The following is a 115,343-nucleotide window of genomic DNA, read 5'->3' as shown; positions in this document are numbered from 1 at the left end:
GCATAAGGGTTATAACACGAGCCACAGCCGCCCTTAAACTGATATACCGTATTGCTCATCATTACCCCAAAGCCTAAAAAGCAAGCCAGTGCATCAGCAGCTTGCGCTAAGTAGTCTTTTCCGCCCGGTGGTAATACGCCCACATGATGAATTAAAATAGTCGCTAATGTTCCAGCAAAACTGGCAACTAAGTCTTGTGGCTGGTTTACTTGATTTGGATTAAACGAAATATTAATAGCCTGGCTAGGCGGTACAATTAATTTAGCGCCTTCGCCACGTAGTTGTTGGCTAAATTTAAACTGTGGAAAAATCTGTGGAGTGAGCTGCTGCGGTGCAACTAGTTGAATAGGCCACGCTGTCATACCCGCATAACTGCTTACGCGGTTAAATACCTTAGTGGCCATTTCTTCAATACTCGATACCGAGTCGGGAAAGAACTCAACCGTGGGCAAAGTGATTTGCGTATGCTGGGTAAAAAACTCAACATCAAAGTTTTCAACTGCCCATATAAAGGTATCAATTAACCATTGCTGCTCTTGCTCAGCCAGTAATGGTTTGGGCTTAAATAACGCTAACATAGCTTACTCTCGCTCTTGCCCAAGCGCCCATTGCCATGCTTGTGTATTGTATAATGGCACAGTAGATAACGCATGATGATGACTCCCCGTAGACTCTTTAGTCGAGTACGACAAATACAATAAGGTATGTGCTTTAGCATCGTAAATACGACGCACTTTTAATGATTTAAACAAAATACTTTTAGATGATTTAAATACCACTTCCCCAGATTTACTCCTATCAATCTGCTGCAATTGCTCTGCGGTAATAACCCCGGTTTGCCGACACGAAATTGACATATCAGAAGGGTCTGAAAAATCTAAATTAGCTTCTATATGGCTAATATGGCACGTTACCCCAGTGACTAAAGGGTCTTGTTGCGAGTTTACAATTACATCCTTGGTGGTAAATAACCCAAGGCTTACAGAGGCAACATCATCTGAGCACGCTGTTAAGGTAAGCATACCCGCGAATAAAAAGCTGACTTTTAAATACTTCATCGTGTTCTCCAACATACTTAAAGAGGGATACGGTTTGTTTTTCTATACTAAACGTATTTACAGCTACAAAACACATGCTATAAAAAATAAACATTACGCTATATACATTCACTTTGCCGCACCATACCACTTCTTAATGGCTTATTGTGCAAAACAAAAAGATGCTAATTCAGCATTGTAGGGGTTAGCGGGTAACCTGGTATTTGGTATAATAAGGTTCACACATGTAGTAACTCATAATAGGAACGCCTAAATGCCGCACATTATTATTGAACACTCAGAAGACCTCCCTGTATTACCACAAGTACTTGTAGAAAAAATTCACAACGCCGCTTTCCAAAGTAATTTATTTGATTTAGAAACCATAAAAACACGCGCTATTTCCTATCAGCAATATCTACTTGGCGCAGGCGGGTCGGGGTTTATACATATTGCGGTACACATTTTGGCGGGGCGTTCTATTGAGCAAAAGCAAATGTTAAGTGAGCAACTACTTGAGTGTTTAAAAACCTATTGCAGAGCATCAGACAGTTTAAGCGTTAATATTTACGATATTGAACATGAGATCTACCGTAAAAATTAATTTATCGAATACTGCCGAGAAAACCCAGTGTTCAGAACGAAGTAATGCCGCAGGGATGAATCATATGTCACTCCTGTTTTCTTAATGCTACTAAAATGACATAAATTTCTAAACAGTAAAAAGTCCCTTGTTGGGACTTTTTACTAATTATCTTTGGATAGCTGAAGCTTTATTTACGACTTGAACCTGGGAAGAAATAGCTCGCTCAATAACTTGGCTATAAACTCGCTTCTTCTCGCTTGAGCTAGAATCTAACACAAAGTCTGAAAGCTTAGAGTTTTGCGTTGGCTTTGGCTTAATTAAATTTGAAAACATAAACTCTCCTAAAGCTCGTTTTTTGAGCTGGATGGTGATTCTATCAGGCTCTCCAGATCTTCTCTAGTGAATTTTTCATCTAAATGATGCTCTATAGCCTGAACATTACCGTGATAAAAACGAGTTTTACCTTTGTTATTTTTAACTAATAAATCAACTTGTATTTGACTACCAAAATTTAACTTAAGCTCCCTTATAACCTCCTGAGAGGCAAAGAACTGATCAATGAAGATATTTGGTAGAATTCTACGCCCTTCTAGCTTTTCTCTTGCCTCAACGAACTCCCAAGCGAGTTCTGGCTTCTGATATACAAACAAAATAAGTACCTGCCTTCCCTTGCGAATAGAGCGTTCAATATTCTTTTTTGCAACATCATAGCTTGCCAAAGTTCCATCTAACAAAAAAGACTGCTTGTTTTTAAACGCATGGTCAAGTGTCCGCTCTACGATAAAAGAAACTGCGCGATGAAATAAATACGAGTTATCACCTGAATAACCAGGTATAAGCTCTCTTAGCTCATCAGGATCAAGCCTTAGTACATTATCAGCACCAATTTCTTCTAAAAAAGCTTTTGAAGCTTCAGTTTTACCTGCACCTGGTGAACCTGACATAAAAACAGAAACAGGCCTTATGTCTGAAGGGAACTCGTTTTTATCTGTTAGTTTGCGAGCTATACGTGTTCTATTGCTTTTTGCAAAAGTTATAGCCTGCTGCTCTAGTTCTTCTGGTGTCATATAAAGCCTTAATCATCTCTACCCAGTATGTCACTTAAGTAGTTATTCGCAAGTGATTCAAATTCAGAGTAAGCCTCATATTTAAAAGCAGTCTGTTCTCTTTTTCCCATTGGTAAATTATCTATTTTGTATTATTAATAAAGACCCCCCCCCTGTAAAACAGGGTAATACAAGCATCAAAGCTTTATAGAACGAAACATCTTTGATGTAAGGCTAATCTTTTAATACATACAATTTTTTATTCACAATTAGTTGCTCTAATAAGTTAAGTTTTTTGTTATTGTGAGAAGTATCAAAGGGTAATTTCGGTTAGTAGATATTTGTATTTACTTGGGAAGCTTGTAAAAGTGGTGGCCCCTCCCAGACTCGAACTGGGGACCTAACGATTATGAGTCGTGTGCTCTAACCAACTGAGCTAAGGGGCCAACTTTTTGTATAACTGTAAACAGTTAATTTTTTAAGAAGCGTTTAGTCACATAGCGACTAAAGCGGGGTGCAGTATAAAAAGTTTTTAGGGGCTTGTCACTAGCAAAAGTCTTTATTTTAACAATCAATGGTCTAACTGCTTAAATAGTAATCTTTTTATGGGTGTAATATTAAGATTTGCAGAATTTAGGGTAATACTGGCAGCTAAGTAAAAATGAAATGGAAGGCTGTATATCGCGTAATTTAAAAATTGGGCTTTAAATAAGCAACTTACAGCCTATATTACGCGACAAACAGAAATGAATTATTTTTTTGCGATAATGTATATTGCATGTATTACTCCAGGGAAGTAACCAAACAACGTAAGTAAAATATTTATCCAAAAATGTAAGCCTAAACCCACCTGTAAAAATACTCCCAGTGGTGGCAGTAAGATTGAAAAAATAATACGTATAATATCCATAAATATTCTCCTTATTTATAAATAAAAAATTTATAAGCAAAAACCCAGCAGAGCTGGGTTTTATAAATACTATATTACTTTGCAACTATCGTTAGTTTATCTACTACGTCGCGAACATCTTCAGCATTTTTAGCAATTTTTACTGCAAGCTGTTTTTCAGCATCTGAGTTCACTGTACCGGTAAGAGTAACTACACCGTTGTCAGTATCTACATCAATGTTTGTACCACCAACTTCTGAGTTAAATAAATAACGCGTTGTGATGACTGTGGTAATTTTAGCGTCGGTTAAGCCGCTACCATCATCATCTTTCATGTTGTCATGGCTTTTACTGTTCATGCTTTTCACAACAGTAAGCTGGTTATCAACATCGGTTACGCCATCTAAACTCAGTACAAGTTCTTCTGCTAGCTCTTTGTCGAGTTCGCTATTAACTTTACCTGTTAGTATAACTTTGCCATTTTTTACATCAGTGTTGATGTCAAAGTTATTGAGGTTAGTGTTCATAAGAAGCACTGTTTCAGCCTTACCATCAATCCAAGCATCTTTACTTTCATTTTCCCAGCTGCTCGCTTGAGCACCCATAGCCGTAGTACCTAAAACTAACGCCGCAATGATAGATTTGTTAAATGTTTTCATAATCTTTCTCCTTTTGATTAAAGACACTTTAACTAATGCCAGCTTTAGGCCAACTTTAATAAACAAGTAAAATCAGATAGTTAAGGCGGGATATAATATAACTTTACTTTGTATACACCACTTTTTTACCGACTTATCGGTAAAAAGTTCTCAGTAGTGAAAATAACTAGATAATTACCATTTTGGTTAATGGATCGTTAATATAACAAAGTCACAAATAGGCTAAAAACATAACAAGCTGATTAATAACAATAATATTTTTGGTATATGCTTTGCTTATATAGTGACAATAGTAAAATAAAAGGAATACCCTAATGAGCGTAAAAATAACAGACCGCCCGCAAGAGCAAGTGCGCGAAGAAGTGATTGATCAACTAATTTATAATTACAGCCACGGAGTTATTTCTGTAGAAGCATTTGAAAGGCGTTTAGATGAGGCAATGGCTACAAATAATAATGAAGTCCTTGTTAGCTTAGTTGAGGATTTAACCCTTAATACTGATCAGCAATATAATGCCCAAAAACATTCGCAATTTTCACCCAATTACAGCGCTCAGCAATTTAGCCAGAGTGACTTTACATTACGCAGTATTTTAGGCTCCAATGAAAGAAGTGGCCAGTGGATTGTGCCTAAAAATATTTACCTGGCTAACTTTATGGGCTCGGTAGTACTTGATTTTACCGATGCTATTTTTACCCACCAAGAGATAACGATTCATGTTAACTGTATTTTTGGCAGTGATGAAATATACGTACCAGAACACGTTAATGTAGTATCAAAAATGTTTAGCATTATTAGTAGTGTTGAAAATAAAACAGTGGCACTTAACAAGCATCAAGGCCCGACCATCCATATTGAGGGAAAGGCTATTATGGGCTCGGTAGAAATAAAGATTAAGCGCACCATTAAAGAAAAATTTATTAGCTTTGCTAACCAATTAAAAACCCAACTTGGTGGTAAAAGTGGTACTCCAATGTGATGAACTACCTGTGAACTACCCATCGACGCCACTCCGTGTCGTTCAATGGGCTTCTACAGCCTTGACTTAGAGACTAGGCTGCTTCTTTTTTCTCAGTTCCAACAGCAAACTTCGATAGCTCGAAGACTTTCGTTTTAATGGCTGATTTCTGCTGAGATGTGGGGGTAACCCTTGCGACGATCCCAGCCGCAATCAAATCTAATTCACCTGTTTTTGCTATGCTTTTAGCCGCTGACAAGTCTCGGTTTTGGTTAGTTTCACAAGCCGTACATGTGAAATATCTGTCGTTCAATGTTAAAACATGATGCTGGCCGCATTCAGAACAAACCCCAGTGGATTTTTCAAACCTGCCAATCTCGTGATATAGTTTACCTTCAAGCTCAGTTTTGTATTTTGAAAGCTGAGTAATTAAGCCCATCACATTGTCGGCAACCATGCTGCCATTGAACTTTTGCATCCCTTTTACGTTTAAATCTTCGAACACTAAAATGTCATTTTCATTGGTTATCTGGCGTGAAATTTTGTGTGCAAAGTCGAGCCTTTGCCGTGAGATTTTGCCGTGTAATTTGTTGATGCGTTGTTTGGTTTTTTGCCAGCGATTTGAACCTTTAGATCGGCGTGCAAGCTGGCGTTGCAATTGATTTAACTTTGTTTTTGACTGCTTTAAAAACTTGGGGTTATCGACCACAAAACCATCTGAGCCAACAACAGTTTGCTTTGAGTTAATGTCAAAACCTGTGATTTTTTTAAAACTTGTTTAGCTGTTTTGCACCCAACTTCCTGAGTGATGCTGCATCCCCATTTTCCGTGGTGATACTGGATAGTTACAGTCTTGATTTTACTTGCTAGTTTGCGATGCAAGATAATGGGTATCTTGCCTACCTTTGGGATACTGATAGCGCCATTTTCAATGCGGATACAGTTCGAGTTATTGACCGCTCGAAAACTATCGTTGTGAAGTTTTTTCTTTTTATATGAGATCTTGTGCTTTGGAAAGCGTTGCAAGCGACCTTTAGTAAAAACATTCTTGAGCGCTAATTCCAGGTCGCGGGCAACTTGTTGAGCTGCCGCAGAATCGAATGCTTTGATCCAGTTAAACTCTTCGAACGTCTTGATATCTTTAAGTAGTGAGGCCATGTCTTTGTAAAACAAAAACGTTTTATCGTGCTCGTATCGACGCATGTTCTCAGACAACAATAAGTTCCAAATGCCACGCGCTGTCGCGCCAAACTCAACGAGTTTAGCTTCTTGCTCTGGCGTAGGATTTAGCCTGTAGTTGTATCTAAGCGTCTTTTTCATACACTGTATAGACTACTGTATGAAAATGAGTTGTCAAGATGGAATATGACACTAAATCTCACTGTAAATATTTAATAGCACTACATTTAATACTTGTGGTTAAATATAGAAAACAATTGTTAAAAGGTGATGTAGGTGATTTTGTAAAACAAAAAATCACTAAAATTGCAGAGCGCTCAGAATTTAATATCGAAGAGATCGAGGTGGTCAAAGATCATATACACATATTGCTAACGATTTCTCCCAATATCAGCGTTGCGAGTTACGTTAGGAGAATTAAACAATCTACAACGCAAAGTCTATGGTCGAGATTTAAATGGTTTAAAAAGCAATTCTGGGTTAAAAAGACATTTTGGTCTGACGGATATTTTGTTTGCTCTGTTGGAAATGCGGCTGCTGATACAATTCGAAAATACATTCAAGAGCAGGGCTAACTATTCCGATTCATCCCATCGACGCCGCTTCGCGTCGATCAATGGGTTTTCTCGGAAAATTTCGATAAAAGCATGTTCATAGCTTTTAACTTGGGCCCAGGTTAAAGAGTAAAAAACATGCTAAATTTTTAAAGCACTAGAACACATTTAAAAAGTGCTTTGCAGATTCATCAATGCTGAATTTGTATAAAATGCCCTGCACATCAAGTGAGTACAAAAAACAAACAAAAGTATTTAGGCTTTGTTGTTTACTTTATGGCAAAAGTCGCTAAAATACGCCAGCTAAAATATATAAACGTTCTTTTACAACCCAAAGGTAATACCATGCATCCAATGTTAAACATTGCGGTTCGCGCTGCGCGTAACGCAGGCAAAATTATACTTCGTGCAAGTGAAGATTTATCAAAAGTTGAAGTTCAACAAAAAGGCACTAACGATTTAGTGACTAACATTGATAAAGAAGCTGAAGCTATAATTCGCGACACCATTTTACGCTCTTACCCTGATCACTGCATTGTTGGTGAAGAATTAGGCGAGCATAAAGGTAAGGATGCAGATTACCAATGGATTGTTGACCCGCTTGATGGCACAACTAACTTCATCAAGGGTATTCCTCATTTTGCGGTTTCTATCGCACTTAAAGTAAAAGGTCGTTTAGACCAAGCCGTTATTTATGATCCAATTCGTGGTGAGCTTTTCACTGCCTCTCGTGGTCAAGGCGCACAACTTAACAGCAAACGTTTACGCGTTTCTAAAACAGTTGATTTAGGCGGTTCAATCTTAGCTACAGGCTTCCCTTTCAAGCAAAAACAACACCTAGATGCATACACAGAAGCGTTTAAAGCTTTATTCATACATACTGCTGATATCCGTCGTGCGGGCTCTGCTGCGCTAGACATGGCTTATGTGGCTGCTGGACGCGTTGATGGCTTTTTCGAAATTGGTTTAAAACCTTGGGATACTGCTGCAGGCGAGCTATTAGTAAAAGAAGCAGGCGGCATGGTTGTAGATTTTGCTGGCGGCGTAAACTATAACAATAGTGGTAACATTATCTGTGGCGCACCTAAGCTAACTCAAGCAATAATTCGCGAAATTCGCCCTGTATTAACTGAGTCATTACTTCGTTAATAAAAACTGCATGGTTTAAAAAAGGAGCTTAGGCTCCTTTTTTGTTGTCTGCAAAAAATTATTTATGACGATTAAACTGCTTGTTTTTCTAACCTAGCAACCACACTACTTGGCTTACTACGCCGACATAAAAACAAATGGCTATGAGCAAAGCGCTTTGCTGATTTTTTAGCATTACTTGCCAATGCTGCAACCTGATGGCTATTCTTATAATGGTGTAAATCGGGAGTAACTAAGCCTATTGCCAGTGTTACTAATGGCACAAATTGTGGCTTCCCTTCTCTATTTGCACTCCAATATCCCTTATTTTTAATATGTTCGGAACTAAAAAACACCTGTGATTCTATTTCAAATTGGCGAATAATATGCTCGAACACTGCGACAGCATTATTATCATCAAATAGCACCATAAAGTCATCGCCGCCAATATGGCCAACAAAACTGTTTGTATTACTACACGCCTGCATCGTAATATTTGCTAATAGTTTAATTACACTATCGCCGCTAGCATAACCAAACAAATCATTAAACTGTTTAAAATGGTTCAAATCTAAATACGCCAATGAAAACGCCTTTTGTGTAGCTAAACGCCGCTCTATGGCATCGTTAAGAGCTAGATTACCGGGTAACATAGTTAATGGGTTAGCGTGCTGCGCATGACGAATTTTTTCATCTGTTATATGTTTTAATATGTCGCGTACTGGCACAATGCCTAAATACTGCTGCCCTCGGGTGATCACTATATGGCGGCGAATATCAAAGTCGCATTCGGTAATTTGCTGACTAACGTTATCTAGCAGCTGGTTTTCATCTACCACTAGCGGTTGCCTGTCCATTACTACAGTGGCCGCACGCTTGTCATACAAAGCATGGCCATAGGCCGCTGCAAACACTTCACTAAGTTGCTCTTTGTGGAGCAAGCCAATTGGCTGACACTGCGAATTAATTACCACTAGGCTGGCAATTGATTTATCTCGTTCAAATAGCGCATGGGCGTCTTTACAACTGGTTTCGCTATCAATAGTTTGCTGCGCTACTGCAAGCCAACCAATAGCCATAGAGTTATTTAACTGGTTTGTATTTGCGGCAAAGCTCAGTGCTTGAATTTGCCTTGCTGAAAGCACATAACTTGGTTTATTACTTGGTCGTTCAAGTAAAAACCCTTGCACATAGTTGATACCCATTCCTTCTAACACAGTTAGCTCTTCTGCTCGCTCAATTCCCTCTGCAATCACTGTCGTATTGGTTACTTTTGCCAGAGCTGTTATTAACTTTAAAAACTCTTTTTTAACCACACTTTTATCGCAATGATCGATAAAATAACGATCGATTTTGACAAAGTCTGGGCATAACTCCGACCATTGCTTTAACCCAGAATACCCCGTACCTAAGTCATCAATTGCAATAGTGAAGCCTAAAGAGCGGTAATGTGCCATGGTTTTTTGTAGTAAAAACTCATCCTCGACTCTTTCTTGCTCTGTTACCTCTATCACCACCCGATGAGCTGCTAAACCAAACTGCTTAATGAGATGCAGTGTTTCGCCTTTAGGATGACTTGGGTCGAGTAACGTTTTAGGACTAACATTTAAAAATAGTTTGCCCTGCAGCTTCAAATGCACAAAGTTCTCAATAGCTTTAGAGCGGCACAGTAGCTCAAGCTCTGAAATAAGACCATATTGATGAGCCACCTGAAACAGTGTATTAGGCATTTCTAAACAGCTATTTTTAGGCCCTCTGCTGAGTGCTTCATAACCGAGAATGGTCTGCCTGCTAATATCAAAAAGCGGCTGAAACAAGGTGGTAATTGTGCCATTTTCTAAAATTTCATTTAATAATTTACGCTGCTTCATTATTGCTAAGCTCTATTACGATTTACTCAAGGTAAAGTAGCAAGCGAATATGACATTTTTATGGCAATCTGCAGGCAATAAAAAACCGCCCAGATGGGCGGTTAATATCGGCTTACAAATCTATTACGGCATAGCGTCTAGATCAGCACCTTCTTTTTCAATCACTTCTGGTATTAAATCTTCTTTACTTACGCCAAGTGCAATAGCAACTGAGCTGGCAACGTAAATAGATGAATAAGTACCAATAAACACACCAAATAACAATGCTGTAGCAAAGCCATGAATGGTTTGACCGCCCCAAATAAACAAGGCAATTAATACTAAAATAGTGGTAATTGACGTTACTAAGGTACGATTAAGCGTTTGTGTTAAAGAAATATCGATAATTTCTATCGTGTCATCAATACGTACTTTGCGGAAGTTTTCACGAATACGGTCAGATACTACAATGGTATCGTTTAGCGAGTAACCTATTACCGCTAATATAGCCGCTAATATGGTTAAATCGAACTCTAAACCTAATACCGAAAATAAGCCAACGGTAATAATAACATCGTGAATTAAGCCGCTTACTGCGCCTACTGCAAAACGCCATTCAAAGCGAAACGCTACATAAATCAAGATACAAATAAGCGCAGTTAACATGGCCAGGCCACCCTGCTCTTTTAGGTCTTCACCTACGCTTGGGCCAACAAACTCAATACGGCGCATTACTACGCTTTCGTCTGCTAGCTTTAATGCAGCAATAACTTGGTTACCAATAACTTCAGCTTTTACGTCATCGCCGCGCGGCGCTAAACGAACTAAAATTTCTTGGCTTGAACCAAACAATTGTACCGATGCATCTGCAAAGCCATTTTCGGCAAGTACATTACGCACCTTTTTAAGATCTGCAGGTTGCGAAAAGCCAACTTCTACGGCAGTACCACCGGTAAAGTCTAAACCAAAGTTTAAGCCTTTAGTGAAAACCGATATAAATGCCGCTAAAATTAATAACGTTGAAAAACCCATTGCCACTTTACGAAGAGACATGAAACGTAGGGTTTTGCTACCCAATTTTAAAATTTGCATGGCTACTCCTTAAATTGAAAGTTTATCAACACGTTTACCGCCGATAAATAAGTTGATAATCGCACGTGTACCAACAATAGCTGTAAACATTGACGTTAAAATACCAATTGCTAACGTAACCGCAAAGCCTGCAATTGGGCCAGTGCCCACAGCAAACAAAATAACGGCAGCAATTAAGGTGGTAATATTGGCATCGAAAATAGTGCTAAATGCACTGTCATAACCAAAATGAACGGCTTGTTGAGGGCTACGGCCATCGGCCAGCTCTTCACGAATACGTTCAAAAATAAGTACGTTGGCATCAACCGCCATACCTACAGTTAGTACAATACCGGCAATACCAGGCAAAGTAAGCGTTGCGCCTGGAATTAACGACATAACACCAATAATAAGTACTAAGTTAGCAGCAAGCGCAAGGTTAGCAACCATGCCAAAGCCTTTGTAGTAAATAAGCATAAATGCAAGTACGAATGCAAAACCAAGTGCTACCGCGGTCATACCTGCTTCAATGTTTTCTTGCCCTAAGCTTGGCCCTACGGTGCGCTCTTCAACTATTTGAATTGGCGCTACAAGTGCACCAGCACGTAGTAATAAGCTTAAGTTATGTGCTTCTGCTGGGTTATCAATACCGGTAATACGGAACGAGCGATCAAGGCGTGCTTGAATAGTTGCTACGTTAATAACTTCTTCAACCTTAATAGGCGGAAGCGCTTTACCGTCGGCATCTTTTTTACCTGATGGTTTGTATTCAATAAATACCGTGGCCATGCGCTTACCAATAGCTCGCTTGGTAAAGGCATTCATTTTTGCCCCACCTTTGCTATCTAGCGTAATACTTACTTGCGGGCGTTGGTATTCATCGCTACCTGATTGCGCGCCAGTAATATGGCTACCTTCAAGAATAATACGTTTTTTAAGTACCACAGGGTAACCGTCACGGCTCATGATCATTTCAGTACCCGGTGGGATACGACCTTGAGCAGCAGCGCTAATATCGGCGTTTTCTTCTACTTCGCGAAACTCAAGTGTGGCCGTTGCGCCTAAAATCTCTTTAGCACGAGCAGTATCTTGAATGCCGGGTAGTTGCACAATAATTCGCTCAGCACCTTGGCGCTGTACGTTTGGCTCAGCAACACCAATTTGGTTAATACGGTTACGAATAATCGTTTCGTTTTGCTTGATAGCGTAATCACGAATTTCTTTGAGTTTTTGCTCACTCATAGTCGCATAAAATGCGTTATCGTTACTGCTATCATCTATGTATACATTTAATGGATACTGCGTTTTTAAGAAGCGCTCTGCAGCGTCTTTATCTTCTTCGCTGCGCATTTCTACACGCATACGATCAGAGCCCGCTACACGGCGAACACTGCGATAACGAAGTTTTTCTTCACGTAGGTCGCTACGAAAGTCTTCTTCCATTTGCTCAAGCTGGTTATCAACGGCTGTCGCCATGTCAATTTCCATGGTGAAATGCACACCACCACTTAAGTCTAGGCCTAGCTTCATTGGGTTGCCGCCAACCGCTTTTAACCAAGCTGGTTGCGCTGGAGCCATGTTTATAGCAGAAATGTAATCATCGCTAAGAGAGTTACGCAATAAATCTTGCGCTTTTAGCTGCTCTTCAACGTTTCTAAAGCGAACGAGTATTTGCCCATCTTCGAGTTTCGTTGATTTAACACTAACGTTATGTTTTTTGAGGGTTGCGTTTACTTTGTCTATTACACTGAGATCAACATCAGCACCTTTAGCGCCAGAAACTTGTATAGCCGGATCGCGACCATACAAGTTTGGAGAGGCGTATAAAAGGCCAACGGCTACCACAGCTAAAACAAGTAAATACTTCCAAAGTGGAAACTTGTTTAACACGGGGTCGTCCTTATTATTTTTATAGCGACTTCATTGTGCCTTTTGGCAATACCGCAGTTACGGCTGATTTTTGTACTGTTACTTCTGCTTGCTCGTTTAATGAGATAACAACAAAATCTTTATCATCTGCAATTTTTACTATTTTACCCACTAAACCGCCTTGGGTAAGTACTTCATCACCTTTAGCCATCGCGCTCATTAAGCTTTTATGCTCTTTAACACGCTTAGCTTGCGGGCGATAAATCAAAAAGTAAAAAACCAAACCGAAAATAGCTAACATTATTAGCATTTCCATTCCGCCACCGGCAGATGCAGAACCAGTACTTGCGTGGGCATTCGAAATAAATAAACTCATGATACTTCCTCTTTAATTTTTAAAATTTAATTTGTTATATCTGCAAGCTCTGGCACGTCTTGGCCACGGCGAGCATAAAAATCCTGAACGAACTCATCTAACTTACCTGCGCTAATTGCGTTACGTAAGCCTTCCATAACACGTTGATAATAACGTAAGTTATGAATAGTGTTTAATCGTGCGCCTAAAATTTCGTTACATTTATCAAGGTGATGTAAATAGGCACGTGAGTAGTTTCCACAGGTATGGCAATCACACTCAGGGTCAAGCGGGCCAGTATCTGTTTTATGTACTGCGTTACGTATTTTAACCACACCTGTGGTTATAAATAAATGACCATTACGAGCGTTACGGGTTGGCATAACACAGTCAAACATATCAATACCACGGCGTACCGACTCAACTAAGTCTTCTGGCTTACCTACACCCATTAAATAACGTGGTTTGTCTGCTGGCATTTTGTACGCGCAATGATCAAGAATATTGATCATTTCGTTTTTCGGCTCACCTACCGATAAACCACCTAATGCATAGCCATCAAAGCCTATTTCTTCAAGTCCGGCTTGCGATTGTGCACGTAACTCTGGGTACATACCACCTTGAATAATACCAAACAGTGCGGATGGGTTGTCGCCATGGCCTTCTTTTGAGCGTTTAGCCCAGCGAAGTGACAATTCCATTGAATCTTTAGCTTCTTTTTCGGTAGCAGGGTATGGTGTACATTCGTCAAAAATCATCACGATATCTGAACCCAAGTCGCGCTGTACTTGCATTGATGATTCTGGCGTCATCATAATTTTCTCGCCATTTACTGGGGAGCTAAATAATACGCCTTCTTCGGTAATTTTACGCATGGCACCTAGGCTGAACACCTGGAAGCCACCTGAGTCAGTTAGAATCGGGAAATCCCAATTCATAAACTTATGTAAACCACCATGTTGCTTAATGATTTCAGTGCCTGGGCGCAGCATTAGGTGAAACGTATTACCTAAACAAACTTGCGCGCCTGTTGCTTTTACTTCATCCGGTGTCATGCCTTTAACAGTACCGTAAGTACCTACAGGCATAAATGCTGGAGTTTCTATTACACCACGGTCAAAAATCAAGCGGCCGCGGCGTGCTTTACCGTCTGTAGTGTCTAATTCAAATTTCATATTGTCCTCAATGTCGGAAAAACAGTCCAACAAGCTATAATTTAACCGCTCGATTCTACCCTTTTTACTGCGTTAATACTATTAACTGCGGTAAATTCAATGCTGATTTAAAAGCAAATAGCCAGCTTAAACAAGTAAATTTTGTGGTGTTTATTTACGGGTTAAAAACATCGCATCGCCATAACTAAAAAAACGATACTGCTGCTCTATGGCGGTGTTATATGCGCCCATAATATTGTTTTGTCCGGCAAAGGCACTTACCAGCATAATAAGCGTTGACTCTGGTAAGTGAAAGTTCGTGATCATGGCATCAACCACATTAAATTGATAACCCGGATAAATAAATATATCGGTATCACCAAAGTAAGTATCTAACTTACCACCGTGTACTTTTGCTGCAGATTCTAGAGAGCGTACAGACGTTGTACCTATGGCAATAACACGCCCACCATTGGCTTTAGTGTTTGCTACAGCAGCAACCACATCATCTGGCACTTCTATGTATTCTGAGTGCATAATGTGCTCATCTACCGTGGCAACACGCACCGGTTGAAACGTCCCCGCTCCCACATGCAGTGTAACAAAAGCCATTTGTACGCCTTTATTTTTTAGTGCAGCCATTAACTTATCGTCAAAATGCAAACCGGCGGTAGGAGCCGCAACCGCTCCAGGCTTTTCGCCGTACACGGTTTGATAACGCTCACGATCAGCCTCGTTATCAGGGCGATCTATATACGGCGGTAATGGCATATGGCCAATATCATTTAATATATCGAGTACGTTTTGGCTATGCTCAAACTCCAGCTCAAATAAGGTATCGTGACGCGCAACCATGGTTGCTTTTGCCTTGCCTTCAAGAATTACTTCGTTGCCAGGCTTTAGCGATTTACTTGCGCGCACATGTGCCAGCACTCTATGCTCATCAAGCACACGCTCTACTAATACTTCAACTTTTCCGCCTGACGCTTTTTGACCAAACATACGGGCAGGTATTACTCGCGTGTTATTAAACACCAACAAGTCATTTTCGTTAACTAATTCAAGCAAATCACTAAATACTTTGTGCTCAACTACACCACTTGGGCCATCTAGGCTCAATAAGCGGCTACTTGTTCTGTCTTGCTTAGGAAAACGAGCAATTAATTCGTCGGGAAGGTCAAAGCTAAAATCAGCCACGCGCATAGTTGGTAATCCACATCATTTAAAGTCGCGCCAAGTGTATATCTATCGCTTATGAAGCTCAAGAAATCAGGTAAATTCTCATTAAATTACACTTGTTTTACTGCATTTATTATCATGCCGTAAATACGCTTGTCCTAAGCGGTAAATATCATTACTCTTACTCTTTTGAATAATCGTGATTTTTTAGGGGTACTCTAAACGTGGTAAATCAGCTTAAATTGCTAATATTAAACGCCAGCAGTGCTGAGCGTGGCACTATTCGAGCCACTTTAGAGAAATTAAATGTTTTTGAATTTATAGAAGTATCTGATAGCCAACAAGCTTTAAAAATATTAAAAAAACAAGCCGTTAATATAATTATTACTGGCCTTGATGTAGGTAAAATTGATGGCTGGCGCTTCTCAAGAATGATCCGCTCGGGCTTATTAAATACCCCTAAAAATACCCCAATCTTACTTATTCCCCCTATTTATTGTGAACGAATAGCTGAAACTACTGCCCGCAGCTACGGTATTGATGCAGTATTACCTTTTGAGCGCCAAGACATGCTGCCGCAAGTGCTGGCAAGTGTGCTCGCTAACCATTTAGAAAAAAGCAGCCGTTTAAACCTCTTACTGTTAGAGCCGACTAACACTAAAGCCAATGAAATCAGCAAGCCGTTACTGCTAAACTTTTCGATTACCCATGTCACCTCGAGCCAAGCCGCGCTTAATGCTTATAACCAGCAACAATTTGCAATTGTTTTACTTGATGCAACCGCTGCAAGAGCAGAAGAGTCGAGCGTGCTAGTATCTGAAATTTTACAACATAATCCTATGCAAGCAATTGTAACTATTATAGATAGTGATGATGCAGATTATGCGGAGCAGCTTTTACTTTCGGGTGTCACCGACTTTATACGTGCCCCATACGATCCGCCATTTTTAAATAAAGTATGCGACCATGCAGCGCGTCGCGAAGACTTTATGGTGAGCTACGCTGAATTTGCTAACAAAGTAGAGCAACTGAGCATAAGCGAAGTGCGATACCGAGATTTATTTTCTGCGCATCAACGTATTTTATTGCATTTAAATACTGTTGTTCTAGAACTTGATCAGCAAGGGCTTATTCGCTTTATCAACCCAGCGTGGGAAGCATTAAGTGGCTTTGGTGTTAAATCGACACTACAACAGCAATTAACTAATTTTTGTATTGCTGAATGCCAAGTAAAACTACAAGCAACAATAGACGACATTCTTTGTGGTGGTGAGTACAAACAACAAGTTGAAATAAGGCTACAACATAAAAATGGCAGCCAAATTTGGGTTGAATGTCGGCTGCAGCTCATACAAAACAGCCATAATAACGCCACTATTACCGCCACAATCGACAATATTCATGAACGTAAACAAGCGGAACTGCAGCTGCGCCATTTAGCACTTCACGATACGCTTACTGGCCTGCATAATCGCTATTACTTTGACCAACAGCTGAATCGTATTTGCCAACCTCAGCACACGCATTCTGATATTGAACACGCGCTTATTTATATCGATTTAGATCACTTTAAAATAATTAACGACAGTAAAGGCCATCAACAAGGCGATATTGTTTTAAAAGAAGTAGCGCAATTATTTATAACAAACATAAGTACCGAGCATTTAGTGTGTAGAGTTGGCGGCGACGAATTTGCTGTGATCCTCAAACATACCAACTTGCTTGACGCGCATTTAATTGCCGAAGGTATATGTAACGCAATTGAACAAAATCAATTTAAGTCTGAGGAGCAAATATACTCAATCAGTTGCTCAATTGGTTTAACTCAAATTACCGAAAAGAATTGCGACCCGAGCGAATGTTTAAAACAAGCTGATATTGCCCTGTATATCGCTAAAAATTTAGGTCGTAATTTAGTACATTGCTATGCAAAACAAGATGCCCATAACAATACGCTACAAACGGGTTTAGAGTGGGGTCATGGTATTCGCCAAGCGCTACAACAAGACAGCATTGAACTGCATTACCAACCAATTTGGGATTTTAGGCGCAATGAAGTTGCTTACTTTGAGGTGCTGCTGCGCTTAAAAATAAATGATGAACTAGTTTTTCCTAATCAATTTATTCCTTCATTAGAAATGCTAAACGATACTTTTTTAATGGATCAATGCGTTATTCGTAACACAATTGCTAATGTTGCCCTCTACCCAGAACTTAACCAAGTAGCTATAAATCTCTCTGCGCAGTCATTTTTAGATGAGCGTTTAGTGCCATTAATAGAGTCAAATTTAGCAAAGTATCAGGTTTTACCAACACAAATAATTTTTGAAATTACCGAATCTGCCAGCATTAACAACTTAGCAGCTACGCGTAAAATGATTGAAAAACTCAATATTTTAGGCTGTCACTTTTCGATTGACGATTTTGGCACCGGCTTCAGTACTTTTAACTACTTGAAACAACTGCCAGCACAGCATGTAAAAATTGATGGCTCGTTTGTTTGCGATATGCTCAACGACCCTATTGATTTAGCACTAGTAAAGGCCATTAACGACATTAGTCATTCACTCGATAAGCGCTCTGTGGCTGAATATGTAGAAACCGAAGAAGTATTTTTTGCATTAAAAGAAATTGGCGTTGACTACGGCCAAGGCTATTTTATAGCTCGCCCTATGCCTATTAAAGGTGTTAAAAGTGAACTTGAAAAGATTTTAAAAAATAAAACGTTTTACCAACAACTACCTAGCAAAAAATAAACAGCTGTAAACAAAATTAAGCTCTTTACTACTATCATAATTATCTTTCTCGGCTATACTTTACTTACAAATCAGCAAATGTCGCGCAATTAATACGATAAGCGCAAAAAAACATGACATTATAAATCAGCTCAAATAAGACGACAATTTGTTGGATGTTGGATGTTATTAGAGTTTAAGGAGGTAAATATGACACAGCTAGTTGTTTTATTACTACTTATGCATTTTGCAATTGCGTTTCAGTGTTACCGATATGCACACATTAAAGGTTATCCGGTTCGGGTATTTACTGTATTAGGGCTAGTGCCTTACTTTAATCTGGTTGTTTGGGTTTATTTACTTTTTTTACCTAAACTAGAACCATATGAAAGCCATAACCATGAAAACAAGCAGCTATCTTAGCTGCTTGTTGCTGTCTCTTTAGCAAAGTCTAAACTACATTGGTGTTTTAAAAACACCTCTAATTGCTGGCTGAACAATTTAAAGTCGCGAATTCGTCCGGTTGTTTTACGCCACAAAATACCAATTTCACGGTATGCCTCATTCGCCGATGGGGTTGCTAGCATATTTTTATTATCTAAAATGCCGGCATTAATCGCCATTTGCGGTAAAAAGGTCACCCCCAACTGATACTCCACCATGCTCAATAAAGTATGCAAGCTGGCTGCTTCAAACGGGTTTATGCAGCTGACACGGTTTAAATGACATGCACTAAGCGCGTGCCCGGTCATACAGTGCTCACGTTCTAGTAAGAACACGCTGGCGTCGGGTAATAAGTTAAAGTCTTGCACGTTCTTTGCTGGCGTGTAGTCTTTGTGATGTACCAAACTAAAATGATCTCTAGCTAACACCTGAGTATGAAACTTATCGGTTTGATACGGCAGTGCTAATAAGGCTAAATCTATCTGACCATGCTCTAATTTATCGAGTAACTTATCGCTAGTATCTTCTACTAATACCAGTTCTAAATCGCAAAATTCTTGCTTACAAAAGTGATACAAAGGCGCGGCAATAAAGCTCGCAATAGTAGGAATAACCCCTACGGTTAACTTACCACTCAGCGGCGTTAAAAAGCTTTTAGTGAGCTCTTTTAAACTGATTGTGTCGTGAATAATTTTGCGCGAACGTTCAACTACTTCCTCACCAATGGTGGTAAACATTAAACTGCGGTTTTCACGTTCAATAAGTTGGCAGCCTAGTGTTTCTTCTAAGTTTTGAATGGCTGTACTTAATGTTGATTGACCAATAAAGCACGCACTAGCAGCGCGGCCAAAATGTTGATATTGATGTACTGCAAGTAAATACTGCAGCTGTTTTATACTCGGAAGATTAGTCATTTTTTCTTTCCACAAATAAAAAGACCCCAACACCTAGGGCATTGAGATCTTTTCAAGCTAAAAGTCTTTAAGTACTTTTTTATTAAACCCCAAATGCGGTTCTTAGTACGTAGAAAATAACAATAGCAAGGCCTGCGCCCACTGGCAATGTAATTACCCAAGAAACTACAATGTTTCTAATAACACCCATGTTCAGTGCGGCAATACCGCGTGCCATACCTACACCCAACACCGCACCCACTAAGGTTTGCGTAGTTGAAATTGGTAAGCCTGTACCAGATGCAATTACAACAGTTGAAGCAGCAGCTAATTCAGCAGCAAAACCACGGCTAGGGGTTAAATGTGTGATCCCTTCGCCAATCGTTTTAATTACTTTTTTACCTAAAATAGCTAAACCGGCCACAATACCAAAACCACCTAGTGGTAATATCCACCAAGCAATAGCCGCTTGTTTTGCAATTTCACCGTTGTTTTCAACAATACTTACCACAGCCGCAAGAGGACCAATAGCATTAGCAACGTCGTTAGAACCATGAGCAAATGCCATACAACAAGCCGTTAAGACCATAAGTACTGCAAAAACTTTTTCAACGTTATTAAATTGCATTTTTTTATCGGCCTGAGGGTCGATTTTTAAACGTGAAATTGCAATTTTACCAATAAAGCCTACTACTACTGCAATCGCAATAGATAGACTAATACCTTCCACTGTGCCTAAGTTAATACCAATATGTTTTAAGCCTTTTTTAATTGTCACAAGTGACATAATAAAGCCAGCTAAGCCCATATAAATTGGCACGAAACGTTTAGCATTTTTAAGCGGAGTAGCCGTATCAAAAATAAGCTTTTGTGCGCTCATAAATATTAAGTAGGCAATAAAACCCGATATAGCAGGCGTTACTATCCAACTACCAACAATTCCTGCAACCTTGTTCCAATGAATCGCTTCACTGCCTACTGCAACTAAAGCAAAACCTATAATAGCGCCAATAATAGAGTGAGTAGTTGATACTGGCCATCCTAAGAATGATGCCATTAATAGCCAGGCGCCTGCTGCAAAAAGCGCAGAAATCATACCTAATATCATTAATTCAGGAATATCCATAAATGGCGTTGAATCAATAATGCCATTACGAATTGTCGATGTAACTTCGCCGCCGGCCAAGTAAGCACCTGCAAACTCAAAGATCATCGCGATAAAAATCGCTTGTTTAATCGTTAGCGCTTTAGAGCCTACTGATGTGCCCATTGCATTGGCAACATCATTTGCGCCAATACCATAAGCCATAAAAAAGCCAACTGCTGCGGCAATTAAAATTAATACCGTGCCGTAAGATGCAATGATATCCATTGTGTAACCTTAATCTATCGTTTTTGAACTGATTTTAAATTAACGAGCTAACATCAGCTCAAGACGTGATCCTACGCGCTCTGCAATATCTGCAAGCTCGCCAACCCATTCAATGATCTTATATAAAAACATCACATCAACCGGGTTTAACTCACCTTCTACTGCGCGTAGTTGGCGGCGTATTTTAATTTGCATTTCATCCGTGTCTTGTTCTATGGCATCCAATTCAACGAGCATTTTTTCAACCAAGGCCACTTCGCGACCTTTAAAACCTGTTTCTAATAACTCTTCTAACTCATTTATCGCATTAGATGCTTGTTTAGTAGCATCAACACAACGTGTTAAATAAGCTAAAAAGTCGATTTGAATTACTTTTGGTATGATCATCTCACGACCAATTACACGCCCTGCAATGTCTTTTGCTTTATTGGCAATTTTATCTTGCTGGGTTACTAATTCGAGCAGATCTGTACGCTCTACCGGCATAAATAATCCACGCGGTAGTTGTAAACGTATATTTCTTTTCATTTCATCGGCTTCACGTTCTAAATTACGAATGGTTAAACGTAGCTCTTCAGCTTGTTGCCATTCTTCTTTAAATACGTGATTAAAAAAAGGAATCAAAGCTTTACTAGCTTGATGAACCTTTCGAATATGTTCTTCCATTGGTTTGATAGGAGATTTTGCAAATACTCCTAGAAACGCGTTAGTTTGCATAACTGACCCTTAAATCAATTTAGTATGCTGTGCGGCATGAATTTTACAGTATTAAGCTCGATTGTGAACGCTTTTTATTGCTCAACCGCCAGCAAACTAAAAAAAAATTATAATTCGTCGTTGTAATAAAAAGGACTAATTAAAAAAATTATAAAGACTTTTCTATATCTTCTTGAGATGTATGACGAATATCTTTTCCATTAACAAAATAAATAATATATTCAGCAATATTTTGACACCGATCACCAATGCGTTCTAATGAACGAACTGACCACACTAAATCCATAATTTTTGGGATTGAGCGCGGGTCTTCCATCATATAGGTCATAATTTGACGAATAATGGCTTCGTACTCTCTATCAACTTTAGCATCCTCTTTGTGTACTTCAAATGCACGTTGTACGTCCATACGTGCAAATGCATCAAGTACATCGTGCAACATTTTTGATACTTGGCGTCCCATATTTTCAATATTTACTAATAAAGCCTGTTGGTCTTTAGTAAATGAATCTAATGCAACTTTAGCAATTCGCTTTGCTTCATCGCCTATACGCTCTAAATCAGCAATGGTTTTTGCAATAGCCACCACTAAACGCAAATCGCTTGCAGCAGGCTGACGCCTGGCAATAATTCGCGTACATTCTTCGTCAATACTTACTTCCATTGCATTAACTTTATAATCATTCTCTCGCACTTTTTGCGCAAGCATAGCATCATTTTGGCTCACTGCATCTAACGCACTGTTAAGCTGTTGCTCAACCAGCCCGCCCATACTAAGCACAAGGTTGCGTACGTTTTCTAATTCTTGATTAAAACGGCCAGAAATATGCTTATTAATGTTATGTTCCATCGTTATTATCCTATCAATATTGTACACATAATATCGGCTGAATTAGCCGTAACGACCGGTTATATAGTCTTCTGTTTTTTTCTTATTAGGCGTTGTAAATAAAGTATTGGTGTCTGAGTATTCAATTAGCTCCCCCATATACATAAACGCCGTTTGGTCAGAAACCCGGGCGGCCTGTTGCATATTATGGGTAACAATTACCACTGTAAACTTGCTCTTTAAATCGTTAATTAGCTCCTCTATTACTAAAGTAGAAATAGGGTCTAGTGCCGAGGTAGGTTCATCAAGCAGTAATACTTCTGGCGAAATAGCAATTGAGCGCGCAATAACTAAACGTTGCTGCTGTCCACCCGACAACCCAAAAGCGCTGTCGTGTAGCCTGTCTTTTACTTCATCCCACAGCGCTGCACCACGCAATGATTGCTCAACTACTTCATCTAATTTACGTTTGTCTTTAATACCTTGTAAGCGCAAACCATAAACCACATTTTCATAAATTGATTTAGGAAAAGGGTTAGGTCGCTGAAATACCATGCCTACGTTACGACGCAGCGCCGCTACATCAACGCTTTTATCGTAAATGTTTTGTCCATGTAGCAGTATTTCACCTTCTATGCGGCAAATATCAACTAAGTCGTTCATGCGGTTAATACACCGTAATAAGGTTGATTTACCACACCCCGACGGGCCAATAAAGGCTGTTACCTGGCCCTTTGGAATATTCATATTTACTTTACTCAGCGCTTGTTTATCGCCGTAGTAAAGATCGAGATCTTTAATCTCTAACGCTGTTTGCTCTGTGGTTAAATTGTCTAAGTCTAACTTCAAGCTGGTATTGGCTTGATTTACTTTTGGAGCGACTGAAATCATGTTTGTTACCTATTAAATCTTATTAAAGCTCAAGCGATCTGAATTTTTCACGTAAATGATTACGTATACCAATAGCGGTTATGTTGAGGGTAATAATTACCGACACTAATAAAAATGCCGTTGCATATACCAGCGGTCGCGCCGCTTCAACATTCGGGCTTTGAAAGCCAACATCGTAAATATGAAAACCTAAGTGCATAAACTTTCTGTCTAAGTGAAAGTATGGAAAGTTACCATCAAGCGGTAACGTAGGTGCCATTTTTACTACACCCACCAGCATTAATGGCGCTACTTCACCTGCTGCACGCGCAACAGCCAGTATTAAACCTGTCATAATTGCTGGGCTTGCCATAGGTATAACAATACGCCATAAGGTTTCTGCTTGTGTGGCACCAAGCGCTAATGATCCGTGGCGTACCGTACTTGGAATACGCGATAGTCCCTCTTCAGTGGAAACAATAACCACAGGCAAGGTAAGTATTGCCAGTGTTAAAGCCGACCACATAACACCTGGTGTACCAAATACCGGAGTAGGTGATGACTCAGGATAAAATAATTGGTCAAGGCTGCCACCTAGCATATAAACAAAAAAGCCTAAGCCAAATACACCATATACAATAGAAGGTACACCGGCTAGGTTAATTACCGCAATACGGATCATTTTAGTTACCGCATTTTTAGCCGCGTATTCATGCAAGTAAATTGCAGCAACCACCCCAAATGGCGTCACAATAACAGCCATTAGCATAACCATAAACACGGTACCAAATATGGCCGGAAATACGCCACCTTCGGTATTTGCTTCGCGAGGGTCATCTGATACAAACTTACCTAATTGGATAAAGTAATGGCCCAGTTTGGTTAAAAAGCTCATGTCGTTTGGAAACCACACATCTAATACTTGATACAATGGAATGGTGACTATTTCGCCGCGCATATCTTTAACCATAACTTGGTCGCGCTGTGCTTGTTTACGCAGTGCAAACAGTTGCTTTTCGAGCACCGCATACTCGGCACGTAGTTCTGCACGCGCCTCTGCAAGCTCTGCAACACGTTCGTCTGTAAGTTCATTATCAAGTAAGTAGGATTTTTCTTTTAGCCTTAGACGTTCCAGTTCATAGTTAATATGACCAATATCACCGTTTTGTAAATCAAGTGCTTCGTCGTTTAAATCAACTGCCCGTTCAACCAGCTTATGTAAATAGGCTACCTTATCGCCGGTAACAGGTTGTCCGTCTTCAATTACGCCTTCTACGTAGCCATAAAAATTACCATTTTTGCTACGCTCAAACACGGCAAGAGTGGTAGGCGTTGATTGGTTTTTTATGTCGGTGTTTAATATCCAACGAAAATCTAAATCTACATATTCACGGTTACCGGTTTTAATTAATAACCGCTCAAATTCTTCCCTATCATATGCCGAAACATCAACACCGGTTGCCGCTAAACGCGCTTTGGGTACTAATTCTCGATCGTAAATTTCACCAATAATAGTTTGTTTTGCAATTGAGCCTTCCAGCTCAAATTGCACTACTTCAGAAGGCCAGAAAAAGCTTAACCCTTTCCACGCTATCATAGCTAATAAACCAATTACTGAAATTAAGCTGATGCTCACCGCACCACCGGTCATCCAAATCCAAGGAGAACCAGACCTAAACCACTGCTTTACCATGTCGTGTTCTCCACTTACATTGAGCTGTATTTTTCACGCAGTTGCTGACGAACAAACTCAGCAATGGTGTTAAAAACAAAGGTAAATATAAATAATACAAATGCTGCTAAAAACAATATTCTGTAATGCGAACTACCCACTTCCGACTCTGGCATTTCAACCGCAATATTTGCCGCAAGCGTACGCATTCCCTGAAACACACTCCAATCCATAATCGGGGTATTACCGGTTGCCATAAGCACTATCATGGTTTCGCCTACTGCGCGGCCAAGGCCCATCATTACCGCAGAAAATATTCCAGGGCTGGCGGTAAGTAATACCACGCGTATCAGTGTTTGCCACTGTGTTGCACCCAGTGCCAGTGAGCCATTAGACAAATGCTTAGGCACGCTAAATACCGCGTCTTCCGCAATCGAAAATATAGTAGGAATTACAGCAAAGCCCATCGCAATACCCACTACCAAGGCATTACGCTGATCGAAGGTCATGCCAAGCTCGTTAGTTAAATATTGGCGCACGTTACCATCAAACATCCACAGCTCAACAGTTTCGCTCATCGCAAACGAAAACCAACCAATAAATAACACTACCGGTATAAGTATAATGGCATGCGATCCTTCAGGAATTTTATGGCGAATACTGGCTGGTAATTTAGTCCAACCAAGCGCAGTGGCCAAAATACCTAAAGGTAATAACACCAGTAAGCCGACTATGGCTGGTAAGTGCTGCTCTATTAAAGGCGCTAACCATAGGCCCGCTAAAAAGCCCAAAATAACGGTAGGAAGTGCTTCCATTATTTCTACCGTTGGCTTAACCACTTTACGCAGTTCACTCGACATAAAGTAAGCGGTATAAATAGCAGCAGAAATCGCGATAGGTACGGCAAATAGCATGGCGTAAAATGCCGCCTTTAAGGTACCAAACGAAATAGGCACTAACGAAAACTTAGACTCAAAGTCGTCACTGGCTGAGGTTGATTGCCAAATATAACCAGGCTCTGGGTAACCTTCGTACCACACTTCTTGCCAAAGTGCAGACCAAGTAACTTCTGGGTGTTCGTTATGAATTTCTAATACGATTAGTTTGTTGTCGGCAACAATTAGCGCTGCATTTGCACGCGGTGCTATAGCAAAGTTTTTAATTGCTCCTTCGCTTACTTTGCCTTGCCACAATTTTGCTTGGCTTGTGGTGTAATAAACACCTAACTCACCATTACTACTGGTAGTAAAAAAGGTACGGCGATAAAACTCAGTAAATACGTTTAATTTACTTTGCTTTGTTGTTTCAAATGAACGAATTTTTTGATATTCACGGCCACTGTCGGTATTTATTTCAAACCACTGCGATACCTTTCCATTATCGTTTGCCAACATAAGAGAGTTAGCGCCCGCAAGTAATTGCGCCGAAACAATATTAGCGTTTTCTTCATTGGCAGACAGTAATTGAATTTGCTCTACTTCGCTTGGGTCGCGCGTATCGTAAACATAAATTTGATTAGCTGAGCGCACAAATACTCGGGTAGTATCTGGCGACATAAGTAACTCATCTACTCGCCCAGCAACATCTAGCTCGGTGCGTTCCACAAGCCATTCTACTTCGCCGCTAAACATGTTTTCTTCAGCAACAAAGCTACTAAATAAAACGCGCTTGTCGGCTGTTAGCGCAACAACGGCTGTTTTGTCTTCAAAGTGGCTAAATGCAAAACGCTTTATAGCAGCACCTTGCTCGTCTACCTCTAAAGCAAGTTCGCCTAGCGGATAATCTAAACGCGGAGTTAATTTACGTTCGTTATTTGGAAACGTCACCATAAATTTAGGAATAACAATTTTTACACTGCCATTTTCTAAACCATATGCATATTGCCCCTGAAACGGTGCACTGGTAGCAAAGCTACTCACATCGCTAGGCAGGGTTACCTCTAGCGTTTTTAGCTTTTTACCAAAGTTAGCTTTTTCAACACTATAAAAGTCAACACTCCCTTGCTGGCTTAATAAATAAGCAACTTCAGTTTGTTCCTCAACGCCTACTCCCACTATTTGCTCTGCGTTTGTAAGATTAAAACTGTCGCGCTTTTCAACTTTAGCTGATTCAAAAATTGGCTGTACTATATAAAGAAGGTAGAAAAAAATTAATAGCAGCGCTATTAATACCATTACTCCACCTACGGTTATGCCAAACTGGGCAAGTCGGTCTTTAAATAGACGGCTTCGATCCGTATTAAAAGTCGGCTTATTCGGATTGGAAGTCATCAAAACATCCTTTAATCTTAACGTTGCAGTGATTATATTTCATCAAAGTGACAGTAATGTTACAGCGGTAATAATTATTTACCGTGTAATTTAAATATCTTTAAGATCAAATAGCAGCCGTGTTTATGCAGTATTGATGAACTAAATATTATATTTATTGGACAAAGTATTTATCGAGGTCAATACTCAGGAAGCATTTAGTTAATAATTATGGTTTGTTGCAAGGGCTGCACTGTAGGATTAAAGGTCTAACTTTAGCAACTAAATCATAATATTTAACCTGAACTCTGAATAGAGTTAAACAACACTTAATGCCTATGCATTACCTTATTTGGGCTTTAAAGAAGAGAACTATTTATGAAGCAGTTGGTTATAACCATTTTAGGACAAGATCGTCCTGGTTTAGTAGAGAGCATTTCATCCGTTATTTTAGAAAATCATGGCAACTGGCTAAGCAGCAACTTGAGCCATTTGCTCGGTCACTTTGCAGGAATTATTCAGATTGAAGTTAGCGAAGAGCATTTTCAGGCACTGCAAAATGCGCTCAATGCTCTGCCTAAACTTGATGTACGTATTGAAACAGGCAATACAGAAATAGAACCCGCCACACGTGAGCAACTTAACTTTGTTATTACCGGTAACGATCGCCCGGGTATTGTGCAAGAGCTTGCAAGTGTAATTCGTCATAAAGGAGCCAATATTACTCACTTAAACTCAAGGCAACAAAGCGCACCTAATTGGGGCGTGCCTATTTTTAGTGCTGTTGCTACAGTAACACTACCTAATGGGTTGAATAAAGAAGAAGTAATTAATGCATTAGAGTCGATAACAAGCGACTTAATTGTTGATGTAGAAAAGGTTTAACAAAATAACGGCGCTACACACCATAGTGTAGCGCCGTTATTTTTATTAGTTTTAACTGTATATAAATTTACATAACCTGAACTCTGGTTAAGAGATTTACTAACGTATTGAATCATAGTTATATTTAACTGTATTTTCTCTAGCTAGAGATTTTCAGTGAAAATAAGGCGAATTTACGCGTCAATAGCTGGCCTATTGCAAGAAAATTCAACACAGTTAGCGCTGAAAATAGCTGCTTAAGATAAGTTTATTATCCGGAGATCAGGTTACATATCTATATGTCGGTTTATGCTTTGTACCATTTGTTTTAATCCTTGGTACTCAAGCTGCAGTATTTGTCCGAGTTTTTCTTTACCGTCTGCAGTTTGTGTTTTTCCCTCTAAGTACTCATAAGCATTTATTACTTTTTGATGCTGATCAGACAAATAGCCCTGAATAGCTTGCTCATCTAATTGGGTACTTCGATCTAAATCAGTAAAATTCAGTAGCTCTGGATTTTCTGCAAAATACTCATAGCAGTAGGTATCTAACGTATTTATGGTGGTGATTGCTTTAAAGCCAATTAAATCTTCAGCGAGTTTTTTTTCGTATTTAGTACAGTAATCAACTAATTGAGTATTATGCTCACCTAATAGTTCCCGCACACTAAAAAAGTTGGCCGCCATTTGTGTATGAAACAAAATAGTCCAGTCATACATTTGTTGAATTGTTTTAACTTGCATCTGCATTCCTTACTTAAGCTGAGTAAACATAGTAATGCGTAAATCGTGCCATATAAAAAAGTGAGCAATATCAATAGCAAATTTGCAGGCTATGTAACTTAATACTGTTTTTCAGTATAAGTTACATAACCAATGTAAATATTATAGGTCGCGTTTGCGCCACAATAAATACGTTGCCGGTATAACTAATAAGGTTAAAACAACCGCACTAAACATACCCCCTACCATAGGCGCTGCTATGCGGCTCATTATTTCACTGCCCGTGCCAGTGCCATAAAGTACCGGTAATAAACCTATCACTATAGTAGCTACTGTCATCATTACGGGGCGTACTCTTAGCCCTGCGCCCTCTGTTATTGCTTGCTTAAGCTGCTCATAATTAAGCGGCACACCAGTTTGTTGTGCTTGGGTAATTTTTTCTTGGTAGGCCTGATTTAAATACACCAGCATGATCACCCCAATTTCTACGGCCACCCCTGCAAGTGCAATAAAGCCCACCCCAACAGCCACCGAAAAGTTAAAGCCTTCTAGGTACATTAGCCATATTCCGCCAATCATCGCCAACGGTAAAGTAACGATAATAATCAATACCTCCGCAAAGCTTCTAAAGTTCAGATACAGCAGCACTACAATAATGGCTAACGTTAGTGGTAATACGTAAGCAAGCTTATCTTTAGCACGCTGCATATATTCATATTGCCCAGCCCAGGTAATTGAATATCCTGCTGGTAGTATCAATTGCTCATGCAAAATTTGCTGGGCGTTTTCTACATATGTACCAATATCAATATTTTCTATATCAATAAAGCTCCAACCATTTAAGCGGGCATTTTCACTTTTTATTCCGGCTGGGCCATCTTCAATAAATACCTTAGCAACATCGGCTAAAGCTATACGCTGCCCGGCTGGAGTTACAATAGGAAGTAACATTAGCTCCTCAGGTGAATCGCGGTAACCTTGCGGGTATCGTAAATTTACCGGATAGCGCTCTTGCCCTTCTACGGTTTGGGTGACATTTGTGCCGCCAATAGCAGTAGCTACAACTTGCTGTATATCGGCAATATTTAAACTATAGCGCGCCGCTTTTTCACGGTTTATATCTACCTTAATATAACGCCCACCAGCAACTCGCTCAGAATAAACGGATGCCGTACCCGGTACATCTTTTAAAATGCTTTCAATTTGTTGACCTATTTTTTGAATTTCACTCAATTTAGGGCCAGCAACTTTAATCCCCACCGGGGTTTTAATGCCGGTTGCTAACATATCAATACGGGTTTTTATTGGCATAACCCATGCGTTAGTTACCCCAGGAAACTTCACTAAACTATCTAGCTCTTTTTTGAGTTTATCTAGGGTCATACCTTCGCGCCATTGATCTTTAGGCTTGAGCTGAATAAAGGTTTCTATCATGGTAAGCGGCGCTGGATCTGTGGCGGTTTCTGCTCGCCCTACTTTACCAAATACAGTTAGTACCTCTGGCACAGTGGCAATTAATTTATCGGTTTGCTGTAACAACTCCCGCGCTTTACCAATCGAAATACCTGGATAAGTAGTTGGCATATACATTAAATCGCCCTCATCAAGGGGGGGAATAAACTCACTCCCCATTTTATTTACAGGATAAAAGCCAATCACTGCAATCAACGTAGCTAAGGCCAAAGTTGCTTTAGGAAACTTAAGTACTGCGTTAAGTAATGGTTTATAAGCATTTACCAGCATGCGGTTAACCGGATTTTTTTGCTCTGAAATTACTTTGCCGCGAATAAAGTAACCCATAAGCACCGGTACTAAAGTAATTGCAAGCCCAGCAGAGGCAGCCATAGCATAGGTTTTAGTGTACGCCAGCGGGGCAAACATACGCCCTTCTTGCGCCTCTAAAATAAATACCGGCATAAAACTTACCGTAATTATCATTAAGCTAAAAAATAATGCGGGGCCGACTTCACTGGCCGAATCGATCACCACTTGCCAGCGGTTCTCATCGGTTAGTGGGGTTTTTTCCATATGTTTGTGCATATTTTCAATCATCACTATAGCGCCATCGGTCATAGCGCCAATTGCAATGGCAATACCGCCAAGCGACATAATATTGGCATTAATACCTTGCCAATACATAATTAAAAATGCTGTTAAAATACCCAGCGGTAGAGTAATAATCGCTACTAAAGATGAGCGCACATGAAACAAAAATACAATGCAAACCAAAGCAACCACAACCAACTCTTCGAGTAATTTACTGCTTAAGTTATCAACTGCATCTTTAATCAAGTTGGAGCGGTCGTACACGGGTACAATTTCAACTCCCGCTGGTAACCCTTTTTTTAATGACTCGAGCTTTGCTTTTACCAGCTCAATGGTTTTTTGCGCGTTTTCACCGTATCGCATTACCACTACGCCACCAGCCACTTCGCCTTCGCCATTAAGTTCGGCAATACCACGGCGCATTTGCGGCCCTAGACGAATATCGGCCACATCACGCAATTGCAGTGGTGTGGCATTAGTATTTACACCTAAAGGAATCGCTTCTAAATCGGCGACACTTTTAATATAGCCGGTGCTAGTAACCATGTATTCAGCCTCGGCCATTTCGACTACCGATGCGCCCATTTCTTGATTGCCTTGGGCAATGGCAGTTTGAATTAAGCTCAGTGGAATGCCATAAGCTCGTAACTTATCGGGGTCAACCGTAACTTGGTACTGTTTTACCATGCCCCCTACTGAGGCAACCTCAGATACGCCAGGTACGGTTTGTAATTCAAATTTTAAAAACCAATCTTGTAAGCTGCGTAATTGGCTAATATCGTGTTGATTAGTTTTATCTACCAGTGCATATAAGTAAATCCAACCAACACCGGTGGCATCGGAGCCAAGCTCTGCGCTGGCTGTAGCTGGCAAGCGGCTCGCTACTTGGCTTAAATATTCTTGTACTCGGCTACGTGCCCAGTACAAATCGGTTTTTTCATCAAATATTACATATACGTAAGAGTCTCCAAAAAATGAAAAGCCCCTTACTGTTTGCGCTCCTGGCACCGATAACATTGCGGTGGTAAGTGGAAAAGTAACCTGATCTTGCACTACTTGCGGTGCTTGCCCCGGATACGAGGTTTTAATAATTACTTGCACATCTGATAAGTCGGGCAAGGCATCAACTGGGGTATTTTTAACAGCAAATAAGCCCCCGCCAATTAAAATAACGGTCAGTAACAACACAAAAAAGCGATTAAGAACGGACCAACGTATAATTGCAGCTATCATATTGCCTCCTAATGCGCGTTATGCAATTGCATAGTGTGATTACCTGATGCACTTGTAGAGTGCTCACCATTTATGTGGCTAATCACAAACTCCCCTTGCTGCAAACTAAAGGTAAAGTTTATTTGTTGCTGCGCTGCAAGTGCGGTTAAATCTATATCATCTGCAAAGGTAAAATCGAGCCTTGCAGGTTCGCGTCCCCATTTTTCTATTGCACCACGGCTAATATTTGCTATGCGCTGTGCTTTATCAATACTGTTAATTGTGCCCAAAACAGTTGCTGTATTTTTTTCGCTATTTGTTACTGTGCTTTTCATTATATGAATAGCCGTTAATACATAACTGCCATCAGCTTGCTTAGTCAGCTCAAAATGTAATGTTTGGCCATTTTCAAAAGCAGTAAAGTCAACATCATCAGCAACCGTAAAGTCCATTGTCATACTAGGCCAATCAAGTTCAGCTATCGGCTCATGGCTAATATTAACCATACGATGTTCCGCCATAATGCTATTAACAATGCCCTCGCTCCATACAGAGCTAACAGCTTGAGGGGCTTGCATACGTTTAAAGTCTGAGCTTTTACTTGATTCTGAATCTAATAAAAATTGCGCCGAAACCACCACGTCATCATCTGCCATTATTCCTGATAATATTGCGGTGTTTTTACTGTCACTTCTGCCCATTTCTACAGCCACAGATTTAAAACGCCCCTCGCCCAAGGCAACCACTACACGGTTTTGGTTACCGGTGCGGATCACCGCTTCTTTAGGGACTACTAATTGCGCTTTATTGGCTTGAGTATGAATATTTACTTGGGCAAACATATTAGGCTTAAGTTTATGGCCTTCGTTATTAAAGCGCAGGCGCACTCGCAAGGTCCGGTTTTTAGCATCGAGTGTTGGGTAAATATAATCCACTTTACCCTGCCAGCTTTGGCCACTTAAATAATCAAGCGTCATGCTTACTGGCTGGCCAATCTTAATTAGCTCAGCTTGGCGCTCAAACACTTGCGCTTCAACCCATACCTCATCAAGCTTACCAATACTCATCATAGTGGTGCCGGGTTTCACATAAAAACCTTCGCGCACATTTAGCTCCTCAACTACGCCACTTTGAATGGCGTAAAAGGTAATGTTTTGCATTACTTGTTTACTTTTTTGCAGCCGCTCTACAAAATCATCCGATATATTAAGTGACTTTAAGCGTGCTTTAGCTGCGCGAATTAGCACCTGGTTGTTACGATTGAGCGCTAATAGAAACTCTTCTTGGGCATTCACTAATTGCGGTGAGTACAAGGTATAAAGTGGCTCACCGTGCTCAACACTGTCGCCTGCTGCTTTGATATAAAGCGTTTCTAACCAGCCCTCTACACGGGGGTGAATATGAATAAGTTGATCTTGATTATATTGCACATAGCCAACCGTTTTAACTTCATTTTGTAACGCTTTGTACTGTACTTTGGCGATTCTTACCCCGAGATTATTAACCACCGCTGGCGAAATAGTCACAGCACCTGGGCCATCTAAATTGCTACTACTGCCTGGTGCTTCATCGTAAACAGGCACTAAATCCATGCCCATTGGCGAAAGCCCGGGTTCATCACGTCGATAATTACTATCCATGGGTGCTACCCAGTACAGTGGTTGTTTTTCTGTGCTTGCTTTAATATCAGTATTGCTCGCGGGCATAAGCGATAATACTAATGCCGTTACTCCACCACCCACTACAGCTGCTATTAATAGTTTTAAATTAGTATTCACGATTTTGCTCTCCTAATTGCTCAAGCATCACAGCAGCGTCTTGGCTACTGGCATAATAATTTAGACGAGCAATAATAATTTGTTGGTCTATTTGAATATTTAAGCCGTCAATTTTGGCATTAAGCTCACTAATACGAGCACGCATAACTTCTGAAAAATCACCGTCGTCCCGCGTGTATGCATTGAGTGTGGCTTGGGCTTGCTCTGCCATTTGCGGTAATAACTTAGTTTGATAAAGCGTATCGCGTTTTTGTAGCTGCATTAATTGGCTAAACTCTTTGAAATACATCCCTTTTAACTTTTGTAGCGCTATTAACTTTTGAGTTTTAACTGCTTCAGCTGTCGCTATTGCAGCGTTAACTTGCTGATCTTGGCGGTTACTAGTAAATAACGGCAAATCAATACTTACCCCAACAGAGAGTAAATCGGCTCGTGAGTCTCCCATAGGCGTATCACCTCGATGGCTATAGCCCATATTTACTCCAAACTGCGGCTTATAACTTTGCTTTGCGAGCGCTATTTCTGTTTGCTTAGCTGTTACTGTTTGATCAATAGCAACAATCGCGGGATGCGCCATAAGTAACGACATTAGCGCCTCAAATTCCAGCGTGGTAAAACTAATTAACGGCTCAATAGCTGTGTTTTTAGTACTTACTGGTTGAGTTAGCATGCTCATTGGCAACCATTGCGACAGCCGTTTTTTAGCACTTTCAAGTTGCTGCGCTAGCATTACTAATTTATCTTCTAGGCGAGTGAGCTCTAACTGAGCGCGAATAATATCTTGCTGACGAGTTTTGCCTAGCGAGCTGGCATAACTTGATTCGGTTATATCAATCAGTTGCGAAAATAAGGCTTTATCTTGTTCGATAAGCGCAATGCTGCGCTGAGCTCTGTACGCATTAAGCCATGATTCAATAACAATTGTTTTTACTTGTGCAAGGCGATCGGCTCGCAACCAAGGATGTTGCTGCGCAGATTGTGCTAAGGCTTGCTGTTTTAATGCTAGGCTGTCGCCACGACTAAACATTTGGCTTACACCAATACTTAGCTGCGTCATACCTTCTTGATCTAAAGCAAAACCATCGGTTGGCACGCCCATTAAACCCAAAGTTAATACCGGATCAGGCAAACTACCTGCGGCTATACTTTGTGCTTGCTCTGAGGCTTGTTGGTACTGGCTTGCCTTTAGCCAAGGCTCATGGTTTAGCGCATACGAAAGCGCCTCATCTAGGCTAAGTTCATTGCTGTGTGCTGAGATTGCAGTTCCTAGCATTAGCGCTAAAAAACTGACTTTAAATACTGCAAAGTGATTCATCACTTACTCCACTAAAATTAAAAGATTAATTTAGAGGCAGAAAAGGTGAATTAAACGACTTGACCTAATTTTAGGTACACCTATCCTGCAATTAAGCAGACATAGGGGGGCGGTATAGCGAGCTGACTAAATGGTGTTGGTTTTGTGAGGGATAGAGCTGTATTTTTTCAGAAATAATCAGTGGGGTGCTAAATAAACCATCAACACTCAACATTGAGTACGCTGAACAAGCATTAATTGGGCAATTACATTCTTGCTCGGTTGCTGCATCATCGCAACAGTCCATATTCATCATACTGACTGACATTTGCTGATGTACTTTTTCAGTTGCAACATTAGTTGCAGCATGCTGTGTTTGGCTCATGTGCGGCATTTCACATAGCATAGCAACAGACGCAACAGCCTGACCCACAAGCGTGAGTAACATAGCGATGATCAGTAAACTAGAGTAAATGCGTTGCAAAAAGTTGCCTTATTGAGGTTCTAGGTTCTAGGTTCTAGGTTCTAGGTTCTAGGTTCTAGGTTCTAGGTTCTAGGTTCTAGGTTCTAGGTTCTAGGTTCTAGGTTCTAGCGAAGTTTATGATAACTGAATAGTTAATACAAACCTTTATATATTTTTTGCATCGGTTTTAATAAAACTACTCGCGGCAATGGCAAATAAGCAATAACCGGTAAAATACCAAAAGCCATTCCCCAGTTCGGCGTGCATTTTAATTAGCCCACCGGTTTCACCCTCGGCATTGCCTGCAAGGTAAGTAACAATAAGTGCAATAACAAACACATCTACCATACTCCATTTACTCAAAACGCAAATAGTTACTCCCAGATTTTGCTTAAACTTACTCGCTGGCAATAAGCAAAAGACTAATTGCATTAGTAACTTAATAGTCGGTATTACAATTGAGAAAAAAGCCACCAACACCGCCACTAAATAATTTTTATTATGAGCCAGTTCGTTAACCGTTCCCCAAATGCTGCGTGTTTTTTGATAAGCACTTATCTCACCTTCAAGCTTATCTAACCCAAACATGCTTGATGCCATCATCAGCATGTTTCGAGTGTTGCGGTCGCCTTCATCGGCAATCATCTCAATGCCTGTTTGCGCTAATTTAGACTTATCTATTTTCCCCTCTAGGGATAATACAGGCTGGGTAACACCGGGAACCAATAAAGCTAAAGCAATTAAAATACTAACTATAGGGAGAAGTAAGCGCATAACATATCAAAAAAATAAACCATCATGCGCTTATCATACGCAAACTTAAACGCTGCGTCTTGCTCAATGCTAAACCGAGTTTGCTGTATTTAATTATTGTAATTTGCAGTTACAAACAAGATATAACCATACTTTTTATATGGATATGCGCTAATCCTTAGTGCAAATGTACACAAAGAGCCCAGATGGAGGTATAATAACCACATAATATTTTTGTAAAAACAGCATAAGAGCCTCCTATATGAGCATTGAACAAGCCTTAGTAGAACGTAGTAATAACCAATGTGAATTATGTGCAGCAACAGATACTTTATCTGTGTACGAAGTTCCGCCAGTTAAAGAAGCCCACTCAGATAAATGCATTTACACTTGCCAAGTATGTAAAGATCAAATTGAAGACACCGCTGAGCTAACCCCTACCCATTGGCATTGTTTAAACGACAGCATGTGGAGCCAAACTCCTGCAGTTCAGGTAGTGGCTTATCGTATGTTGAGCCGCTTAGCTGCCGACAATGGCTGGGCACAAGACGCCCTAGATATGATTTATCTAGAAGAAGATGCCCTAACATGGGCTCAACAAGTACTTGCTGAAGATGACGACTTAAAACATCTTGATAGCAATGGCGTAGTACTTAAAGCCGGTGATACCGTAACGCTAATTAAAGATTTAGATGTAAAAGGCAGCAGCCTAACCGCTAAGCGCGGTACTGCGGTACGTAATATTGGCTTAACCAGCAATCCTGAACATATAGAAGGGCGTGTTGATGGTCAACGTATTGTAATTCTGACCAAGTTTGTTAAAAAGTAAAAATATTTATTTAGGGCGCATAAGCGCCCTTTTTTACGCGTTGTAACAATCACTAAGCCAAACTTTTACTCCTCAATTAAGCCTTGATTAAGTAACTAAGCACTATCATCATTTAAAATCATCTAATTTAGTATTAAAGGAACAACGATGTTTAAACGTAAGCCAAGTTCAATTTTAAAATCGGTAGCAGGGATCAGCTTCTTAGCCAGTGGCGCATTGGTATTATCTGGATGTGATGATGCTAAGAACACTGCACAGGCAACACAGGCAGAGTCAACAGCAACGCTAACAACTGAAGTTAGTTACCTTGATCGCAGCATGTTGGCGCCTAATTCACAGCTAACAGTAACACTTGCCGATGTATCTAAAATGGATATTAAAGCAACCGTTATTAGCCAGCAGGTTATTGATTTAAATGGTGGTCCTCCTTATACAGTAGAGCTTGCCTACGACACTAACAAAATTAATAAAGCACTTAGCTACAGCGTTAGTGCACGTATTGAAAATAATGGTGAGCTACTCTACACCAGCACAAGCAATAACAACCCATTCGCAGCAGATGCACAAACCAGCCCGTACAAAATTGTGGTTACAAAAGTAGATCAAAAACCAGATGTTGATTTAGCAAATACATATTGGAAAGCAATCACTTTAGCTGGCGATAATGTTACGGTTACAACAAAAGAACCTTTCATTCAATTTAGTAATGATGGCAAAGTGCATGGATTTTTAGGCTGCAATAACTTTAACGGTGGTTATGAAGTTAATGAGCAAACGGTGACTTTTGATCACATAGCGGCAACGCAAAAAATGTGTCATGAAAACATGGATCAAGAAGCTGCAATGTCTAGCATGCTAAGTAAAGCTGCGCAGTGGCAAGTTAATGGCGAATCCTTGAGCTTAAAAGATGAAAAAGGTGAGCAACTAGCTACCTTTAAAGCCGTTTACTTTAACTAAAATAACTGCAGTAATAATTAAAATGCCCAGTTTAACTGGGCATTTTGCTATGTGGGTTACTCTGCGACTAACTGCTCGCTGCGATAAAAACCACTTGATTCACTCAATATACTCACCAGCTCTGGCAACACCTCATCCATAACCTGTTTTGATTTCCACGGTGGATTAATTACTATCATCCCCGAGGCAGTCATGCCATGCACGTCGGTATCGGCTTTGGTAGCTAGCTCAAATAATTGAATATTACGCATGCCAGAGTCAATTAGGTCTTGCTCCATGTTGTCAATGCGGCTACGGTCAACAACAGGATACCAAATCATGTATGTGCCTGTAGCAAAGCGCTGATACGCTTGCATCAACGTAGTAATAACAGTGTCGTAATCGTCTTTGACTTCATAAGGTGGGTCTATTAACACGCAGGCTCTACGCGATGCAGGGGGTAATAAGCCAACCAAACCAGCAAAACCATTTTCGCCACGTACTCGAATCGAACGCTTCCCTTGCATGTTCTCCTCTAGTAATAACAAATCACGTGGGTGCAGCTCAAAAAACCAGCCTTTATCTTGGCGGCGTAAAAAGTGTTCCGCAATTTTTGGCGAACCCGGATAAAACTCTAAATTGGCTGTTTGGTTAAACGATTTGATCAGTGCAATGTAGTCGTTTAAAGCTGAGTGCTTACTAGTGTGTTGCCACAGTTTTTCAATGCCGTCTTGATACTCTTGTGTTTTTTGTGCATCGGCCGCTGCTAATTCGAAAAAGCCCGCACCCGAATGAGTGTCTATATAATCCAGTGGCTTATCTTTTAAAGTTTGGTAACCTAACACTTGTGCTAACACTAAATGTTTAAGTACATCGGCAGGGTTTCCGGCATGAAATGAGTGTCTGTAACTAAGCATTATTTATTTTCGCCATACGCTATTTAATAAAAACAGTGAACCATAAGCACTGTACTTTGACAACCTATCCCCTGATAAGCGGCCATTAAAATGAACCATTTCTGAATGAAAAAGCCAATACACTGAATTATCCCTTAACAGAGAATAAAAATCAGCTAAAACCAGCGTAAATGCTGGTAAATAAACAAACTTTGCTTTACATTTGCATTACCTTAATTACAGTTATATGAGCGCCTTTATGAATAACAACACTCTTCAACAACTCGAACAACTGATCGACCAATTAATTCAGCGTAATAATCAATTACAAGCTGATGTTTCTAATTTAAAAGAACAAAATAGTAAACTCGCTGACGACAACGAGCTTTTGCAATTAGAAGCCCTTGAAAACGAAGAAAAGCAAAAAGATGCCAGCACTACTTTATCTGGCCTGCTTGATAAGTTACAAAGCGCACAACAGGCTAGCTAATGTCTGAGCTGCAAAACCAGCGAGTCACTGTTGAATTGCTTGGTAAAGAGCAGCAATTTGCTTGCCCACCTGGGCAAGAAGAGGCACTTAAAGCGGCAGCTAAAAATCTCAATGATTTGGTTGAGCAAATGAAACAACGCTCTACTGTTAAAAATGAGCAAAATGCCCTACTTATGGCAGCCTTAAATTTAAGCCACGAATTGCTAGAAGCAAAGACTATAAAAGCCGTTGATCTGCAACACCAAGATCAACTCATTGATAAGTTGAGTCAGCACTTATCAAATGACTCTAAACATAATAAATAAAAGCGCCTAGAGCGCTTTTATTTATTACGCAGCTTTTAAACCATAATAGAGAGCGTTATATGAAGTCAGCCCTGCGTTTATTTAAATTAAGTAAGTACCTACTACTGCTTAACTCTTTTTATTTTGCAGCCAATGCTAACGCCGATGTTACGTGGGAGAAAATAAGTCCCAATATTCAATTTTTAAAACAACAGCATAAACTACGTTTTTACGACTCAAACCAAGTATTAATTGAAGGTAGTAAATGCGCACTGTTAGTAGATACCAGCGGCAACTTTGCTGCAGTAGAACAACTTGCTAGCGATTTAAAAAAGCACTTAACAACACCTTTGTGTTACTTAGTGGCCACTCATTTTCATGACGATCATTTGCTGGGGATGGCTGTAATGCAGCACTTTTACCCCGATGCGCAATTAATTACCCATCAGCAAGTAAAAACTGACTTTGCCCTTTATCAGCAAGCATTTAACGATAAGCTAGAAGGATTCGAAAAAAGCATTGAGCTTAGCTACCAACGCTTAGCAACACTCCCCGAAAATGAGCAAGCGCAGTGGCGTACAAAGTTAGAACGCGCTAAACAGCGCCTATTCCGCTGGCAAAAATATCAACTCAATGCACCTGAAATAAGCATAAACACCAATAAAACATTAGACTTAGGCAATTTTGAAATTACTTTAAACGCCCACCAAGCACATACCAATGGCGATTTAACCATTACAACTAACAGTGGCAGCACTTTGATTGGTGGAGATATTGTTGACTGGCTTCCCTACCCTGGCCACGGCGAGCTAAGCAGCTGGCGCGCACTGCTACAACAATATATTAATGACTCAGTGCTAAAAACTATAATTCCTGGTCATGGTGAACTAACTAATAAGTCGCAACTGCAGCAGTCGCACGCATTTTTAACCGCCATTACAGAGCATGTAGCTAATAATAGTGGGCAAACAATAGAGCAATTAATGCTGTCATTTCCTGATGTCGCGATTAAACCCTACATGCAAGAGTCGCTTAATGCCAAGTCGAGTAATTTATTTTTACAAGCAGGATTAATTCGCGCGATAAACGCAAAATAACTCAACACAACGGACTGTGTTAAAATAGTAAAAGGACTTTAATAGAAGTGAATGTTATGCGCAGTTTGGTTTTAGCTTGTTTAGGTGTTTTTTTATTTGGCTGTGAAACCACCAAGCCAGAGCCTATAGAAGCACCGCAAATATTTACTCACTTTAAGCCAAGTTACAGCGCCCCTAGTGAATTAAAAACACCGCAAAGCACAAAAACTAACTTACGCATAACGCCGCCTAAAAATACAAAAAATAAGATAATAACGCCACCGGCCAAAACAACTGACTTATGGCAGCATATCGCTAATAATCTGCATTTTCCTATTGAACAAAATAAAGCGCTGAAAAAGCGTATTAATTGGTATTTGCAGCAACCCGATTACCTGCAAGTTATGAGCAAACGAGCCGCTCCGTATTTATACCATATTGTAAAAAAGGTAGAACAACAGCAACTACCAATAGAGTTAGCACTGCTGCCTTTTGTAGAGAGCGGATTTAGACCCACTGCACACTCATCGCAGCAAGCTGTTGGCGTATGGCAACTGGTAGGAGCAACTGCACATCATTTTGGGGTTAAGTCAGATCAATGGTATGACGGCCGCCAAGATGTACTTGCCGCCACCGACGCAGCACTGGCGTATTTAAGTTACTTATATAAACGCTTTGATGGCAATTGGCTGCACGCTCTCGCCGCTTATAATAGCGGTGAAGGGCGAGTTAAACGCGCGATTAAACAAAATAAAAAGCACGGTAAAAGCACTGATTACTGGTCGCTAAAATTACCTCAAGAAACCGCCGATTATGTACCCAAGTTACTGGCACTAAGCTACTTAGTTAAACACCCGCAACAAGGTTTTAAACGCCCAAAGCTCGCTTACAAAGCATTGACCACCCATATGAATGTAGGCCAACAATTTGATTTTTCAATCATTGCCAAGCTCTCTGGAGTAGGCTCTAAGCAGCTACATGCACTTAATCAAGGGTATTTAAAAAATCAAAGTTCACCCAATGGTCCGCATACGTTATTACTGCCAATTGAGCAACAGGCACTATTAAACAGCTCGTTTTTTAAAACTAACTTTGCTGGAGAGTACATAGTTAAACAAAACGATACGCTTTACAGTATTGCTAGGCGCTTTGGCATGCCTTTAAGTGCCTTAAAGCAACTTAATAATAAACAAAACAACTTAATTGGCATTGGTGAAAAATTACTTGTTGGCCAGCCCAAAACACTTCCGGAATCATTGACTATTGATTATAAAATTAGCCCCTACCTTGAGCATCAAGAAGTGGTAATTGCAACACTCGAAATAGACTATGAAGTGCAACCAGGCGATACCTTGTGGAGCATTAGTCAGCTTTACAATGTGCCGCACAGTGACCTAGCTAAATGGAATAAACTGTCGGCGTCGAGTATGCTCAAACCAGGTATTCAATTAGTGTTATTTATTCCTCAGGCCGAAAAGCCTCAAGTAACAACAATTAAAAAAGATTTATTGTTAGATCTACAAAAAACATTAAATCAGCCACGTTAAGTTTCTAAAAAAACATATTTCGCGTAAAATTACGCTCTAACTAATACAGTCAAAATTTAAAGAGATAAGCATGCAAATTAGTAAAAATTCAGCCGTTGAATTTCATTACACCCTTAGCGAAGCCGGTGAGCAAATAGAAACCAGCACTAACGAAGCGCCTCTTACTTATATTCATGGCAGCGAAGGCATGCTTCCTGGTTTAGAAAATGCGCTGGAAGGCAAAGCCGCTGGCGAAAAGTTTAGCGTTACATTAGCGCCAAGCGAGTCATACGGCGAACGTGTTGATAACTTAGTACAACGCATTCCGTTAAAGCATTTACAAACACAAAGCAAAGTTAAAGTATGGAAACCAGGCATGACCGCAATGGTAAGCTCGGATCAAGGTCGTCATCAGGTAACTATTATTAAAGTAGGCCGCTTTAATGCCGATTGTGATTTAAATCATCCATTTGCAGGTAAAACACTGACTTTTGATGTTGAAGTAGTGTCGGTACGTGAAGCCACCAGCGAAGAAGTATCGCACGGCCATGTGCATGCAGCAGGCGGATGTGGTCACTCTCACTAATTAAAAAGTAATAACAAATAAAGGAGCAAGTATGTCAAAAGTGGCTATTGTTACCGGCGGCACCAAAGGTATTGGTTTAGCGGTAGTACAACGCTTACTAGCAAGCGGCTATGAAGTACATAACCTTGATATAACACCAAGTAACTTTGGTGAGTTTCATCATTGTGATGTAAGCGATGTCACTGTTGTACGTCGTTGTATTAATGCCATAGTTGGGCAAACGCAGCGCATTGATGTACTTGTTTCTAATGCAGGAAAACATTTAAGCGCCAACATAGAAAGTACCGATGAGCAAACTCTCGATGCACTATTTGCGCTTAATGTAAAAGGCGCGTATGCGGCAGTGCAAAGTGTATTACCAATAATGAAAACCCAAAACAACGGCGCTATTGTGCTTATAGCCTCAGATCAGGCAATTATAGGTAAACAAAATTCATTTGCTTATAACCTGACTAAACACGCCCTTGCTTCTATGGCAAAAACCACCGCGCTTGATTACGCGAGTTTTAATATTAGGGCTAATGCCGTGTGCCCTGGCACTATAGAAACACCGTTATTTCATAACGCCATAGACGCTTACTGTAAAAACAGTGGTGCCAATAAAGCACAAACAGTAGCCGAAGAGGCGGCATTGCAGCCACTTAACCGTTTAGGCCAAGCTGATGAAGTAGCCGCTTTAGTGAATTTTTTAGTCAGCGATGATGCAAGCTTTATCACCGGTAGCTTGCAAAGTATTGACGGTGGTTATACAGCGCAATGAGTAGTGCTATTATTGACCCCCATGTGCATTTTTTTAATCTACTTGAGGGGCAATATACTTGGTTACAAGGCGCTAACCCGCCGCCATGGCCTAACTTAGACAAAATAAAGCAGCCGATCAGTGCTGCGCAATTAATGCAAGATTGCGACTTTAAACTTGCAGGCTTAGTGCATATTGAAGCGGGGTTTGATAACAGCGCACCTATAAACGAGCTTAACTGGCTCACCAAGCACTTGGCTGGCATTACTTACAAAGCCGTTAGTTTTGCCCAGATTGATCAAAGCAATCAGCTATTTAGCCATGCGCTCAGTAACCTTTCCCATCCAAGCTTAGCGGGCATTAGAGATATTACCCAAGGTGATGACGCCAAACGTTTGCTCAGCAGTAATTGCTACAATAACTTTGAAACGTTACAGCAGTTAAAATTACATTTTGAAGCCCAGTTTGAGCTTGAAAACCATATTATAGTTAAGCAAATTGCTCAATACGCCAAACAGTTTCCACAGTTACAAATTATACTTAATCACGCAGGTTTACCCCACAATATGCCAGCGTGGCAGCAAGGCATTAAATTACTCGCCAAGTACCATAACATTGCAATTAAGTTTTCGGGATTTGAGTTACTTAAGCTCAATAGCGGGCAGCAAGCACAGTGCTTTAATATTATTTTGCAACACTTTGGCGAGCAAAGAATAATGTTTGCGAGTAACTTCCCCGTTTGCCAAATCAATACCCAATATAACGACTTATGGCAGGCACACTTTAACTTATGTAGTAACCAAGCGCTTTGGCAGCAATTAAGCTATAAAAACGCTAAACACTGCTATCAACTCTAAATAAAAGCCGCTATATTTAAATTAATCGTTTAAAAATAGAGCTTCTTATATGCACTCTAAAATTCGTGACAAAAAAACAACAACACTCGCTTCCTTAGCACTGCTTAGCGTTTTATCTGGGTGTGGCGGCGGTAGCGATAGCGAGGGCCTTACTCCTAATAGCAATACCAATAGCTGGAGCGCAGGGGTATTTGCCAGTGCCAGCCAATTTAAAGGACAATGCCAAGCAAGTAATGAAAAAAACTGGCTGCGTTCGTGGAGTAACGAAACCTACCTTTGGTACGATGAGATAATAGATACCGATCCAGCGCTTACAAGCGGCGTAGTTGCTTATTTTAACACCTTAAAAACCAATGAACTGACCGATTCGGGCGCTAAAAAAGATAACTACCACTTTAACTTACCTACCGATGAGTGGCAGCGCCAAAGTCAATCAGGGGTAACCTATGGCTATGGCTTTAATATAAAAATACTTGCTCGCAGCGCGCCACGCCAAGCCGTTATTAGCTATACCGAGCCAAATACACCTGCGAGTAATCAAAACCTTGCTCGTGGCTTTGAACTTGTTGCAGTAGATGGCATTGATTTTGTAAATACGACTTCCAGCAGTGAAGTTGCTCTTATTAGTGCAAGTTTGTTTCCTGAGCAAACAGGTAAAACGACCGAGTTTGTATTTAAAGACATAAATACTAACCAAAACCGTACCGTAACACTCACCTCGCAAAATATTACCTCGCAACCGGTAGTCAATGTGCGTACCGACTTAGCCGATGGCGATGTGGGTTATTTTCAGTTTAATAGCCATAATGCGATTGCTGAAGATCAGCTCTACAATGCATTTAACCAATTTGCAGCAAGTAATATTAAAGACTTAGTGATTGACGTACGCTATAACGGCGGCGGCTTTTTACAAATGGCCAGCCAAGTAGCCTATATGATTGCGGGCCGCGCGAACACCCAAGGAAAAGTGTTTGAGCGTACTGTTTTTAACGATAAAAATCCAAATACCAACCCGGTAACTGGGCAAACACTTAGCCCAATGCCGTTTACTAATCAGTTTGTGGGATTTGCTGATAACCCTGCAACTGTGCCCGGTAGCGCACTGCCAACATTAAACCTAAACCGCGTATTTGTTCTCACGACTAGCAGCACCTGTTCAGCAAGCGAAGCCATTATTAATGGTCTGCGCGGCGCCGACATTGAAGTGATCCAGATAGGCTCTGGTACCTGTGGCAAGCCTTATGGCTTTTATCCTACCGATAACTGCGCAACCACCTATTTTACCATTCAGTTTAGCGGTATAAATAATAAAGGTTTTGGCGAGTATGCTGATGGCTTTGCGCCAAAAAACACTATCGATAACGCTTTTCAACCCGTATTATTAAATGGTTGTGCGCTTGCCGATGACTTTTCTCAGCCATTAGGTAATGCCAATGAAGCACTGCTTAAAACAGCGCTTAACTATCGAAATACCGGTAGCTGCCCTGCGCCAAGCTCCATAAACAGTAAACAAGGTTTTGCACCTGCTATTACAACTGATTCGCCTGAAGTAAAAGATACGCGAATTCAAACCTTGCTTGAGCAAAATACTATTCTTAGCGATAACATGAGATAAACCATGAAAGTACGCCGACTTACAGTAATCGCATTTATAACAACCGCACTCAGCGGCTGCTTAGCACAAAGCGCTGAGCCAACTCCTAAGCTGCAGCATGCGCTATTAGTAACACCTAATAGCATAGCAGTAGCTAATGCTATTGCCAGCTTGCTGCATAGCTCACAAGTGCAATTAGCCGATGATGTATTTACTACTAACAGTACTGTGACGCTCGATAAACTCAACCATAAAGACTCCATGGGTAATCCTATTATGGGTAAGCAGCTTAATATGCCCGACCAGTTTGAGTTAATGATTAAAGGCAAGCAATGCTTTGTTCGCCATCTTGATAGCAAAGCAACGCAGCAGTTAAAAGGCGTGCAGTGTAAAATTAATCAGCTATAACAATAACGCCAAATAGCAAAAGCCGCGTAGTGAGCTATCACTACGCGGCTTTTTAATCTGTATGCTAAAACTATTTAATTTCTACACGCTGCGAGCGCATTACAATCTCATCGTTTAATTCAATACCAATACCTGGCTCTTCCGACACTTGAAAAAAGCCATTTTTAGGTTGAGGATCTTGCAGACACAACTCACGGTTCCATTTTTTAATCGCATAAGTATGATGCTCATGAATTAAAAAGTTAGGAATGGCTGTTTCTAAATGCAGTGAAGCTGCAGTCGCTACTGGCCCGCCGCATACATGCGCTTGAATGCGCACATCAAAAATATCGGCGTAGTCACACACTTTTTTCGTTTCGGTAAAACCACCACATAAACCAATATCGGGTTGCAATACATTAATACTTTGATCTTCTAAGTATGGGCGTACACCCCAGCGGTTATACAAGCGTTCACCACCAGCAATTGGCACGGCCACTTTATCAGCCACTTTGGCATGCAATGAATGGTTTAAATAGTTAACGGGTTCTTCAAAAAACATGCAATCGAATTCTTTCGCTATTTCGCCCAATTGAATTGCCGAAGTCACCCCTGGTAAGCTATGGCATTCAAAAATAATATCAACTTCGTCGCCTACCGCTTCACGAATCGCTTGCATACGCGCACGGTACAACTTCATTTCAGCGCGGGAAATAATATTAGTGCGATCGTAGTAAGTATTGCCGTCTTTATCGTACTGAATTGGGTCTACTTTGACTGCATCGTAACCCTCGGCAACCGCTTTTAAAGCCGCTTCGGCGTATTCTTGTGGCTGCACTAATGCTTTAAACTCGCTATCCCAGTCAAACTGTAGTTGCGATGCATAAGTGCGTAATTTATCGTTAACCTTACCACCAAGTAGTTGATACACAGGTACACCCAGTGCTTTACCTTTAATATCCCACAGAGCAGTATCAATCGCACTCATTGCAGCATATACAACAGGCCCACCACCTAAACCCCAAAAGCTTTCACGTAACATACGCGACCAAAGCTTTTCGGTTTGAAATGGGTCGTGGCCAATTAAAAATGCATCGGCCATTTCTTTGATCATAGCGGCAGCAGCGCTGTGGCCTAAATCGTATGCAAGGCCCGCTTCACCCACACCACTAATACCTTCATCAGTATGAATACGTACAAATACTGGAGTCCAAGCAGGACGATCTGGGCAATGAATATCAAACACTTCAACGCGATTTACTTTCATGAATATTCCTTATTAACCTTTAAATGGTTATTTTGCAAAACTAGGATCAAGTCGGTACGCTTTGCGCAGCATAGCTGGCCACGCTAACTGCCCGCCAGTACTACCACTGTGCACTACATTTGCTTGATTATAAATATTGTCGATTATAGGCTGCGGGACGCTAATAGCCTGCTGCGAACTGGCTTGAATAGCGAGCTGTATTTCACAGGCGCGCTGTAAATCATAAAAGCGCATAAAAGCATCGCCCACCGTTGGCCCCACTGTTAAGCCACCGTGGTTAACTAACAACATATGGTTAGTATTGCCTAAATCATCTTGTAAGCGTTTTCGTTCATCATCGTTAACCGCTAACCCTTCGTAACCATGATACGAAAGCGACGGCAAAGAGAACATGGAATACTGACTTAGTGGCAATAAGCCATTTTTTTGTGTAGCAACAGCTATGGTTTCTTTCGTGTGTAAATGAATCACACAATGCGCATCGTCGCGTACTTCATGAATTGCGCTATGAATAGTAAAGCCAGCTGGATTAATATTAAATGGCGTGTCGTCAATAATATTGCCGCTTAAATCTACTTTAACTAAGTTAGAAGCGCTGATTTCATCAAAGGTTAAACCAAAGGCGTTCACTAAGTAATGATCACTGCCCGGTATCCGCGCCGATAAATGCGTGTAAATTAAATCGCCCCAACGAAAATGATCCACCAACCTATAACAGGCTGCTAGATCAACTCGTAGCTGCCATTCTTGTGCTGATACTTTATTTTTTAAATCGAGCTGGGGTAAATCAAACATAATAAGCCTTTAAATACACATAAGATCAATTGCGCAATAGATGTTTAGAAGTCTAAATTAGTATTTAGGTTATAGCAATCAGGAAATAAAACAGCCACACTAGGTGTGGCTGCTTTTTAATAAAAATAATTAACTGCGTTTATTATTTTACGTTTGCAAGGTAATCAGCAATTGCAGCAAACTCTTCATCTGTTACGGTTGCTACCATAGCTTTCATAGCCATAGACATACCATTACTGCGCGCACCTGATTTAATGTCTTTCATTTGTGCAACTAAATAGTCTTTATTTTGACCATTTAATTTAGGGTACATGCCCATAATAGGTGCCTTACCTTCTGCGCCGTGACACGTTTGGCAGTTTTTAGCAGTGTAAAGTGCAGCACCATCTGCAGCAGCTGCATTAAATGACAAGCTTGCGGCTAAACTAATACCCGCGCCTAATAAAAGTGTTTTAATTTTGCTCATTGTATTTACTCTTCTTTTTTGACGGTTAAAAAACTGTTCTGGTGATTGTAGTCAACAACACTATAAAAAGCATACGTAACTAATAGCATTTGACGATCAATCAGAACAAATACATGTACAGCTCATTTAAGTTAACTTTAGCAAAAATTAAATGAGTCTACACTTAACTAAAATTTACCACGTTAAATCATCTGGTATTTCAAAATCGGCGTATGGATCGTCTTCATCTTTTACTTTGCTTTCTGGCTCAACATGAAAAACAATATAATGTTCATCTACTTCAGCTACTTTACGTGCCGGTTCGTCTTCTAATACGTAAAATCGGCCTTCGAGCACACAAATAGCTAAGCGACCACCCGATAACGCTTTTTGCGTTCTTTCGTTTACTTCAATGCTCTTTACTTTGTTTTCGTAAGTAAAGTTAAAAGTACGCTCACCACGTATTGCTTCTTGGTTATGGTGTTCTAAAATTTGTTTAACACGGGCACTTTGCTCGCGCTGCTTTAAACTACCTTGGCGTGCCTGGTTAAGCTCTTCTGCTTTTTGTTGCTGCTCAAGTTTTGTTTGTTGAATATGCTTTTGTAAATCGCTAGGGTTACTGGTTGCACCCTTTTTTTGCTTTTTTTGCTGCTTACGCTTTTCTGATTTAGCAACTTTAGCTTTATGCGATGTTGTTAATCCTGCTTGGAGCAATTGCTCTTGAAGTGACCCCATGGCTCTATTCCACTAAAAACTAATATTAAGACTATTTTAATCACCAATGCCGGCAAATAACAGCGCTATCATCATTAATCTAACAAACGACGATAAAAACACCATGATTTAGCGCAAAGATAGCGACTCTTTTAGTAAACAATTACTTATTACTGTTTATGGGCATACCAAATAGTCGCTTAAAGTATTCGTTTTTAGATTATCAAACACAAGGGATTTTTAATATACTGCCACTTAACTATTAGTTACTCGCCAAGCTATATAATGCGCCTACCTCACTTGTTGCTTTGCTCTGTATTTATTTTTTTTGTACTTTACGCTCCACAACCACTGCTTGGCCTATTTGCAGTTGAGTTTGGTGTTGCCCCCGCCGTTGCTGGCAGCTTAATGACTGCGGCTATGCTACCACTGGCTATTGCGCCTTTAGTGTATGGGTTGTTTTTAACTAAACGTAATCCTTTATTTATATTACGCATTGCTATGTTGTTATTGGGAGGATGCTGTTTATTATTTGTTTACGCCCCCACCTTTGAGCTGCTGTTATTGGTACGCTTTTTACAAGGCCTAATATTACCAGCGGCATTAACAGCCATGACCAGTTATATTGGCATGAGTTTTAGTGCCGATACACTGCAAAAAAATATGACAATCTACATTGGCAGCACCATAGTAGGCGGCTATTTTGGGCGTGTTCTGGCAGCTATTTTTAGCGATATATGGCACTGGCAAAGTTTTTATTATTTTATTGCCACCATGCTCATTTTGCTTGCGTGGAGTATTCCCCATACCCGCTTTAAAAGTAATAACGTTAAATCAATACTTTCACCACTAGACTATATTAAACAACTGCGTGAAGGGCCGCTGCTAAAAGTGTATGGTGCGGTATTTTGTATGTTTTTTTGCTTTGCCGCTTTACTTAATTATTTACCTTTTATTTTGCAAAATACTTTTTTAATCACTAATACTCGCGACATTGGCTTGGTTTACAGTGGTTATTTAATCGGCGCTTTAGCGTCTATTACAACACCTTGGTTACTTAAAAAAGTGCCCTCTGCATGGCATTTATTAACGGCTATATTTTTGTTTTACAGTATTAGCATTGTCATGTTAATGAGCCACCAGCTAATAGTGTTTTTAGCCGCATTTACATTATTTTGCGGGTCTATGTTTGTGATTCACTCAACTGCCGCTCCCTTAGTTAATAAAATAAGTAAAGCACCACCAAGTGTTACTAATGGCGGGTATGTATCGTTTTATTACAGCGGCGGTGCACTTGGGTCGTTATTACCAGGGGTGATATACCAGCATCATGGGCAAACCGCATTTATGGCAGCTTTATTGGCTGTTTGCCTATGCGGCTTGATGCTGGTTATATGGGCTTACCTTGAAGGTAAAAATACTACGCGAGGCTGATGCTCAGTAAAGTTAAAAAACTGCTCTAAGTCTGCTTTATTAAGTAACCAGGTTTGGGTGTTTTCAAACGGATGACAATGAAATAGCTCACCTTGCCAAATATCTTGATCTAGCCAAACGCTTACTTCGTTTTGCTTGTCGTTCATTAGGCTAAGCATAGATACACACCCAGGTGCTACTTTTAAATAGCGCGCTAAACGCTCGCTTGAGGCAAATCCTAACCGCGATAACCCTTGTTGTTTTGACAATACTTTTAAATCAAGTTGCTTGTCATGGGCGGTTATAACTAAAAAGTGCCGCTTACCTTCATTATCACGTAAAAATAAATTTTTAAGTCGTGTACCTGGGCGCTCCACCATAAAGGCATCGGCATCTAAACTGCCATGTAATGGTGGGTGCTCTATCACCTCATAATTAATATTTAACTGCGCTAATAGCGCTGCTAACTTTGTTTTATCAGCTAACATACTACAAACAACGTCCTCTTAATTGCACACTTAAATCACGCCACAGTACCTCATTAATTTCATGCTTAGCGGGGCAATAGTTGCGTGTTTCAAGCTCTTTATTTAACAATTCAACAGCTTGATCTTCTAACTGCAATTTTAAAATACTCGACTCTTCAAAATGCTCTTGCGCTGCAAAACGCTCAAAGTCACTGCGGGTAAACTTTTTATCTAAATTAATGTTCTGGCGGCTTTTAGCCTTTACCGATACTACGTAGGCAAATAGCTTATTTCCTTGTTCATCTTGTTTTTCATGAAACTGTTTATTATTTATTTCATAAGGTTGCTCGTCACTTGAGTTAGCACAGCCAACAAGCAAAACCATCAGTACTAAGGCATACTTTTTCATTTTTAATTGTCTTTTTACTGAATATTGTTGTTGAGTCTACCAAAATTTCATCTAAACGGTAAAATTAGTGAAAAAATACTTGACCTATTTTATAAAAAATCTTAAAGTTCGTCCCGCTTGAGAATCAGCAATCAAGCTTTTACGTAATATGTAAAATTTAGGAATGTGGGGCTATAGCTCAGCTGGGAGAGCGCCTGCCTTGCACGCAGGAGGTCAGCAGTTCGATCCTGCTTAGCTCCACCACTTTCCTACTCCCTCTTTAGTATTGTCTCAAAGCCATCAATTTATTCGCTATTTTATCTTAAGTTTCACTCTGTATTTAAACCCCAAAATATACGCCATATAGCTAACGCTATTGCACGCTTTTTAATTTTACTGGTTAGCTAAGTAGAGCCTTAGTTAGTTTATTGCACAAAAAAGCCGAGCTGCAGCTCGGCTTTTGAAATTCATAATATGTTTTGTCCTGAAATAAACTAAGTTTATTCGCGGATCTGACCGTCGCCATTAACTAAATACTTTTCAGTAGTTAGTGACTCAAGGCCCATAGGTCCGTAGGCATGTAGCTTAGACGTTGCAATACCAATCTCGGCACCTAAGCCCAGTTGTGAACCGTCTGAAAAACGCGATGAAGCGTTAACAGTTACTACCGAAGCATCAACACTACGTTGGAATAACTCTGCCGTAGCAGCGTTTTTAGTACAAATTACTTCTGTATGATGCGAACCAAATTGCGCTATGTGCTCTACAGCTGCCGCAAAACTTGGAACCACGCGAATGGCTATTTCTAAATCTAAATACTCTTCACCAAATTCATCGTCGCCCAGTACTGTTGCATTGTCAAAATACGTAGCTGCTTGGCTATCGGCATTAATTTTAACGCCTTCTTGACGTAACACTACCGCACACAAGTTTAAAAACTCATCGGCAATATCTTGATGTACAACTAAGCCTTCTAAAGCATTACACACGCCGGTGCGTTGCGTTTTACCATTAAGCAGTAGGTTAATTGCCACTTCAAGGTCGGCGTCTTTATCAACATATAAATGACATACACCTTTAAAGTGTTGGATCACTGGAATTGTGCTGTTTTCGGTTACAAAGTTTATTAACCCTTCACCACCACGCGGTATAATTAAATCAATGCTGTCACGTTGCTGCATTAATTCCATTAATAAGCCACGATCGGGGTCAGGAATTACCGAAATAAGTGCTTCTGGTAAATTATGCTTTGCTAGCACGCTGTGCATTACGCTAGCAATTGCTTGTGAGCTTTTTAGTGCTTCTTTACCGCCGCGTAAAATAACGCTATTACCCGATTTAAAACACAATGCACCCGCATCTGCGGTTACATTTGGGCGCGCTTCGTAAATCATACAAACTACGCCTAGTGGTACGCGCATTTTACGAATTTTAATGCCATTTGGACGCTCGGTAATATCGCGTAGCTGACCAACCGGATCATCTAAGCTTACTATCACTTCGATGCCTTCAGCCATTGCTTCAACACGTTCATCGTTAAGCGTTAAACGGTCAACCATTGCTGCTGCTAAGTTATTGTCGCGTGCCGCGGCTAAATCGCTTTCGTTTTCTTTAATAATAAATGCTTTTTCTGCACGTAGTGCTGCAGCCATGTCCAATAGCACTTTATTTTTTGTCTCGGTATCGAGTAACGCTAACTGATGAGCAGCTTTTGCTGCCTGGCGTGAAATATCCGTAATTAAACTCATGACTTCTCCAATAATGCGATATGTTTTTCAGATATAACAGGTCCAATTGAGTCCTGCATTTTTTCGCTGAATTCACTCTGTTCGTTGTCAGCAATAAAGCTCAACAAACAGCTACTATAATTTGCGGTTGCTTTGGCTAAACGCGTACCATCTTCACTGCGTACTAAAATAGTGTCACCAATTGCGAACTCGCCATGCACGGCCATTATTTCATCGCCACGAATACAGCCTGTTTCGCCTTCGAGTGACTTATCAAACGAGCCATCTACAACAACTTCACCCTGCTCATTTGCAGTGTGCGTCATCCAATGTACAGAATCTTGCATTGGTTTTTCGTATGGTAAGAAAATAGTCCCAGGGTTTTCACCTGCAAGTAAACGCGTAAATGTCTCTTCTTTAAAGCCGTTAATAATATAAGTTGAAATCCCATGTGAGGTTGCTTTTTCAGCCGCTTCAATTTTGGTTTTCATACCGCCTGTACCAACTGCGCTAGTTGCACATCCTGCCATAGCATAAATAGAGTCATCAATTGATTTTATTTCAGGCAGTAAAATAGCATCGTCATGCAAGTTAGGGTTTTTATCATATAACCCATCCACATCTGAAAATATAAGCAGTGCGTCTGCATCAGCTGCTGCTGCAACCATAGCAGATAAGTTATCGTTATCACCTACTTTTAGATCATCGGTTGTTACTGCATCATTTTCATTAATAATAGGTAACACGCCGTGCTCAAGTAAAGTAAATACAGTTTCGCGAATACTTTGATAGCGTTCATGATCACGTAAGTCACCGTGGGTTAATAATAATTGAGCTGATGGAAAGTCAAAAAACCTATCCCACATTGCTATCATTTCTGTTTGACCTGCGGCAGCCATTGCTTTTTTCATCACGACTGAACGTGCTGTATCTGATGGGAACAAATGTGCCCCCGCAGCAACTGAGCCTGACGAAACTAAAATAACTTCAATACCACGAGCACGACAGCGAACAATAAACTGTGCAATGGTTAATATGTAACGTGAACGGCAGCCATCTTGATCCGGTGCAATTAAAGCACTACCTACTTTAAGTACTATACGTCGCCAATTTAACTTATTCATAAATGTTCAACTTTCCATTTTATTTGCGCTCATACAATGTGATGAGCTAAAACTAGTTAGCTAGGTTTAAAACATAGCTTCGAATTTGGTTTATCATTTAAAAACACTTTTTTACACACGCAAAGCGACTCTATCTAAAACTGTTGTTATAGATTTAAGCGCAAGTACTAAATAGCAACAACTCAACGGTGTTGAATAGTACTAACAAAAAATTTAAAAAGTGTTGTTTATGTATCGCTGTAAAAGCTGTGTGTGGCTTTTTTATTAACAACATACATAGAGCCTCTTAAGTCAGATACACCAACAGATAGGGTGATGACTTAAGGACCGAGATTTAACCGCCACGATGGGGGCTAAATATTGAAAGGTAATAATTCAACTCAAACCTTTATTTATTTAAATAGTTAAATAAACTTGTTTAGCAAAATCATACCAAAGAGTTCGGTAAATGATATTTATACTGCTCAAACCCTTAAATCACTACAAAACAGTATTATACCGCTTTAATGTGACTCTAATATTAATAAGTTATTATTTTAAAATAACCACTTAATTAGACAACTAATTGTTTGAACACGAAGCATAATACGCTAAAACTGCAGGTAAAATCAAGGTTAAAATTCAAACTAAGTAAAATGCAGCTTGTTTTTCGAACTGTTTTTATATTAATTATCAAAAAGTTAAATCCTTTTTGTAGGGTATTTATTAAAATTACTGATAAAATAACAGACTTTAAAACCCGTAATATCTGATAAACAGCTAAAATTCTATTAGCAAAATTTAACTTATCCGTGTATACCCCTGTATTATAATTAACATAAGTTATACTTTTATCTATCATATTCACAAGGAATTCTTATTCTATGTCAGCAATTTATATAGCCGGTATCGCACTTTGCTCCGTGCTTGCCCAGTGGGTCGCATGGGCGTTTAGAGTCCCTGCTATTCTGTTTTTATTGCTTACAGGACTATTATTAGGGCCATTTACTGGCGTACTAGATCCTGACGCGCTTTTAGGCGATTTACTCTTTCCTGTTGTGTCACTCAGCGTTGCTATTATTTTATTTGAAGGCTCTCTCACCCTGCACTTCAGAGAATTAAAAGGCATCAGTAAAGTAGTCAGAAACTTGTGCTCTATTGGTATGCTCACTACGTGTATAATTATTAGCTTTAGTGCCTATTGGCTATTAGAGCTTAACTGGCGGGTAGCTGCTGTGCTCGGCGCTGTACTTGTTGTAACGGGTCCTACTGTTATTGCCCCTTTGCTAAACTCTATGCGACCAACTCAAGACATCGACCGAATACTACGCTGGGAAGGCATTGTTATAGACCCTATTGGTGCTCTTTTTGCCGTATTAGTTTTCGAAGCCGTGATGTTGGTTGGCGAAGGTCAAATATTTAGCCATACCATTATCGCGCTAGTTAAAACCTTAGGTGTAGGCTTAACAATTGGTGTTGTTGCAGGTTGGCTTACTACACAACTTATGCGCCGAGAGTGGCTACCATTTGAGTTGCATAAGTTTGGCATTTTAGCCCTAGTGCTTATAAGTTTTTCAGTGTCTAATCACTTAAGCCATGAATCAGGTTTATTAGCGGTGACTGTATTTGGTATTTGGCTTGCAAACCAAGATGATTTAGAAATTGATTCGGTGCTTGAGTTTAAAGAAGATCTATCGATGATTTTAATCTCAACACTGTTTATTTTACTTGCAGCAAGGTTAGAACTCTCTGATTTAATGATGCTAGATAGCGACGTTTTTATATTTTTAGCTATCGTGCTATTTATAGCTCGCCCTGTGTGTATTGCAATATCGACTTTTGGTACTGACCTACCAATGAAGTCACGCTTAGTACTCGCTTGGATTGCGCCACGCGGTATTGTTGCCGCAGCTGTTGGTTCTGTATTTGCGCTGAGCATGATGGAAGCTGGTGTTGCTGATGCAGAAAAAATGGTGCCGCTCATATTTACCGTTATTATTATTACCGTGGTGCTGCAAAGCCTAACTGCCATCCCTTTAGCTAAACTGCTTGGTGTACGTCAACCATCACCAAGTACCATTTTAATTATTGGTGCAAACCATGTATCGCGTGCTATTGCGCGTGGCTTAAAAGATCAAAATATTCCTGTGCATTTATCTGACCCTGCATGGGAAAACTGTAAAATGGCCCGTATGGATGGCTTGCCTTGTTACTACGGTAATCCGCAATCTGAACATGCTGAGCGTTACTTGCCTTTAACAACTATTCGTAGTGTGTTGGCACTGTCACCAAATCGCCATCACAATGCGCTAGGTGTACAGTATTTTTCTCACTTACTTAATGATAAAAATGTGTTTTCGCTACGCTCATCTTCATCGCATGCTAAAGCGAATAAAGACAGCGCGACTTTCTTATCGCGCCAAATTTTATTTGGTGAAAACGGCTCTTATGCACGCTTAAGCAGTGTGATAGCGAAAGGCGGTAAAGTAAGTGCTACCCGTATTTCTGATGAGTTTAGCTGGGAGCAATATCAAGAAATGAACCCAGAGGCAATTCCACTGTTTATTCTCAAAGGGGATAAAGATGGCGATGACGATGCGCCAGTTAAACTTAGACCCTTTACCAGTGATATGGAAAAACCACCGCAAGAAGGTGAGCGCATTGTTGCTTTGCAACCGGCTAAAATATCACTACTAAAAGATTCACAAGCAAAAGCTAAAGAAGAAAGTTAACACTTTTATTAAAAACTAATAAAAAGGCCTAACTCGCAAGAGTTAGGCCTTTTTAGTGTATTTTTGGTATATTAATATGCTTACATAGGTAGGCGAGCACGAGCCACAACGCTGGCTGGCATTTTTTCGGCTAACTGAGCTAATAAGCGCTCAATTTTTTTATGTGTATTGGCATCTGCAACCTTGGCATTAAATAACCAACGATACATATCTTCAAAGTCGCGTGGACTGCCGTAGCCTTGGTTAAATAACTTAACTAAGCGAAACTGCGCTTTTAAATTTCCCTGCGATGACGCTTCACGCAAATAAGTGATTGCCATTGCTTTATCTTGTTGTACCAAACGCCCAATGTCGTAGTAACGCCCTAACTGCTCTAAAGCCGCTGCTAAGCCCTGCTCAGCCGCTTTTTGCATATAGTACACACCTAACTCTACATCGCGATCAACACATACGTTATAGGCTAGCATATCGCCATATAAAAACTGATACGATGGTAATGCCATTTTATTGGCTCGCGCTTCTATATCTTGTACTAACTGGCAATCATCTGCCTTAACCCGGGCTAAATGGGTGTTTTTATTAATTAGCGAAATTAACTCAGTCTCAGTATACAGTGGCACTGCTGCTGCCGTTTCTTCTGCTAAGCTATTGCTGCTCATCAATAAAGAGAGTGTCATTAATGGTAATAACAAAACTGAATGACTAAAAAGTAACTGCATCTTTATCACTTATAAAAATAAACCTATTAAATACTATACAAAGATCGTTCCAAGATTAATATTTAACCTGAACTCTAGTTAAGAGATTTACTAACGTATTGAATCATAGTTATATTTAATTTTATTTTCTCTAGCCAGAGGTTTTCAGTGAAAACAAGGCGAATTTACGCGTCAATAGCTGGCCTATTGCAAGTAAATTCAACGCAGTTAGCGCTGAAAATAGCTGCTTGAGATAAGTTTATTATCCGGATCTCAGGTTATTTATACTCTATTGTTATTTTTAGACATAAAAAAAGCTGCATTAAGCAGCTTTTTTCAAGTCTAGTTGATATTACGCAAACGGATTGCGAAGTATCATAGTTTCTACACGATCAGGACCAGTAGAAATAATATCAACAGGAACACCAGTGAGCTCTTCAATACGCTTAACGTAATCAATCGCTGCTTTTGGTAAACCATCAAGGCTAGTTACACCAACAGTATTTTCTGACCAACCAGGCATTTCTTCGTATATTGGCGTTACTTTTTCGTAACCTTCAGCTGCTAATGGCGTTACGTTAGTAACTGTGCCATCTTCAAGCTTATAACCAGTACAGATTTTAAGTGTTTCTAAGCCATCTAAAACATCAAGCTTAGTTAAACAAAAACCAGAAATACTATTGATTTGCACTGCACGACGCATTGCTACGGCATCTAACCAACCAGTACGACGAAGTCGACCAGTGGTTGCGCCAAACTCATGGCCTTTATCGCCTAAGTGCTTACCAACTGGGTCTTGCTTATCAAGGCCGTCGTAAAGCTCTGTAGGAAAAGGGCCTGAACCAACACGTGTAGTATATGCTTTAATAATACCAAGCACATAATCAAGGTGTAGTGGGCCAAAACCAGCACCAGTAGCAACGCCACCAGCTGTAGTGTTAGAAGACGTTACATAAGGGTAAGTACCATGATCGATATCAAGTAACGTACCTTGTGCGCCTTCAAACAAAATGTTGTCGCCAGCTAAACGCGTTTGATCTAAAAGCTCAGTAACATCAACAATCATCGCTTTTAAAATATCAGCAACGGCCATTGCGTCATCAAAGGTTTTCTGAAAATCAACAGCATCTACTTTATAGTAATTAACTAAAGTAAAGTTATGGTATTCAAGAACTTCTTCTAGTTTTGCTGCGAATAGTTCAGGATTAAATAAATCCCCTACGCGCAAACCACGACGTGCCACTTTATCTTCGTACGCAGGACCGATACCACGGCCAGTTGTACCAATTGGCTTATCACCACGTGCAGTTTCACGGGCTACATCTAATGCAACATGGAAAGGCAAAATTAATGGACATGCAGCACTGATTAAAAGACGCTCGCGTACAGGTACGCCACGTGCTTCTAACATGCCAATCTCTCTCATTAGCGCTTCTGGTGATAATACAACACCATTACCAATCACACATTTAACATTGTCACGTAATACACCCGATGGAATAAGGTGCAGAACTGTCTTTTCACCGTCGATCACTAAGGTATGGCCAGCATTGTGCCCACCTTGATAACGAACTACTAAAGATGCTTTATCTGTAAGGAGGTCAACTACCTTACCCTTACCTTCGTCACCCCATTGGGTGCCTAATACAACAACGTTTTTACCCATTGTAACTTCACTTAAAAAAATTAGGACAAGATTTTACCAGAAAACAAAGCCAAAGTTCACCCCGTTTAGCTTATATTTTCCGCTCGTATATTTATATGTATAAATATTAACTAATAACCACATAGATAACAGTGGTTTAATGCATTAAATCTGTTTCAATAAAAAGCCCCACTAAACGCGAGGCTTTTAAGATTTAAATATATTGGTTAGCTTTATTGTGCAGTAGCACCTTTCATATATTTAAAGAAGTCGCTATCTGGTGAAAGAACCATTACGTCTTGCTTGTTTTTAAAGGTTTGTTTATACGCCTCTAACGAACGAACAAAACTAAAAAACTCAGGATCTTTATTGTACGCATTAGCATAAATAGCTGCTGCATCTGCATCACCTTGACCACGTACTGTACGTGAATTACGCTCAGCATCGGCAAGCATTACCGTTACACGACGATCAACGCCAGCACGAATTGTTTCGGCTTTTTCTTGACCCTCTGAACGATGCTCTTTAGCAACCGCAGTACGCTCAGCACGCATACGTTGATAAATCGAGCTGCTTACTTCTTGTGGTAAGTTTATTTGCTTAACACGCACGTCAAGTACTTCAATACCTAGCTCGCGGGCACTTTCAGAAGCTTGTACTAACGCCTCTTCCATTAACTCGCTACGCTCACCCGACACTATTTCACGAATAGTACGCGTACCAAAGTTAGTACGTAGACCGTTATTTACTTTTTGTTCTAGCAGCGTTTCAGCATATTGCTTATCGCCACGAGCACGCAAGTAAAAAGCACTAAAGTCGTTAACACGCCATTTTACAAACGAGTCAACAATTAAGTCTTTTTTCTCGCTCGTTACAAAGCGGTCTGGTGTACCATCAAGCGTTTGAATACGTGCATCAATACGACGTACTTGGCTAAAAAATGGTACTTTAAATTGTAAGCCTGGGCTGTACACTATGGCTTGATCATCACTGTCTTTTTGTACTTTACTGAATAACAAAACAATTGCTTTTTGCCCTTCAGGTACAACAAAAACTGACGAGAAAGACATTACAATGGCAGCTAATAGTATGACTAAACTAAAGTTTTTCATTATTGTTATCTCCCATCATTAAAACGATCGTTGTTAAAGCGGTCATTTCCACTATTAACAGAGCTGTTGCGTGACGTATTTACTTTGTTACGTAAATCTTGAATATCACTTGAGCTAGGAAGTGCAACACGGGTTGCTGTGCCTTGCTTTTCCATAATTTTATCAAGTGGTAAGTACATCATGTTGTTGCCACCTTTTACATCAACAAGTACTTTAGAGCTATTGCCTAATACTTCTTGCATTGCATCAATGTATAAACGTTCACGAGTTACTGTTTTAGCCGCTTGATATTCTGGTAATAGCTTTTCAAAACGAGCAACTTCACCTTGTGCCTCAAGTGTAATACGCTCTTGATAACCTTCGGCTTCTTGAGTCATACGTGTAACTTGACCACGAGCACGAGGTTCAATTTCACGCGCATATGCTTCAGCTTCACGGATAAAGCGCTCTTCATCTTCTTGTGCAGCAATTGCATCATCAAACGCATCTTTAACTTCAGCCGGTGGACGAGAATCTTTAAAGTTCACGTCAGTCACAATTAAACCTAAGTTATAAGGTTCAATAACCTTGTTCAGCTCATCCCATGTATTTTGGCGCACAACCTCACGGCCGTTTGTTAGTACTTGGTCCATTTTTGCATGGCCAACTACATAACGTAGTGCACTTTCTAGTGCTTCTTCTAAGCTACTATCAGCATTAGTTACACTAAATTTATACAAGTATGGGTCAATAACACGATATTGAACTTGGAACTCAACGCTTACTACGTTTTCGTCTTCAGTTAACATAAAACCAGACGTTGATAATGAACGAACAGCTTCAATATCTACTGGTATTATGGTTTCAATAAAGGTCATTTTCCAACGCAGACCAGGATCAGCAATACGATCATACTTACCAAATTGAAGAACCACACCACGCTCGGCTTCTTTCACGGTATAAATACCACTGAGTGCCCATACAATTACAGCAATTAAAAGTATAAATGAAATACCGGCTCCGCCAAGTCCACCGCCGCTACCATTGCCCGGTTTTTTGCCGCCAAATAAGCCACTAAACTTGTTACTGAATTTACGCAGCACCTCGTCTAAATCAGGTGGGCCTTGATCTCGTCCGCCTTTGTTATTCCACGGATCTTTATCATTGCCATTATTACCCGGTTCATTCCAGGCCATAGCTATACTCCATTGTTATCTAAATAAATAAGGAAATTGAGTTAAATCTAACAAATCTACTGCGTTTCTTATACAAAAACCGACATTAATTACATCAATTTTTAATCACAGACGATAAAACCAGCAATTTCAGGACCAAATTCTTTAATTAAACGATTCCACTCAACTACAGGTAACCTAACATCTAACAGCCAGTTACCTTGTTCATCAAAGCGCTCGTCGCTTACTGCACTTAAACTAAATAACGACGATCTTAACCGTCCATATTGTGGTGCAAGCAATAATGTTTCGCTAAGCATTTGTTTAGCAAGTAATTCGCTAATAGCCTCGCTAAGTAACTCGCAACCTTCGCCGGTTTGAGCAGAAAGCCATACCCTTATAGGTTGGCCTTCATCATCGCGATCAATACGCGCAGTAATATCATCCAGCGCATCAATTTTGTTATAAACCAATAATTGCGGTACTTCATCAGCTTCAATTTCTTTGAGTACTGATTGTACTTGTTCAATATTTTCTTTTAGTCGTGCATCTGCCACATCAATAACATGCAGCTGTAAGTCGGCTTCTCGCGTTTCTGTTAGCGTCGCTTTAAATGCCGCCACTAAGTCATGCGGCAAATGGCGAATAAAGCCAACAGTATCGGCTAAAATAACCGGACCAACATCGCCTAACTCAAGTTTTCGTAACGTTGGGTCAAGCGTCGCAAACAATTGATCTGCAGCATAAATATCTGAGTTTGTAATGCGATTAAATAATGTTGATTTACCCGCGTTAGTATACCCTACTAACGATACAGTTGGTATTTCGTTACGACTACGAGCGCGTCTGCCTTGCTCGCGCTGTACAGCAACTTTATCTAGCCGTGCACGAATATTTTGCAGGCGGGCGCGCAATAAGCGTCTATCGGTTTCGAGCTGTGTTTCACCCGGCCCACGTAAACCCACGCCCCCTTTTTGACGCTCTAAATGCGTCCAACCACGAATTAGTCGCGTGGACATATGACGCAATTGCGCCAGTTCAACTTGCAACTTACCTTCGTGGGTACGTGCTCGTTGCGCAAATATATCAAGAATAAGGGTGGTTCTATCAAGCACACGACATTGCAAAATGCGTTCTAAGTTACGCTCTTGGGACGGTCTGAGTTGATGATTAAAAATAACGACATCGGCATTGTGGATTTTAACAGTCTCAGCTATTTCTTCTGCTTTACCAGTTCCGACAAATAGTTTCGGATGTGGTGCTTGACGGCTGCCTTGCACAACCGCCAAACTACTAACACCAGCAGAAGATACCAACAATTCTAATTCGTGAAGATCTTCACGATCCCCCTCTTTAGGAAAGTCAATATGAACTAAAACTGCCTGTTCGCCAGATTTATAGCGGTCAAACAAGCATCACGCTCCTAATTTAAATGTTTCCAGCTTCAGGTTCTTCAGTGTCGTCATTTTCTTGAACACCTTGGAAATTAACTGCACGAGCAGGAACAACTGTTGAAATTGCATGTTTATACACCATTTGATTTACGGTGTTTTCTAGTAAAATAACAAATTGATCAAATGACTGAATTTTACCTTGTAATTTTATGCCATTAACCAAAAAGATTGATACTGGGATGCGCTCACGGCGTAGTGCATTCAAAAATGGGTCTTGTAACGATTGGCCTTTTGCCATGTTATTATTCCTTCGTTCTAGGTGTTATTATAATTAAGTGGCTGAACTTATTTAACAAAGCTAAATTTTATTCAACTACTACTAGCTTAGCGAACTTACTACACGATGCAAGTTTTCTTCATCACCCGTTGTTAACCATGTAACATCAGGCCAGCTTCTTAACCAAGTTAATTGGCGTTTAGCCAATTGACGTGTAGCCGCAATGCCGCGAAATACCATTTCATCATGGTCAATTTCACCCGCAAGGTAATCCCACATTTGTCTATAACCTACACAACGAATAGAAGGCATATTGGGGTGTAAATCCTTACGTAGATATAGGGTCGAAACTTCATTTTCAAACCCCTGTTCGAGCATTATTTTAAACCTTTTTTCAATTCGCTGATGTAATTCACTGCGCTGCGTTGGCGCAATAGCAAATTGATGAAAAGTATAAGGTAAAACCGGCTGTTTTTGCTTTTGCAGCTCGGTCATGGTTTTACCTGTTAATTTGTATACCTCTAAAGCACGATTAATTCTTTGTGAATCGTTTTCACTCATTTTTTGCGCTGCTTGCGGGTCTATTTTTACCAGTTCTTGATACAAATGTGGCCAGCCATATTGCGCAGCTTGCGCTTCAAGTTCGGCTCTTATTTCCACGTTAGCTTCTGGCAGTGGTGATAAACCATCAATCAGAGCCTTGAAGTACAACATGGTGCCGCCAACTAATACCGGCACCTTACCTTGCTGATGAAATTCATCTATTTTTATTATCGCATCACGTCTAAAATCAGCAACTGAATAAGTTTCACTTGGGTCAAGTAAATCAATTAAGTGATGCGGAGCACGTGCTAACTCTGATGCATCGGGTTTAGCCGTGCCAATATCCATACCCTTATATACTAACGCTGAATCAACACTAATTATTTCGGTATTTAAATGCTCACACAATGAAATTGCCAACGCCGTTTTACCCGCTGCAGTTGGACCCATTAAAAATATGACTGGTAAATTACTCAACACGAATACCTTAATCTAATTGCGTTAAATAGTGCTCTATATCTATTTTAACTGCTTTTACACGCAAACGTTCAATTGTTTGCGGATTATTTTGCATGCGGGCTTGCTGCGCTAAAAAGATATTGCTGGAATAAAAACGCGCTGGTGTGTGCTGCATCTGCCACGCCAACCAGCTTTCTATGTTTTCAAGTGGTGCTTTACACGCTTCCAGCAGGCTTTCAACCGCGCTAGTAACGTCTAATAAATATAAGCACGCAGGAAGTTTTTTAACCATCACAAACTGTTTTTCAATAATTAGCTCAAAACCTAATAGCGTAAACCAAGACTGTTGCGCTGCTATTAGCTCACAGTCTTGCTTGGATAAATTAACCCGTACTGGCAACAACAGCGCTTTGCCCTCTAAGCTGCCCTGCTCTTTTATTTGCTCATGCCAATCATCAACTAATGCATATTTAAAATGTGAGCAATACAATTGCTGCTCGCTGCTAAACACACACACGCCTTCGTTGATGCTGATAATAGCAACCGTTTTTAAAGCAACTGCCTGCTCCACAGCGTGTGACTGGTTAACCCCAACAGATACGTGAGCACCTTGGTCAAAATGTGCGGCATGCTGCTCACTCACGCCCTGATAAAAAGCATTAATATCATGATGATTAGTACTAGGTGCAGCTCTGTAGGCGCCGCCACTCCCTCCCGCACTACGCGAACCTAGCGATGCGCCGCCAGAACTGACACTATGAGATGGTTGCAATTGCGATTTAGGATAATCAAATACCTCACCCGACTCAAAATTCCCAGTGGGAGAACGCGCAGTGTCTGTCTGACTAAATACCGTATCGGCTAGGTTATTTAAAGGCTCATTAGTAAACTCACCTTGCAGTGGCACAACAACTTGTTTAATTGCTTGTAGTATAAAGTCGTGTACTAAACGCCCTTGATGAAAACGTACTTCGTGTTTTGCCGGATGAACATTTACATCGACTTGACGAGGATCAATATCAATATAAATAACAAAACCGGGTAACTCTTGGGCACCACTTACTTCTTCAAATGCTTGGCGAATAGCGTGCAGTATAAGCTTGTCGCGCATCATGCGATTGTTTACATAGGTATACTGCACGGTGTTAGCAGAACCAACCGGCAATACCCAGCCATGGAGCTGCAAGCCCCCCTCGCCCGATTGAATATGCAAGCCTTGCTCAGCAAATGCTTTACCCGCCACTTGCGCTACACGGGCAATTGCTTGGCTAGGATCAGTTTTAGCACGGTACTGCCTGACTACTTTTTCATTATGAGTAAGGGTAATAGATACATCAAATCGACTCAGCGCAATGCGCTTTATAAGCTCATCAATATGGCTAAACTCTGTTTTTTCGGTACGTAAAAATTTGCGCCGGGCTGGCGTATTAAAAAATAAATCTTTTACTTCTATGGTGGTGCCATCTGGGTGCGCTACTGGTTTTACTTGCACAGCCATATCGCGACCTTGTGCAAATGCTTGCCAAGCGGCTTCTTGATGTTTAGTTTTTGAGCTTAGCGTTAAGCGCGAAACGGAACTAATTGACGCCAGTGCTTCACCTCTAAATCCTAGTGAGCAAATATTTTCTAAATCATCGAGGGATTTCAATTTACTGGTTGCATGGCGAGAAAGCGCCAATGTAAGCTCGTCTTGAGCAATACCCGCACCATTGTCACGAATACGAATTAGTTTGTGCCCACCTCGCTCAATATCTATTTGAATGCGTGTAGCACCAGCATCTAGGCTGTTTTCTACTAATTCTTTTACCACCGACGCGGGGCGCTCGACCACTTCACCTGCAGCAATTTGGTTCGCTAAACGTGCGGGTAGTATTTCAATACTCATTCAACTTCCTAACAAACATGGCTCTAATGATAAGCAATTAACTTTGCGGTATATCGAGTTCTTGGCCAATAAATAAGGTATTAGAGCTTAATTTATTCGCCTGCTTTAACTTGTTTATAGTTATGCCGTAGCGACTCGCTAACATGCTTAACGACTCCCCCGGACGAACTTTATGCTTGGTTGGATATTGCGACTTTAACTTGGCAAATAAAGAATCGTCAGGTGGATTTTTTAAATAATAATTTTTAATTGAAGTAAATATAGCTTTGGCTAAACGCTCTTGGTGATTAGCACTTTTTAGCAATTTTTCTTCACGGGGATTAGAAATAAACCCTGTTTCGATTAAAATAGAAGGAATGTCTGGTGACTTTAATACTGCAAGACTCGCATGTTGAGGGTCTTTTTTATGTAACTTTGCCACCTTACGCAGCTCTTTTACTACTTCATCAGCAACGCTCAAACCGGTTTTCATCGAATGATCCATCGACATATCAAGCAGTGCTTGCGCTAAGTACTTTTCATTGGCGGCATCTTTTATTACATCTGCCGCGCCACCTAAAAGCTCAGAGTGTTTTTCTTTATCTTCAATCCATTTACCTATTTCTGAGTTAGCACGGCGCAGTGATAACACCCACACTGAGGCACCATTTGGACCTGGGCTCGTAAATGCATCAGCATGAATAGAGACAAAAAAATCAGCTTTTTTCTCACGAGCACGATTGGTGCGGGTATTGAGCTTTACAAAGTAATCGCCGCTGCGCACCATACGCGAAATCATCCCGCGCTCAGAGTCAATCATCCTCTCTAAGCGTTTAGCTATTTGTAATGTAATTGTTTTTTCATAGGTACCCGATGGGCCAATTGAGCCAGGGTCTTCGCCACCGTGACCAGCGTCAATCGCAATAACAATATCGCGCTCTTGGCTTAATTGACGGTTTTTAGCCGCTGTCTGCGCTGGTGATACTGCTGTGGATGATTCACTTTTATCATATAGATCAACAACCAACCTGTTTTTATAGGGGCCCGTTGGTGCTAATGCAAAAACCACAGGCTTTACCGGGGCACTCAATTCAAATACAAAGCGCACGCTGTGTTTATTTTTTGGTTTAGAATAACGAAGCTTACTAACAATTTGATGCTCAGGCGGAATACCGGGTAACACTTTAAGCTCCCGTGTTTGCTCTAAATCAACCACTAAACGGCTAGGATTTTTAAGCATAAAATAACTAAAGTCAGGCTTTTCAGTTAAATCAAATACCACCCGAGTGCTATCGGGAGATGGCCAAACGCGCACACTATTAATGGTATTTTGTGCCCATAGCGACGAACTCGTAGTGATAGCTACAAGATAAATAAAGAGTTTAATTACACCGCGACTCATGTTGATAGTGACTGCCTTAACTATTTTATTATTTGTTATATAACCAATATTATTACTCTGAGGTTAAGTTATTTAGTTTTTCAATAATTACGCTACCACGCTCACTGGCACTATTAATAACGATATTTCGCTCATCGCCTACATAGCTTAAGGTAATATTTAAATCTGGCACAGGAATAAACTCTCCGCCTTTTTCTGGCCATTCAACCACACAAATTGCTTGCGCTGAAAAGTAATCGCGTATTCCCATATATTCAAGTTCTTCTGGATCGCCTAAACGATACAAATCAAAGTGGTAAACATTAGCGCGCTCCAGCTCATATGGCTCTACTAAGGTATACGTTGGACTTTTAACCTTACCTGTATGGCCAAAACCTTGCACTATGCCACGTGTAAAGGTGGTTTTACCCGCGCCTAAATCGCCATGTAAATAAATTACCGCACCTTGCTCTATAATAGCCGCAATTCGATTGCCCATTGTTACCGTGGCAATATCATCACTCAAGTGAGACTTAAAACTACGTGACATTATTACCTTTACCTCAAAAATTTATTAAAGCGCATATTTGTTAATCATACCAGATTATTTATTTAAGGTGATACAGCCAATTTTTAAAGATAAAAAAACCGGCTAAGCGCCGGTTTCTATTAACGAGGAATTATAGTCCCAATTTTTTCTCAAGATAGTGGATATTAGTCCCACCATTTTGGAAGTTTTCGTCTGCAAGAATTCTTTTATGCAGCGGAGTATTGGTTTTAATACCGTCGATTACTAATTCATTTAGTGCGTTACGTGCACGAGCAATTGCTACGTCACGGTTTTCACCGTAAGTAATTAGCTTACCAATCATTGAATCGTAATGTGGTGGAACCGTGTAGTCAGCATAAATATGGCTGTCCCAACGAATACCTAAACCACCCGCAGGATGAAAACGTGTAATTTTACCCGGTGACGGAATAAAGGTTTCTGGGTCTTCTGCGTTAATGCGACATTCAATTGCATGGCCGCGAATAACAACATCATCTTGAGTGAACGACAATGGCTGACCAGCAGCAATTTTTAGCTGTTCTTTAACTAAATCAATACCTGTAACCATTTCAGTGATTGTATGCTCAACCTGAATACGGGTATTCATTTCGATAAAATAAAACTCGCCGTTTTCGTATAAAAACTCAAACGTACCAGCTCCACGATAACCAATTTCAATACAGGCACGCGTACAGCGCTCACCAATAAATTTACGTGTTTCTGCTGTAATTCCTGGAGCGGGTGCTTCTTCAACTACTTTTTGGTGACGACGCTGCATAGAACAATCACGTTCACCTAAATGCACAGCATTACCTTGGCCATCAGCTAAAATTTGTACTTCGATATGACGTGGGTTTTCAAGGTATTTCTCCATGTAAACCATACCATTACCAAAGAACTGCTTCGCTTCTTGCTGGGTTAATGCAATTGAATCAATCAGTTCAGCTTCGCTGCGCACAACACGCATACCACGACCACCACCGCCACCAGCGGCTTTAATGATTACCGGATAACCAATGCGCTTAGCAATTTGCATATTGCGCTCTTTGTCATCTGATACTGGACCATCTGAGCCTGGTACACACGGAACACCGGCTTTACGCATTGCTGCGATTGCAGAGACTTTATCGCCCATAAGACGAATTGTATCGCCAGTAGGACCAATAAATACAAAACCACTTTGCTCAACTTGATCGGCAAAATCAGCATTTTCTGCAAGAAAACCATAACCAGGATGAATCGCTACAGCGTCAGTTATTTCAGCCGCGGCAATAATACGCGGAATATCTAAATAACTTTCTGTTGCTGCTGGTTTACCAATACAGATGGTTTCATCTGCAAGCAATACATGCTTAAGATCGCGATCCGCCGTTGAATGCACAGCAACCGTTTTGATCCCAAGCTCTTTGCAGGCGCGCAATATACGAAGTGCAATTTCACCTCGGTTTGCAATGACTACTTTATCTAACATTAGAGTTGGCCTTTTAGGTTGCGCTATTATTCAATGATGAATAAAGGTTGATCAAATTCTATTGGCTCGCCATTTTCAGCTAAAATAGCTTTTACTGTACCAGCTTTGTCTGACTCAATTTGGTTCATCATTTTCATTGCTTCGATGATACATAATGTATCGCCAACTTTAACTTGAGAACCAACTTCTACGTATGCTGGCGCTTCTGGTGAAGCTGCAGCGTAGAATGAGCCAACCATAGGTGATTTAACTTGATGACCTGTAGAGGCTGCTGGAGCAGCGGCTTCAACTGCTGCTGCAGGAGCTGCAGCAACTGGAGCGGCAACTGGTGCTGGTGCATATTGCTGTGGCGCAAACTGAGCATAGCCTGGGCCTGCACTCATGTTATTACGATTTATACGTACTGACTCTTCACCTTCAGTGATTTCTAGCTCAGCAATACCTGACTCTTCTACTAATTCAATAAGTTTTTTGATCTTGCGAATATCCATAAACGGCCCGCCTATTAGTTTGTGTGTTTAAAATTAATTTGAGTTTTGCAATTGGTTTACTGCAGCTTCAAGCGCTGCGTGATAACCCATTGCACCTAATCCACATATTACGCCTTGCGCCACATCAGAAAAATACGAATGATGGCGAAACGCTTCACGTGCGTGCACGTTGCTTAAATGCACTTCAAAAAACGGAATATCAACACTTAACAATGCATCACGTAATGCGACGCTCGTATGCGTAAATGCAGCAGGATTAATAATTATGTAATCAATCGCTTGCCAAGTATCGTGAATACGCTCTATCAGTGCTTGCTCACTATTACTTTGGAAGTGCGTTAACTCAACATTTAAACTATCAGCGGCACATGTTAGTTCGCTCATAATTTCGCTTAGCGTACGTGAACCGTATTTATCTGGCTCACGTTTACCTAGCATATTTAAATTTGGGCCATTTATAACTAAAAGCTTGAATTTTGCAGCCATAATACGCGATATATCCTATAAGTAATGAGTTAAGCAGTCGTTAGCTAATTTTTTACAAAAATGTGAGTATAAAAAATAAGATAACAACAATTTCTCACGTTAACCAACTATTATAGTGATTTCGACGTAAATAACAGCAAAATACTGGTCTTATCTCTGTATTGGGTACAAGCATTGAGGCAGTAGTAATAGCCCCACCTTTAAATTATGGGGGGCTATTATATTGCTACTTTACGCTGGCGCGTACTGTAGATAGGTGCTGAGCAAAATCTTCAGCATTCAAAAAGCCGGTAACACGTTGTGCACTTAGCTCCTCTCCTTGGGTATTAAAAAACAAAATACTCGGTAAACCAAACACCGTATATTCTTCCATTAGTTCGATTGTTTTGTTATCGCTGTCGGTTAAATCGACTTGAATAAGCTCAAAGTGACTAAACTCATTTTGCACTTTTGCATCGGGAAAGGTGTAATGCTCAAATTCTTTACACGCAATACACCAATCAGCATATAAGTCGACCATAACCAGTCGGCCTTGCTCATTAGCGTGAGCAACGGCTGCTTTTAACTCAGTTAAATTGGCTACTTGCTTAAACTCATTACTTTGCGCACTTACTTGCATTGTTTGCATGTGTACTGGCCAAAAATAATTTTTAGTTAAGTTAAAGCCACTAACAACGAGTAACGTTGCAGCAAACCACAGTGCTGTTTTTAATTTTCCTTGTGTTTGGCTACTTTGCCAGTGATGCAAGTAAAGCGCGGTTGCCAAGGCCAATACTCCCGCCATTAATAAAATAACATCGGCATCTAAAAGGCGCTCAAGTAATATAAGTGGCACAACTAGCATAATAAAGCCAAATAGGGTTTTAACTTGTTCCATCCAGCCACCGGCTTTAGGCAATAGTTTTCCGCCCGATGTACCGAGTAACAATAATGGCAGTCCCATCCCTAAACTCAGTACATAAAGCGTTAATCCCCCCACTAAATAGTCGCCACTTTGTGCTACAAACAATAGCGCCGCTGACAAAGGTGCGGTGGTGCAAGGCGAGGCAATCAAGCCCGATAATACGCCCATTAAAAACACACCAACGTAGTTGCCACCTTTTTGGTTATTACTTACTTGGGTTAACTTGTTCATCATGCCACTTGGTAGCTTTATTTCGTACCAACCAAACATCGACATTGCTAATAATACAAACAATAAACTAAAGCTAATAAGTACATAAGGGTGCTGCAAATAACCTTGAACTTGCCCGCCAAGTGCGGCCACAACCAAACCTAATGCCGCGTAGGTCACTGCCATACCTTGAATATATACAAATGATAACGCGAAGGCTTTTTTAGTTGAGAGATTTTTTTGCCCAGCAATTAAGCTCGACAAAATTGGAAACATTGGAAATACACACGGTGTAAAAGCCAGGCCAACACCAACAACAAAAAATATCAGTAAATTAGTAATTAGCCCTTGGCTTGCTAACTGCTCGGTAAAGGTCAGATCTTTTTTAGGCGCATTGCTTGTCGGCGTATTAGCCTGACTTAATACTGTAAATGCGTTTGCAGAGGTTGCACTGTGCGTAGCATCATCAGCATTTTGCAGCTGTTCACCGGCAATTTTGTTTAGCGGAATACTAATAACTTCAGGTGGGTAACATAACCCAGCTTCAGCACAACCTTGGTAACGCACTTTTACTACTGCTCCCTCAGTTACATTACTGAGCTTACTAACAATACTAAGTGCATTAAAAAAAACTTCTGTTTTACCAAAGAACTCATCTTCGATAACTTCTCCATTACCTAAGTCGCCTACTTCTATATTCGCGCCTTTGGCAATAATCTCTATTTTATTTTTATATAAGTAGTATTCAGGTGCAATATCCCAGCCTATAAATAAAGTATTATCTTGCTGATCAAAATCAAATACAAATGCTTGGTCTACTTGTAAAAAGGTTTGTTGTGGAGGTGCAAGTAAATCACCAAGTATATTATTAGCCTTAGCTGGAGCCGCTAATAATGCAACCAGTAACAAAAAGAAAAAACGCATTAATTAAGTACCTCATCCATCCAATTAAAATAAGCTAGGTTACCCGTTGCCACATCAACAACCTGGATCTCTGGCACTTCGTAGCTGTGTAATGCTTTAATAGTTAAAAATACATCGTTCATTTTATCTAACTTTGTTTTGATCAATAGTTTAGCTTCGGTTGCCTCAACTACTTCACCTTCCCATATATAAATAGAAGCTACCTTTGGTAGAATATTCACACATGCAGCCAGTTTTCTCTCAACTAATGCTTTTGCCAGCTCTCTTGCTTCATTTTCATCTTTGCAGGTAGTAAAAATAAGTTTAAATTGCGCCGCCATAATGAACCTTTATGTGTTTAATAATGTCTGTAAGCATAGTATCTGATAGCGTATGTAATGTGTAGGTGCTATAACTGCAAAAAAATAGTAATAGCGCTTACTGTATCCTTGAAATTAGACCGCTCCACCCTCACTTATATTTCATCAACTCTTTTGAGTTTCATTATTTAGAGAGCTTTATGTTTAGATTTTTATTTGTGTTGTTTATCATTATTCCTATTATTGAAATCGCCTTACTTATACAAGTAAGTGAGGTAATAGGTGGTTTTTCGACAATTGCGCTAGTAATTATTACCGCGATTTTAGGCGCAAAAATGGTAAAACAACAAGGTATGAGCGCGCTACAAAAAGCACAAACTCAAATGGCCGAAGGGCAAATGCCTGCGAAAGAATTATTTACTGGTATATGCGTTATTATAGCTGGCGTATTATTGTTAACGCCTGGCATTATGACCGACGTTTTTGGGCTACTATTATTAACGCCAGTAATTCGCAACAAACTGGCAGCCGGCCTTGCTAGTCAAGCTACTGTACGTATGAGTGCAGGTATGCAACAAGGTGGTTCACCATTTACCCAGCACAGTCAAACTGAGGCAGATCCTCATCAAGTGAACAAACCGACCATCATAGATGGTGAGTTTGAACGAAAAGATTAATTTTTTTAATTTTACGCTTGGATTTTGGCGTAACACCCCCATTATTGAATGCAACCAATATAAGCTTTTTTCTGCCCTTCGCAGAAACTGTTAGGAGAACTAAATAAATGAATATTCGTCCTTTACATGATCGCGTGATCGTTAAGCGTCTAGAAGAAGAAACAAAATCTGCTGGCGGTATTGTATTAACTGGCTCTGCAGCTGAAAAATCAACCCGCGGAGAAGTTGTTGCCGTTGGTAATGGTCGCATTTTAGAAAGCGGTGATGTTAGAGCATTAGAAGTTAAAGCCGGTGACACTGTGTTATTTGGCTCATATGTTGAGAAAGTTGAAAAGATCGAAGGTCAAGAGTACCTGATCATGCGTGAAGATAATATTTTAGGCATTGTAGGCTAAACCTACTTTTCGTTTATAAACATTTAAGAATTTAGAGGAATTTAAAACATGGCAGCAAAAGAAGTACTTTTTGCAGGTGACGCACGCGCTAAAATGCTAACTGGCGTAAACATCCTGGCAAACGCAGTAAAAGTTACATTAGGTCCTAAAGGCCGTAACGTTGTACTAGATAAATCATTTGGCTCTCCAGTTATCACTAAAGATGGTGTATCTGTAGCAAAAGAAATCGAACTTGAAGACAAGTTTGAAAACATGGGCGCACAAATGGTTAAAGAAGTTGCATCTAAAGCTAACGATGCAGCCGGCGATGGTACAACTACCGCTACAGTACTTGCACAGTCTATTGTAAACGAAGGCCTTAAAGCTGTTGCAGCAGGCATGAACCCAATGGACCTTAAGCGCGGCATCGACAAAGCAGTAATTGCTGCTGTTGCAGAGCTTAAAGCGTTATCTGTTCCATGCTCTGACACTAAAGCAATTGCACAAGTAGGTACTATTTCAGCTAACTCTGATAAAGAGATTGGCGACATCATTGCACAAGCAATGGAAAAAGTAGGCCGTAACAGTGGTGTTATTACTGTAGAAGAAGGTCAATCACTGGAAAACGAACTCGATGTTGTTGAAGGCATGCAGTTTGACCGTGGTTACCTATCTCCTTACTTTATTAACAGCCCAGAAAAAGGTACTGTTGAACTAGATAACCCATTTATTCTACTTGTAGATAAAAAAATATCTAACATTCGCGAATTATTACCAACATTAGAAGCAGTTGCTAAAGCAAGCAAGCCACTACTAATCATCGCAGAAGACCTTGAAGGCGAAGCATTAGCTACATTAGTAGTTAATAACATGCGCGGTATTGTTAAAGTATCAGCAGTGAAAGCTCCTGGTTTTGGCGACCGTCGTAAAGCAATGCTACAAGATATCGCTGTATTAACTGGCGGTACTGTGATTTCAGAAGAAATCGGCCTTGAGCTTGAAAAAGCAACAGTTGAAGACCTAGGTACAGCTAAGCGCGTAATTATCACTAAAGATGATACAACTATCATTGATGGTGCTGGCGAAGAAGCAGGTATTAACGGCCGTGTTTCACAAATTAAAGCACAAATCGAAGAAGCAACATCAGACTACGATAAAGAAAAACTACAAGAGCGCATGGCTAAACTAGCTGGCGGTGTTGCAGTAATCAAAGTTGGTGCTGCTACTGAAATGGAAATGAAAGAGAAAAAAGACCGCGTTGAAGATGCATTAAATGCAACTCGTGCAGCGGTTGAAGAAGGCGTAGTACCTGGTGGCGGCGTTGCACTAGTTCGTGCAGCAAGTAAGCTGGTTGATTTAGTTGGCGACAACGAAGATCAAAACCACGGTATTAAAGTTGCACTTCGTGCAATGGAAGCGCCACTTCGTCAAATCGTAACAAACGCAGGTGACGAAGCTTCAGTTGTAATTAACGCAGTTAAAGCAGGTTCAGGTAACTTTGGTTACAATGCTGCTACTGGCGAATACAATGACATGATTGAAATGGGTATCCTAGATCCAACTAAAGTAACACGCTCTGCACTACAATTTGCAGGGTCTATTGCGGGTCTAATGATCACTACCGAAGCTATGGTAGCTGAAATCCCTAAAGATGATAGCGCTCCTGATATGGGTGGCATGGGCGGCATGGGTGGAATGGGCGGTATGATGTAAACCCCACCTAAACCTCCCGGTTAAAAAAACCCAGCCTCGGCTGGGTTTTTAATGTTATAGAAAAAATAAAAAACTAACTATACTCTTAGTCACTTAAGTACTATTGCTTAAGATAGTTGATTATTGAGTTGCAAATAAAAATTACTTCAACGTATTCTAGTGCAATTAAGCTTATGCCGAATCATACTCAGAGTAAGTTTTATTTACATAAACATTATTAAGGATATTGAGTTGAATAAAAGACCTGAAATAATCATCTCATCATTAGATGCAGATAGACTATATGATTTAATCGAATCATTGCCAGCAAACAGTTTTGCGGGTGAAAAAGAACTGGAAGCAGAATTAGGGCGAGCAACTATAGTTGATCCTAAAGACGTTCCAGCAACAATAGTTACCATGAATTCGACCGTAAATTTTGTTGTAGAATCTTCAAAAGAAGAATTTAATTTAACTCTTGTCTACCCGAAAGATCTTGACGCTAGCGGCCAAAAAATATCAATTTTAGCCCCTATAGGAGGCGCTTTACTTGGGCTATCACAAGGAGATGAAATTGAATGGCCTAAGCCTGGTGGAGGTTTAATAAAAGTAAAAATAAAAGAAGTAACCTACCAACCTGAAAGAGTCGGCGAACTACATAGATAATTTAACGAAGCTAATAAGTAGCTCCTAGCGCATTAAATTAATTAAAAACCCAGCTCATGTTGGGTTTTTAGTTTGCGCTATCATTTTAGCTCAAATCATTTCACAATATCACTTCCATAAATTTACTAACTGTTAAGCGTGATAATAACCGGGAGTTAATTCCAGCAACCCATTAAATATTCTAATTTATAATTAGTGCAGGCCACTAAACTCGATAAATTGCTTGTCGTAGGTAAAACTGAGGCAATTATAGCTCCCACCTCACTAAGGATATAATACGGCAACACTTGCTAATTACCACAGATGCTATGCCATCCGGACAGTGGCCATTGCTAGTCACCCATATGGAAATATATTGATAGATATGTAAAACCTGCCAATGATACTCTTACCTCCATATTTGCCATAGCTTAATCCAGTTGAGCAAGTATGAGCATGGATAAATATACTCACTTAATAAATAGCATTTGCTATCGATGCACTACGCAGTAGAAAAGCAGCAATCTAGCTATTTTTGATGCTCTTTATCGTCGGGTGTCGCTACGCTCGCCCAACCTACGCGGGAGACTTGTGTACATTATTCACCCACATTTCACTTTTCTGCAGACGTAAAAAAGCCCGAATCGTTAAATTCGGGCTTTCTACAATTTGGGGTCGGCGCGCTACTTCGTAGCGACAACGCAGTAGAATGTCGTAAGTGCCCACAGCGGTGGAAAATCACAGTGCAAATGCACCACATTCATTGGCTAGTGGTGATGTTTTTATGATTTGAGTATCGGGTATCGCTACGCTCGCCCGACCTACGCGGGAGACTTGTGTACATTACTCACCCACACTTCACTTTTCTGCAGACGTAAAAAAGCCCGAATCGTTAAATTCGGGCTTTCTACAATTTGGAGCCTGGCAATGTCCTACTTTCACATAGCAAATGCTACACTATCATCGGCGCTGTTTCGTTTCACTACTGAGTTCGGCATGGGGTCAGGTGGGTCCAAAACGCTATTGTTACCAAGCAAATTAGGGCGTTAATTCGTATCACTACAAATTAACTGAATTTGGAAAATATCTGATAATATTTTTTAAGTCTTTGCGTAAATATCTACTTTAGCAATATTAACTTCTTGCTTGAACTGTCACATAAAACGCGTTTGGCGTTGTATGGTTAAGCCTCACGGGTAATTAGTACAAGTTAGCTTAATGCCTCACAGCACTTCCACATCTTGCCTATCAACGTTGTAGTCTCCAACGGCCCTTCAGAGAGCTTATAGCTCTAGTGAGAAATCATCTCGAGGCCTGCTTCGCGCTTAGATGCTTTCAGCGCTTATCAGTTCCGAACGTAGCTACCGGGCAATGCCATTGGCATGACAACCCGAACACCAGCGGTTCGTTCACTCCGGTCCTCTCGTACTAGGAGCAACCCCTCTCAATTCTCAAACGCCCACGGCAGATAGGGACCGAACTGTCTCACGACGTTCTAAACCCAGCTCGCGTACCACTTTAAATGGCGAACAGCCATACCCTTGGGACCGACTTCAGCCCCAGGATGTGATGAGCCGACATCGAGGTGCCAAACACCGCCGTCGATATGAACTCTTGGGCGGTATCAGCCTGTTATCCCCGGAGTACCTTTTATCCGTTGAGCGATGGCCCTTCCATTCAGAACCACCGGATCACTATGACCTACTTTCGTACCTGCTCGACGTGTCTGTCTCGCAGTTAAGCTGGCTTCTACCATTACACTAACCGTACGATGTCCGACCGTACTTAGCCAACCTTCGTGCTCCTCCGTTACTCTTTAGGAGGAGACCGCCCCAGTCAAACTACCCACCAGGCACTGTCCGTAACCCCGATTCAGGGGCCAACGTTAGAACATCAAAACTACAAGGGTGGTATTTCAAGGTTGACTCCAACAAAACTAGCGTCTCATCTTCAAAGTCTCCCACCTATCCTACACATGTAGGTTCAATGTTCAGTGCCAAGCTGTAGTAAAGGTTCACGGGGTCTTTCCGTCTAGCCGCGGGTACACAGCATCTTCACTGCGATTTCAATTTCACTGAGTCTCGGGTGGAGACAGCGTGGCCATGGTTACACCATTCGTGCAGGTCGGAACTTACCCGACAAGGAATTTCGCTACCTTAGGACCGTTATAGTTACGGCCGCCGTTTACCGGGGCTTCGATCAAGAGCTTCTCCCTAAGGATAACCCCATCAATTAACCTTCCGGCACCGGGCAGGTGTCACACCGTATACGTCATCTTGCGATTTTGCACAGTGCTGTGTTTTTAATAAACAGTCCCAGCCACCTGGTCACTGCGGCTCCCGTCCGCTTAGAGAGCAAGTCTCATCACAGATAGGAGCGTACCTTCTCCCGAAGTTACGGTACGATTTTGCCTAGTTCCTTCACCCGAGTTCTCTCAAGCGCCTTAGTATTCTCTACCTGACCACCTGTGTCGGTTTGGGGTACGATTCCATATAATCTGAAGCTTAGAGGCTTTTCCTGGAAGTATGGCATCAGCAACTTCATCACCTTAGTGACTCGTCTCGTGTCTCAGGTTTAGTGTTCGTCCGGATTTACCTAAACAAACGCCCTACTCACTTTCACATGGACTACCAACGCCATGCTTGCTTAGCCTGCTCCGTCCCCCCATCGCAATTATATCGAGTACAGAAATATTAATCTGTTTCCCATCGACTACGCCTTTCGGCCTCGCCTTAGGGGTCGACTTACCCTACCCTGATTAACATGGGATAGGAACCCTTGGTCTTCCGGCGTGGGAGTTTTTCACTCCCATTATCGTTACTCATGTCAGCATTCGCACTTCTGATACCTCCAGCATACCTCCCGGTACACCTTCAACGGCTTACAGAACGCTCCCCTACCACTCATCCTAAGATGAATCCGCAGCTTCGGTGCATAGTTTAGCCCCGTTACATCTTCCGCGCAGACCGACTCGACCAGTGAGCTATTACGCTTTCTTTAAAGGATGGCTGCTTCTAAGCCAACCTCCTGGCTGTCTGGGCCTTTCCACATCGTTTCCCACTTAACTATGACTTTGGGACCTTAGCTGGCGGTCTGGGTTGTTTCCCTCTTCACGACGGACGTTAGCACCCGCCGTGTGTCTCCCGGATATTACTTTACGGTATTCGGAGTTTGCAAAGGGTTGGTAAGTCGGGATGACCCCCTAGCCTTAACAGTGCTCTACCCCCGTAAGTATTCGTCCGAGGCTCTACCTAAATAGATTTCGGGGAGAACCAGCTATCTCCCGGTTTGATTAGCCTTTCACTCCTAACCACAAGTCATCCCCTAACTTTTCAACGTTAGTGGGTTCGGTCCTCCAGTTGATGTTACTCAACCTTCAACCTGCTCATGGCTAGATCACCGGGTTTCGGGTCTATACCTTGCAACTATTCGCCCAGTTAAGACTCGGTTTCCCTACGGCTACCCTAATCGGTTAACCTCGCTACAAAATATAAGTCGCTGACCCATTATACAAAAGGTACGCAGTCACCCAACAAGTGGGCTCCTACTGCTTGTACGTACACGGTTTCAGGTTCTATTTCACTCCCCTCACAGGGGTTCTTTTCGCCTTTCCCTCACGGTACTGGTTCACTATCGGTCAGTTGGGAGTATTTAGCCTTAGATGATGGTCCACCTATATTCAGTCAAAGTTTCACGTGCTCCGACCTACTCGATTTCACTTAAAATGTCTTTTCATGTACGGGACTATCACCCTGTATCGTGGCGCTTTCCAGCAGCCTTCCATTAACACATAATAAGCTTAAGGGCTGTTCCGATTTCGCTCGCCGCTACTTTCGGAATCTCGGTTGATTTCTTTTCCTACGGGTACTTAGATGTTTCAGTTCTCCGCGTTCGCCTCGTTAACCTATGTATTCAGTTAACGATACCTGCAAGCAGGTGGGTTTCCCCATTCGGAAATCCTAGTCTCAAGTGCTTTTTACTAGCTTGACTAGGCTTATCGCAAGTTAATACGTCCTTCATCGCCTCCAACTGCCAAGGCATCCACCGTGTACGCTTAGTCACTTAACCATACAACCCAAACGGGTCTTTGTTTTGTGACAGTTTAACTTCGCCAGAAGTCAATATTGAATACTAAAGTAGATACCAATCAATCAACTCAAAGAGTTAATTAAATGGCACTGAATGGTACTGCTACCATTCTTTTTTTACTTTTGAAAACTCTTGATAAATAACAATGTTATTCATCAGAATTTTATTATCAGCTTTTCCAAATTTTTAAAGAGCAAGAGAAATAAAAACTTCTCAAAATTAAACACACTTCATTCTCAGGTCGTTTATGACCCGATAAAGAATATTTATTTTTAAGAAGTAAAGTGGTGGAGCTAAGCAGGATCGAACTGCTGACCTCCTGCGTGCAAGGCAGGCGCTCTCCCAGCTGAGCTATAGCCCCACATATGCTGGTCTTACTGTTTGTATACCGACTTTGCTTCCAGACAAGGCGTGGGAAATCGACGTTTAGTTTACTAAACGAGATATTCCATAACGATGTATGGGAGTAAAGTGGTGGGTCTGAGTAGATTTGAACTACCGACCTCACCCTTATCAGGGGTGCGCTCTAACCAGCTGAGCTACAGACCCAAACAATAAGTGTTGTTCTCTTTACAATTAACAATCATCTGTGTGGACACTACGAACAAATAAGTTCTAAATCGTATAAGGAGGTGATCCAGCCCCAGGTTCCCCTAGGGCTACCTTGTTACGACTTCACCCCAGTCATGAATCACTCCGTGGTAAACGTCCTCCCGAGGGTTAGACTATCTACTTCTGGAGCAACCCACTCCCATGGTGTGACGGGCGGTGTGTACAAGGCCCGGGAACGTATTCACCGCGTCATTCTGATACGCGATTACTAGCGATTCCGACTTCATGGAGTCGAGTTGCAGACTCCAATCCGGACTACGACGCACTTTAAGTGATTCGCTTACCTTCGCAGGTTCGCAGCACTCTGTATGCGCCATTGTAGCACGTGTGTAGCCCTACACGTAAGGGCCATGATGACTTGACGTCGTCCCCACCTTCCTCCGGTTTATCACCGGCAGTCTCCTTAGAGTTCTCAGCATTACCTGCTAGCAACTAAGGATAGGGGTTGCGCTCGTTGCGGGACTTAACCCAACATCTCACAACACGAGCTGACGACAGCCATGCAGCACCTGTATCAGAGTTCCCGAAGGCACCAAACCATCTCTGGTAAGTTCTCTGTATGTCAAGTGTAGGTAAGGTTCTTCGCGTTGCATCGAATTAAACCACATGCTCCACCGCTTGTGCGGGCCCCCGTCAATTCATTTGAGTTTTAACCTTGCGGCCGTACTCCCCAGGCGGTCTACTTAATGCGTTAGCTTTGAAAAACAGAACCGAGGCTCCGAGCTTCTAGTAGACATCGTTTACGGCGTGGACTACCGGGGTATCTAATCCCGTTTGCTCCCCACGCTTTCGTACATGAGCGTCAGTGTTGACCCAGGTGGCTGCCTTCGCCATCGGTATTCCTTCAGATCTCTACGCATTTCACCGCTACACCTGAAATTCTACCACCCTCTATCACACTCTAGTTTGCCAGTTCGAAATGCAGTTCCCAGGTTGAGCCCGGGGCTTTCACATCTCGCTTAACAAACCGCCTGCGTACGCTTTACGCCCAGTAATTCCGATTAACGCTCGCACCCTCCGTATTACCGCGGCTGCTGGCACGGAGTTAGCCGGTGCTTCTTCTGTCAGTAACGTCACAGCTAGCAGGTATTAACTACTAACCTTTCCTCCTGACTGAAAGTGCTTTACAACCCGAAGGCCTTCTTCACACACGCGGCATGGCTGCATCAGGCTTGCGCCCATTGTGCAATATTCCCCACTGCTGCCTCCCGTAGGAGTCTGGGCCGTGTCTCAGTCCCAGTGTGGCTGATCATCCTCTCAAACCAGCTAGGGATCGTCGCCTTGGTGAGCCATTACCTCACCAACTAGCTAATCCCACTTGGGCCAATCTAAAGGCGAGAGCCGAAGCCCCCTTTGGTCCGTAGACATTATGCGGTATTAGCAGTCGTTTCCAACTGTTGTCCCCCACCTCAAGGCATGTTCCCAAGCATTACTCACCCGTCCGCCGCTCGTCAGCAAAGAAGCAAGCTTCTCTCTGTTACCGCTCGACTTGCATGTGTTAGGCCTGCCGCCAGCGTTCAATCTGAGCCATGATCAAACTCTTCAATTAAAAAGTTTTATGTCTTTCGACAGCTCAATGAATTCTGAATTTATTTTAATATCTTTCGATATTGAATTGACTGTGCCGAAGCAACTTATAAATAAGTTACTTCTGTTGGTCACTCAGTTTTCAATTGAGACTCTAATTTGTTTGCCTCGCTAATTACCCATAAAGAGTAAGTAGATTGGCTGTTAGAACTCAATCTGTACGAGTGCCCACACAGATGATTGCTTTATATTGTTAAAGAACGTTTTGAGTCGCTTTAGCGTCTCAAGGGATGCGTATGATACATCCTTTATTTTTCGAGTCAACACTTAGTTTTAAACTTTCTTTTTGGAAGATTTAAAACCGAAGTTTTATTTAACTCTCTAAGTAGTTGCTGCCTTGCTATGCTTCGGCGTTTCCCTTCTCAGTGGGGTCGCATTATAGGGAGATCCAAAAACAGATCAAGCCTTTTTTTAGATCTTTTTACTGTTCGAACAAAATGTAATCGATAGCAAGTGAAACATGATAAAAACATGTATAAAACGATGCTTTTTCACCCTGTTTTATATTATTTACTATAAATTTTATTGCTATGTTGAATTAAGGCGTTAAGATAGCAAGTTCACAATGTTAAATTAATGTTTATTTCCTGTTTATTGGTAGATCAAAATGAAATTACCCGATCAAAAATCTTTTATCCTCTCAGTTATTCTTGCTGTTGTTGGTTTTGTTATAGTTAAGTTCGCACTTGAAAGCCTAGAGTTAGACCCTGCACTACTATTTGCTGTTGGTTTGCTCATTGGTGGTATTGTTATTGCTGCGATGTCGTCTGACGGTGTAGTAGAAGCCGAAGTAAAAACCAAAACGCTTTATGTTGGTAACCTTCCTTATCGTGCAAACGAAGGTGTGGTACGTGCTTTATTTGAAGAGCAAGGCAAAGTGTTCAACGTTCGCTTATTAAAGGACAAAAATACAGGTAAGCGTCGTGGCTTTGGTTTTGTTGAAATGGCGCAAGCTGATGCCGACAATGCAATAGCGCAGTTAAACGATAGCGAGTTCCAACAACGTACCTTAAAGGTACGTGAAGCAAAACAAAAACAAGAAGATGATTCTAACGCTCTTCGTTCTGAGCCGGATCAATCAGTGTAACTAGCTTTACAGCTAACTTACTACTCACACTAGCCGTTGCATAATATTGCAGCGGCTTTTTTGTATCTGCAATATTGTTATTCGTTAAATTAAGCTGGCTAATTAAGTAATGAACTCGCTTAGCAATCGCTGCACCTGAATCAAGTAGCTGCACTTTCCTATTAAAGTACTGACTAATCGGCTCTGCCAAAATAGGAAAATGCGTACAGCCTAATACTAATACATCTATAGACTGATCTATGTTTAAACGATCGAGTTCTTGGTGCAGTTTAGTTGTATCTAAACTTTGTTCGAAAAACAAACGCTCGGCTAAAGTAACTAGTTCAACGCTACTATATAAGCTAACTGCTATATTGTTGGTATGTTCTTGTATGAGTGTGCGCGTATAGGGACTTGATATAGTTGCTGGAGTTGCCAGTAGGCCGATATGTTTAGATTGTGTAAGTTGCGCAGCAGGTTTTATCGCCGGTACCACCCCCACTATAGGAATAGTAGTAATTTGGCGCACTGCCCCAAGCGCAGAAGTAGAGGCGGTGTTACATGCAATAACAATTAAATCTACATTAAGCGCTTGCTGGTTAATAAAGTGAATGAGTGCGCATAAGCGGTTAATAATCGTTTGCTGTGACTGAGCGCCGTATGGCAATAGCGCATTATCCATAAAATAGCTGTATTGCGCATCTGGAATACTTTGCTGAATATGTTCAAGTACCGTAGTACCACCAATACCTGAATCAAAAACCATTATGTGCGCTGACAAACTACTGTCCTTACTCTAAGTTAAGAACGGCAGTTTGCCATGTGATTTTTATAAAAGAAAGTAGTTTAGTGGTACAACTATTGTTGATTGGCTAGCTCGTCCGTTGCTGCATTTAATTGATTAAGGTTTTCGAACATAGCTTTGGTGTAATCTACCAATTTATCTATTTCTGCTTGATCTTGATTTAACCACTGCACAATACCCGATAACTGGTTTTGTATGCCCAGCTCTGTGGCTTTATTAAACACAGCTTTTAAGTCGTCGTTAAACGGCGCTAATTTATCAGCTACTGCTTTTTCAGGAACTGGCTTGTACTCTTCGTAACCTTTAACTGTAGCGACTGTTTTGGTTTGTCGTAAATCCATTGAAAAAGCCACCAGCTGTTCGTTGCCTAAGCTTAGTGCTTGCGCCTCTTCAAATGCTTTATCTAAGTCACCACTGAAAAAGGTGCTACTTACACTTTGTAAGTCAGCCATTAGCTCATTAATCGCCTTTTGTTCATTCTCATTTAAATCGCCATTAACCGACATAGAAAATGACAACTCACGAGACTGCGACGACTCACTTACAAAAGATTCACTATTCCCATTTTGCTGATAACGACTGGCTGATTGTGACTCATAAGCATCAGCAAAACTAATACTCACTTCGTCTCCTTCGGCGGTAGTAAATTTATATTCTGCTTTGTTACTTAAACTTGCATACTGAGCTTGGCTAACAGAGACACTGGCGGGTTTAGGATTAAATAAATCGTCTTCAAATTTGTCCAGGCCATTAAATATGCCTTCTTTAGATTTATTAATACCCTGTGCGATATCGTCGTTAAACACGCCATTGCCTTTTAATTCATCAACCGCGTCATCAATCCCTATTTGCACACCTTTTCGAGCATCACCTAACATACCTTTGAGTTTTTCATCGTCGGCACCATTGGCTTTTGCTTTACGTACTGCACTGGTAACGAAGTCTAAAACGTTTTTAACGATTTCATCAAAATCAAAAAGCGGTTTATCTTTTTTCGGCTCGCTTATCGGTAAGCCAAGAGCTTGAGCCATTTTGTCACCGAGCACTTTGGCAGCAAGTTCTTTACCGCGCTGCTGATAGTTATCTTGAGGCGACTGTATTGTAGGTTGCTGTAAAGCCCCTTTATTACCGTATTTATTAATATTGTGGTTTGGAACAAAGCCAAAGTTACCGATTTTCATGATCCGACTCCTATCTATGCTTGCCTTACTTATCGGCACTGTAAGTTATTTCTGTAGCTAGATGCTCAAAAAAAAACCAATATATATTTCATCAAAACTAGACAAATACATCTCGCTCCCTACAATAGCGCCGATAAACAGCTCTCAAAGATAAGGTTATAGCGTTAATGGCAGTTATTAAAATAGACACCTCACAGTACGATGCGCAGTTAAGCGAAAAAGAACAGCGTATTGCTGCCCAATTTCAACGTTTTGGTGTGGATAAACTTGAGGTATTTAGCTCAGAGCCGATTAACTACCGCCAACGCGCTGAGTTTAGAGTATGGCACGATGGTGACGATCTGTTTCATATAATGTTTGATCAACAAACTAAAGACAAAATTCGCGTTGATAGCTTTGACCCTGCCGCTCCTTTGGTAGGTGAAGTGATGCAAGTAATGATTGATAATTTAAAGTCGTGTGAAATTTTGCGTCGTAAATTATTTCAGATTGATTACTTATCTACGCTAAGCGGTGAGATTTTAGTGAGTCTGTTATATCACAAGCCACTTGATGAGCATTGGCTGAGTGAAATTAACGCGCTTAAAGAAAAGTTAAGCAGTAAGTATAAAATTGACTTTATTGGCCGTGCCCGCAAACAAAAAGAAATGCTTGGTGATGACTACGTTACCGAACGCTTAAACGTGAATGGTCAAGAACTAATATATCAGCAGGTAGAAAACAGCTTTACCCAGCCAAATGCCAAAGTAAATATTAAAATGCTAGAGTGGGCGCAAGACTTATGTAAGCCACTTAAAAATGATTTACTTGAACTTTATTGTGGTAACGGTAACTTTTCTATTGCGTTAGCGGGCTCGTTTAATAAAGTACTAGCAACCGAAATATCAAAGTCGTCGGTACACTCAGCGCAGTACAATATAGCGCAAAACAAGGTAGACAATTTAGATATTATCCGTATGTCGAGCGAAGAGTTTACTCAAGCCATGAATGGCGAACGCAGTTTTTCTCGTTTAGAAGGTATAGATTTAAATAGCTACAATTGCCAAACCATTTTAGTTGATCCGCCACGTGCCGGTATGGATACCCTAACGTGTGACTTAGTAGCAAATTACGAAAGTATTATTTATATTTCGTGTAACCCAGAGACACTAGAGCGCGACCTTGATCACTTAACCCGCACCCATGAAGTTAAACGCTTTGCGATTTTTGATCAGTTCCCTTATACGCACCATATTGAGTCGGGTGTATTTTTACAAAAAAAGAATACTTAAAATAACCAGCTAAAAATTACCCATAAAAAAAGCTCCTTAGAAGCTTTTTTTATGGGTTTAACTTTACTTGCTTGCTAAGTAGTTAATTAATTTAGTGATATCTGCGGGTTCGCTAATACCCGATTCGCGACCTAGAAGTAGTTTGTACTTACCATTTACGATAAAAGTAGGTACGCCACGCAATGCACCTTTCTCTTTAAAGTAGTCTTGGTCGCGCTTCATTTTTGAGCTTAATGTACGTACCGAAAAGCTTTTAAATAACTTATCGAACTTATCGCCATCAACCCCTTGCGCTACAAACACATCTTTTACGTCGGCTAATTCATTAAAATTTGCGCGCTTTGTATGAATGTGACTAAAGATAGCCGCAATAATTTTATCTTTTTGTGGTAACACTTCAGCCGTTGCTAACGCTTGGCTGATCATTTGTTGATGCTCGGTATCGCGTACGCCAACAAAATCAACATGGCTCTTTTTAAACTTTACGCCTTTATCGAGCATTGGTTTAATCTCGGCTACCAGTGGCTCCATGTTATTACACGCAGGACAGTAAAATGAGAAAAACTCTTTCACTTCTGGTTTTTTAGTTGCGCGCTCAGACACAACCTCATAATGTACACCTTCCTCAAAGGTTGCTGCAAAACTTGTTGCAGCGAAAGGTAGTAATACAGCAAGTAAACCTGCTTTAACTAATTTTATCATTATTATATGGCTCCAAAAATTTATAGTGCGAGTAAAAATGAAACTAACTCATCAAGCTCTTCTTGGCTCTTGATGGTATTTAGATTGATTTTATATTTGTCGTTTACAATAAAAGTAGGAACGCCTGTTAACGCACCTAATTTTGAGTATTTATTTTGTTTATCTTGCATTGCTTGTTCAGCTGCAATAATTGGCATACTGGCAATATCTTGATCAAACGTATCGCTACTAATGCCATTTATATCTAATAATTTTTTTAAATCTTTAATTTCAGTCAGTGGTGCGCGCTGAACATGAATACTTTTAAAAATCTTGTCTGTAATCGTATCAGCTTGCCCGTGCTTTTTAGCAACTAAATACGCTAGGCTCAAGTTACTTTGTGTTTGTGGCGACACGCCGCCTAAAAAGTTAACGTGATTTTTTATAAACACCGCACCTGCAGGTAGATTTTCTTCAATTGCGTGTGCAACCGGTTCAAATTTAAAACAATGCGGGCAATAAAACGAAAAGTATTCGGTAACTTGTGGTGTAGTACTTTTTTCGATATCGATAACTGTATATTGATTACCTACTTCAAAGTTTGCTGCAAGTGCTGCAAAAGGTAGACAAAGAAGTAGTAGGCTCAGTTTTAATTTTTTAAGCATTAGTCTCTCGTTGTACATATTTTTGAATAAAATGTTATGGCAATAATTTTAGCGGTGCTTCTTGCAATGCGGCAAGCTGCTCTTTAAGTGCTAAAATTTGTTGCTCCCAGTATTTGTCATCTGCAAACCATGAAAAGTTCCGCACAAAAGCCGGATCGCTCCATCGTTTTGCAACCCACCCCATATAATGGATGATACGCATAGCTCGAAGTGGTTCGATCAACTTAAGCTGCGAGTGATCAAAATCACAAAATTCTTCATAGGCGGTTACTAAGGTATCTAACTGTAACAGCTGCGTTTGTCGATCGCCACTTAGCATCATCCATAGATCCTGAATGGGTGGCCCCTGGCGACTATCATCTAAATCAACAAACATTAACGCATCGCCTGCCCATAATATATTGCCAGCATGGCAATCCCCATGCAAACGTATCGTTTTTACATTGGTATACTGTGTTTGAGCCTGCTTAATAACCAAATCTAAAATGGTATAAAAAGCGGTTTCTAATCCCATAGGTACTAAGTTACTTTTTTGCAGATGAACTTTTGCTGTATGTAAGTACTCTTCGCAGGTTAGGGTGGGCCTTTGTGTAAATGGTTTTGTTTTAGCAACTTGATGCATTCTGCCAATTAAGCGCCCTAGTACATCAAGTTGATCTAAGTTATCGACTTCAAATAAACGCCCGCCAACACTTGGAAATAAAGTAAATAAATAGCCTTGGTGTTCAAATAAGCTTTGCCCGTTATATTCCATTGGCGCAACAACCGGTACTTCGGCCTCTGCTAACTCAAAAGCAAAGTCATGCTCTTCTTGTATTTGCTCCTCGCTCCAACGCTCTGGACGATAAAACTTAACAACGTAGCGTTTTCCGCCTTCTGCTACAAATTGATACACTCTATTTTCGTAACTATTTAACGCCAATAAACCAGACTCAACATAAATACCAACACTTTCTATGGCATCAAGAATTAGATCTGGGGTTAAATCAATAAAGCTAAATTTACTCATACACTTCTTATATAAAATAAAAGCGGGGAACACCCCGCTTTTTGTTAAACTTTACCGCGCTTTAAAAAAGTTACTCGACTGTGATATTTGATTGTCGGGCTCGCCTACCGGCGATAGCACAAAGTTAAATTCTGTCATTGGCGCTTTTAAGTCATACGGATCCATAACCAGTGATAAAGGCACATTGTGCGATTGCCCTGCGTTAACCCTAAACGTTTGTTTACCTATGTACTTAAAGTTATCGAGCCCTTGCACTTTAATTGTAAAGGTTTGCTCATACTGCGCTTTGTTGATCACTTTTAAGGTGTAGGTGTTTTCTACCAACCCTTCAAAATCAACCCTATATAACTGATTACGATCGCGAATAATATCAAATTCCATCGTTTTACGCAGCGCAATATTGGCAACCAAGGCACTGGTTAAAATAACCAGGATCACTATATAGCCAATAATTTTTGCCCGCAGTGGGTTGGTTTTATTCTCTGGCGTTTCTAAGTTTCGCTCAGTGGTATAAGAAATAAGTCCGCGTGGATAATTCATTTTATCCATCACCCCATCACATGCATCAATACAAGCGCCACAGTTAATACACTCTGCTTGTAAGCCATTACGAATATCTATGCCGGTTGGGCATACTTGCACGCATAAATTACAGTCAATACAGTCGCCTATTTCTAAATCTTCATGTGCCACTTTGCGCGAGCGTGGGCCACGGCTTTCACCGCGTTTTTCATCATACGATACTGTATAGGTATCTTTATCAAACATGGCTGACTGAAAACGTGAGTATGGGCAAATATGTAAACACATAATTTCGCGCATCCACCCAGCATTACCGTATGTACAAGCAGCAAAAAAGATAATACTCATTAAGGCATAGCTACCGGCATTAAAGGTAACAAAGTCAGGGAGTAGCTCACGAATAGGGGTAAAGTAACCAACAAATGTAATTGCTGTATATAAAGAAAACAAAATCCAACTGGTGTGCTTAGCGGTTTTGCGCCAAAACTTATCAAAGTCCATTGCTCGTTGGTCGAGCTTTTTACGTTGATTTGCCGTACCTTCAAACTTTTCTTCAAACCAAATAAAGGTAAAGGTCCACACTGTTTGTGGGCAGGTATAACCACACCACACTCGTCCATAAAAAGTAGTAACCAAAAACAAAGCAAACGCGGCCAACATAAAAATAAAGGCGAGTATGGTAAAGTCTTGCGGCCACAGGGTTAAACCAAATATATTGTATTTTTGACCTATTAAATCAAATAAAACGGCCTGTTCACCATTAAAATTTATCCAAGGTAGCAACATAAATGCCAACAGACCTAAAAAGCCAATTCGCTGCCTAAGAAGTTGGTGCAAGCCATTAACAGCACGCACGTAAATACGATTACGTGGATTAAACCGATCCTGTTGCCCGCTAAGATCCGGCTTTTGAATCTTTACTTCAACTGGTATATTTTTTACTTTAATTTGTTTGTCCATCGAAGTTCCTCAACACCGCTTGGAAATAAAAATTCAGCTATATTCAAGGTTTACCTTATAGTGTAATAACGTACTTATTACGTATAATATTTATAACAAGACTTGAATACTTTCAGATATTTCAGAAATATCTAACTGCTGTTAGCTATTATAACAATATTGGCTAAAATTACTGGCATAGATCGCTAATAATTTATTCACTTTAGTTACTTGCTTTTAAAATGCATTTTATTACACTGCAGCATCATTTTATGTTATTTGGATCAAAGTTTACCCAACTATGAAAAAATTTATTATTTTGGTAATAGTAGTCCTCGCCTTTTTCACAGTCGATCACCCTTTGGTGAAAGAGCCTCGTGAGCGGTTATTTAACGATGGTATTGACTTTTTAAGTGATGCAAGCAAAGTGAATCGCAGCCCTACTGCCAGTATGACTAAAAACAAAATTAGTGCGCAGTTAACGCTTTCTGAATCTGAGCGTGAGTACACCGAAAAAACATTTACTACCGATGACTCAATAAGATTATTTCACTTACGCTACTGCCGTGAGCGCGACTTAAACCTATATTTTTATGATGAGCGCTTAAACACTGTATGTAAAATAGTATCCGGCTCACTAGAACACATGCGAGGTAAATAATGGACTTTTCTGGATTAAATAAAAAAGCCAGCGACTCATTTCACCAGCAACGTAATATGCTTAAAAAACTCACGCAGGGTAAAACGCTAAAGTGCGAAAAATGTAATGGGGTTTTAACACTCGACTTAGCCACCAGCAAGCCGGGTAAAGGGCTGATTAAGTGCAAGCAAGGCTGCACTGATATTATATTAGAACTAGGCGCTTAAACTTATTTCACGGCTATATTTTGAGCTCAACTCATTACTGCGCCTAAACTACTCTTCCCAGCCTTCATCTGTGTACAAGCCACTATTAAGCGCGACTATTTCCACTAGCTCTGCAAAGCCAAGCGCAAAGTCGCCCATTAGCTCATATTGCTGCTGGCAAAGTAACTGCTCATCAATACTGTTTTGTAACGCTATTTGGCTAATGGTTTGCCCATCAAGTGCAAAAAAGCTTAATGTGGCTTGAGCGCTTTCGAGGGCTTGTTTATATTCTGCCTCTAACGCGGTTGAACTTAATAACTTTTGAGTATATGACGTTGTTGCCGTTACAAAACCTGCGCTCCAATTACTGCAAAATCCGTAATTATATTGTGCTGGTAATTTATAGCCTACTTCAAATACTTGCTCACTAATTTGATGGTATAACGCCATAAATAAAAATAGCATTTCTTCATCTACATTATTAGCTGTATTAGGCAAAATTGCTGCCATCCACTCATGTACGTCTAGAGGCTCAGGAGAGCAAATTACGCCAAATAAATAACCTTGGCTTTGCGTTAGCGTCATCGCTTGAGACTGGGTGTCTAAAAATGTGCTGAGCTGCTTAGCGTGCTGCTCAGTAAATTGGGGTAATTGCATTAAAACTCTTTATATTAAACATTAAAAGTTGAGCGGGTAACGGCCTTGATTATCTGGACGACCTAAAAACTTAACCGCATCATGTACATCTTTTGGCAACGTGGCATCGGGCTTTACATAGCCTGATACTTTAAAGTCAAAATTAGCTTTTAGGGTTGCATCAGCTTCAAGCCCTAAGGTGTTATCTGGGTCGATAAGTATGGCTATGTCGCCCGATTTACAGCTTAGGTTACCACCAAGCGGGCCTATATTAAACCAACCGTTCAAACCTTGTACGTCAATATTAGGGCTCGCTATCTCGCCTTGCAGTGACTCACAATAAGGTGCGCCCGATGTATACTCTGCCAATTCCAAGATCACACGACCTTTAGCGGTTACAGGTAACGGAAGTTGTATGCGTTGCATCGCTCTTTCAACTGTTGAGCGCACTAATCCATTGGTTACTTTCACTTGCTTATTAAATAAACCAAAGCTCACATCTGCATAACCCGATATATCACTGCGCTCACGTGGGTCACCAAATTTTACATTGGCATTTAACTTACCGGTAAATAATGCCCACCAGGCAACATCCCAACGCACATTATTTAATTGCTCACCTTGGTAGCGCACTTGCATCATTTGCCCTTGCCAAATAGTGCCAACACTTTGCCCTACTTCAAGTTGCTTAGGAAAATAAGGTTTTGCTAGGTCAATGGCCACCGCTGCAGGTAACTTAATAATACAAAACACAATAAAACTAAGTAAAAATACAATGGATAAGGTTATTATTTTTTTCATTCATTACTTCTCTAATAGCAAACGGCTAACACGTACATAGCCCGACTTATCGTCACGGCTCAAATCTAAATTTTCGACCCGTAGACCATGTTGATTGACCAGTTCATCAAGCCACAGTATTAATTGATTAAACTCTACTGAGTCGAGCGTTAAACGTAGCGAGTTATTACTTGGCTGCATTTTACTAATATTTATTTTATAGCGTCCGCGGGTGGCGTTAACTATTTGGCTAATGTTTTGACTATTAACCACTTGTGTATTACCAGCGGCCTTGAGCTTTACAATACTTTCGTCAACCCACACTAGTAGCTCTTGCTGTTTTAATTGCGATTGCTCAGCACTTGCTATTGCATTATTTAAGGGTCTAAAAATGCCCATCACTAAAATAAACACAATAAAAATACCACTCGCAACGATTATTAACTGCTGCTCTTGCTCTTTTAGTGAGCGCCAATGTTTAATTAACTGCTGCTTCATACTGCACCTCGCAGTTTAATTTCGCCAACCACAAAGTCACCATCGTTACTTAACGAGCCTTGATCAACCGTTAACCCTTGCTGTTCAAGTATGGCTTTAACTTTACCAAAGGTTTGAAAGTCTTTTGCGCGTGCTCTCATACGTAATTCATTACGTTTTTTGTCATAACGCAGTGTTTCAGGGGTAAAATTACTTACCTGCGAAAACACCCCCACTAATTCTGTGGTTAACTCTAAAAATCCAGCGTCGCTGGTATCTTGTATTTTTGCCAGTGCACCTTTAATTTGGTTTTTAATAAGGTGTGGGCGAACCTTAGTTCCCGGAAATGCCTTTTGGTAGCGCTCAATTACCTGTGCTTTAGCAAGTTCTAACTGGGTATTTAGCTGATGCAACTCTATAGCTTTAATCGTAATACTCGCTACTAAGGCAACGCTGGTAATAATGGCAGCACTTTTCCAGTACCCCCACCATAAGGTGCTTTTCTTTTTAAGCTGATACATACCTTGGCGAAGATTAAACTTAGTATGCTCTAGTTGCTTAGCAAATAAGGCCAGCGGTAGGTCGTAATCACTGGTTTGAGCCTGTAAGTTTACCGTTTCAGGAAACTGAGTCGCCGGACTAAAATGCTTTACATCTGGATTACCCATTGCTGTTAAGTAACCATTTAACCAGCTCGTCTCTACTGCACTTATACGCCATGGGCCTTGTTTAAATAACCACTGATTATTAAGTGCTATTGCCGTTACTGTGTTCTCATCTGCTGGGGGTAATAACAAAGCATCGGGTAATATTTTATATACCGATAAATTATGCTCTGCAAATAGCGCTAGCCACGCCTCAAACCATTCGCGGTCGGTCATAGCAACACGAACAGCATGCTGCTCGCCAATCATCACTGGCTCACCTACAGCAATAAATAGCTCATCTATATCGCACGCTATATCTTCTTCGAGCATATAAGGCAAAGCTTGCTCTAACTTACGATTCCATTTAGTCGGTAGCATTACCGTTTTTAATTGCACTTGGTCACAAGGCAATAATACAACGACTTCGCGCCCTAGCGATTTTTCGCTCAGTTCGTTTAAATAACTGGCATTAACTAGCTCACCACTGGCTATTATTTGTTGTTCTTGTGGTGAGTATATTAACCAATTAAGTAACTCTTGTTCGGTTTGACCCGTGCGGATCAACAGTATTTCTGTCACTGTACGCCTCCAAATTTTCGCGCCAGTATCGTTACGTCGCCGTCTTTGGCGTGCAGTAATGTGGTCATCGAAAAACGCAGATCAACAAAGTTTGCCTGCGTTTGTAATTTAAAATATTCGCTATTAATACTAAACAATTTTTCTACCGCTTTGACGTTTTGCCCGCCTTGCTGCTGAACTTGTTCAAAAAAGGCAGCTTTACTTTCAAAGCCTGCATCTGGGCGAGCAGCAATCACAGCTTCAGCACCCGATACACTTAGCTCATCTATAAGGGTACTTAAAATGAGTGCTTGCTCTGCTGCTAAGGTATTCACATTAATAGACAATAAAGTGCTACCAGGTATTACACAAACATAAGGCAGCACTTTTTCCATTACTAATGGGTTAAAACCTTTAACCAAACGCAGCTCTGAGGTTGATGCAAATAAGCTATTGGCGGTCATGTACGGAAATTGACGCGACAAGTATTCCCCTTCTTCTGCTCCTGAACGGTATGTAATGCTGTTTTCGTCTAGCCAATCAAACACACTGTCAGCCATGGTTTCCTCTGACTCTTGTGCCGGTAAATCTTCAATATTTTCAAGTAATGCGAACAAGGCCTTGTGCGCTGGATTGGTTTTGCTAGCACTATTTAAATCTGGTTCTACGGCTATAGCATTTAAGTTTAAACATGCTTGTAAATCCGTTATTTTTCCGCTTAGTGTGCCGTTATCAACTGGGTAAGGTATATCGCCTTGCTGCGCCCATATTTGATCTAACGTGGTTTTGTCAGGATCGTCTCTTTTGCTTTTAATCAGCGCTTTTATGGCAAGCTCTTCTGCACCATAGGCATACCACTTAGCTTGTTGATGACCCTGTAAGTTAGTACTTTTTTGCACTTGCACCATTAAGTTAGCACTCATTTCTACGGCTAAAATGGCCGCTAATGCAACAATAAACAGCACAATAACAAGTGCGGCTCCACGAGAAGAACGCAGCCCCATTACTGCCCACCTTCTTGCGGGTTACCTTCATCGGCCAGTGCATCATCAGTTGATGGGCTCGATGGTAGAATTTCTTTACCTTGTCCTGGCACTAAAAATACTCGCCTAATTGGCTCTGCCTCTATTTGTTGCAGCGTAACAGCGACCGCTTTGGGGAGCGCTTTAATTTGCCACTTAGCTTGCCATTCGTTTTTATCGTCTAAAAATTCAAACTTTAGCTCTTCAATGTTTTTTAAAACAACCTGTACACGCGGCTCCATATTGTCAAGCTGATCAACATATACCCGGTACACTCGCTCCAAGTTGTCGTTTATTACGCGATAACCCACAGCTTGTAATTCTGAGCGTGGTAATAAATTAATTGGATTTATCCAGCCGTCGCGCACAAAGCCAATGCCATCATATTGGCTATCTAAAACATAGCGTCCGGCTAGCAAATACTGCTCTTGCACATCGCCTGCTTCATTGCGTACAGCACGTTTGGTCATTTGACTAAAATCTTGATCCATTAACCTAAAGGTGGTTTGCAAACCATTTAGCTCGGCTATTTTATCATCCGAAGCCTCTTTGGCGCGGGTAGTGGTATCTAGTATTTGGTGCGTGGCCATAATAACAAAGCCTAAAATCCCCAAGGCTACCATCACTTCAAGTAAGGTAAATCCGCGTTGCTTCACTTATTTTTTGCCTTTATTTAAATAAGTTGCCAGCTCATATATTGAGTGTTCGTATTTTTCATCACTAAATATATTAATGGTTAATTTTACAAAGTCTTTATCTGCGGTTTTACCTATATCTTGGCGCCAAAACCATTCAACACCCGCCATAACTTCACTACCGCGCACGCCGTCTTTCCCTTCCCATTGTTCGCCTTTGGTACGCTGCTCTACCATAATGTTTTCGGCAACCCATGAGGCGTAAGTTTGCTCTTCTATGCTAGATAGATGATGAATGTGCTCACTGGTTGCTTGCATTGCTGCAATACCTGCCATAGCACAAATACTCAATGCCACTAGCACTTCAAGTAAAGTAAAACCTTTATTATACTGGCGCATTATTCGGGCTCTCGGCGTAAATTCACTGGCGCAGTAAACTCGCCTTCAATAAAGTAAACCGGCTCGCTTTGCTCTTTTAATTCGAGTGTTAATTGAAATGCACTTACTTCTCCCGAAGATAGTATTAGCACTTGCGGAATTTTAAACTTTTTAAGCTCCAATAAGCTGTCTTCGTCTCCGCTCATTAGCTCACGCCAATTTGCTTGCTCGAGTAAGTTATCTTGCGCCCAAGCTAAGTCGTCTAGGTTAAGCGCTAGTTTAAAGCGTGGATCAAATTCAACCGGCTCAAATAATGCTTCTCTGACAAAGCTTACCCACTTTTCACCATCAAAAACTAAAAACTCAAATACGTTGTTGTCTATATGAAAACCCAATTCAACTTGGTTTAAAATAGCAAATTCTGATGCCATATTAATGGTGGTATGCAGCCTAAGCGCTTGAGTATCTAACTCATCCTCAGCGCCGCCTTCTAAGCTATATACCACCATTTTTGTGGCAAAAGCGATGATCACTAATACCACTAAAATTTCGATTAAACTAAAGCCGCGGCTTTTTGCACGCAATCTCTCAGAGCTTACTTGCATAGTAAGCCCTGGATATTAGTATATAAATACACTGCGCGATTGATGGCCATTACTGTTTTTCTTCGTCCCAGTTACCAATGTCGTCATCGGTGCCGGCTTGGCCATCTGGACCTAAAGAAAAAATATCAAATTTACCAATTTCTCCTGGGCTAATTAACTGATAAGTATTGCCCCACGGATCCTCTGGTAATTTACTAATAAAGCCACCATCTGGAAAACGTTTTGGTATTGGCTCTATGCTGGTTTTATTAACCAATGCTTCTAGGCCTTGCTCGGTACTTGGGTAGCTTTTATTTTTAAGTTTGTAAAGGCTCATTGCATCTTCAAGCTGCTGAATATCTAAGTGTGCTTTGTCGATAGCGGCCTCTTCTTGTTGACCCATAATATTAGGTGCCACAATTGACATGATCATGCCAATGATAACCAGTACGACCATCACTTCTAGCAAAGAAAAACCTGATTGTTTATTCACGTAATTACCTCATTATTCTAAAAACACTAAACAATGGTTTATTAAACCATTAATTTACTTTTAAGTTAAAGCCCTACAGCTTTATTCATTGCCATAATTGGCTGTAAAATTGCCATTACTATAAATAATACAATAACCGCCATTAAAGCGATCATTGCGGGTTCTAATAGTTTTAGCGATACATTAACCATACTTTCAAATTCGCGATCTTGGTTATTAGCAGCGCGTTCTAACATTTGCTCCAGCTCGCCAGATTTTTCACCGCTGGCTATCATATGTAGCATCATTGGCGGAAACAATTTAGTTTGCTGTAAGGCCGCTCTTAAACTTGCCCCTTCGCTTACTCTATCCGCTGCATCGGCAACTGCTTTTTTAATTTTTTCGTTGATCAGCACTCCACCCGCAATACGCATACCTTCAAGTAGCGGTACCGAGCTTGATGATAAAATACTTAAAGTTCGGGCAAAGCGGGCGGTATTAATACCTCTAGCTACTTTACCAATACCGGGCATATGCAATATTTTATCATCCCACCAAAAACGAATTTTAGGCTGTTTTAAAGCATGCTTAATCCCTATCGCTAGGCCCGTTATTACAATTAAACTAATAAACCAATAATTTTGTACAAAATGACTTCCCGCCATTACCCACTCAGTGGTCCAAGGGAGTACTTGCTTGGTTTTCTCAAACGTTTTAAGTATTTTAGGTACTACAGTACCTAATAAAACCGACACAATTGCAATAGCAAACACCACTAAAATAATGGGGTACACCATAGCTTGCGTTATTTGACTGCGCATATATTGGCGCTGCTCGGTGTAATCGGCAAGCCGGTTTAGTACTTGGTCTAAATGCCCTGACTTTTCGCCTGCGGCAACCATAGCGCGGTATAAATCGTCAAACACATGCGGAAACTCACTCATACCGTCGGCAAGGGTATACCCTTCCACTACTTTTGAGCGAACCGACATCAGCATGCGTTTTAAACGTGGTTTTTCACATTGCTCAGCCACAGCCATTACCGCACCCTCAACTGGCAGAGCCGATTGAATGAGTGTTGCTAACTGGCGAGTTATAAGCGCCAAATCTGAGGTTGATATAGTAGGTTTAAACAAACCGCCAAGTAATGACGTTTTTTGGCCTTTAACCTGTTTATCACTTTGCGCCGCGGGTACAACTTCGAGCGGCGTTAATTTTTGATCGCGTAATATTTGGCGAATTTGTTTTGCTGTATCCGCTTCTAAAATGCCTTTTTTTTCTTTGCCTCGGCCATCTAGGGCACGGTATTCAAATGCTGCCATTATTAGCCTTCCTCACGGGTAACACGCAATACTTCTTCAAGTGTTGTTTTACCTGCAAGTACACGGCTACAGCCATCTTGACGAATACTTGGACTGAGCTTGCGAATGTATTTTTCAACGCTTTGCTCGCCTTTACCATTGTGGATCATTTCACGAATGGTTTCGTCCACCACTAATAACTCATGAATACCAGTACGGCCTTTATAACCATTAAAGTTACATGCTTCACACCCTACTGCACGGTGTATAGTTGGTTTACTTTCAAACGGTACGCCTAATAACTGGCACTCGCGCTCATCGGCTACATGTTCTTTTTTACAATTTTTACACAGTGTACGTACTAGTCGCTGCGATAACACACCGAGTAACGACGATGAAAGTAAAAATGGCTCCACTCCCATATCTTCCATACGAGTAATAGCGCCAGAAGCAGTATTTGTATGCAACGTAGACATTACCAAGTGACCAGTTAATGATGCTTGCACACCAATTTGAGCGGTTTCTAGGTCGCGTATTTCACCTACCATCACTACATCGGGATCTTGACGTAAAATAGCCCGTAAGCCACGCGCAAAGGTCATACCTACTTTAGTATTTACTTGCGTTTGGCCAATGCCCGGAATTTCGTATTCTATGGGGTCTTCAACCGTTAAAATATTACGATCGCGAGAGTTTATTTGACTCATACCTGCGTACAAGGTGGTACTTTTACCAGAGCCTGTAGGCCCGGTTACTAAAATAATGCCATGGGGCTTACTAATTAAATTTGCAAACAATTCACGGTTTTGTGCGGTCATACCTAAATCTTCAAGATTTAAGTGCGCGTTATTTTTATCCAGTAAACGCAGCACAACACGCTCACCAAAACTCGATGGCATGGTTGATACCCGTACATCAACTGCACGCCCTGCAATACGCAAACTAATACGGCCATCTTGTGGTATACGTTTTTCGGCAATATCGAGCTTAGCCATTACCTTAATTCGCGATACCAGCAAGGATGCTAATTTACGATTAGGTTTAAGTACCTCTTTTAATACACCATCAACCCTAAAGCGAATAACCAGTTCTTGCTCAAAGGTTTCAATATGAATATCAGACGCACCCTCTTTAATTGCTTCGCTGAGCATTGCATTTATAAGTTTAATAATTGGCGCATCATCATCGCCTGCCAATAAATCTTCGGTTTGTGGCAATTCGTCTACTAATGAAAACAAGTCAACTTCGTTGCCAATGTCTTCCATCATTTGTTGCGTTTCAGAACTATCTCGCTGATACGAAGCCTCTAGCAGTAACTCAAACTTGTCATCAGCAAGCTGCTCAAGCGTAAAACCATGCCCTGCAATACGGCGTACTTCTAACAGTACGTCAATATCAAGTTCGCCACGGTAATACACTATGCGCTGCTCTTTATTTTTACTCAGCAGTACACCGGCTCGCCGTGCGTATGAAAAAGGCAAACGTTTAGCGGGCAACTCAACTAAGTCGTCACTGGTTAATAGCTCGTCCGGATGATGCGCATTAGGATGAACCACATCTTGATTTATCTCTGCAATCGCCTTAGTCATCTTTACGCTCTTGTGCATTTTGTTTGCGTAAATGCTCTTCATACGTAGGTGGCAGTATTAGCTCATCATTCCACTCGGGTAAAATAGGCGTGTCGGTTCTTGGCATTAACTCTATACCATCTTCGCGCTGCTTAAATTGCTCGCCACGAATAAAGTTATATTTATTAAAGCTCAACTTATTCATGCTAATTCCGTCGCGAATAATAGTCGGGCGAATAAATACAATCAGGTTACGCTTACGTCGTGTGGTATTAGTTGATTTAAATAAGTGACCTAAAATAGGAATGTCGCCTAGTAGTGGCACCTTAGACACACTTTCTTGTACGTCTTCATCTATTAAGCCGCCAAGCACCACCATACCGCCATCATCAGCCATTACCGTGGTTTTAATTGAACGCTTATTAACTGAAATATCAACAGCAGTAGCACCACTTACACTCGACACTTCTTGTTCAATGGTTAACTGCACAGCAGAGCCGTCGTTAATTTGCGGGGTTACTTTAAGCTTTATACCCACTTCTTGGCGTTCAACTGTTTGAAATGGGTTGGTGTTATTACTCCCGGTTTGCGAGCCAGTAATTATAGGCACTTCTTGACCGACCAAAATAGACGCTTCTTCATTATCCATAGTAGTAATAGAGGGGGTCGCCAAAATGTTTGAGTTACTATCGGTCGAAACGGCTTGAACAATTGCGCCCCAATCATTTTTTATCACCCCCATGGCTAAGCCGTTAATGCCACCGAGTAATGATGCTAATGGGCCGTAATCACCCTTAGTAGTTTCATCAACCTGAGTAATTGTGCCGCTTTCGGTACCAATTATATTTTTAGATACGGTAGTATCGCGTGCTTGCTCAGCCGCTACAGCTAACGCACCAACCGGTACAGTTGTGCCATTATTAAACTGCAGCATACCGCCTTGCTCAGAAATCCACTGCAAACCAAAGTTAATACCGTCGCCTTCCATTACCTCAATTATAATTGCTTCAACCAATACTTGCGCACGGCGAATATCTAAACGCTCAATAACTGACTCAAGCGAGCGCATGGTATCGGGTTGTGCTGTAATAATTAATGAGTTTGAATCGGGGTGGGCTTCTATGCTGGTTTCGTTGTTACTGCGAGTACGTGTTTTGGTTGCGCTGCCGCCTTGAGTGTCATCTGTTAGCGACTTACTAACACCTTGCAATACTTTAACTAAATCTTCTGCTTTTGCGTAATTTAGATAAAATACTTTAGTGTTCCCTTGGCTTTCAAGCTCACCGTCTAAGCGCTTAATAAGCTCAATAGCACGGGTGCGTGCTTGGCCTTCGCCACTAACAATAACGCTGTTAGTACGGCCATCGGCAACCACTTTAGGTATTAAAAACTCTGGAATACTGCCTTTTCCGCTGTCTTTATAAATATTATCAACTACAGATACCACATCATCTGCGGTAGCAAATTTAAGCTTTACAATATCAACACGCTTATCGCCCGCTTGATCAACCGAGCGTATTATTTCAACTAAGCGGTTTACCGATGCAGCATGCCCGGTAAGCATCATTACGTTTGCGGCATTAAAGTTAGCAACATGGCCGCCATCTTTTTGGTCGCTAAATTGACGAACCAAAGGACCTAGCTCTTGCACGCTTACATTTTTAACCCGTACAACTCGGGTAATCATCATATCGCCGCTGGCTTCACTGCCATCTGTAATTAGCGGTACGTTTGATTTTTTAGCATCCGAGCTTTTTTCAATTTTTATTATATTATTGTCCATTTCAATGGCTGAATAGCCATAAACTTCTAATACATTTAAAAAGAATTGATAATAAAGCGCTTCGCCCATTAACTCATAACTACGCACATTTACTTTGCCACGTACGTTAGGGTCAATAATTATTGTTTTATTAAGATTTTTACCAACAATATTAATAAACTCATTAATATCAGTGCCTTTAAAGTTAGCAGCGTATTCAACTGCAGCAACAGAAAACGAAATGCTTGCTGCTAGAAAAAGTGCTGCGTACTTAGCTAACCCTTTTTTAATTTTTGTGAGGTGTAGCGCCTGAACCATTATATTAAAACTCCAATGCTAAGTTATTGCAGACTAAATTGTACGTCTATTTGCTGGTTATCACGTTCAATAGTGATAGTGGCATCTGTACTGTTACGCAGCTCATTAATGGCTGCCATGGCCTGTTTTAAATCTGTTAGTTGATAGCCATTAATTGCAACAGCTAAATCGTTATTTTGTAATCCCATCTGCTTAAATAGCTCAGGCTCTTTACCTGGACTCAAGCGATAACCAATAAGTTCCCCATCGCTCATCGCTTGTGACACGCGAATATAGTCAAATAACTTACCGGGCTCTTCGAGCAACTCTTCACGGGTTTCGATTAAAGCCTGCTTAATGTTTGGATCGGCAGTTACATCTATTTGTTGCTCACTTGGGGCAGGCCCTAATTGTGGGCCCATTTCAGCTTCATCACGTGCAGCTAAAACCGGCATAGATACTGTTTTTGTAAAGTCGAGACCATCTAACATTAATGTTTCAAATCGTCCGTTTACCGTTAAAATAACGCGGTCAGGTAATATCTGCGCTAGTTTAGCTCGCGTCCCTTGCACTGCTTCATCTACTAAGTAGGTTTCTTGCTTGCCTTGTGACTCTATAATAGCGAGCCCCGCTTTATCGTCGTTATTTACCGCTACAATACCAGTAAGATTAATACTTAAGCGCGTTTCAGGGGCATCATTAACAACTTTTGCAGCGTGATCATCGCTCTTGCTTTTAACAATTATTTTACCAAATATAAATTGCTCAATTATATGTTGAGAATAATTGTTACTTGCTGCAGTTGAATGTTGTCCGTAGTAGATTGGCGTGAGTGGTGACACAATAGGATTTGGCCACATAAGCCAAACGAGTTTAGACGATAAAAAAGCAATATAAACAACAACTAATAATGTAACAACCGCACTCAATTTGGCATGCGGTAAACGGCTTATAAAATGTTTAAATTGTTGAACTTGCTGTTCCATAAATAGTATTCTTATTTTAGTTTTTACCTAATCGCTATGCATAGTACCTTTTCATTTTTCATTCAACAAGCATGCTAATATTAAACTTTGTAAACAGATTGATTTTAATTTAGCCGCTGCATAAAAACAGCTGTTGTAGTAATCCTTCATCGCAAATAGCTTTTATGGTAAATTTTAAAATCTAGGCAAACACTTATTAAAGGTGCTTTATGGCTAAAAAAAGTAATGCTAACCCTAATTTAGAACATAAAGATGAGCTAAAAATTAGATTAGACAAATGGTTATGGGCGGCACGATTTTATAAAACACGTGCTGCGGCTCGCGAAATGGTACAAGGCGGAAAAGTACATTATAATGGCCAGCGTACCAAAGCAGGCAAAATAGTAGAAATAGGCGCAACTATAAAATTAGCCCAAGGGGTAGATGAAAAAATAGTAACTGTGCTCAAAATACTTGAAAAACGCCAAAGCGCCCCCATTGCACAGACCTTGTATCAAGAATCTGATGCCAGTATTGCTAAACGCGAAGAAAATTCTATCGCGCGCAAAAATAACAGCCTTTTTGCACCTCATCCGGATAAAAAACCGGATAAGAAGCAAAGACGCGAACTTTTAAAATTGAAATTAAGTTAGGTATAGTCGCTCATGCAACAAGATTTACTCCACCGTTATTTATTCGACAATCTCGATGTTCGTGGCGAACTCGTACAAATTGAAAATGCCTACAACGAAATGATCGCCAATCATAATTACCCTGATGCAGTTAAAGCATTATTGGGTGAACTGCTTGTTGCGACCTGTTTATTAACAGCCACCTTAAAATTTGAAGGCGAAATAGCGGTTCAACTACAAGGTGATGGGCCGGTTAAATACGCGGTAATTAATGGCGACGATAAACAAAACATGCGTGGTATAGCTCGCTTACAAAGTGAAGTAACAGGTAGCACAGTAAAAGAGTTGATAGGCCAAGGCTATATGGTTATTACTATTACGCCAACTAAAGGGGAGCGCTATCAAGGTATAGTGCCTTTAGAGCATGAAACCTTAAGTGAATGTATAGAGGCTTACTTTGAGCAATCAGAGCAATTAAAAACGCGTCTTTGGTTTGCAACCGATACAACCGAGGGAAATGCCAAAGCTTGTGGTTTATTTTTACAAGTTTTACCCGTTGATAAACAAAAATCTATTGAAGACTTTGCCCACTTAGAAGCTCTTAGCCATACCATTAAAGATGAAGAACTATTAGAGCTTGATGCTAACACCGTACTAACTCGTTTGTACCACGAAGATAACCCGCGTGTGTTTGAGCCACAAAGCATTCAATTTAAGTGTGGTTGTACCCGCGAAAAAACCATGACTGCATTAGTTAATATTGGCCAACAAGCGCTACTTGATGATGTTGCTGAGCATGGCGAAATCAAAATTAGCTGCCATTACTGTCTAAAAGATTATCTTTTTGATGAGCAAGATGTGAAAAACATTTTTAACTAATCACGCATTAAATCTAAATTATAAAAAAGTCACATGCTATGCGGCTTTTTTTATAATTTTAAAATGACACCGGTATCATAAAAATAGCCGTTTTTATGATACCGGTGTCATTGAAATTATTCATGTTTTTTACCCAATATATGTGTTTTTAACACCTTCATAAGCTCGAATATCCTTAGCTCATCTGTTACTATAATCGCAGCTTAAAGGTTAACAAGACCCAGGCTATCCCGTTCAATCTCACACAATTTAGGTATAAACATGACTTCAAGCGCTACTCGTTTTGTCGATCTAACTGCAGCTGAACTTGTCGAACACGCGATCCGTCGTGGCGAGGGTACTTTAGCAGCCAATGGTGCTTTTGTAGCAAATACTGGTCATCGCACCGGTCGTTCTCCAAAAGATCGCTTTATTGTTCAAGAATCTAGTACTGAAAACGAAATCCAATGGGGCAACGTAAATCGCCCATTCGACGCAGATAAGTTTGATGCTTTGTGGGCACGCGTAGAAGCGTATGTACAAAGTAATGATCACTTCATCTCTCACCTTGAAGTAGGCGCTGATCCAGAGCACTATCTACCTGTTGTTGTTACTACAGAAACTGCATGGCATCATATTTTTGCTAAAAATATGTTTATTCAACCTAAATCTTACAACTCATCTGACGTACCTCAGTGGCAAGTAATGAACGTTCCTTCATTTGTATGTGAGCCTGAGCGCGATGGCACAAACAGTGACGGTACGGTACTCATTAACTTTGCACAACGTAAAGTATTACTTGCTGGCATGCGTTATGCCGGTGAAATGAAAAAATCAATGTTCTCTGTACAGAACTTCCTACTTCCAGCGAAAGGTGTATTACCAATGCACTGCTCTGCAAACGTAGGTGAAGCAGGCGATACCGCTTTATTCTTTGGCTTATCTGGTACAGGTAAAACAACACTTTCAGCAGATCCAACTCGCTTTTTAATTGGCGATGACGAACATGGCTGGGCACCTGGTAGTGTGTTTAACATTGAAGGCGGCTGTTACGCTAAATGTATCGACCTATCACAAAAAAATGAACCTGTTATTTGGGATGCGATCCGCTTTGGTACTATTTTAGAAAACGTAGTGCTTGATGAAAATCGTGTACCTGATTTTAACGATACTAGCCTTACACAAAATAGCCGTGCTGCGTACCCTCTTGAGCACGTTGAAAAACGTAAAGTAGAAAACCGCGCAGGCGAGCCAAAAGCAGTGGTATTTTTAACGTGTGACGTAAGTGGTGTACTTCCTCCAGTATCAATATTGACTGAAGAAGCGGCAGCATTTCACTTCTTAAGTGGCTACACTGCAAAAGTAGGCTCTACTGAGATTGGTTCTACAAGCGATATTGAGTCAACATTCTCAACTTGTTTTGGCGCACCATTCTTCCCACGTCCAGCAGGTGTTTATGCTGAGCTTCTAATGAAGCGTGTACGTGAGTTTGGCGCTAAAGTATACCTAGTTAACACAGGTTGGACTGGCGGCCCTTACGGTACTGGTAAGCGTTTTGATATTCCAACTACACGTGCTGTAGTAGATGCTATTGTATCGGGTAAACTAGTTGGCGTAGAAACTCAACACATTGATGTTTTAAACCTAGACGTACCTGTAGCCGTTCCAGGTGTAGACAGCAACTTACTTAACCCAATTAATACCTGGGAAGACAAAGCTAAGTATGCTGAATATGCAGCTAAACTTGCAGCCGATTTCACTGAAAACTTCACTAAATATGACGTATCAGACGAAATTAAAAATGCAGGACCTAAAGCATAATAGCTTTAACCTCGCATAACAAACGCCAGCTTAACGCTGGCGTTTTTGATCCCAGCCATAAATATAAATGACCAAAGTTAAAAGAGAGTATTAGCCAACCAATCAAGCCTAAGTGACTTAATGTAGCAAAGGTAATAACAGGACTTTAATTTAGCACTACAGCCCAGCCTTACTTCTTACAATGCCAATACAGTACACAGTATCAATCACAGCGACAAAACACCACTTAGCTACCCCATCGTAAGCCTGCCTAAATAGCCCCTCTTAAAATCACTAAGCACTCTTTTTATAGCTAGGTTCTAAAAGGTTTACTTTATATCAGGCATTAAAAAACCGAGCGTAAGCTCGGTTTTTTTAGTACTAATTAGCTAGGCTAATTATTACGCTACGATGTTTGCAACAACGCCAGCGCCTACAGTACGACCACCTTCACGGATAGCGAAACGAAGACCTTCATCCATCGCGATTGGCGCGATTAGAGTAACTGTCATCTTAACGTTATCACCAGGCATTACCATTTCTACGCCTTCTGGTAACTGTACGTCACCAGTTACGTCAGTTGTACGGAAGTAGAACTGTGGACGGTAACCTTTGAAGAATGGAGTATGACGACCACCTTCATCTTTTGAAAGTACGTATACTTCTGATTCAAAAGTAGTGTGTGGCTTGATTGAACCAGGCTTAGCTAGTACTTGACCACGTTCAACGTCTTCACGCTTAGTACCACGTAAAAGTGCACCAATGTTCTCACCAGCACGACCTTCGTCAAGCAGTTTACGGAACATTTCAACACCAGTACAGATTGACTTAGTTGTATCACGGATACCAACAATTTCAATCTCGTCGTTGATGCGGATAATACCAGCTTCAACACGACCAGTTACAACAGTACCACGGCCTTGGATTGAGAAAACGTCTTCGATAGGCATGATGAATGGCTTATCGATGTCACGCTGTGGCTCTGGAATGTAAGAATCAAGTGCGTTTGCAAGCTCAACAATCTTATCTTCCCACTCTTTCTCGCCTTCAAGCGCTTTAAGTGCTGAACCTTGAATTAGTGGTAAGTCATCACCTGGGAAATCGTATTCTGAAAGAAGTTCACGAACTTCCATTTCTACTAGCTCAAGTAGCTCTTCGTCATCAACCATGTCACATTTGTTCATGAACACGATGATGTAAGGAACGCCAACTTGACGAGAAAGTAGGATGTGCTCACGCGTTTGTGGCATAGGGCCATCAGTCGCAGCAACTACTAAGATAGCGCCATCCATTTGAGCAGCACCAGTGATCATGTTTTTAACATAATCGGCGTGACCAGGACAATCTACGTGTGCGTAGTGACGTGTAGGTGTATCGTATTCAACGTGAGACGTTGAAATAGTGATACCACGTTCGCGCTCTTCTGGAGCGTTATCGATTGATGCGAAATCTTTAGCAACACCGCCGTATACTTTTGCAAGTACGTTAGTGATTGCTGCAGTTAGTGTAGTTTTACCGTGGTCAACGTGGCCGATTGTACCTACGTTTACATGCGGTTTTACGCGTTCAAACTTTGCTTTTGCCATCTTAAAAAATTCCTATAAAGAAATTAAAGTCTAACTCACTATTGAGTTAAACAAGCTAAAAATCATATTACAGCGCGAGCTGAAATTATTGTCTCTGCAACATGTTTCGATGCTTCGGCGTACTTCAAAAACTCCATAGAGTATGAAGCACGACCCTGTGTTGCAGATCGTAAGTCAGTAGCATAACCAAACATTTCAGAAAGGGGAACCTGTGCATTAATTTGCTTCAGTCCACCTAATGCATCTTCCATGCCTTCGATCATGCCGCGGCGACGGTTTAAGTCACCAACTACATCACCCATGTTTGCTTCAGGAGTGAGTACTTCAACCTTCATTACTGGCTCTAAAAGTACCGGGCTCGCTTGCAGCGCGCCTTGCTTCATTGCCAATGAACCTGCTATTTTAAATGCCATTTCATTCGAGTCTACATCATGGAATGAACCATCATATAAAGTCGCTTTAACGCCAAGTAATGGGTAGCCTGCCAGCACACCTTGAGACATTTGCTCTTGGATGCCTTTGTCTACCGCAGGGACGTATTCTTTGGGAATAGAACCACCTACAGTTTCGTTAACGAACTCGTAAATTGGTGCTTCGTCATCCGTAATATCCATCGGTTCAAGTTTAAGCCAGACGTGACCATATTGACCACGACCACCTGATTGACGTATAAACTTACCTTCAACTTTAACAGTTGAACGGATAGCTTCTCGGTATGCAACCTGCGGCTTACCAACGTTACATTCAACACTGAATTCACGTTTCATACGTTCGACGAGGATATCGAGGTGAAGTTCACCCATGCCAGATATTATAATCTGACCCGATTCTTCGTCGGTTTGTACACGAAAAGATGGATCTTCAGCCGCTAGTTTACCCAGCGCGATCCCCATCTTATCTTGGTCAGCGATTGTGCGAGGCTCAACCGCAACAGAGATTACTGGTTCAGGAAATTCCATACGCTCAAGCGTAATAATGGATTTCGGATCACACAGTGTTTCACCTGTTGTTACGTCTTTGAGACCAATAGCCGCCGCGATGTCGCCTGCGAAGACTTCTTTGATCTCTTCACGTGAGTTTGAATGCATCTGTACGATACGACCAAGACGCTCACGCTTACTTTTAACTGGGTTGTATACCGCGTCACCCTGTTTAACAGTACCAGAGTAAACACGGAAAAAAGTTAAGGTGCCAACAAACGGGTCCGTTGCAATTTTAAATGCAAGTGCAGCAAACGGCGCTTTATCATCAGCAGGACGCTCTTCTTCGGTACCATCTTCTAGGATACCTTGAATTTGTTTCACTTGCGTAGGAGCAGGCATGTATTCAACAACGCAATCAAGCACAGCTTGAACACCTTTGTTTTTAAATGCGCTACCACACGTCATAGGAACAATGTCGTTTGCTAATGTACGTTGGCGTAAAGCTTCTTTTATTTCGGCTTCACTTAACTCTTCACCCTCTAAGTATTTATCCATTAGTTCTTCAGTAGCTTCAGCAGCACTTTCAACTAAATGAGAGCGCCATTCATCGGCTAATTCCTGAAGTTCTGCCGGTATTGCCTCATAAGTGAAAGTCATTCCCTGGTCCGCTTCGTTCCAGTTAATAGCTTTCATCTTAATCAGGTCAATAACACCTTTAAAGCCGTCTTCAGCGCCTATTGGCAACTGAATTGGAACAGGCGTTGCTCCAAGACGAGATTTCACCTGGTCAACAACTGCAAAGAAGTCAGCGCCTGTGCGATCCATTTTGTTTACGAAGATCATTCTTGGAACTTCGTATTTGTTCGCTTGACGCCAAACTGTCTCAGTTTGCGGCTGTACACCAGATGAAGCACAAAGAACAACTACCGCACCATCTAATACGCGTAAAGAACGCTCTACTTCGATAGTGAAATCAACGTGTCCTGGAGTATCAATAATATTGATACGATGAGCGTCAAATTGAGCGTCCATCCCTTTCCAGAAACACGTAGTTGCAGCAGAAGTGATTGTGATACCACGCTCTTGTTCCTGCTCCATCCAGTCCATAGTTGCAGCACCATCATGCGTTTCACCGATCTTATGAGAAAGACCTGTGTAAAACAGAATACGTTCTGTTGTGGTGGTTTTGCCTGCATCTACGTGAGCGCAAATACCGATATTACGATAGCGCTCAAGTGGAGTTGTACGTGCCATAAAATCCTCTTAAAGGTTAAGGGCAGATTACCAACGGTAATGAGCGAATGCTTTATTCGCTTCAGCCATACGGTGAACGTCTTCACGTTTCTTAACCGCAGTGCCTTTGTTGTCAGCAGCGTCAACGATTTCTTGAGCTAAACGTAAGCCCATAGATTTTTCGCCACGCTTACGAGCAGCGTCTACTAACCAACGCATACCTAATGCGTTACGACGAACTGGACGTACTTCAACTGGTACTTGGTAAGTTGAACCACCAACACGGCGAGATTTAACTTCTACCTGTGGGCGGATATTATCAAGTGCCGTTTCAAAGATTTCTAGGTGCGACTTGCCTGATTTCTCAGCAGCCACATTTAGCGCACCATAAACGATTTTTTCAGCAGTAGATTTCTTGCCATCTAACATTACGATGTTTACGAATTTCGCAAGAAGCTCCGATCCGAACTTAGGATCTGGAAGAATTTTACGTTGACCTATTACGCGTCTTCTAGGCATTTTGTATCTCCGGTTTATTCAGGTTTGCTCTTATCGAGTCAATAACCCAAAACAATAATTAAAAATATTTAGTGCTTGGCCTTACTAACGGAGAACTATTAGCCTTTAGGGCGTTTAGTACCGTATTTAGAACGAGCTTGGCGACGATCGCTAACGCCTGCACAGTCAAGTGCACCACGAACGGTGTGAAAACGCACACCTGGTAAATCTTTAACACGACCACCACGGATTAGGATTACACTGTGCTCTTGAAGGTTATGACCTTCACCACCAATGTATGAAGTTACTTCGAAACCGTTAGTTAAACGTACACGAGCTACTTTACGTAACGCCGAGTTTGGTTTCTTAGGTGTAGTTGTATATACGCGAGTACATACACCGCGCTTTTGCGGACACGCTTTAAGCGCAGCTGAGTTACTTTTCGTAACCTTGCTACGGCGTGGCTTACGCACTAGCTGGTTAATAGTTGCCATTTAAATAGCTCCTGAAATTAGAATTACTACTGAAAAAATAAAAAATCCGCCCGTTTTTACAAGTTTGTTTTAAACGCACAGGTAAATGGGTGGCGGAATTTTAATGAGCAAAGATTGACCTGTCAACCTAAACCGCTCGCAAGGTAGAAGATATCTACCTTGCGAAAACCTAATCTATTGATTTGGTTTAGTTTATTGATTTCCAGATAAATCCGCATTTAAAGCATCAGTTAGCGCTTGAGTTGCCTCTTCTGCACTTACAGTCTGCTCTTCTACTACATTTCTTTGCTTACGGCGAGCCATACGTTCTTGATGATACGAAAAGCCGGTACCGGCTGGGATCAAACGACCCACTATTACGTTTTCTTTCAGACCGCGTAACTCATCGCTCTTACCATTCACTGCTGCGTCGGTTAAAACACGTGTTGTCTCTTGGAAAGAGGCTGCAGAGATGAAAGATTCTGTTGCTAGTGATGCTTTTGTGATACCCATTAACTGGATTTCAAACTTAGCTGGGATCTTACCTTGAGCTTCAAGGTCGCGGTTTGCGATATTAACGCGTGCCACTTCAATTTGCTCACCGGCTAAGAAGTCAGTATCACCACCGTGCATAATGGTACATTTACGTAACATTTGACGAATAATAGTTTCAATGTGCTTGTCATTGATCTTAACGCCTTGCAAACGGTAAACCTCTTGCACTTCGTTAACAATGTAGTTAGCAACATGAGTCACACCACGTAAGCGTAAGATGTCATGCGGTGATTCTGGACCATCGGCGATAACTTCACCTTTAGACACTCGTTCACCTTCAAACACGTTAAGTTGACGCCATTTAGGGATCATCTCTTCGTAATGATCACCTTCATCTGGTGTAATAACTAAACGCTTCTTACCTTTAGTCTCTTTACCAAAGCTAATTGTACCGGTAACTTCAGCTAAAATAGCTGGTTCTTTCGGTTTACGAGCTTCGAATAAATCGGCTACGCGTGGTAGACCACCCGTGATATCACGAGTTTTCGAACCTTCTTGCGGAATACGTGCTAATACGTCACCAGGGTTTACTGTCGTGCCGTCAACTACTTCAATCGTAGTGAATGAAGGTAGACGTGTTTCTTGTAAGCCGCGCTCTTCACTTTCAATGATAAGCTTAGGTTCTTTCGCATTCGCTTTAGAAAGATCTTTAACAACTATACGGGTTAAACCGGTTAGTTCATCTGTCTGTGTTTCAGTATTCGAGTCATCGATATCGCTGAACGATACTTTTGACTTATGCTCAAGTACGATTGGGTGACTATGCGGGTCCCAAGTAGCAACGATGTCGTTACCTTGAACTTCTGCATTGTCTTGTACTGTTAATACTGCACCGTAAGGTACTTTATAACGCTCTTTTTCACGGCCATAACTATCAATGATAGTAATTTCCGTAGAACGCGAAATAATAGCAATCTTACCGTCTGTATTTAATACGTACTTAGCGTTGTGAAGCTTTAATGTACCGTTAGTTTTAACTTGTACATTATTCTCAGCAGACGCTCTAGATGCCGCACCACCGATGTGGAATGTACGCATCGTTAACTGTGTACCTGGCTCACCAATTGATTGTGCCGCGATAACACCTACTGATTCACCTGCGTTGATGATATGGCCACGTGCTAGGTCACGACCGTAACAGTTAGCACAAACACCAAAGTCATTATCACACGTGATAACAGAACGTACGCGAACTTCATCTACTGAGTGCTCTTCTAAAAGGTCACACAGTTTTTCGTCAAGCATAATGTTACGCTCAACTAGTACTGTATTAGTACCAGGAATAACAATATCTTCAGCAACAACACGACCTAGTACACGTTCACGAAGCGCTTCTACAACATCACCACCTTCAATAAGCGGTTTCATTGTTAAGCCATCTTCTGTGCCACAGTCGTCTTCATTGATTACCAAATCTTGTGCAACGTCTACTAGACGACGCGTTAGGTAACCAGAGTTAGCTGTTTTAAGTGCTGTATCGGCAAGACCTTTACGCGCACCATGCGTTGAGATGAAGTACTGAAGTACGTTTAGACCTTCACGGAAGTTAGCTGTGATTGGTGTCTCGATGATTGAACCATCTGGACGTGCCATTAGACCACGCATACCCGCCAACTGACGGATCTGAGCAGCACTACCACGAGCACCTGAGTCGGCCATCATAAACACTGAGTTAAATGACGCTTGCTCTACTTCTTCACCTTGTGCATTAATAACTGTGTCTTTCGACAAGTTAGACATCATCTCACGTGATAAGTTTTCATTTACACGTGACCAAATATCGATAACTTTATTGTACTTTTCACCAGCCGTTACAAGACCTGATTGGAATTGTTGGTTGATTTCAGTAACTTCAGCTTCAGCTGATTCAATGATCTGCGCTTTAACCGGTGGGATAACTAAGTCATCAATACCGATTGAAACACCTGACTTCATTGCATAATGGAAACCGGTGTACATAATTTGGTCAGCAAACATAACTGTGTCTTTAAGACCAAGACGACGGTAACACTCATTAATTAAGCCAGAAATCTGCTTTTTACCTAGCGGCTGATTGATTGACTCATACGGCATGCCTTTTGGTAAAATTAGCGACAGAATTGCACGACCAACAGTTGTATCAATAACAGTGATAGTATCTTCTACTACGCCGTTTTCGTTTTTAACTGATTGACTAATACGTACTTTCACAATTGCGTGAAGGTCTGCATTGCCACTACGGTATGCTTTTTCTGCTTCTTTTGGATCTTTAAATATCGCGCCTTCGCCTTTAGCGTTAATACGGTCACGAGTCATGTAATAAAGACCCAATACAACATCCTGTGAAGGAACGATGATTGGCTCACCATTCGCAGGAGATAGAATGTTGTTTGTAGACATCATTAAGGCACGAGCTTCAAGCTGCGCTTCAATTGTTAGCGGTACGTGTACCGCCATTTGGTCACCATCGAAATCGGCGTTGTAGGCCGCACATACTAATGGATGCAAATGAATCGCTTTAC

At 40.9% G+C, this 115,343-nt stretch carries 106 protein-coding genes, 4 tRNA genes and 3 rRNA genes (2 of these 113 running past the window's edge); 32 read left to right on the top strand and 81 right to left on the bottom strand.

Annotated features, from left to right (window positions below; all coding sequences use genetic code 11):
• Both RB215_RS01650 and RB215_RS01645 read right to left on the bottom strand, forming a co-directional pair.
• Positions 1-578, bottom strand: the 5' portion of a protein-coding gene (locus tag RB215_RS01650) for a hypothetical protein (RefSeq protein WP_309216725.1). 196 nt of this gene lie to the left of the window's left edge; the window shows 578 of its 774 coding nt (coding positions 1-578); its start codon is at positions 576-578; the stop codon falls past the left edge of the window.
• Positions 579-581: 3 nt separating this feature from the next.
• Positions 582-1,058, bottom strand: a complete 477-nt coding sequence (locus RB215_RS01645) for a CreA family protein (protein WP_309216724.1) — start codon at positions 1,056-1,058, stop codon at positions 582-584.
• A 253-nt stretch (positions 1,059-1,311) separates the two neighbouring features.
• Here RB215_RS01645 and RB215_RS01640 point away from each other — a divergent pair, with 253 nt between their 5' ends.
• The gene (locus RB215_RS01640) at positions 1,312-1,641 is read left to right on the top strand and encodes a 5-carboxymethyl-2-hydroxymuconate Delta-isomerase (RefSeq protein ID WP_011327042.1); all 330 of its coding nucleotides are present in this window, start codon (positions 1,312-1,314) and stop codon (positions 1,639-1,641) included.
• A 147-nt stretch (positions 1,642-1,788) separates the two neighbouring features.
• Here the strand turns inward: RB215_RS01640 and RB215_RS01635 are convergent, their stop codons facing one another.
• From RB215_RS01635 to RB215_RS01615, 5 genes are all read right to left on the bottom strand, one after another.
• Positions 1,789-1,956, bottom strand: a complete 168-nt coding sequence (locus tag RB215_RS01635) for a hypothetical protein (RefSeq protein ID WP_011327041.1) — start codon at positions 1,954-1,956, stop codon at positions 1,789-1,791.
• Between the two features lie 8 nt (positions 1,957-1,964).
• Complete coding sequence (locus RB215_RS01630; RefSeq protein ID WP_309216722.1) at positions 1,965-2,690, bottom strand: zeta toxin family protein; 726 nt, start codon at positions 2,688-2,690, stop codon at positions 1,965-1,967.
• Between the two features lie 348 nt (positions 2,691-3,038).
• A tRNA-Ile gene (locus RB215_RS01625) sits at positions 3,039-3,115 on the bottom strand.
• A 305-nt stretch (positions 3,116-3,420) separates the two neighbouring features.
• Complete coding sequence (locus RB215_RS01620) at positions 3,421-3,579, bottom strand: YqaE/Pmp3 family membrane protein (RefSeq protein ID WP_011327039.1); 159 nt, start codon at positions 3,577-3,579, stop codon at positions 3,421-3,423.
• Between the two features lie 74 nt (positions 3,580-3,653).
• Positions 3,654-4,217: a BON domain-containing protein gene (locus RB215_RS01615; protein WP_192532779.1), complete on the bottom strand. Its 564-nt coding sequence runs from the start codon at positions 4,215-4,217 to the stop codon at positions 3,654-3,656.
• A gap of 314 nt (positions 4,218-4,531) precedes the next feature.
• Between RB215_RS01615 and RB215_RS01610 the strand changes: the two genes are divergently transcribed.
• Positions 4,532-5,197 carry a LiaF domain-containing protein gene (locus RB215_RS01610; protein ID WP_306287613.1) on the top strand — a complete coding sequence of 222 codons (666 nt, stop codon included), beginning with the start codon at positions 4,532-4,534 and terminating at the stop codon, positions 5,195-5,197.
• Positions 5,198-5,270: 73 nt separating this feature from the next.
• Here the strand turns inward: RB215_RS01610 and RB215_RS01605 are convergent, their stop codons facing one another.
• Both RB215_RS01605 and RB215_RS01600 read right to left on the bottom strand, forming a co-directional pair.
• A complete protein-coding gene (locus tag RB215_RS01605; protein WP_309216720.1) occupies positions 5,271-5,885 on the bottom strand; it encodes a transposase in 615 nt (204 codons plus the stop codon).
• Positions 5,861-6,496 (bottom strand): transposase, encoded by a 636-nt coding sequence (locus RB215_RS01600; protein ID WP_309216719.1) that lies wholly within the window; start codon positions 6,494-6,496, stop codon positions 5,861-5,863. The genes RB215_RS01605 and RB215_RS01600 overlap by 25 nt, the downstream gene beginning before the upstream one ends.
• Positions 6,497-6,534: 38 nt before the next feature.
• On the opposite strand from RB215_RS01600, the gene tnpA reads away from it, so the two are divergent.
• Together tnpA and suhB are read left to right on the top strand one after the other, a co-directional pair.
• Positions 6,535-6,930, top strand: a complete 396-nt coding sequence (tnpA, locus tag RB215_RS01595; RefSeq protein ID WP_306287615.1) for an IS200/IS605 family transposase — start codon at positions 6,535-6,537, stop codon at positions 6,928-6,930.
• Positions 6,931-7,254: 324 nt separating this feature from the next.
• The gene (gene suhB / locus RB215_RS01590; protein WP_011327036.1) at positions 7,255-8,058 is read left to right on the top strand and encodes an inositol-1-monophosphatase; all 804 of its coding nucleotides are present in this window, start codon (positions 7,255-7,257) and stop codon (positions 8,056-8,058) included.
• A 71-nt stretch (positions 8,059-8,129) separates the two neighbouring features.
• Here suhB and RB215_RS01585 read toward each other — a convergent pair whose 3' ends face one another.
• The 6 genes from RB215_RS01585 to queA form a co-directional block, all read right to left on the bottom strand.
• Positions 8,130-9,908 (bottom strand): GGDEF domain-containing protein, encoded by a 1,779-nt coding sequence (locus RB215_RS01585; RefSeq protein WP_375144243.1) that lies wholly within the window; start codon positions 9,906-9,908, stop codon positions 8,130-8,132.
• Positions 9,909-10,031: 123 nt separating this feature from the next.
• Positions 10,032-10,979, bottom strand: coding sequence for a protein translocase subunit SecF (gene secF / locus RB215_RS01580; RefSeq protein ID WP_011327035.1), 948 nt, complete (start codon positions 10,977-10,979; stop codon positions 10,032-10,034).
• Positions 10,980-10,988: 9 nt separating this feature from the next.
• The gene (gene secD / locus RB215_RS01575; RefSeq protein ID WP_011327034.1) at positions 10,989-12,848 is read right to left on the bottom strand and encodes a protein translocase subunit SecD; all 1,860 of its coding nucleotides are present in this window, start codon (positions 12,846-12,848) and stop codon (positions 10,989-10,991) included.
• Between the two features lie 19 nt (positions 12,849-12,867).
• Positions 12,868-13,203, bottom strand: a complete 336-nt coding sequence (gene yajC, locus RB215_RS01570) for a preprotein translocase subunit YajC (protein WP_011327033.1) — start codon at positions 13,201-13,203, stop codon at positions 12,868-12,870.
• Between the two features lie 26 nt (positions 13,204-13,229).
• Entirely contained in the window at positions 13,230-14,357 is a 1,128-nt protein-coding gene (gene tgt / locus RB215_RS01565) for a tRNA guanosine(34) transglycosylase Tgt (protein WP_011327032.1), read from the bottom strand.
• A 150-nt stretch (positions 14,358-14,507) separates the two neighbouring features.
• Positions 14,508-15,539, bottom strand: coding sequence for a tRNA preQ1(34) S-adenosylmethionine ribosyltransferase-isomerase QueA (gene queA / locus RB215_RS01560; RefSeq protein ID WP_306287616.1), 1,032 nt, complete (start codon positions 15,537-15,539; stop codon positions 14,508-14,510).
• Positions 15,540-15,739: 200 nt separating this feature from the next.
• Between queA and RB215_RS01555 the strand changes: the two genes are divergently transcribed.
• Together RB215_RS01555 and RB215_RS01550 are read left to right on the top strand one after the other, a co-directional pair.
• A complete protein-coding gene (locus RB215_RS01555) occupies positions 15,740-18,271 on the top strand; it encodes an EAL domain-containing protein (protein ID WP_182677001.1) in 2,532 nt (843 codons plus the stop codon).
• Between the two features lie 189 nt (positions 18,272-18,460).
• A complete protein-coding gene (locus RB215_RS01550; RefSeq protein ID WP_011327029.1) occupies positions 18,461-18,673 on the top strand; it encodes a hypothetical protein in 213 nt (70 codons plus the stop codon).
• Here RB215_RS01550 and RB215_RS01545 read toward each other — a convergent pair.
• The 7 genes from RB215_RS01545 to RB215_RS01515 form a co-directional block, all read right to left on the bottom strand.
• Positions 18,670-19,608 (bottom strand): hydrogen peroxide-inducible genes activator, encoded by a 939-nt coding sequence (locus tag RB215_RS01545; protein WP_086994795.1) that lies wholly within the window; start codon positions 19,606-19,608, stop codon positions 18,670-18,672. The two genes, RB215_RS01550 and RB215_RS01545, sit on opposite strands and share 4 nt — an antisense overlap.
• Positions 19,609-19,690: 82 nt before the next feature.
• Positions 19,691-20,959: an inorganic phosphate transporter gene (locus RB215_RS01540; RefSeq protein WP_041454322.1), complete on the bottom strand. Its 1,269-nt coding sequence runs from the start codon at positions 20,957-20,959 to the stop codon at positions 19,691-19,693.
• Positions 20,960-20,998: 39 nt separating this feature from the next.
• Positions 20,999-21,676 carry a TIGR00153 family protein gene (locus RB215_RS01535; RefSeq protein ID WP_011327026.1) on the bottom strand — a complete coding sequence of 226 codons (678 nt, stop codon included), beginning with the start codon at positions 21,674-21,676 and terminating at the stop codon, positions 20,999-21,001.
• Between the two features lie 148 nt (positions 21,677-21,824).
• Complete coding sequence (phoU, locus tag RB215_RS01530) at positions 21,825-22,526, bottom strand: phosphate signaling complex protein PhoU (RefSeq protein WP_011327025.1); 702 nt, start codon at positions 22,524-22,526, stop codon at positions 21,825-21,827.
• A gap of 42 nt (positions 22,527-22,568) precedes the next feature.
• Entirely contained in the window at positions 22,569-23,396 is an 828-nt protein-coding gene (gene pstB / locus RB215_RS01525; protein ID WP_011327024.1) for a phosphate ABC transporter ATP-binding protein PstB, read from the bottom strand.
• A 22-nt stretch (positions 23,397-23,418) separates the two neighbouring features.
• The gene (gene pstA, locus RB215_RS01520; RefSeq protein WP_011327023.1) at positions 23,419-25,068 is read right to left on the bottom strand and encodes a phosphate ABC transporter permease PstA; all 1,650 of its coding nucleotides are present in this window, start codon (positions 25,066-25,068) and stop codon (positions 23,419-23,421) included.
• A 14-nt stretch (positions 25,069-25,082) separates the two neighbouring features.
• Complete coding sequence (locus RB215_RS01515) at positions 25,083-27,317, bottom strand: ABC transporter permease subunit (RefSeq protein WP_309216716.1); 2,235 nt, start codon at positions 27,315-27,317, stop codon at positions 25,083-25,085.
• A 357-nt stretch (positions 27,318-27,674) separates the two neighbouring features.
• Here RB215_RS01515 and RB215_RS01510 point away from each other — a divergent pair, with 357 nt between their 5' ends.
• Positions 27,675-28,181, top strand: coding sequence for a glycine cleavage system protein R (locus RB215_RS01510; protein ID WP_011327021.1), 507 nt, complete (start codon positions 27,675-27,677; stop codon positions 28,179-28,181).
• Between the two features lie 266 nt (positions 28,182-28,447).
• Here RB215_RS01510 and RB215_RS01505 read toward each other — a convergent pair whose 3' ends face one another.
• The 6 genes from RB215_RS01505 to RB215_RS01480 form a co-directional block, all read right to left on the bottom strand.
• Positions 28,448-28,903 (bottom strand): hypothetical protein, encoded by a 456-nt coding sequence (locus RB215_RS01505; RefSeq protein ID WP_011327019.1) that lies wholly within the window; start codon positions 28,901-28,903, stop codon positions 28,448-28,450.
• A 141-nt stretch (positions 28,904-29,044) separates the two neighbouring features.
• Positions 29,045-32,161 (bottom strand): efflux RND transporter permease subunit, encoded by a 3,117-nt coding sequence (locus tag RB215_RS01500; protein WP_309216715.1) that lies wholly within the window; start codon positions 32,159-32,161, stop codon positions 29,045-29,047.
• 8 nt (positions 32,162-32,169) lie between these two features.
• Positions 32,170-33,918: an efflux RND transporter periplasmic adaptor subunit gene (locus RB215_RS01495; protein ID WP_309216714.1), complete on the bottom strand. Its 1,749-nt coding sequence runs from the start codon at positions 33,916-33,918 to the stop codon at positions 32,170-32,172.
• The gene (locus RB215_RS01490; RefSeq protein ID WP_011327016.1) at positions 33,908-35,233 is read right to left on the bottom strand and encodes a TolC family protein; all 1,326 of its coding nucleotides are present in this window, start codon (positions 35,231-35,233) and stop codon (positions 33,908-33,910) included. Before RB215_RS01490 ends, RB215_RS01495 begins: the two co-directional genes overlap by 11 nt.
• A gap of 91 nt (positions 35,234-35,324) precedes the next feature.
• Positions 35,325-35,696, bottom strand: coding sequence for a hypothetical protein (locus tag RB215_RS01485; protein ID WP_011327015.1), 372 nt, complete (start codon positions 35,694-35,696; stop codon positions 35,325-35,327).
• A gap of 144 nt (positions 35,697-35,840) precedes the next feature.
• The gene (locus RB215_RS01480) at positions 35,841-36,449 is read right to left on the bottom strand and encodes a paraquat-inducible protein A (RefSeq protein ID WP_309216712.1); all 609 of its coding nucleotides are present in this window, start codon (positions 36,447-36,449) and stop codon (positions 35,841-35,843) included.
• A 241-nt stretch (positions 36,450-36,690) separates the two neighbouring features.
• Between RB215_RS01480 and RB215_RS01475 the strand changes: the two genes are divergently transcribed.
• On the top strand, positions 36,691-37,257 hold the full coding sequence (locus RB215_RS01475) for an alkylphosphonate utilization protein (RefSeq protein WP_086994814.1): 567 nt from the start codon (positions 36,691-36,693) through the stop codon (positions 37,255-37,257).
• Positions 37,258-37,404: 147 nt separating this feature from the next.
• Positions 37,405-38,214, top strand: coding sequence for an META domain-containing protein (locus RB215_RS01470; RefSeq protein ID WP_011327012.1), 810 nt, complete (start codon positions 37,405-37,407; stop codon positions 38,212-38,214).
• Between the two features lie 56 nt (positions 38,215-38,270).
• Here the strand turns inward: RB215_RS01470 and RB215_RS01465 are convergent, their stop codons facing one another.
• The gene (locus RB215_RS01465; protein WP_309216710.1) at positions 38,271-39,110 is read right to left on the bottom strand and encodes a 23S rRNA (adenine(2030)-N(6))-methyltransferase RlmJ; all 840 of its coding nucleotides are present in this window, start codon (positions 39,108-39,110) and stop codon (positions 38,271-38,273) included.
• A gap of 238 nt (positions 39,111-39,348) precedes the next feature.
• Between RB215_RS01465 and RB215_RS01460 the strand changes: the two genes are divergently transcribed.
• From RB215_RS01460 to RB215_RS01420, 9 genes are all read left to right on the top strand, one after another.
• Positions 39,349-39,579, top strand: coding sequence for a cell division protein ZapB (locus RB215_RS01460; protein WP_011327009.1), 231 nt, complete (start codon positions 39,349-39,351; stop codon positions 39,577-39,579).
• Entirely contained in the window at positions 39,579-39,884 is a 306-nt protein-coding gene (locus RB215_RS01455) for a cell division protein ZapA (RefSeq protein ID WP_011327008.1), read from the top strand. Before RB215_RS01460 ends, RB215_RS01455 begins: the two co-directional genes overlap by 1 nt.
• Before the next feature lie 59 nt (positions 39,885-39,943).
• Positions 39,944-40,960 carry an MBL fold metallo-hydrolase gene (locus RB215_RS01450; RefSeq protein ID WP_011327007.1) on the top strand — a complete coding sequence of 339 codons (1,017 nt, stop codon included), beginning with the start codon at positions 39,944-39,946 and terminating at the stop codon, positions 40,958-40,960.
• Between the two features lie 56 nt (positions 40,961-41,016).
• On the top strand, positions 41,017-42,486 hold the full coding sequence (locus RB215_RS01445; protein WP_309216709.1) for a transglycosylase SLT domain-containing protein: 1,470 nt from the start codon (positions 41,017-41,019) through the stop codon (positions 42,484-42,486).
• A gap of 70 nt (positions 42,487-42,556) precedes the next feature.
• On the top strand, positions 42,557-43,051 hold the full coding sequence (locus RB215_RS01440; protein ID WP_011327005.1) for a peptidylprolyl isomerase: 495 nt from the start codon (positions 42,557-42,559) through the stop codon (positions 43,049-43,051).
• A 31-nt stretch (positions 43,052-43,082) separates the two neighbouring features.
• Positions 43,083-43,811 carry an SDR family NAD(P)-dependent oxidoreductase gene (locus tag RB215_RS01435; protein WP_182679060.1) on the top strand — a complete coding sequence of 243 codons (729 nt, stop codon included), beginning with the start codon at positions 43,083-43,085 and terminating at the stop codon, positions 43,809-43,811.
• The gene (locus RB215_RS01430; protein ID WP_179807607.1) at positions 43,808-44,647 is read left to right on the top strand and encodes an amidohydrolase; all 840 of its coding nucleotides are present in this window, start codon (positions 43,808-43,810) and stop codon (positions 44,645-44,647) included. The genes RB215_RS01435 and RB215_RS01430 overlap by 4 nt, the downstream gene beginning before the upstream one ends.
• 49 nt (positions 44,648-44,696) lie before the next feature.
• Positions 44,697-46,262, top strand: coding sequence for a S41 family peptidase (locus RB215_RS01425; RefSeq protein WP_193038832.1), 1,566 nt, complete (start codon positions 44,697-44,699; stop codon positions 46,260-46,262).
• Positions 46,263-46,265: 3 nt separating this feature from the next.
• Positions 46,266-46,649 carry a hypothetical protein gene (locus RB215_RS01420; protein ID WP_011327001.1) on the top strand — a complete coding sequence of 128 codons (384 nt, stop codon included), beginning with the start codon at positions 46,266-46,268 and terminating at the stop codon, positions 46,647-46,649.
• 70 nt (positions 46,650-46,719) lie between these two features.
• Here the strand turns inward: RB215_RS01420 and RB215_RS01415 are convergent, their stop codons facing one another.
• From RB215_RS01415 to RB215_RS01400, 4 genes are all read right to left on the bottom strand, one after another.
• Positions 46,720-47,895, bottom strand: a complete 1,176-nt coding sequence (locus RB215_RS01415) for a mandelate racemase/muconate lactonizing enzyme family protein (RefSeq protein ID WP_011327000.1) — start codon at positions 47,893-47,895, stop codon at positions 46,720-46,722.
• 27 nt (positions 47,896-47,922) lie between these two features.
• Positions 47,923-48,690: a class II aldolase/adducin family protein gene (locus tag RB215_RS01410; RefSeq protein ID WP_011326999.1), complete on the bottom strand. Its 768-nt coding sequence runs from the start codon at positions 48,688-48,690 to the stop codon at positions 47,923-47,925.
• A gap of 142 nt (positions 48,691-48,832) precedes the next feature.
• Positions 48,833-49,156: a c-type cytochrome gene (locus RB215_RS01405; RefSeq protein ID WP_011326998.1), complete on the bottom strand. Its 324-nt coding sequence runs from the start codon at positions 49,154-49,156 to the stop codon at positions 48,833-48,835.
• Between the two features lie 174 nt (positions 49,157-49,330).
• On the bottom strand, positions 49,331-49,870 hold the full coding sequence (locus tag RB215_RS01400) for a DUF2058 domain-containing protein (protein ID WP_011326997.1): 540 nt from the start codon (positions 49,868-49,870) through the stop codon (positions 49,331-49,333).
• Positions 49,871-50,134: 264 nt separating this feature from the next.
• On the opposite strand from RB215_RS01400, the gene RB215_RS01395 reads away from it, so the two are divergent.
• Entirely contained in the window at positions 50,135-51,283 is a 1,149-nt protein-coding gene (locus RB215_RS01395) for an MFS transporter (RefSeq protein ID WP_089367625.1), read from the top strand.
• Here the strand turns inward: RB215_RS01395 and RB215_RS01390 are convergent.
• Together RB215_RS01390 and RB215_RS01385 are read right to left on the bottom strand one after the other, a co-directional pair.
• The gene (locus tag RB215_RS01390; protein ID WP_011326995.1) at positions 51,250-51,750 is read right to left on the bottom strand and encodes a prolyl-tRNA synthetase associated domain-containing protein; all 501 of its coding nucleotides are present in this window, start codon (positions 51,748-51,750) and stop codon (positions 51,250-51,252) included. The genes RB215_RS01395 and RB215_RS01390 overlap by 34 nt on opposite strands.
• 1 nt (position 51,751) lies before the next feature.
• A complete protein-coding gene (locus RB215_RS01385; protein ID WP_011326994.1) occupies positions 51,752-52,138 on the bottom strand; it encodes a hypothetical protein in 387 nt (128 codons plus the stop codon).
• A gap of 167 nt (positions 52,139-52,305) precedes the next feature.
• Here RB215_RS01385 and RB215_RS01380 point away from each other — a divergent pair.
• Positions 52,306-52,381: transfer RNA gene (locus tag RB215_RS01380), tRNA-Ala, on the top strand.
• Between the two features lie 236 nt (positions 52,382-52,617).
• On the opposite strand, the gene RB215_RS01375 is transcribed toward RB215_RS01380, so the two are convergent.
• Positions 52,618-53,865 carry a glutamate-5-semialdehyde dehydrogenase gene (locus tag RB215_RS01375; RefSeq protein ID WP_086994847.1) on the bottom strand — a complete coding sequence of 416 codons (1,248 nt, stop codon included), beginning with the start codon at positions 53,863-53,865 and terminating at the stop codon, positions 52,618-52,620.
• Complete coding sequence (proB, locus tag RB215_RS01370; protein ID WP_011326992.1) at positions 53,862-54,968, bottom strand: glutamate 5-kinase; 1,107 nt, start codon at positions 54,966-54,968, stop codon at positions 53,862-53,864. Before proB ends, RB215_RS01375 begins: the two co-directional genes overlap by 4 nt.
• 863 nt (positions 54,969-55,831) lie before the next feature.
• Here proB and RB215_RS01365 point away from each other — a divergent pair.
• Entirely contained in the window at positions 55,832-57,679 is a 1,848-nt protein-coding gene (locus tag RB215_RS01365; RefSeq protein ID WP_058372400.1) for a sodium:proton antiporter, read from the top strand.
• A gap of 80 nt (positions 57,680-57,759) precedes the next feature.
• On the opposite strand, the gene RB215_RS01360 is transcribed toward RB215_RS01365, so the two are convergent.
• From RB215_RS01360 to cutA, 15 genes are all read right to left on the bottom strand, one after another.
• Positions 57,760-58,398, bottom strand: a complete 639-nt coding sequence (locus tag RB215_RS01360) for a flagellar protein MotX (protein ID WP_309216706.1) — start codon at positions 58,396-58,398, stop codon at positions 57,760-57,762.
• Positions 58,399-58,729: 331 nt separating this feature from the next.
• The gene (locus RB215_RS01355; protein WP_011326988.1) at positions 58,730-60,043 is read right to left on the bottom strand and encodes an adenylosuccinate synthase; all 1,314 of its coding nucleotides are present in this window, start codon (positions 60,041-60,043) and stop codon (positions 58,730-58,732) included.
• Between the two features lie 212 nt (positions 60,044-60,255).
• The gene (hflC, locus tag RB215_RS01350) at positions 60,256-61,134 is read right to left on the bottom strand and encodes a protease modulator HflC (RefSeq protein ID WP_011326987.1); all 879 of its coding nucleotides are present in this window, start codon (positions 61,132-61,134) and stop codon (positions 60,256-60,258) included.
• 5 nt (positions 61,135-61,139) lie between these two features.
• Positions 61,140-62,309, bottom strand: a complete 1,170-nt coding sequence (gene hflK / locus RB215_RS01345; protein ID WP_309216705.1) for an FtsH protease activity modulator HflK — start codon at positions 62,307-62,309, stop codon at positions 61,140-61,142.
• A gap of 101 nt (positions 62,310-62,410) precedes the next feature.
• The gene (gene hflX / locus RB215_RS01340) at positions 62,411-63,700 is read right to left on the bottom strand and encodes a ribosome rescue GTPase HflX (protein WP_309216704.1); all 1,290 of its coding nucleotides are present in this window, start codon (positions 63,698-63,700) and stop codon (positions 62,411-62,413) included.
• Positions 63,701-63,716: 16 nt separating this feature from the next.
• Complete coding sequence (gene hfq / locus RB215_RS01335) at positions 63,717-63,980, bottom strand: RNA chaperone Hfq (RefSeq protein ID WP_011326984.1); 264 nt, start codon at positions 63,978-63,980, stop codon at positions 63,717-63,719.
• An 81-nt stretch (positions 63,981-64,061) separates the two neighbouring features.
• Complete coding sequence (miaA, locus tag RB215_RS01330) at positions 64,062-64,979, bottom strand: tRNA (adenosine(37)-N6)-dimethylallyltransferase MiaA (protein WP_041454320.1); 918 nt, start codon at positions 64,977-64,979, stop codon at positions 64,062-64,064.
• Between the two features lie 10 nt (positions 64,980-64,989).
• Positions 64,990-66,846 carry a DNA mismatch repair endonuclease MutL gene (gene mutL, locus RB215_RS01325; RefSeq protein WP_309216703.1) on the bottom strand — a complete coding sequence of 619 codons (1,857 nt, stop codon included), beginning with the start codon at positions 66,844-66,846 and terminating at the stop codon, positions 64,990-64,992.
• A 37-nt stretch (positions 66,847-66,883) separates the two neighbouring features.
• Positions 66,884-68,227 (bottom strand): N-acetylmuramoyl-L-alanine amidase, encoded by a 1,344-nt coding sequence (locus RB215_RS01320; RefSeq protein WP_182684548.1) that lies wholly within the window; start codon positions 68,225-68,227, stop codon positions 66,884-66,886.
• A gap of 52 nt (positions 68,228-68,279) precedes the next feature.
• Positions 68,280-68,756, bottom strand: coding sequence for a tRNA (adenosine(37)-N6)-threonylcarbamoyltransferase complex ATPase subunit type 1 TsaE (gene tsaE / locus RB215_RS01315; protein WP_011326980.1), 477 nt, complete (start codon positions 68,754-68,756; stop codon positions 68,280-68,282).
• 130 nt (positions 68,757-68,886) lie between these two features.
• A complete protein-coding gene (gene accC, locus RB215_RS01310; protein ID WP_011326979.1) occupies positions 68,887-70,227 on the bottom strand; it encodes an acetyl-CoA carboxylase biotin carboxylase subunit in 1,341 nt (446 codons plus the stop codon).
• A 26-nt stretch (positions 70,228-70,253) separates the two neighbouring features.
• On the bottom strand, positions 70,254-70,718 hold the full coding sequence (gene accB, locus RB215_RS01305) for an acetyl-CoA carboxylase biotin carboxyl carrier protein (RefSeq protein WP_011326978.1): 465 nt from the start codon (positions 70,716-70,718) through the stop codon (positions 70,254-70,256).
• A gap of 33 nt (positions 70,719-70,751) precedes the next feature.
• Positions 70,752-71,204, bottom strand: a complete 453-nt coding sequence (aroQ, locus tag RB215_RS01300) for a type II 3-dehydroquinate dehydratase (protein WP_011326977.1) — start codon at positions 71,202-71,204, stop codon at positions 70,752-70,754.
• A gap of 226 nt (positions 71,205-71,430) precedes the next feature.
• Entirely contained in the window at positions 71,431-73,242 is a 1,812-nt protein-coding gene (locus RB215_RS01295) for a protein-disulfide reductase DsbD (protein WP_309216702.1), read from the bottom strand.
• Positions 73,242-73,562 carry a divalent-cation tolerance protein CutA gene (gene cutA / locus RB215_RS01290; protein WP_011326975.1) on the bottom strand — a complete coding sequence of 107 codons (321 nt, stop codon included), beginning with the start codon at positions 73,560-73,562 and terminating at the stop codon, positions 73,242-73,244. The genes RB215_RS01295 and cutA overlap by 1 nt, the downstream gene beginning before the upstream one ends.
• Positions 73,563-73,741: 179 nt before the next feature.
• On the opposite strand from cutA, the gene RB215_RS01285 reads away from it, so the two are divergent.
• The 4 genes from RB215_RS01285 (at position 73,742) to rnk (ending at position 76,950) form a co-directional block, all read left to right on the top strand.
• The gene (locus tag RB215_RS01285) at positions 73,742-74,218 is read left to right on the top strand and encodes an FxsA family protein (RefSeq protein ID WP_011326974.1); all 477 of its coding nucleotides are present in this window, start codon (positions 73,742-73,744) and stop codon (positions 74,216-74,218) included.
• A 107-nt stretch (positions 74,219-74,325) separates the two neighbouring features.
• Positions 74,326-74,613: a co-chaperone GroES gene (locus tag RB215_RS01280; protein ID WP_011326973.1), complete on the top strand. Its 288-nt coding sequence runs from the start codon at positions 74,326-74,328 to the stop codon at positions 74,611-74,613.
• 48 nt (positions 74,614-74,661) lie between these two features.
• Positions 74,662-76,305 (top strand): chaperonin GroEL, encoded by a 1,644-nt coding sequence (groL, locus tag RB215_RS01275; protein WP_011326972.1) that lies wholly within the window; start codon positions 74,662-74,664, stop codon positions 76,303-76,305.
• Between the two features lie 231 nt (positions 76,306-76,536).
• The gene (gene rnk, locus RB215_RS01270; protein WP_041454318.1) at positions 76,537-76,950 is read left to right on the top strand and encodes a nucleoside diphosphate kinase regulator; all 414 of its coding nucleotides are present in this window, start codon (positions 76,537-76,539) and stop codon (positions 76,948-76,950) included.
• Between the two features lie 898 nt (positions 76,951-77,848).
• Here rnk and rrf read toward each other — a convergent pair.
• From rrf to RB215_RS01245, 5 genes are all read right to left on the bottom strand, one after another.
• Positions 77,849-77,963: ribosomal RNA gene (gene rrf / locus RB215_RS01265) — 5S ribosomal RNA — on the bottom strand.
• A gap of 145 nt (positions 77,964-78,108) precedes the next feature.
• Positions 78,109-80,997 (bottom strand): 23S ribosomal RNA (locus RB215_RS01260).
• 306 nt (positions 80,998-81,303) lie between these two features.
• A tRNA-Ala gene (locus RB215_RS01255) sits at positions 81,304-81,379 on the bottom strand.
• Positions 81,380-81,490: 111 nt separating this feature from the next.
• Positions 81,491-81,567: transfer RNA gene (locus RB215_RS01250), tRNA-Ile, on the bottom strand.
• Positions 81,568-81,643: 76 nt separating this feature from the next.
• Positions 81,644-83,179: ribosomal RNA gene (locus RB215_RS01245) — 16S ribosomal RNA — on the bottom strand.
• Together the 16S, 23S and 5S rRNA genes with 2 tRNA genes alongside form the textbook arrangement of a ribosomal RNA operon.
• A 645-nt stretch (positions 83,180-83,824) precedes the next feature.
• On the opposite strand from RB215_RS01245, the gene RB215_RS01240 reads away from it, so the two are divergent.
• Positions 83,825-84,304 carry an RNA-binding protein gene (locus tag RB215_RS01240; RefSeq protein ID WP_011326970.1) on the top strand — a complete coding sequence of 160 codons (480 nt, stop codon included), beginning with the start codon at positions 83,825-83,827 and terminating at the stop codon, positions 84,302-84,304.
• Here RB215_RS01240 and murI read toward each other — a convergent pair.
• Both murI and RB215_RS01230 read right to left on the bottom strand, forming a co-directional pair.
• The gene (gene murI, locus RB215_RS01235; protein WP_011326969.1) at positions 84,267-85,064 is read right to left on the bottom strand and encodes a glutamate racemase; all 798 of its coding nucleotides are present in this window, start codon (positions 85,062-85,064) and stop codon (positions 84,267-84,269) included. The two genes, RB215_RS01240 and murI, sit on opposite strands and share 38 nt — an antisense overlap.
• A 77-nt stretch (positions 85,065-85,141) precedes the next feature.
• The gene (locus RB215_RS01230; protein ID WP_011326968.1) at positions 85,142-86,269 is read right to left on the bottom strand and encodes a DUF5610 domain-containing protein; all 1,128 of its coding nucleotides are present in this window, start codon (positions 86,267-86,269) and stop codon (positions 85,142-85,144) included.
• A gap of 167 nt (positions 86,270-86,436) precedes the next feature.
• Between RB215_RS01230 and trmA the strand changes: the two genes are divergently transcribed.
• Positions 86,437-87,540, top strand: coding sequence for a tRNA (uridine(54)-C5)-methyltransferase TrmA (trmA, locus tag RB215_RS01225; RefSeq protein WP_182684517.1), 1,104 nt, complete (start codon positions 86,437-86,439; stop codon positions 87,538-87,540).
• Positions 87,541-87,603: 63 nt separating this feature from the next.
• On the opposite strand, the gene RB215_RS01220 is transcribed toward trmA, so the two are convergent.
• The 4 genes from RB215_RS01220 to ccoG are packed head-to-tail and all read right to left on the bottom strand — an operon-like array spanning position 87,604 to position 91,377.
• Positions 87,604-88,242, bottom strand: a complete 639-nt coding sequence (locus RB215_RS01220; protein WP_011326966.1) for a thiol:disulfide interchange protein DsbA/DsbL — start codon at positions 88,240-88,242, stop codon at positions 87,604-87,606.
• A gap of 20 nt (positions 88,243-88,262) precedes the next feature.
• Positions 88,263-88,886: a thiol:disulfide interchange protein DsbA/DsbL gene (locus RB215_RS01215; RefSeq protein WP_011326965.1), complete on the bottom strand. Its 624-nt coding sequence runs from the start codon at positions 88,884-88,886 to the stop codon at positions 88,263-88,265.
• Between the two features lie 34 nt (positions 88,887-88,920).
• Positions 88,921-89,895, bottom strand: coding sequence for a serine/threonine protein kinase (locus RB215_RS01210; RefSeq protein ID WP_182684520.1), 975 nt, complete (start codon positions 89,893-89,895; stop codon positions 88,921-88,923).
• A 51-nt stretch (positions 89,896-89,946) separates the two neighbouring features.
• Positions 89,947-91,377, bottom strand: coding sequence for a cytochrome c oxidase accessory protein CcoG (gene ccoG / locus RB215_RS01205; RefSeq protein WP_182684521.1), 1,431 nt, complete (start codon positions 91,375-91,377; stop codon positions 89,947-89,949).
• Between the two features lie 280 nt (positions 91,378-91,657).
• Between ccoG and RB215_RS01200 the strand changes: the two genes are divergently transcribed.
• Positions 91,658-92,017 (top strand): hypothetical protein, encoded by a 360-nt coding sequence (locus tag RB215_RS01200; RefSeq protein WP_011326962.1) that lies wholly within the window; start codon positions 91,658-91,660, stop codon positions 92,015-92,017.
• Complete coding sequence (locus tag RB215_RS01195) at positions 92,017-92,223, top strand: hypothetical protein (RefSeq protein WP_309216700.1); 207 nt, start codon at positions 92,017-92,019, stop codon at positions 92,221-92,223. The genes RB215_RS01200 and RB215_RS01195 overlap by 1 nt, the downstream gene beginning before the upstream one ends.
• Before the next feature lie 48 nt (positions 92,224-92,271).
• Here the strand turns inward: RB215_RS01195 and RB215_RS01190 are convergent, their stop codons facing one another.
• The 13 genes from RB215_RS01190 to gspC form a co-directional block, all read right to left on the bottom strand.
• A complete protein-coding gene (locus RB215_RS01190) occupies positions 92,272-92,859 on the bottom strand; it encodes a UPF0149 family protein (protein WP_058372382.1) in 588 nt (195 codons plus the stop codon).
• Positions 92,860-92,880: 21 nt separating this feature from the next.
• Complete coding sequence (locus tag RB215_RS01185) at positions 92,881-93,639, bottom strand: type II secretion system protein N (RefSeq protein ID WP_309216699.1); 759 nt, start codon at positions 93,637-93,639, stop codon at positions 92,881-92,883.
• A gap of 3 nt (positions 93,640-93,642) precedes the next feature.
• Positions 93,643-94,116, bottom strand: coding sequence for a type II secretion system protein GspM (gene gspM, locus RB215_RS01180; RefSeq protein ID WP_011326958.1), 474 nt, complete (start codon positions 94,114-94,116; stop codon positions 93,643-93,645).
• Positions 94,113-95,321 carry a type II secretion system protein GspL gene (gene gspL / locus RB215_RS01175; protein WP_309216698.1) on the bottom strand — a complete coding sequence of 403 codons (1,209 nt, stop codon included), beginning with the start codon at positions 95,319-95,321 and terminating at the stop codon, positions 94,113-94,115. Before gspL ends, gspM begins: the two co-directional genes overlap by 4 nt.
• Positions 95,318-96,304 (bottom strand): type II secretion system minor pseudopilin GspK, encoded by a 987-nt coding sequence (gene gspK, locus RB215_RS01170; RefSeq protein ID WP_011326956.1) that lies wholly within the window; start codon positions 96,302-96,304, stop codon positions 95,318-95,320. The genes gspL and gspK overlap by 4 nt, the downstream gene beginning before the upstream one ends.
• A complete protein-coding gene (gene gspJ / locus RB215_RS01165; RefSeq protein ID WP_011326955.1) occupies positions 96,304-96,978 on the bottom strand; it encodes a type II secretion system minor pseudopilin GspJ in 675 nt (224 codons plus the stop codon). The genes gspK and gspJ overlap by 1 nt, the downstream gene beginning before the upstream one ends.
• Positions 96,979-97,356 (bottom strand): type II secretion system minor pseudopilin GspI, encoded by a 378-nt coding sequence (gspI, locus tag RB215_RS01160; RefSeq protein WP_086996694.1) that lies wholly within the window; start codon positions 97,354-97,356, stop codon positions 96,979-96,981. It abuts the gene before it with no gap.
• A complete protein-coding gene (gene gspH, locus RB215_RS01155) occupies positions 97,356-97,940 on the bottom strand; it encodes a type II secretion system minor pseudopilin GspH (protein ID WP_011326953.1) in 585 nt (194 codons plus the stop codon). Before gspH ends, gspI begins: the two co-directional genes overlap by 1 nt.
• A 49-nt stretch (positions 97,941-97,989) precedes the next feature.
• Positions 97,990-98,412 (bottom strand): type II secretion system major pseudopilin GspG, encoded by a 423-nt coding sequence (gspG, locus tag RB215_RS01150; RefSeq protein WP_041454317.1) that lies wholly within the window; start codon positions 98,410-98,412, stop codon positions 97,990-97,992.
• Between the two features lie 65 nt (positions 98,413-98,477).
• Positions 98,478-99,713 carry a type II secretion system inner membrane protein GspF gene (gspF, locus tag RB215_RS01145; RefSeq protein WP_086996699.1) on the bottom strand — a complete coding sequence of 412 codons (1,236 nt, stop codon included), beginning with the start codon at positions 99,711-99,713 and terminating at the stop codon, positions 98,478-98,480.
• A 2-nt stretch (positions 99,714-99,715) separates the two neighbouring features.
• Positions 99,716-101,281 (bottom strand): type II secretion system ATPase GspE, encoded by a 1,566-nt coding sequence (gspE, locus tag RB215_RS01140; RefSeq protein WP_011326950.1) that lies wholly within the window; start codon positions 101,279-101,281, stop codon positions 99,716-99,718.
• A complete protein-coding gene (gene gspD / locus RB215_RS01135; RefSeq protein ID WP_011326949.1) occupies positions 101,274-103,340 on the bottom strand; it encodes a type II secretion system secretin GspD in 2,067 nt (688 codons plus the stop codon). The genes gspE and gspD overlap by 8 nt, the downstream gene beginning before the upstream one ends.
• A 23-nt stretch (positions 103,341-103,363) precedes the next feature.
• Positions 103,364-104,305, bottom strand: a complete 942-nt coding sequence (gene gspC / locus RB215_RS01130) for a type II secretion system protein GspC (protein ID WP_011326948.1) — start codon at positions 104,303-104,305, stop codon at positions 103,364-103,366.
• A 209-nt stretch (positions 104,306-104,514) separates the two neighbouring features.
• On the opposite strand from gspC, the gene hslR reads away from it, so the two are divergent.
• The 3 genes from hslR to RB215_RS01115 all read left to right on the top strand — a co-directional run bounded on the left by hslR (position 104,515) and on the right by RB215_RS01115 (position 107,595).
• Positions 104,515-104,937, top strand: coding sequence for a ribosome-associated heat shock protein Hsp15 (hslR, locus tag RB215_RS01125; RefSeq protein WP_011326947.1), 423 nt, complete (start codon positions 104,515-104,517; stop codon positions 104,935-104,937).
• A gap of 12 nt (positions 104,938-104,949) precedes the next feature.
• Entirely contained in the window at positions 104,950-105,795 is an 846-nt protein-coding gene (hslO, locus tag RB215_RS01120; protein WP_011326946.1) for an Hsp33 family molecular chaperone HslO, read from the top strand.
• A gap of 261 nt (positions 105,796-106,056) precedes the next feature.
• Positions 106,057-107,595 carry a phosphoenolpyruvate carboxykinase gene (locus RB215_RS01115; protein WP_089367606.1) on the top strand — a complete coding sequence of 513 codons (1,539 nt, stop codon included), beginning with the start codon at positions 106,057-106,059 and terminating at the stop codon, positions 107,593-107,595.
• 380 nt (positions 107,596-107,975) lie between these two features.
• Here the strand turns inward: RB215_RS01115 and tuf are convergent, their stop codons facing one another.
• The 5 genes from tuf to rpoC all read right to left on the bottom strand — a co-directional run.
• Positions 107,976-109,160 (bottom strand): elongation factor Tu, encoded by a 1,185-nt coding sequence (gene tuf, locus RB215_RS01110; protein WP_011326944.1) that lies wholly within the window; start codon positions 109,158-109,160, stop codon positions 107,976-107,978.
• A 62-nt stretch (positions 109,161-109,222) separates the two neighbouring features.
• Positions 109,223-111,337, bottom strand: a complete 2,115-nt coding sequence (gene fusA, locus RB215_RS01105; RefSeq protein ID WP_011326943.1) for an elongation factor G — start codon at positions 111,335-111,337, stop codon at positions 109,223-109,225.
• 27 nt (positions 111,338-111,364) lie between these two features.
• Entirely contained in the window at positions 111,365-111,835 is a 471-nt protein-coding gene (gene rpsG / locus RB215_RS01100) for a 30S ribosomal protein S7 (protein WP_011326942.1), read from the bottom strand.
• A 98-nt stretch (positions 111,836-111,933) separates the two neighbouring features.
• Complete coding sequence (rpsL, locus tag RB215_RS01095; RefSeq protein WP_008165517.1) at positions 111,934-112,308, bottom strand: 30S ribosomal protein S12; 375 nt, start codon at positions 112,306-112,308, stop codon at positions 111,934-111,936.
• Positions 112,309-112,500: 192 nt separating this feature from the next.
• A protein-coding gene (gene rpoC / locus RB215_RS01090; RefSeq protein WP_011326941.1) for a DNA-directed RNA polymerase subunit beta' crosses the window boundary here: on the bottom strand, positions 112,501-115,343 show its 3' portion. The gene runs 1,330 nt beyond the window's last position; 2,843 of the gene's 4,173 nt are visible here — the last part of the coding sequence; the start codon falls outside the window, past its right edge; it ends in the stop codon at positions 112,501-112,503.

The organism is Pseudoalteromonas sp. HL-AS2 (genome assembly GCF_031198805.1).
Lineage (GTDB): Bacteria > Pseudomonadota > Gammaproteobacteria > Enterobacterales > Alteromonadaceae > Pseudoalteromonas > Pseudoalteromonas nigrifaciens.
This window is presented reverse-complemented; position numbering and strand designations above follow the sequence as displayed.

Coding starts and splice junctions, on each gene's coding strand:
- RB215_RS01640 (WP_011327042.1), top strand. CDS start 1,312: ATGCCGCACATTATTATTGAACACTCAGAAGACCTCCCTGTATTACCA.
- RB215_RS01510 (WP_011327021.1), top strand. CDS start 27,675: ATGAAGCAGTTGGTTATAACCATTTTAGGACAAGATCGTCCTGGTTTA.
- fusA (WP_011326943.1), bottom strand. CDS start 111,337: ATGGCACGTACAACTCCACTTGAGCGCTATCGTAATATCGGTATTTGC.
- gspH (WP_011326953.1), bottom strand. CDS start 97,940: ATGCAAGTAAGCTCTGAGAGATTGCGTGCAAAAAGCCGCGGCTTTAGT.
- RB215_RS01425 (WP_193038832.1), top strand. CDS start 44,697: ATGCACTCTAAAATTCGTGACAAAAAAACAACAACACTCGCTTCCTTA.
- hslR (WP_011326947.1), top strand. CDS start 104,515: ATGGCTAAAAAAAGTAATGCTAACCCTAATTTAGAACATAAAGATGAG.
- RB215_RS01200 (WP_011326962.1), top strand. CDS start 91,658: ATGAAAAAATTTATTATTTTGGTAATAGTAGTCCTCGCCTTTTTCACA.
- RB215_RS01395 (WP_089367625.1), top strand. CDS start 50,135: ATGCGCCTACCTCACTTGTTGCTTTGCTCTGTATTTATTTTTTTTGTA.
- RB215_RS01535 (WP_011327026.1), bottom strand. CDS start 21,676: ATGCAAACTAACGCGTTTCTAGGAGTATTTGCAAAATCTCCTATCAAA.
- RB215_RS01500 (WP_309216715.1), bottom strand. CDS start 32,161: ATGATAGCTGCAATTATACGTTGGTCCGTTCTTAATCGCTTTTTTGTG.
- proB (WP_011326992.1), bottom strand. CDS start 54,968: ATGAATAAGTTAAATTGGCGACGTATAGTACTTAAAGTAGGTAGTGCT.
- queA (WP_306287616.1), bottom strand. CDS start 15,539: ATGCGCGTGGCTGATTTTAGCTTTGACCTTCCCGACGAATTAATTGCT.
- RB215_RS01540 (WP_041454322.1), bottom strand. CDS start 20,959: ATGGATATCATTGCATCTTACGGCACGGTATTAATTTTAATTGCCGCA.
- RB215_RS01585 (WP_375144243.1), bottom strand. CDS start 9,908: ATGAAGCAGCGTAAATTATTAAATGAAATTTTAGAAAATGGCACAATT.
- RB215_RS01515 (WP_309216716.1), bottom strand. CDS start 27,317: ATGACTTCCAATCCGAATAAGCCGACTTTTAATACGGATCGAAGCCGT.
- RB215_RS01365 (WP_058372400.1), top strand. CDS start 55,832: ATGTCAGCAATTTATATAGCCGGTATCGCACTTTGCTCCGTGCTTGCC.
- RB215_RS01550 (WP_011327029.1), top strand. CDS start 18,461: ATGACACAGCTAGTTGTTTTATTACTACTTATGCATTTTGCAATTGCG.
- gspD (WP_011326949.1), bottom strand. CDS start 103,340: ATGGTTCAGGCGCTACACCTCACAAAAATTAAAAAAGGGTTAGCTAAG.
- RB215_RS01450 (WP_011327007.1), top strand. CDS start 39,944: ATGAAGTCAGCCCTGCGTTTATTTAAATTAAGTAAGTACCTACTACTG.
- RB215_RS01455 (WP_011327008.1), top strand. CDS start 39,579: ATGTCTGAGCTGCAAAACCAGCGAGTCACTGTTGAATTGCTTGGTAAA.
- trmA (WP_182684517.1), top strand. CDS start 86,437: ATGGCAGTTATTAAAATAGACACCTCACAGTACGATGCGCAGTTAAGC.
- mutL (WP_309216703.1), bottom strand. CDS start 66,846: ATGAGTATTGAAATACTACCCGCACGTTTAGCGAACCAAATTGCTGCA.
- hfq (WP_011326984.1), bottom strand. CDS start 63,980: ATGGCAAAAGGCCAATCGTTACAAGACCCATTTTTGAATGCACTACGC.
- tgt (WP_011327032.1), bottom strand. CDS start 14,357: ATGAAATTTGAATTAGACACTACAGACGGTAAAGCACGCCGCGGCCGC.
- RB215_RS01195 (WP_309216700.1), top strand. CDS start 92,017: ATGGACTTTTCTGGATTAAATAAAAAAGCCAGCGACTCATTTCACCAG.
- suhB (WP_011327036.1), top strand. CDS start 7,255: ATGCATCCAATGTTAAACATTGCGGTTCGCGCTGCGCGTAACGCAGGC.
- RB215_RS01480 (WP_309216712.1), bottom strand. CDS start 36,449: ATGCGCTTACTTCTCCCTATAGTTAGTATTTTAATTGCTTTAGCTTTA.
- pstB (WP_011327024.1), bottom strand. CDS start 23,396: ATGATTTCAGTCGCTCCAAAAGTAAATCAAGCCAATACCAGCTTGAAG.
- tnpA (WP_306287615.1), top strand. CDS start 6,535: ATGGAATATGACACTAAATCTCACTGTAAATATTTAATAGCACTACAT.
- RB215_RS01390 (WP_011326995.1), bottom strand. CDS start 51,750: ATGTTAGCTGATAAAACAAAGTTAGCAGCGCTATTAGCGCAGTTAAAT.
- RB215_RS01295 (WP_309216702.1), bottom strand. CDS start 73,242: ATGCGTTTTTTCTTTTTGTTACTGGTTGCATTATTAGCGGCTCCAGCT.
- RB215_RS01375 (WP_086994847.1), bottom strand. CDS start 53,865: ATGAGTTTAATTACGGATATTTCACGCCAGGCAGCAAAAGCTGCTCAT.
- RB215_RS01440 (WP_011327005.1), top strand. CDS start 42,557: ATGCAAATTAGTAAAAATTCAGCCGTTGAATTTCATTACACCCTTAGC.
- gspF (WP_086996699.1), bottom strand. CDS start 99,713: ATGGCAGCATTTGAATACCGTGCCCTAGATGGCCGAGGCAAAGAAAAA.
- RB215_RS01385 (WP_011326994.1), bottom strand. CDS start 52,138: ATGAAAAAGTATGCCTTAGTACTGATGGTTTTGCTTGTTGGCTGTGCT.
- pstA (WP_011327023.1), bottom strand. CDS start 25,068: ATGGTAAAGCAGTGGTTTAGGTCTGGTTCTCCTTGGATTTGGATGACC.
- RB215_RS01210 (WP_182684520.1), bottom strand. CDS start 89,895: ATGAGTAAATTTAGCTTTATTGATTTAACCCCAGATCTAATTCTTGAT.
- hflC (WP_011326987.1), bottom strand. CDS start 61,134: ATGAAAAACTTTAGTTTAGTCATACTATTAGCTGCCATTGTAATGTCT.
- RB215_RS01490 (WP_011327016.1), bottom strand. CDS start 35,233: ATGAATCACTTTGCAGTATTTAAAGTCAGTTTTTTAGCGCTAATGCTA.
- RB215_RS01475 (WP_086994814.1), top strand. CDS start 36,691: ATGAGCATTGAACAAGCCTTAGTAGAACGTAGTAATAACCAATGTGAA.
- RB215_RS01115 (WP_089367606.1), top strand. CDS start 106,057: ATGACTTCAAGCGCTACTCGTTTTGTCGATCTAACTGCAGCTGAACTT.
- RB215_RS01230 (WP_011326968.1), bottom strand. CDS start 86,269: ATGAAAATCGGTAACTTTGGCTTTGTTCCAAACCACAATATTAATAAA.
- hflK (WP_309216705.1), bottom strand. CDS start 62,309: ATGGCCTGGAATGAACCGGGTAATAATGGCAATGATAAAGATCCGTGG.
- cutA (WP_011326975.1), bottom strand. CDS start 73,562: ATGGCGGCGCAATTTAAACTTATTTTTACTACCTGCAAAGATGAAAAT.
- tuf (WP_011326944.1), bottom strand. CDS start 109,160: ATGGCAAAAGCAAAGTTTGAACGCGTAAAACCGCATGTAAACGTAGGT.
- ccoG (WP_182684521.1), bottom strand. CDS start 91,377: ATGGACAAACAAATTAAAGTAAAAAATATACCAGTTGAAGTAAAGATT.
- RB215_RS01505 (WP_011327019.1), bottom strand. CDS start 28,903: ATGCAAGTTAAAACAATTCAACAAATGTATGACTGGACTATTTTGTTT.
- aroQ (WP_011326977.1), bottom strand. CDS start 71,204: ATGGCTGCAAAATTCAAGCTTTTAGTTATAAATGGCCCAAATTTAAAT.
- tsaE (WP_011326980.1), bottom strand. CDS start 68,756: ATGTCACGTAGTTTTAAGTCTCACTTGAGTGATGATATTGCCACGGTA.
- hslO (WP_011326946.1), top strand. CDS start 104,950: ATGCAACAAGATTTACTCCACCGTTATTTATTCGACAATCTCGATGTT.
- gspI (WP_086996694.1), bottom strand. CDS start 97,356: ATGCGCCAGTATAATAAAGGTTTTACTTTACTTGAAGTGCTAGTGGCA.
- phoU (WP_011327025.1), bottom strand. CDS start 22,526: ATGGAACATAACATTAATAAGCATATTTCTGGCCGTTTTAATCAAGAA.
- RB215_RS01610 (WP_306287613.1), top strand. CDS start 4,532: ATGAGCGTAAAAATAACAGACCGCCCGCAAGAGCAAGTGCGCGAAGAA.
- RB215_RS01240 (WP_011326970.1), top strand. CDS start 83,825: ATGAAATTACCCGATCAAAAATCTTTTATCCTCTCAGTTATTCTTGCT.
- accC (WP_011326979.1), bottom strand. CDS start 70,227: ATGTTAGATAAAGTAGTCATTGCAAACCGAGGTGAAATTGCACTTCGT.
- RB215_RS01360 (WP_309216706.1), bottom strand. CDS start 58,398: ATGCAGTTACTTTTTAGTCATTCAGTTTTGTTATTACCATTAATGACA.
- gspM (WP_011326958.1), bottom strand. CDS start 94,116: ATGAAGCAGCAGTTAATTAAACATTGGCGCTCACTAAAAGAGCAAGAG.
- RB215_RS01435 (WP_182679060.1), top strand. CDS start 43,083: ATGTCAAAAGTGGCTATTGTTACCGGCGGCACCAAAGGTATTGGTTTA.
- RB215_RS01355 (WP_011326988.1), bottom strand. CDS start 60,043: ATGGGTAAAAACGTTGTTGTATTAGGCACCCAATGGGGTGACGAAGGT.
- RB215_RS01630 (WP_309216722.1), bottom strand. CDS start 2,690: ATGACACCAGAAGAACTAGAGCAGCAGGCTATAACTTTTGCAAAAAGC.
- secF (WP_011327035.1), bottom strand. CDS start 10,979: ATGCAAATTTTAAAATTGGGTAGCAAAACCCTACGTTTCATGTCTCTT.
- RB215_RS01190 (WP_058372382.1), bottom strand. CDS start 92,859: ATGCAATTACCCCAATTTACTGAGCAGCACGCTAAGCAGCTCAGCACA.
- gspE (WP_011326950.1), bottom strand. CDS start 101,281: ATGACTAAGGCGATTGCAGAGATAAATCAAGATGTGGTTCATCCTAAT.
- RB215_RS01280 (WP_011326973.1), top strand. CDS start 74,326: ATGAATATTCGTCCTTTACATGATCGCGTGATCGTTAAGCGTCTAGAA.
- RB215_RS01430 (WP_179807607.1), top strand. CDS start 43,808: ATGAGTAGTGCTATTATTGACCCCCATGTGCATTTTTTTAATCTACTT.
- RB215_RS01185 (WP_309216699.1), bottom strand. CDS start 93,639: ATGAAAAAAATAATAACCTTATCCATTGTATTTTTACTTAGTTTTATT.
- RB215_RS01465 (WP_309216710.1), bottom strand. CDS start 39,110: ATGCTTAGTTACAGACACTCATTTCATGCCGGAAACCCTGCCGATGTA.
- RB215_RS01615 (WP_192532779.1), bottom strand. CDS start 4,217: ATGAAAACATTTAACAAATCTATCATTGCGGCGTTAGTTTTAGGTACT.
- RB215_RS01400 (WP_011326997.1), bottom strand. CDS start 49,870: ATGGGGTCACTTCAAGAGCAATTGCTCCAAGCAGGATTAACAACATCG.
- RB215_RS01620 (WP_011327039.1), bottom strand. CDS start 3,579: ATGGATATTATACGTATTATTTTTTCAATCTTACTGCCACCACTGGGA.
- RB215_RS01405 (WP_011326998.1), bottom strand. CDS start 49,156: ATGAGCAAAATTAAAACACTTTTATTAGGCGCGGGTATTAGTTTAGCC.
- RB215_RS01635 (WP_011327041.1), bottom strand. CDS start 1,956: ATGTTTTCAAATTTAATTAAGCCAAAGCCAACGCAAAACTCTAAGCTT.
- groL (WP_011326972.1), top strand. CDS start 74,662: ATGGCAGCAAAAGAAGTACTTTTTGCAGGTGACGCACGCGCTAAAATG.
- gspC (WP_011326948.1), bottom strand. CDS start 104,305: ATGGAACAGCAAGTTCAACAATTTAAACATTTTATAAGCCGTTTACCG.
- RB215_RS01415 (WP_011327000.1), bottom strand. CDS start 47,895: ATGAAAGTAAATCGCGTTGAAGTGTTTGATATTCATTGCCCAGATCGT.
- RB215_RS01445 (WP_309216709.1), top strand. CDS start 41,017: ATGCGCAGTTTGGTTTTAGCTTGTTTAGGTGTTTTTTTATTTGGCTGT.
- yajC (WP_011327033.1), bottom strand. CDS start 13,203: ATGAGTTTATTTATTTCGAATGCCCACGCAAGTACTGGTTCTGCATCT.
- rpsG (WP_011326942.1), bottom strand. CDS start 111,835: ATGCCTAGAAGACGCGTAATAGGTCAACGTAAAATTCTTCCAGATCCT.
- rpsL (WP_008165517.1), bottom strand. CDS start 112,308: ATGGCAACTATTAACCAGCTAGTGCGTAAGCCACGCCGTAGCAAGGTT.
- gspK (WP_011326956.1), bottom strand. CDS start 96,304: ATGGGGCTGCGTTCTTCTCGTGGAGCCGCACTTGTTATTGTGCTGTTT.
- RB215_RS01545 (WP_086994795.1), bottom strand. CDS start 19,608: ATGACTAATCTTCCGAGTATAAAACAGCTGCAGTATTTACTTGCAGTA.
- RB215_RS01285 (WP_011326974.1), top strand. CDS start 73,742: ATGTTTAGATTTTTATTTGTGTTGTTTATCATTATTCCTATTATTGAA.
- RB215_RS01645 (WP_309216724.1), bottom strand. CDS start 1,058: ATGAAGTATTTAAAAGTCAGCTTTTTATTCGCGGGTATGCTTACCTTA.
- RB215_RS01470 (WP_011327012.1), top strand. CDS start 37,405: ATGTTTAAACGTAAGCCAAGTTCAATTTTAAAATCGGTAGCAGGGATC.
- RB215_RS01320 (WP_182684548.1), bottom strand. CDS start 68,227: ATGAGTCGCGGTGTAATTAAACTCTTTATTTATCTTGTAGCTATCACT.
- RB215_RS01215 (WP_011326965.1), bottom strand. CDS start 88,886: ATGCTTAAAAAATTAAAACTGAGCCTACTACTTCTTTGTCTACCTTTT.
- RB215_RS01410 (WP_011326999.1), bottom strand. CDS start 48,690: ATGTTTGATTTACCCCAGCTCGATTTAAAAAATAAAGTATCAGCACAA.
- RB215_RS01420 (WP_011327001.1), top strand. CDS start 46,266: ATGAAAGTACGCCGACTTACAGTAATCGCATTTATAACAACCGCACTC.
- RB215_RS01460 (WP_011327009.1), top strand. CDS start 39,349: ATGAATAACAACACTCTTCAACAACTCGAACAACTGATCGACCAATTA.
- RB215_RS01600 (WP_309216719.1), bottom strand. CDS start 6,496: ATGAAAAAGACGCTTAGATACAACTACAGGCTAAATCCTACGCCAGAG.
- accB (WP_011326978.1), bottom strand. CDS start 70,718: ATGGATATTCGCAAGATCAAAAAACTTATTGAATTAGTAGAAGAGTCA.
- RB215_RS01220 (WP_011326966.1), bottom strand. CDS start 88,242: ATGATAAAATTAGTTAAAGCAGGTTTACTTGCTGTATTACTACCTTTC.